Source organism: Streptomyces sp. NPDC038200, assembly GCF_055600785.1.
Genome location: NZ_JBVJYH010000001.1, coordinates 477784 through 593126 on the forward strand (window position 1 = coordinate 477784; position 115343 = coordinate 593126).

Here is a 115343-nt window from a genome sequence, read left to right on the forward strand (position 1 = left end):
TGCCGACGCCGGTCCGCGCACGGGTCGGTGCTCGCCCCCGTACGGGCGGCCGTCGCCGCCGGCCGCGCCGTCCCCGCGGCGGAGTACTTCCGCCCCTGGGCGGACCGATCGCCGCGCTCGGCCCGGGGGACGGCGCCCGGGTCACCCGGCGGCCGTGGCCACCCTCTCCGGCTCGGGCCCCACGTACCGTGCCACCGGGCGGATGATCTTCGGGTCGGCCGCCTGTTCCAGGATGTTGGCGCTCCAGCCCACCGCCCGTGCCGCCGCGAAGGTGGGGGTGAACATCTCCCGGGGCAGGCCGCACAGTTCCATGACCACACCGGCGTAGAACTCGACGTTCGTGTGGAGTTCGCGTCCGGGCTTCAGCTCGGCGAGGATCGCCTCCACCCGGCGCTCGACCTCCACCGCGAAGTGGACCCGCGGGCCGCCGAAGCCGAGGGCGATCTCCCGCAGCATGCGCGAGCGGGGGTCCTCGGTGCGGTAGACGGCGTGCCCGAAACCCATGATCCGGTCGCCGGCGAGGACCCGCTCACGTATCCACGCGTCGATCCGGTCCGGGGTGCCGATCGCGTCCAGGGTGTCCAGGGCCCGACTGGGCGCGCCTCCGTGCAGCGGCCCGGACAGGGCGCCGACGGCACCGGTCAGGCAGGCCACCACGTCGGCGCCGGTGGACGCGATGACCCGTGCGGTGAAGGTTGACGCGTTGAATCCGTGATCGATGGTGGAGATCAGGTATTGCTCGACTGCACGGGCCTTACGTGGATCGGGCTCCGAACCCGTCAACATGTAGAGGTAGTTGGCCGCGTACGAGAGGTCCTCCCGCGGCTCGACGGGATCGAGCCCCTGCCCGAGCCGGTACAGCGCGGTGAGCAGCGTGGGTACGGCCGCGCAGGCGGCCACCGAGTCGGCGCGCCGCCGGTCCGCGTCGATGTCGTACACCGGCCGGAAGCCCTGGGCGGCGCCCAGCAGGGACAGCGCCGTGCGGAGCCCTGCCAGCGGTCCGGACAGGCGGCCGGCGGCGGCGATCGCGGGGAGGGCGGCGCGGATCTCCCCGGGCAGGCGCCGCAGCGCGGCGGTCTCGGCGGCGAAGGCGGCGGCGCGCCCGGCGTCCGGGAGCGCGCCGTGCACCAGCAGGTGCCAGACGTCCTCGAAGCTCCGGGTGCGCGCGAGGTCGACGGCCGAGTACTGCCGGTAGTGGTAGAAGCCCTCGCGCCCCCGGACGTCACCGACTTCGGTCTCGGCGACGACGACGCCCGCGAGACCGCGCGGGGCGTTGATGAGCGGGGTGGCGGTCCTGTTGACGGTCATGACGTTCCTCCCTGGACTTGATCCGACTGTCCATGCTTGACTCAACTCATGTCAATATTGATTGGATCAATGCACGGCCATCAAGGTGTGCAGAGGCGACTACGGTGACCCCATGCGCGATCACGACACCGCTCCCCACCGTCCCGGGCGCCGGCTGACCACCAAGGAGACCGCCGAGCTCCTCGGCGTGAAGCCCGAGACGGTCTACGCGTACGTGAGCCGCGGCCTGCTCGGCAGCAGACGCGAACCCGGCGGCCGGGCGAGCACCTTCGAGGCCGGGGAGGTGGAGGCCCTCGCCCGCCGCAACCGGCGCGAGGCGGCGGGCAGTCCAAGCTCCGGCGGCGACCTGTCCGTCCGCACCCGGATCACGCTGATCGAGCAGGACCGGTACTTCTTCCGTGGCGTGGACGCCGTAGAGCTGGCCGCCCGCCACTCCTACGAGGAGGTCGCGGAGTGGCTGTGGACGGGCCGGCCGGTCCCGGGGGCGACGTTCTGCGCGCCCGAGGCCACCGTCGAGACCGCCCGCCGCGCGGTGGACGCCCTGTCCGAGCACGCTTCCCCCGTCGACCGCCTGCGGGTGGCGGCGATCGCCGCGGCGGCCGAGGACCCCCTGCGCTTCGATCTGTCCGAGGAAGCCGTGCTGAACACGGCGCGCACCCTCATCCCCACCCTCGTCGCCGCCCTGCCGCCGGCCCGGCCCGGCCACAAGGACGACGGCCCGCTGGCCCATCGCCTGTGGGGCCGGCTGAGCGGCCGCCCTGCCGACGAGGCCTCCCTGCGCGTCCTGGACACCGCGCTGGCCCTGCTCGCCGACCACGACCTGGCCGCGTCCACGCTCGCGGTCCGGGTCGCCGCCTCGGCCCGCGCGCACGCGTACGCCGCCGTCTCGGCCGGGCTCGGCGTCCTCGAGGGCCCGCTGCACGGCGCCGCCAGCGGCCTGGCCCACCGGATGCTGCTGGACGTGCTCGACCAGGGCACGGCGGTCCCGGTCATCGCCGAGGAACTGCGCGCGGGCCGCCGGGTCCCCGGCCTCGGCCACCGGCTGTACACGGGCGAGGATCCTCGCGCGCAGGCGCTGTTCGGCCTCCTGGAGCAGATCCCGCGCGCGGAGTCCGCGCTGCTCGCGGCCCGCGACATCGTCGCCACCACCGCCCGGCACACCCCGCTGTACGCCAACGTGGACCTGGCCCTGGCGGTGTTCACGGCATCCAGCGGCATGCCGGCCGCGGCCGGTGAGACGATCTTCGCCGTCGCCCGGACGGCAGGCTGGATCGCCCACGCCCTGGAGGAGTACGGCGAGCGCCCGCTGCGCATGCGGCCCAGCGGCCACTACGTCGGTCCGCGCCCGCCGCAGCCCCTCCCGGAGTAGGACACGACCGGGGCGGGAAGTCCCCCCGGGGAAAGTCAGGTTAGGCTCACCTCTGTGAGTAGGTGTGCGACCGTCTCCCGGAGCCTCGACGAGCCGGTATCCGGTACGGCTGCCACGGCGACGACGTGGCTGCTGCTGGAACAGACCGGGCCGTGGGGCGCCAAGGCGCTCACGTCCAGCCACCTGGACCCCGCGCTGGGCCGGGCGCTGGAGGCCGCCGCGGACGGAACCGGAGTGCGTATCGCGCTCATCCGCCGCCCCGGGCGCCATGCCGACCCCGGTACGCCCGCGATCCGGCAGGTGTACGCCGCGCACACCGTTCCGGGGCGCGTGTGGCTGCACCGTGCCACCACCCGCGACCCGCGGCGACTGCTCGCACTCGACTTCGCCGGCCTCGGCGCGGGCGACCACCGTTCCTTCGGCGCGACGCTCGACGGGCGCCCGCACCGGGGCGACCCGCTGGCGCTCGTGTGCACCAACGGCAAGCGCGACCGCTGCTGCGCCCTCCTGGGCCGCCCCCTCGCCACGGAGCTGGTCGCCTCCGGGGTGCGCGGAGTCTGGGAGGTCACCCATCTGGGTGGACATCGGTTCGCGCCCACGGTGCTCGTCCTGCCGTACGGCTACGCCTACGCCCGCGCCGAGGCGCACACGGTCAAGGAAGCCCTGCACGGCGTCCAGGAAGGACGCGTGGTCGTCGAGGGGTGCCGGGGGTGCTCCGCGTGGGAACGGCCCGGCCAGGCGGCCGAGCTGGCCGTCCGCTCGACCGCGGGCGAATACCGGGCGGGTGTGCTCGCCGTCGTGCGGACCGACGGCACGGCTCCGCGCTGGCAGGTCACGGTCGCCCATGCCGACGGCCGCCGGTGGCGGGTCACCGTGGCACAGGGGGCGTCGCTGCCGCCGCGCCCGGAGAGCTGCGGCGCGACGGCGCTCGGGGCGCCCGCGCGGATGGACGTGGTCGAGGTACGCGAGCTGAGGGCGACGGCGCTGGCGAGCTAGCGGGGCGCGCGTGCCGCCGACGACCCCAGCTCGGCCGGCCGGGACATGCGGTCCGGACGGTTCGGCGTCCGATCCGTCAACGATTGATCAACGGGGTCACGAGTGGATCAAGAGATCCACACCACACCCGCTGGGGCGCTCCAGGCCGCCCCACGTACCGTCGTGGGTATGAGCCCCACTCCCCCCGCACGCCGTCTGCGCCTCGGTCTGCCCCGGCGGATGTTCTCGCAGGTGCTGCTGATGCAGGTGGCGATCGCCGCGGGGGTCGCGGTGCTCGCGACCGGGCTCTTCCTGGCGCCGCTGAGCAAGCAGCTGGACCAGGAGGCGATGCGCCGCGCGCTCGCCATCGCCGAGACCACGGCCCAGGACCCGCAGATCGCCGAGGGCGTCCTCGGCACCGAGCCGAGCGTGAACGGGACGGTGCAGAAGGAGGCGGAGCGGATCCGGGCGGCCACCCACGCCGAGTACATCGTGGTGATGGACCGGCGGGGCGTGCGCTGGTCGCACACCACGCCCGCGGAGATCGGCCGTCACGTCTCGACCGACCCGCGGGAGGCGCTGGCGGGCCAGGAGGTCATGCAGATCGACAACGGCACCCTGGGGCGCTCCGCGCGCGGCAAGGTGCCGCTGTACGACGCCGGCCACCGCATCGTCGGCGCCGTCTCGGTCGGCATCGCCTACGACAGCGTGCGGGCGCGGCTGATCAGCGCGATCCCGGGACTGTTCGCCTACGCCGGCGGTGCCCTCGCGGTCGGCGCGCTGGCCGCCTGGCTGATCTCCCGCCGGGTCCAGCGGCAGACCCGGGACCTGGCCTTCTCCGACATCTCCGCACTGCTCGCGGAGCGCGAGGCGATGCTGCACGGCATCCGGGAGGGCGTGGTCGCGCTCGACCGGGGCGGCCGTGTCCGCCTGCTCAACGACGAGGCGCGACGGCTGCTGGGCATCGGCGACGAGGCCGTCGGGCGGACCCCGGACGAGGCGCTGGGCGCGGGCCGTACGACGGACGTGCTGGCCGGCCGGGTGACCGGCACCGATCTGCTCACCGTGCGCGGCCAGCGCGTGCTGGTCGCCAACCGCATGCCCACCGGAGACGGCGGGGCCGTGGCCACCCTGCGCGACCGCACCGAACTGGAGCAGCTGGGGCGCGAACTCGACTCCACGCGCGGGTTGATCGACGCGCTGCGGGCCCAGGACCACGAGCACGCCAACCGCATGCACACCCTGCTGGGGCTGCTGGAACTGGAGATGTACGACGACGCCGTGGAGTTCGTCGGGGAGGTGGTCGGGGATCACCGGGCCACCGCCGAGCAGGTCACGGAGAAGATCCAGGACCCGCTGCTGGCCGCGCTGCTGGTCGGCAAGGCGACCGTGGCGGCCGAGCGCGGGGTCGCCCTGTGGGTGTCGGAGCGTACCCGGCTCCCGGACCGGCTGATCGACCCCCGGGGGCTGGTCACGGTCGTGGGCAACCTGGTGGACAACGCCCTCGACGCGGTCGCGGGCACCCCGCACGCGCGCGTGGAGGTCGAGCTGCGCGCCGAGGGCCGTACGGTCGTGCTCCGGGTGCGCGACACCGGCCCGGGTGTCCCGGAGGACCGACGTGAGCTGATCTTCACCGAGGGATGGTCCACCAAGAAGCCGCCCGCGCACGGCAAGCGGGGCATCGGGCTCTCGCTGGTGCGCCGGCTCGCCGAACGGCAGGGCGGGCGGGCCGCAGTCGGCGCGGCGGCCGGCGGGGGCGCGGAGTTCACCGTGGTCCTGCCCGAGGCGCTGACCGAGCCGGCCCCGGAGCCGGCGCTCACCGGGGCCGCGGAGTCCGCCGCGGCGGCGCGCGTCCCGGCCACCGCCGAGGAGGAGGCGTGATGATCGAGGTACTGGTCGTGGACGACGACACCCGGGTGGCCCGGGTCAACGCCGCCTACGTGGAGAAGGTGCCCGGTTTCCACGTGGCCGGCGAAGCCCACAACGCGGCCGAGGCGCTGCGTCAGGTGGAGACCCTGCCGCGGCTCGACCTCGTGCTGATGGACCACTACCTGCCCGACGACACGGGTCTCGCGGTCGTCCAGGAGATGCGCCGGCGCGGTCATCAGACCGACGTGATCATGGTGACGGCGGCGCGGGACGTCTCGACCGTCCAGGCGGCCATGCGGCAGGGGGCGTTGCAGTACCTGGTGAAGCCGTTCGCCTTCGCCGGCCTGCGGGCCAAGCTGGAGGCGTACGCCGAGCTGCGGCGCACCCTGGACGGCGGCGGCGAGGCCGAGCAGGCGGAGGTGGACCGCATCTTCGGTGCCCTGTCCGCCCCGTCGGAGCCCGGGCTGCCCAAGGGGCACTCGCCCACGACGGCGGAGCTGGTGCGCCAGGCGCTGCTGAACGCCGAGCACCCCCTGTCGGCCCAGGAGATCGCCGACCGGACGGGGGTGAGCCGGCAGACCGCCCAGCGGTATCTGAAGCTCCTGGAGCGCACGGGGCGGGCCCGGTTGACCCTCAAGTACGGCGACGCGGGCCGCCCGGAACACCGTTACGTGTGGGCGACCCGCGCCTGAGCGGGTTTCAGGCGGCGGTCACTCGACCGCCTCGACGAACTCCGTCGTGTACGTCTTGCTCAGGTCGACCTTCGCGTTCTGGACGGCGGGGTTGAACGCCCTGAGGACCTTCTCCACGGTCTCGGGGCCGCCCTGCGGCATCACGCCGTCGTCGGTGAACATCGGCAGGGTGCTCTTGATGGCCTGCGCGTACAGGGCTTTGCCGCCCTGGGAGTAGTCGGCGGGCATCTTGGCGGCGATCTCGTCGGCACTGTGCGTGGACATCCACTCGAGTGTCCTGACGAACGCGTCGGCCAGCTTCTGGACGGTGTCCTTGTGTCCGTTCACCCAGTCCGTCTGCATGTACAGACTCGACGACGGGTACGGCCCGCCCAGTGCCTCCTGCGAACCCTCGGGGGTGCGCATGTCGACGAGGATCTTCCCGGCCTTCTTGTCCAGGATCGTCGCGACGGTCGGGTCGGTGGTCATGCCGCCGTCGATCGCGCCCTTCTGGAGCGCCGCGATGAACGTCGGCCCGGCCCCCACCGCGACCGGCGTGAACTCGCTGACCTTCACCCCGTTCTTGACCGCCAGGTACTTGGTGAGGAAGTCGGTCGAGGAGCCGAGCCCGGTCACGCCCAGCTTGCGGCCCTTGAAGTCCTTGGGCGAGGTGAGGTCGCCGGCCGCCTTGCCGGAGACGATCTCGACCTCGCCGGGTGCGTGCGAGAACTGCACGACCGACTCCACCGACTTGCCCTTCACCTGGAGGTCCAGGGTGTGGTCGTAGAAACCGACCGCCCCCTGCACCTGGCCCGAGACGAGCGCGGTCTCGGCCTGGACGCCGGCGGGCTCGCTGAGGAGCTGGACGTTCACCCCCTCGGCCTGGAAGTAGCCGAGACGCTGGGTGAGCATCGCGGGCAGGTAGATGACCTTGTCCAGCCCGCCGACCATGATCTTGACGGTCGGACCCTTGCCACCGCCCCCGCCGCTGCCGGCGTCGACCGTGGAACTCGTCGCGTCGTCGGCGCAGGCGGTGAGGGAGGAGAGGGCGAGGAGCCCGGCGGCGGCCAGGGAGGCGTATCCGGTCTTGCGCATGCGGTTCACGTCCTTGTGAGAGGGCTGGGCGGAGAGCGGCGGGAGGCGGGGAGGGGCCGGTCAGCTGTCGGAGCCGGTGGGCTTCCAGCGGAAGATGCGGCGCTCGGCGAAGGTCAGCAGCCCTTCGGCGACGAGCGCGACGACGGCGAGGATGACCATCGCCGCGTACACCCCGGCCGCGTTGAAGGTGTTCTGCGACTGCGCGACGAGCAGGCCGATGCCCTTGGTCGCGCCGATGTACTCGCCGACGATGGCGCCGATGAGCGCGAAGCCGAAGCTGACGTGGAGGCTGGTGAAGATCCAGGAGGTGGCCGACGGGACGACCACCTGGAGAGTCACCCTGCGATCGCTCGCGCCCAGGATGCGGGCGTTGGCCACGAGGTTGCGGTCCACTTCGCGGGCGCCCTGGAAGGCGTTGAAGAACACCGGGAAGAAGACGAGCACCACGGCGGAGGCCACCTTGGAGGAGGGGCCGAGGCCGAACCAGATCAGGAAGATGGGCGCCAGCACGATCCGGGGGATCGAGTTGAGCACCTTGATGTAGGGACCAAGAACCTCTGCGAGCAATCTGATCCGCCCGAGAGCGATGCCGAGGAGCACACCGGCGACCACGCCGATGATCCAGCCGAGCAGCGCCTCGTACAGCGTGTACCAGATCTGCTCGCCCAGGGATCCGAGCGCGGTTCCGTGCTGCACCCAGGTGTGGATCTGGTCCCAGATCTTCGAGGGCATCGAGAAGTTGAACGGGTCGATGACCTCGGCACGCGACAGCGCCTCCCACAGTCCGAGGACCGCCGCCAGGAGCACCCCGCGCGCGGCGTTGACGAACAGCTTGCGGCGGCGTGCGGCCTGGGCCCGGGTCCGCGCGCGGTCGGATGTCTTCACCGGGTCGACGACCGGGGTGCCGAGGACTTCAGGCGACATGGGCGGCACCCCTCTCGCGCGTGATGCGGACCTCTTCACCGAGGGACTCCCAGATCTCGCGGTAGATCTCGATGAACCGCGGTTCCAGACGCACCGACTCGACCTTCCGCGGGCGGGGCAGGTCGATGTCGAAGACCTGCTTCACGGTCGCAGGCCCGGCGGTCATCACGACGACCTTGTCGGCCAGCGCGATGGACTCCTCCAGATCGTGGGTGACGAAGACGACCGAGGCGCCGGTGCCCTCCCACAGCTCCAGCAGCTCGTCCGACATCAGCGCCCGGGTCTGCACGTCGAGCGCCGAGAACGGCTCGTCCATCAGCAGGATCTCGGGGTCGTTGACGAACGTCGCCGCCAGGGCGACCCGCTTGCGCTGGCCACCGGAGAGCTGGTGCGGGTAGCGGTCCTCGAAGGCGGCGAGTCCCACCCGGGCCAGCCACTCACGGGCCTTCTCCTTGGCCTCCGGCTTGGGGACGCCCCGGAAGCGCGGGCCGGCCATGACGTTCGACAGGACCGTCCGCCAGGGGAAGGTGGCGTCCTGCTGGAAGACGAAGCCGACCTTGCCGCCGACGCCGCCGACCGGTTCCCCGGCCACCAGCACCTCGCCCTCGCTGGGCTCCTCCAGCCCGCTGACCAGCGTCAGCGTCGTGGACTTCCCGCATCCGGTGGGTCCTACGACAGCCACGAACTCGCCGCGCCCGACGGTGAGGTCCAGACCGCGCACGGCCGTGTGCAGTCCCCCCGACGGGGTTCTGAAGGTCTTGCTCGCGCCCCGCAGCTCGATGGCGGGGCTGGTGTGTGCGCTCATGGGCCGGGACGGTAGGTGTGGCCCCGGCCACAGCAGGAGTCTTGTGGGCACAAGCCGTTCTTTTGCTCGCAAGGCCCTGTTGTGCTCGTTTTGCTCGCGCTACAACTGCGGAGCCGAGAACACGGGCTCTGCGCTCGCCGGCCTTGAAGGAGAGGCCTGATGATTGACGTCCTGGTGGTGGACGACGACTTCCGCGTCGCCGAGATCAACGCCACGTACGTGGGAAAGGTTCCCGGCTTCCGGGTGGCCGCCCGCGCGCACAGCGCCGCCCAGGCCCTGGCCGCGGTGGAACGCGGCAGCATCGACCTGGTGCTGCTCGACCACTATCTGCCGGACCGGACCGGCCTGGAACTCGTGCACCGCATGCGGGAGCAGGGCCATGGCGCCGACGTCATCATGATCACCGCGGCCAGCGATGTGACGACCGTCCAGCAGGCGATGCGCCTGGGCGCCCTGCACTACCTGGTCAAGCCGTTCACCTTCGCCGCGCTGCGCGCCCGCCTGGACTCCTATGCAACGCTGCGCCGCACCGTCGACCGGGTGGGCGGCCGGGGTCTGACGGGGCAGGAGCAGGTCGACCGGATCTTCGGCGCCCTGCGTACCGCCCCCGCGCCCGCCGCACCCGGCCAGCCGACCGGTCACTCGGAGCCCACGACCGACCTCATCTGCGGTGTCCTGCACCGCGCCGACCATCCGCTCTCGGCCCACGAGGTGGCCACCCGCACCGGTCTGAGCCGCTCCACCGCCCAGCGCTACCTTCGCCACCTGGAACAGGCCGGCCGTCTCCGGCTCTCCCTGAAGTACGGCGACACCGGCCGCCCGGAACACCGGTACGCCTGGGTGGCGCCGTAACGAACCCGTGGCCGGGCTACACGGCTCCGGCCCCGGTCAGCGAACGCACCTCCGTCTCGGCGTACTTCGCCTCGTCCGCGACCTCGTCCGAGGTGACCGTGCCCAGCCAGCCCGCGAGAAAGCCGAGCGGAATGGAGACGATGCCCGGGTTCTCCAGCGGGAAGTACTGGAAGTCGACGGCCGGGAACAACGAGTCGGGGCTGCCGGACACCACCGGGGACAGCAGCACGAGGCCGATCGCCGGGAACAGTCCGCCGTACACCGCCCACACCGCGCCCCGCGTGGTGAAACCGCGCCAGAACAGCGAGTAGAGCAGGACCGGCAGGTTCGCCGACGCGGCGACCGCGAAGGCGAGGCCGACGAGGAAGGCGACGTTGAGATCGCGGGCCAGCAGGCCGAGGGCGATCGCCACGACGCCGATGCCGACCGCCGCCCACCGGGCCACGGCCACCTCGCTGCGCGCCGTGCCGCGCGACCGTCGCAGCGACGCGTACAGATCGTGGGCCACCGAGGCCGAGGAGGCGAGCGTGATCCCCGCGACCACCGCGAGGATCGTGGCGAAGGCCACCGCGGCGACCACCGCGAACAGCACGGTGCCACCGGTGGACCCCGCTCCGCCGCCCAGGTCCAGGGCGAGGAGCGGCACCGCCGTGTTCCCGGCCGCGTTGGACGCGTGCACCACCCGGGGCCCCACCACCGCCGCCGCCCCGAATCCGAGGACGATCGTCATCAGGTAGAAGCTCCCGATCAGGCCGATGGACCACACCACGGAGCGACGGGCGGCCCGCGCGGTGGGCACGGTGTAGAAGCGGGACAGGATGTGCGGCAGCCCGGCCGTGCCCAGCACCAGCGCGAGCCCCAGGCTGATGAAGTCGAATCGGGCGGTCCAGTCCCCGCCGTACTTCAGGCCCGGCGCCAGGAACGCCGTCCCGTGACCGCTGCGCTCGGCGGCCGTGAGCAGCAACCGGTCGACGTCGCCGTGGAAGCGCACCAGCACGAGCACGGTCAGCACGACCGTCCCGCCGAGCAGCAGGACCGCCTTCACGATCTGGATCCAGGTGGTGGCCCGCATCCCTCCCAACGACACGTAGATCACCATGAGCGCGCCGACCCCGATGACCGCCCAGACCCGGGCGGCGCCGCTCGTCCGCCCCAGCAGCAGCGCGACCAGGCTGCCCGCGCCGACCATCTGCGCCACCAGGTACAGAACGGACACCACGACCGAGGACGTGCCCGCGGCGATGCGGACCGGTCGCTCCCTCATCCGTGCGGCCACCACGTCGGCCAGGGTGAACCGCCCGCAGTTGCGGACCAGTTCGGCGACGAGGAACAGCACGACCAGCCACGCCACGAGGAACCCCACGCTGTACAGCAGTCCGTCGTAGCCGTACAGCGCGATGAGTCCGGCGATGCCGAGGAAGGAGGCGGCCGACATGTAGTCGCCCGCGATGGCAAAACCATTCTCCATCGGGGTGAACAGCCGCCCGCCGGCGTAGAACTCCTCCGCCGAGCCATGCCGCCTGCGGCTCACCCAGGTCGTGATCCCGAGGGTGACCGCGACGAACCCGCTGAACAGCAGCAGCGCCAGAGCCTGATGGTCACCGGTCACAAGGCACCTCGCTGCGCTCCGCGGGCCAGTTCCTGGGTGTCCCAGCGCAGGTCCAGCGCGGCGCGGTCCCGGCGCAGCCGCGCATGCCGGGAGTAGGCCCAGGCGAGCACGAACGTGGTGAGGAACTGCCCGAGCCCCGCGAGCATCGCCACGTTCACCGCCCCGGCCACGGGCCGGGCCATGAGTCCGGGTGCGGCCGTCGCGGCGACCACGTACCCCACGTACCAGATCAGGAAGGCGGCGGCCCCCGGCACCACGAACCGCCTGTACCTGCCGCGCACCTCCTGGAACGCCTGGCTGCGCTGCACCTCCAGGTACACCTCGCGGGCACGCGCCGCCGTCGACCCCGGCTCGTCCCGCGCGGGCGGCACGGAGGGCGCCGGCCTGCCCGTCCCGTCCAGCTCACCCCAGCCCGAGGCCAGCTCGTCGTACCAAGGGTCCCCGTACGTCACGTCGCGGGCGGGCGCCTCGTGCTCTTCCTGCTTCCCGGCCGGACTCTCGGGACCGCCCCCGGCTCCGCAGGGTCGATCGTTGCTTGACTGCATGCCCAAGGATGGACAGACCGGACGTATCCCTGACTCTTCTTCCTCGGGCTCTTCACCCCATCAGGTGACTCACCGGGTGGGTGGCGACACCAGCCCCTTGCCGTAGGCGTAACGCACGGCCTGCGCCCGGTCCTTGAGGCCCGTCTTGGCGAAGAGGTTGTTGATGTGTGTCTTCACGGTCGCGGTCGACACATGCAGTCTGCGAGCGATCTCCTGGTTGCTGAGTCCTTCGGCGATCAGCACCAGGACCTCGGTCTCGCGTGCGGTCAGCCCGTCGGGCGCTTCTCCGGCCGCCCCGGGAGCCTCGGGCTCGGCCTGGGACAGCCGCTCCAGCAGCCGGCGCTGGACACTCGGCGACAGCCCCGCGTCCCCCGACAGCACGCTGTGCACGGCGCGGACGATCTCGTCGCCGCCCGCGTCCTTGGTCAGGTATCCCCGGGCACCGGCCCGTAGCGCGGGGAACAGCGAGTCGTCGTCCGCGTAGGTGGTGAGCACCACGACCTGGGTGCCGGGATACTGCGCCCGGATCCGCCGGGTCGCCTCCACGCCGTCGCAGCGAGGCATCCTGAGGTCCATCAGGACGACGTCCGGAGCCAGCTCACCGACCAGCCGCACCGCCTCCTCGCCGTCTCCCGCGGCGCCCACGACCTCCACGCCGGGCAGCAGCCCGAGCAGCATCACGATGCCCTCACGAACCACGGTCTGGTCGTCGGCCACCACCACGCGTGCGGGCTTCCTCTCCCCCTCCGTCTCCGTCATACGGGCACCTTCAGCGTCACCACGAACCCTTCCTCGTCCGGCCCCGCGTCCAGCGAACCGCCCAGCAGTTCGGCGCGCTCGCGCATGCCCAGCAGACCGTACCCGCCTCCGGACGACCCGAGTTCGCCCGGCCGGCCGCCCGAGTCCCTTACGTTCAGCGTCACTTCGTGCTCGCCGTACTCGAGCCGCACGTCCACCTTGGCGCCCTGGGCGTGCTTGCGGACGTTCGTCAGCGCCTCCTGCGCGACCCGCCGTACGGCCTGGGACGCCTCGACCCGCAGGGGTCTGCGTTCACCTGTGACGGTGACCTCGGCGCCGTCGGCCGTGCTGACGAGTTCACTCAGGAAGTCCTCCAGCGGGGACAGGTCGCCGCGCAGCGCGGACAGCGCCTGCCGGGTCTCGGCGAGGCCGTCGCGGGCCATCCCCCGGGCGGCGACCACCCGCTCCAGGATCCGCTCCCGGTCCGCGCCGTTCTCGATCAGCAGCCGGGCCGCCTCCAGGTGCACGAGCTGCGCCGAGAGGCTATGGGCCAGGACGTCGTGGATCTCCCGGGCGATGCGGGCCCGCTCGGCCAGCGCCACGGACTGGGCCTCGGCCGCGCGGGCGGCTCGCTCCTGGGCGAGCAGCCGCTGGGCGCTGCCCCGGGCTTCCGCGTCCAGCCGCAGGACGTACCCGCCGAGAGTCAGACCGGCCACGGTGACGGCCGTGGTCAGCCAGAGATCGTCGGCGAACAGGGAGTACGAGGCCAGTGCCACCGAGGCGGCGGGGATGGCGGCCCCGAGCGGCAGCCGCTCCAGCGCGCTGACCCCACAGGCGCACCAGATCACGAGGGCCGGCCCTCTGAATCCCGTGGCATCGGCGGCGACCGCGAGGCCCAGGATCACCCCCATGAGCGCGAGGGAGGGCACCAGCCGGTGCTCGTAGGTGGTCCGGAAAAAGGCCCAGGAGGCGAGAGCGACGAAGAGGACCACCGCCGCTGCCGCGAGTGCCCCCCACAGGCCGACGTGCCGCTGGCTGAAGGCGGCCCACAGAAGTACGCCCAGCGCGAGCAGCCGGATGGCCCAGGTGATCAGGCGCCGGGGCAGGGTGGTTCCCGCGCGGCCGAGCGCTTCGCGCGACGGCCAGCGCGTCCAGGCGTTCTCCGTCACACGCACTCCTTCCAGGCCGTCCGCTTGTCGTCACCGTACGCCGGGCCGGGCCGGCTCGCGGCGCCGACGGACTGCGCCCGCAGGACCAGGATCCCGCCGCGGACCAGCAAGGTGCCGGCGAGACCGAGCAGCAAGGCGGAGCTGTCCTGGTGCAGGCCGAGCGCGGAGCCGAGGGCGAAGACACCAGCCCGCAGGGCTATGCCCACGATCCAGACGGCGGCGCTCGCCTTGCTGCTCCTGGTCCACACGACACCGTCCGGTGCCGTCCAGACGCGTGTGGTCCAGCCCCAGCCGACGCCGGTGGCCAGGCCGATGAACAGCTCCACCGCCAGCAGTGCGCCGGATTCGGCACGGTGGTGGGCGTCGAGGATGCCGGGCTCGCGCAGCGCGACCACGGCCAGGATCACGGGCAGCGCCCACCAGCGCCGATCCGTGGTGATCGCGCGGGCGCGGAACTGCCGCGCTGTCACCACGGCGACGGCGGCCACGATCACCAGCGCGTTGACGAGCCCCGACATCGGGTCCTCCGTGAGCGAGAAGGCGGTGCCGGGGGCGAGTGCTCCCGACGCCTTCGAAGCTACGGACATCCGCCGGCCGGGAGATCGGAGCCGGGGTGGATCACGGGTGGATCCTCGGACCGTCCCGGCTCCACCCAGGGGTGGAGAGACCCTGGTGGCCGGGTGGCTGGCCGCGGTGGGGGGTCGGTGAGGGGGCGGTCCAGCGGGGGCCGCCGGCCACGGCAGAGGCCGTCTGGCCAGGAGAGGCGGCCTGCCCGGCAGCGCCTACCCGGAAGAAGCCGCCTGCCCGGCAGTGCCTGCCCGGAAGAAGCCCGCTGCCCGGAGGCAGCCTGCTCAGAAGGGGCATGCTCAGAAGGGGCCGCCTCCGGGTGAGCCCGCCTCCCTCGTCGGCTTCCGGCAGCGCTCGCTTTCCGGCAGCCCCAGCGCGCCCGGCCCTCGGCCCCGCCGCTGCCCAGCTCGCCCGGCCCTCGGCCTGCTACTGCCCGGCCCGCCCGGCCCCCGCTCCGCCCTCGGCATGCCCCCCGGTCTGCCGCCGCCCGGCACCAGCGGCCGGGCGCGGCGGCCAGGCCGGGCGCGGCGGCCGGGCCGGGCGCGGCGGCTACGCGTCGATGCGCGACCGGTCCAGCGTCGCCGCCGAGCCGGAGATGAACTCCTTGCGAGGAGCCACGTCGTTGCCCATCAGCAAATCGAAGACCTGCTCGGCGGCCTCCAGGTCGGAGAGGTTGATGCGGCGCAGGGTGCGGTGGCGCGGGTCCATCGTGGTCTCGGCCAGCTGGTCGGCGTCCATCTCGCCCAGACCCTTGTAGCGCTGGATGGAGTCCTTGTACCGGATGCCCTTGCTCTGGAACTCCATGAGCTTGTCGCGCAGCTCGCGGTCGGAGTACGTGTAGACGTACTTCTCCTGGCCCTTCTTCGGCTGGACCAGCTCGATGCGGTGCAGCGGCGGCACGGCGGCGAAGACCCGGCCGGCCTCGACCATGGGCCGCATGTAGCGCTGGAACAGCGTCAGCAGCAGGCAGCGGATGTGAGAGCCGTCCACGTCGGCGTCGGTCATCATGATGATCTTGCCGTAGCGGGCCTGGTCGATGTCGAAGGTGCGGCCCGAGCCCGCTCCTATGACCTGGATGATCGCGCCGCACTCGGCGTTCTTGAGCATGTCGGTCACCGACGACCGCTGCACGTTGAGGATCTTGCCGCGGATCGGGAGCAGCGCCTGGAACTCGGAGTTCCGCGCCAGCTTGGCCGTGCCGAGCGCCGAGTCGCCCTCGACGATGAACAGCTCGCTGCGGTCGACGTCGTCGCTGCGGCAGTCGGCGAGCTTGGCCGGCAGGGACGAGGACTCCAGGGCCGTCTTCCGGCGTTGGGCGTCCTTGTGCTGGCGGGCCGCGACACGCGTGCGGGCGGCGGCCACCACCTTCTCCATGACGACCCGGGCCTGCGCGGCGGCGTCACGCTTGGTGGCGGTCAGGAACGCCTTCAGTTCCTTGGTGACCACGTTGTTCACGATCCGGCGGGCCGCCGAGGTGCCGAGGACCTCCTTGGTCTGGCCCTCGAACTGCGGCTCGGCCAGGCGCACGGTGACGACGGCGGTGAGGCCCTCCAGGGCGTCGTCCTTGACGATGTTGTCCTCGGCCACGCGCAGCAGCTTCTTGGCCCGCAGCACATCGTTCATCGCCTGCGTGAGCGCCTGCTCGAAGCCGGCGACGTGGGTGCCGCCCTTGGGGGTGGCGATGATGTTGACGAACGAGCGGACCCTCGCGTCGTAACCGGTGCCCCAGCGCAGGGCGACGTCGACGCCCAGCTCGCGGGTGACCTCGGTGGGGGTCATCTGACCGTGCTCGTCCAGGACCGGGACGGTTTCCTTGAACGTGCCCTGGCCGGAGAAGCGCAGCACGTCGCAGACCGGCTTGTCGTCGGCCAGGTATTCGCAGAACTCGCTGATCCCGCCGTCGAAGCGGAAGGACTCCTCGCCCTTGCTGCCGCCCTCGCCGAGGCCGAACTCGTCACGGACGACGATGGTCAGGCCGGGCACCAGGAACGCGGTCTGCCGGGCGCGCTGGTGCAGGTTCTCCAGCGAGAGCTTGGCGTCCTTGAGGAAGATCTGCCGGTCGGCCCAGTAACGCACGCGCGTGCCGGCGCGCGTCTTGGGGATCTTCTTGGTCTTGCGCAGTCCGCTCTTGGCCTCGAACTTCGCGTCGGCGCCGTTCGCCGCGAAGGCTCCCGGCACACCACGCCGGAAGCTGATCGCGTGCGTGTGGCCGCCACGGTCCACCTCGACGTCGAGACGGGCGGAGAGCGCGTTGACCACGGAGGCGCCGACGCCGTGCAGGCCACCGGAGGCGGCGTAGGAGCCGCCGCCGAACTTGCCGCCCGCGTGGAGCTTGGTCATGACGACCTCGACTCCGGACAGGCCGGTCTTGGGCTCCACGTCGACGGGGATGCCCCGGCCGTTGTCCCGTACCTCGACGGAGCCGTCGTCGTGGAGGATCACCTCGATGTGGTCGCAGTAGCCCCCGAGGGCCTCGTCCACGGAGTTGTCGATGATCTCCCACAGGCAGTGCATCAGACCGCGGCTGTCGGTCGAGCCGATGTACATGCCAGGGCGCTTGCGCACGGCCTCAAGGCCCTCAAGGACGAGCAGGTGCCGCGCGGTGTAGTTGGAACCGTCCCGGTCTGCTCCTGCCAGCAGCGCTGTGGACGGCACGGACGTATCGGCGGTCACGCGGTTCGCTCCTCGCTGAATTTCAGATGGCCCCCTTTTGGGTAAGGGGTCGGCTTCGGTCGCCGCTCAGAGGGTACCGAGCCCTGGTAGAGCCGGTGTAACGCCACCCTCGTAGGGAACTCACACTAGTCCAGGCTCGCATGCGTGTTCGATCCCTCGATGGAGTGAAGTACATATCACGTTCCCTTCGGGGCATGAACCATTTAGGCTCCGGGCACGTCCTCATGAACAACCGGCAACCCAGCCGGGAGGACCGAGACAGACCAAGACAAGCGCGAACCCGTACGCATACAAGACACGCAATACGGCACATTCGCCGCCAACCGGCAGCAGACAGCCGCCCCGGAAGATTTTTTTCGAGGAAAAGCCACGAGCGGGAACGTTTTCGGGCTGGTTGGATGTTGACCCTGGTACGACAGCTCGTCGAGCTAGAGAAGAGGCGACGTGACTACTGTTCTGACCCCCGCGAGCCCGTTGACGGCCGCCGATCGCTGCGACCGCTGCGGCGCCCAGGCATACCTGCGCGTCGTCCTGCTCAGCGGCGGAGAACTGCTCTTCTGCGCCCACCACGGTCGCAAGTTCGAGCCGGAACTCAAGAAGATCGCCGCTGAGATACAGGACGAGACGGAGCGCCTGACGACCGCTCCGAACACCGCTTCCGAAGAAGAGCGCTGAATCTCGCACACACGACGAGCCAGCCCCGGCCCAGGCCGGTGAACGGGCGGCCACTCCTCCCGGAGTGGCCGCCCGTGCTCATGCCCGTACCCGCGCTCACGACCGCGCCTGAGGCCCTCCCCGGGTCTCCGCGCCTGTGTCCAGCGCGTGCACGACCTCGGAGATGCGGGTGTAGACGCCGGGCAGGCCCGGCCGCCCGCAACCGCTCCCCCATGACACCAGGCCGATCAGTCGCCCGCCGGCCACCAGAGGCCCGCCGCTGTCACCCTGGCAGCCGTCGGGCCCGCCGGCCGGTTCGCCGGCACAGAGCATGCTGGCGGCCTGGTAGGTGCCGTCCGGTCCGCCGGGGTACGCGCGGGCACACAGCTCGTCGGGCAGCACGCGTACGCGTGCGGCGCGCAGCCGGCGCGCGTAGGCCCCTCCGCCGGTCGTGTCGCCCCAGCCGGACACCAGGGCTTCCGTTCCGGACGCGTACGCCGGGTCGGAGGCGCGTGCCATGCCGACGACCGCGCGCTGCGGCAGTGGTTCGGCGAGCGTGAGGACCGCGAAGTCGCCCGAGTTGGTCATGACGTCGTACCCCGCGTTGAGCCGGACGCTCCGTACGGCGATCTCCTGGCCCTCCGCCGACAGCAGGTCCGTGCGGCCCGCGATGACCTTGAGGTCGCGCACCCGGTTCGGGGGCGCCCCGAGGACGTCCTCGGCAAGACAGTGGGCCGCGGTGAGCACCGTCGTGCGCCCGACGGCCACAGCGCCGCAGAACTGGCCCGCCCGCGTACCTCCGAACCGGTCACGGCTGGACAGGGCCACCGTCCACGGGGCCTGGGAGACGTCTATCGGAAACCCGCCGACCACCACGCTGCCGGCGACCGCGGGAGCCGTGCTCGCCAGGGGTATCGCGGACAGGGTGGCCGCCAGGACCAGCGGTCGGATCAGTGCCCGGGCAACGGAACGGCGCATGCATGCTCCTCACTCTGGGGTCCTCTTGGGACACCCAGAGTCGTCCAAGTCACGGAGGAGCGCAGCACGAAGGCCCGGCTCCCGAGGGGAACCGGGCCTTCACCGTCGTACGACCGCGACCTAGTCGAGGTAGTCGCGCAGCACCTGGGAACGCGACGGGTGGCGCAGCTTCGACATGGTCTTGGACTCGATCTGGCGGATGCGCTCACGCGTCACGCCGTACACCTTGCCGATCTCGTCGAGCGTCTTCGGCTGACCGTCGGTGAGACCGAACCGCATGGAGACGACGCCGGCCTCGCGCTCGGACAGGGTGTCCAGAACGGAGTGCAGCTGCTCCTGCAGAAGCGTGAAGCTGACGGCGTCGGCGGGCACGACGGCCTCGGAGTCCTCGATGAGGTCACCGAACTCGCTGTCGCCGTCCTCGCCCAGCGGGGTGTGCAGCGAGATGGGCTCACGGCCGTACTTCTGGACCTCGATGACCTTCTCGGGGGTCATGTCGAGTTCCTTGGCCAGCTCCTCCGGGGTGGGCTCGCGGCCCAGGTCCTGGAGCATCTGGCGCTGCACGCGCGCGAGCTTGTTGATGACCTCGACCATGTGCACCGGGATACGGATGGTGCGGGCCTGGTCGGCCATGGCGCGGGTGATGGCCTGACGGATCCACCAGGTGGCGTACGTGGAGAACTTGTAGCCCTTGGTGTAGTCGAACTTCTCGACCGCGCGGATCAGACCGAGGTTGCCCTCCTGGATGAGGTCCAGGAAGAGCATGCCGCGGCCGGTGTAGCGCTTGGCCAGGGAGACCACCAGACGGAGGTTGGCCTCCAGGAGGTGGTTCTTGGCGCGGCGGCCGTCCTCGGCGATGATCTCCAGCTCGCGCTTGAGCTTCGGGGCGAGCTTGTCGGCGTTCGCCAGCTTGTCCTCGGCGAACAGACCGGCCTCGATGCGCTTGGCCAGCTCGACCTCCTGCTCGGCGTTGAGCAGGGGGACCTTGCCGATCTGCTTCAGGTAGTCCTTGACCGGGTCGGCGGTGGCGCCGGCCGCGGCGACCTGCTGCGCGGGCGCGTCGTCCTCGTCCTCGTCGGACAGTACGAAGCCGGCGCTCTCGGCACCCTCGGGCTCGTCGGCGACCTTGGTGTCCTCGAGCACCTCGTCCTCGAGAAGCTCGACGTCGTCCTTCTTGCCCGTGGTCTTCTTGGCGGCCGTCTTCTTGGCGACGGTCTTCTTGGCGACCGTCTTCTTGGCGGTCGCCTTCTTGGCGGCGACCTTCTTGGCGGGGGTGGCTTCTTCGGCGGAATCGGCTGCGGTCGGAGCGGCGGGCGCCGCGGGGGCGGCCGTGGTGGCGGTGGCCTTACGGGTGGTCACCGTCGTCTTCGCCGCGACCGTCTTGGTGGCGGTGCGCTTCGCCGGGCTCTTCGCTGCGACGCTCTTGCGGGTGCGCTTGGGCTCTGCGGCACTGACCATCAGCGTCACACCCTCTTCCTCAAGAATCTGGTTGAGGCTGCGCAGTACGTTCTTCCACTGAGTGGCCGGAATCTGGTCAGCTTCGAAGGCCCGACGCACATCGTCGCCGGCGATCTGCCCCTCAGCCTTTCCCCGCTCAATGAGCGCCATGACAGAGACGGACTCGGCGATCTCCGGCGGGAGCGTACGGGATGTGCTGGCCGACACGAACAACCTCTCGGAACGTTGGAAAACGGCTTCCGGCACCGTCCACTGCGGACGGGAGCCGACCACCGGCTTGGGTATGGGCCGACGGCGCGGGCGGGGGCCGGGAAGATGCACAGCGCCTGTTCTGGCGTCCGTATTCCCTCCGCGGCTGTCACCTCTTAGGTCATCGCGCTGTTCCCACGAGTGTTACGCCCAATCTGCGTGGCCCGAGTCACACCCCGTAAGCGGTCAAAAGCGGTCAGACATGCACATATGAGATCAACCTACCTCGGCCTCGGTCGCGTCGACGAACGCGGCGGCCCGTCGCACCGCCGGACCCCGCCGGACTCCAGATGGTCCGGCGGGGTCCGGCGACGGCCGGTACTCAGGCCCGGCGCCGCCACGAGCGCCACGAGGACGCCGCACACTGGCGACCGCACCGCGCCCCTCGCGGGGTCAGTGCTCGCGCGGGGCGGGGACCACGCGCTCTACCTCGGGGTGCACCGTGAGGAGCTGGCGCATGGCCGTCTCCGCCGCCCCGCCGTCGCCGGTGCCGAGCGCGTCGACGATCCGCGCGTGCTGTGCGAGGGACGCCTCGTTCGGCCGGTCGCAACCGGTGACCGGGCCGCCCGAGACCTGGAGGGCCGCCGAGACGATGCCGGAGAGGTGCTCCAGCATGCGGTTGCCCGCGATCTGGATCAGCAGCGAGTGGAACTCGCTGTCGGCGCGCGAGTAGGTGAGCGCGTCACCCTGTGCCATGGCGTGGCTCATGATCTCGACCATGTCACAGAGGCGCTGCTGCACCTCCTCGCGGCCGTGCCCGGCGGCGAGGCGGGCGGCGAGCGGCTCGATCGTCCAGCGCAGCTCGCTCAGCTCCCGGCGCTGGTCGTCGCGCTGCGGCCCGAAGGCCCGCCACTCGATGATGTCGGGATCGAGAAGGTTCCAGTCGCTGACGGGACGCACGCGGGTGCCGACGTTCGGGCGGGCGCTGACCAGGCCCTTGGCCTCCAGGACGCGGAGGGACTCGCGGACGACGGTGCGGGAGACCTCGAAGCGCTGGCCGATCTCCTCCGGTACCAGCGGACGGTCCGCGCCCAGATCACCGGAGACGATCATCTGGCCCAGCTGCTGTACGAGTTGGCCGTGCAGTCCGCGTCCGCGGCTGCCCGCGGTCCGCCGGCCGACACGGCCCAGGTCGGGATCTCCTCCGTCCCAGGCAGGCGCGCCGAGGCGGTCGGCCACCGGGGCCTCCGCGTAGGGGTAGCGGTCGAGTTCGCCCGGGCCGGCGAGGCCGGAGTCTGCGGAACGGGCGGCGGTCATCATGGTGTGCGCAAGGGTACTCACGGATCCTTTGTCGGCGTCGCTTCCAACTCCCTTGAGGTCTTTGGTGAAAAGCACACGAAAGGGTGATCGCTCACCCCGTCGCAATTGACGCCTTATCGGAAAGAAATGGGCTTTCTGCGGGGAGTTGTGGACACAGCGGGACCGGAAGCGGACGCACGGCTGTCATCTGAGCCTGGTGCGGACCGCCGTGAGCAGATACGCGCAGAGCAGTGCCATGAGCGACAACGCCAGTGCTCCGCCTACCGGTTGGGCGAGGACCCGCGCCGCCGCGAGCAGATATCTCTCCCCTCCGAAGGGCCATTGCAACAGGTAGACCTCCCGCATCCGCACCGGGAAATCGGCCGCCATCCGCACGGCCGGACCCTGTAGCGCCTTGTGCACGACGGGAACCACAAGGACGGGCACGGCGAGGACGGCGGCGAGTCCGGCCGTCGTGGACCGGAACACACCGGCCGCCAGCACTCCGGCCCAGGCGCAGCCGACGATCAGCCCGAACCAACTTGCGGTCAGCGAAAGCCAGTCCGCGGGAACTTCCGCCAGCTCCCGTCCGTAGACGACGTAGAGCGCTTCGGCGTCGCAGCCCACGGTGAGGAACGCGAGCAGCACCGCGGTGGCTCCGGAGACGAGCAGTTTCGCGGTGAGCAGCCCCAGACGGCGGGGTACGGTGCCGCGGTCCGCCGCGAGGGCGGGGTGGCGGAACTCGTCCCCGAAGGCCAGCGCACCGAGCAGCCCGGCCGCGAGTGCCGCGGGCGGCAGCGGCAGCTCCCGCGGCCATGCCGCGAACAGGCGCGCCTGGGGGGTGTGCCCGATCCGCGCCAGGAGTACGGCGGTGAGCGCGGACACGACCAGCGAGGCACCGCAGGTGAGAAAGCCGGTGCCGATGCCGGCGGCGCGCCGGATCTCGTAGCGGAGGGGGCGGAGCGGGCTGGGGGCGGGGTGGACGGTGATGGGGGGTGGGAGCGGAGAGGGGTCGGCGAGAGAACGGACACCTTCGGGGGGCGCGGCGCGGCCGGCCTGCGGCTGCCGGGCGCCGCGGTTCCTGGCCCCGGGAAGGAGGGCGCGGGTGCCGACGAGGGTCCTCGTGAGGGTGCCGCCCTCGGTGCCGGTCCGCTGCCCGGATGCCGTCGCGTCCGCGGTGAGGCCGGTGTCCGCGGTGGCCGCCGGTTCGGCGGACCGTTCGTCTGCCGTTCCGGCGTGCGCGTCGCCGGTGCCACCGGCCATGCCTCCCTCACCGGACGCGACGGCCTTGAGCGACGTGCCGTGTGCCGTGCCGCCGGTCCGCGTCGTCGCGGTGGCGGACGACGCTTCGGGGGTCGAGGCGCCTCCCGACGGTTGTGCGGTGGGCGCGGCGTTTCCCGACGGGAGTCCCGCGGCCGGGATCTCCGGCTGCGGGACGGACCGGTCGAGAGCGGCCGGCCCCGGTCCGGAGGCCGCCCGGGCGCACGCAGCGGCGCCCATGTCGGCCGCCGGCGGGTCGGAGCCCGCCGCGCCCGGTGCCGCCGTCGGCTCGGCGACGCTCGGCTCTCCCCCCGGGAAGTCGGCGGCCGTGGCCTCCCGCGGCATCGCCGGCCTCGCATGGTCAGGCGCCGCCGGCGACTCGTCCACGGTTCGGTCCGGGTTCCCGGGTGAGCCGGCGTGCGCGACCGGGACGGATTCACGCACGGAAGGCCCGGACGATCCCGGTGCCGTGCCGCCGGGCAGCGCGCGGCCGCGCTCCCTCACCGCCCGGCCGGCCAGAGCCTTCTCGCGCTCGCCGGGCGACAGGGCGGCCTGCGCCGGTTCAGGTTCCGGCCGGGTCTCCCGGTTCGCCGACGCCCCGTCCGGTGCGGCCTGCCGGGGCTCGACGGAGTGCGTCCCGCCGTCGCCCTCGGTTCCGGCGCCCGGCCCCATGTCGCCCACCTCGTCGGCGAGTTGATGGACGAGGATGCCGTTGCGGAACGCGATCTCACCGACATCGGCGGTCGTGGTGCCGTACACCGAAAGGCGGTTGCCGCCCTCGCGTACGACCTCGACGGAGCGGCGGGCGGTACGGGCGTCCTTGGCGAGCACCGCCGCGAGGCGTACGGCGTGGGGGCTGCGGACGGCCACGCGGGGACGCAACCGGGTGCGGGCGAAGACCTTGGCCTCCTGGTCGGCGACGAGTCTGCCGCCGTCGATCGTGACGACCCGATCGGCCCTCCGCGCCGCCTCCTTGGGGTCGGCCGTGGTGAAGAGCACCGTGCCGCCCTGTGTGGCATGGGCCCGCAACATGCTGTGCAGCCACTGGGCCTCGCGGGCGGAGAGACCGTCGGCGGGTTCGTCCAGGACGAGCGTGTGCGGATCGGGCAGCAGCGCACAGGCCAGGCCGAGCCTGCGGTCCATGCCGCGCGACAGCGTGCCGAGGCGCTCCTCGCGAAGGCTGACGAGACCGACCACTTCGAGGACCTCGTCCGCTCGCCGCCCGGGAACTCCCGACGCCGCGCACAGCATGCGCAGATGGCCACGGACGGAGCGGGCCGGATGGCCCGGCACGTCACCGAGGAGGACGCCGACTTCCCACGACGGATGAGCGATCTGGTGCAGGGGCCGTCCCCTGAAGTAGGTGATGCCGCGCCCCTGTTGGAGCTCAAGCATCAGTTTGAGCGCCGTCGTCTTGCCCGCGCCGGCGCCACCGAGGAGCGCGGTGACATGCCCGGCTCGCGCTTCGAAGGAGAGGTCGTCGACGGCGGGCGGATGCGCCTTGCGGGGGTTGCTGGTCAGTCCGAAGGCATGGATCACCTGCAGCAAGATAGCGCGACATGTCCGGTTTTTCGGGTATAAGGCGTCTTGCGTGACGATGCCGCGCGACTTGACCCCGCTCTTGTCCGCCGTTCGATGGACCCGGAGCCCGGCGCGGGCGACCGGCGCACCCGGCCTTCAACGGGGCCGGGGCACCGTTCCTCAGACCTCGGGACGCAGCATCGGCGGGTTGAGCAGGGTCGCGCCACCGGCCCGGAAGAGCTGCGCCGGCCTGCCGCCCTGGCGTGTGGTCGTGCCTCCCGTGGGCACGAGAAACCCGGGGGTGCCCGTGACCTTGCGGTGGAAGTTGCGCGGGTCGAGCGCCACGGCCCACACCGCCTCGTACACCCGGCGCAGCTCGCCGACGGTGAATTCGGGCGGGCAGAAGGCGGTGGCCAGCGACGAGTACTCGATCTTGGAGCGGGCTCGCTCCACCCCGTCGGAGAGGATCTGGGCGTGGTCGAAGGCGAGCGGTGCCACGAGTTCGCCGTCACGGCCGTAACCGCCCTGCGCGAGGAGTTCCTCGACCGGGGCCCAGCGTGCGTTGCTGGCGTCGCCTCCGGCGCGCGGCGCGGGCAGGTCCGGCGCGAGCGCGAGATGCGCGACGCTGACCACGCGCATTCGGGGGTCCCGCTTGGGATCGCCGTAGGTGGCGAGCTGCTCCAGGTGGGCTCCGTTGTCCTGCGCCGGGACCGAGGGGTCGTGAGCGTGCAGCCCGGTCTCCTCGGCCAGTTCGCGTGCCGCCGCCTGGGAAAGATCCTCGTCGGCCCGTACGAAGCCGCCGGGCAGCGCCCAGCGCCCCTGGAAGGGAGGCTCGCCCCTGCGGACCGCCAGCGCACACAGGGCATGGCGACGCACGGTCAGCACGACCAGGTCCACGGTGACGGCGAAGGGCGGAAAGGCTGACGGGTCGTAGGGCATGCCGCGATCATAGTCGTCTGCCTGACGATAAACACGTCCTTCGTCGGCCGCTTCGATGGTGGTTCCGCTTCGTTCCGGTATGCGGCGCGAGGGGGCCTCCCGGCCCTCGGTCCGGTGGTGTCGTGCGAGGTCATCCCCCTTCCGGAAGGTCACGTGCCCAGTTGCAGTCCTTCCGCCGCCTCCTCCACCATCGCGAGTCCCAGTCGGCTGACGCGCACGGCGAAGGGGGCGCCGTCGACGCGCAGGCCGCCGAGGACGAGCTCGCCGAGCGGGGCGTTCCGCAGGGGGCGCAGGGTGACCGTGCGGGCCGGGGCGTCGGGGCGGATACCGGCGAGGGCGGTGAACAGCAGGACCACGGAGGCCGCGGCGGTGGCCGCCGGCCGGCAGGCCGCGGGGTGCGGGAGAGGCGCGGAGCCGGCGGAGCGCTGTTCACCGGCGAACATCTCGGGCAGCCGGTGGCCGAAGTGTTCCGCCGCGTCCAGCAGGCCGTGCAGCAGGCCGGTGGCTTCCTTCTCGTACCCTGCTGCCGCCAGTCCGGCGACCGCGAGTGCGGTTTCCTGTACCCTCACGGCTCCGGTCCGGTGGCCGAACGGGTTGTGTCCGGCCTCCTTGGTGCCCAGGCCGCGCAGCCCCCAGCCCGCGTCCATGGCGGGGGTGCCGAGCAACCGGGCGAGGTGCTCGGTCTGCACCTTGTCGAGCAGGCCCGGGGCGAGCCGGCCGGCATCCAGCAGGCCGGTGTCCAGCAGGTGGACGGCGGTGGCGGCCAGATGGGGCACGGGTCGGCCGTCCGGCGCGAGGGCCGCGGCCGGGCGTCCGCCGCCACGATCGTCCACCCAGAAGTCGGCCCGGAAGGCCGCCCGCAGGTTCTGGGCCCACTGGCGTATCTGTGTGGCACCCGGCCGGTCGTAGGCGTCGAGGAGATCTGCGCCGAGCAGGGCGGCGCGATGCGCGTGTGCCTGGGTCTCGGTCCGGGCGGGGCCTGCGGGGTGCGGGTCGGGGAGGTAGACGCCGTCGCCGACGGTGGTCCGCAGCCAGGTCAGGCAGCGCTCGGCGGCGGGCAGCAGTTCCTGTGTCTCCTGGTCGGACAGCCCCCAGCGGCGGGCTTCGGCGAGGAGGACGGGGAAGAGCAACGTGGCCTCCACGCCGGTGCAGCTGGGCGGGAGGTGAGGACCGGTGTCTCGTCGGGGCCCGGGAATGAGCCCGGCCCGGGGGCCCGGGCCGGCGAGCTGGGTGCGGGCCAGGGTGCGCAGGGTGCCCGCGGCGAGCCGGGTGCCCAGGGGCAGCGTCATACGGGCGGCGGCGAGGGCCTCGGCCGGGGCCATTCCGCAACGCCAGGGGGCGCCCGCCGCGAGGTGGGTGTCGGCGGGGTGTGCGGGGTCACGCAGGAGCAGCGCCCGCAGATCGGCGACGGCCGACTCCAGCAGCGGGGCCACCCGGGGGTCGTCCCCCGCAGCCCGCGCGGAGGCGAGCGGGCTGGTGACGGCGTGACCCGCGGCCCGAAGCGGGCCCGCGCCCTCCGGCCGCACCCTCAGCTGCAGGGCCGCCGTCCCACCCGGTGGCAGTTCCAGTTCCCAGCGCAGCAGTCCGGCCGATGCGAGGGCGTCGGCGGGCGGCGGGTCGGCGGTGACGCAGGCGGCCGCGTCGGCCGTGGCCCAGCGCAGGCCCGAGTCGTGGACGGTGGCCGGGAGCTCGGGACCTGCCGCGCCGGCCGCGATGGCACCGAGTTCCGCCAGGTCGGTGCCGAGGGCGACCTCGACGGGCAGGCGCAGTGGGCGCCGGGCGGCGTTGCGGAGTGTGATCCGTTCGGTCCCGTCGGCGTGCCGTATGCGTTCGACGACGACGTCGGGGTCGGGGCCGCCGGCTGTGGGCGAGGCGCTCAGCGTCCCCACGAAGCGGGCGCTGTCGGCTCCGGTCATCCTGGCTTGCACGGGCAGTGGTTCGCGGCCCGCCACGCGGAGCCGGCAGCGGGAGAGGAGCCGCCTGCCGCCCCGGTAGAACCCGTCCAGTCCCCGGCCGGCCAGCTGCCCCTGTTCGCCGGAGACGGCGAGGCCGGGCAGGGCCACACAGATCAGCGCGGCGTGCGTGGACGGCAGCTCGGCCGCCGTGCGGCTGCCCGTGGGCCCGCGCGGGGGCGGGGCCGAGGCGGGCCGACAGGGCCGGACGGCGACGGGGGGCGGGGGGCCGCCGCGGGCGGTCGGGGGCTGAGGGCCTGGATCCGCGGACGGCGGAAGGGGCAGGCCGGTGGTTCGCGGTGTGCGGGGCCGGGTGCCGTCGGTCGGGAACGGCTCGCGATCGCCCTGGGGAGGACGTTCGCCGACGGCGGAGGGCGGAGTCGGCTGCTGGTGCATGGCGTGGCTTCTTCTGCGCTCGGTGCGCCTCGGACGTGCTGGGCGGCCGGAGGGTCGCCCCGTGGGACAGGTGGGGTACGGCGGCGGTAGGGCCTGTCCAGGCGTTCCGCCACTCAGGTGAACGGAATGGGACTCGTCCGGGTCACGGCCCGCCGCGGGGAAGCCGAGGGAACAGCCGCGTGACGGGCCGGCGGGGTGTCCGTCCATGCGCTCCCCGCAGGGCCGGCGCCGGAAGCCACTCCGTCGGCGCTCCGGCGCCCTACGGAACCGGGCCGCGAAGTCACTCCGCCGGCGCACACGCGCCCCACAGAACCAAGCCCGGAGGCCACTCCACCGGCGCACACGCACCCCACAGAACCAAGCTCGGAAGCCGCTCCGCCGGCAGGCGTGCTCCTCGTCGGTGTCCGGCGGCGGGCCGCCTGCGCTGTCGGTGAGGGCCGATGCCTGCTCGAACCCTCGCCGGCCACTGCTCATCCCTCCCCCTCGGGTTGCGGGCTCCCGCCCTCCGGCAGAGCGCCACGGGTCGAGACGTCGTCCGGGCCCGTCGCACGGGTGCGCGTGGCGTTCGGCCTCCCGCGGGTGCCGGGCCGGGTGGCTTCCGCGGCGGACGGGCGAGGACGGGCGTCGGCCGGCCTCCGTCGGCCTCCGTTCACCCGGTCCGTGTCCCTCCCCCGGTCCGTGTCACGCCCGCCCTCGGCGTTCGCGCGTCGCGCACGGCGGCGCCGCCGCACGACGCGCGAGCCGGGTCCGGGAGTCCGGTCGTCCCCCTGGGCTTCGGCTCCCGGTTCGAGAGACGGCGTCACGGGCGCTTCGGCGGGAGCGGTCCGGGGTGTCGCAGGCATGTGCTCCGCGGGCGGCGCCGGTGGGCACTGCGCGCTCTCCGCGCGCAGGCAGCGGCGGACCGCCTCGGGGTCGAGCCCTTCGTTGCATGCCTGGTGCAGCAGGCGGGCGAAGAGGTAGTCGGGATCCGCGGCCAGCGCCATGGCCAGCGCCTCCCGCGCCTCCAGTTCGTCCCCCGTGGACCACGCGACCCAGCCCGCGAGGGTCAGCGGTGCGGCGGCGTGCTCGCCGTAGGGCCCGACGCAACGGCGGGCCAGGGCACGCCAGAGCCGGAGGGCCGGGCCCGCTTCGTCGCCCTCCATCCAGGCGGCGGCCCTGTCGCGGGTCGTGCGGTCCTGGAGCCCGAGGATCAGGGCCGCCGCCTCGTCGTCCTGGAGCAGGTCGTCGTCGCGTACGTCCGCCGGATGCGTCCCGGAGACCGGAGCCGCCGCGGCGAAGCGGCGGATGATCCGCTCGGCCAGGCCCACGGTCTCGTCCGCCACGTCCTGGCGGGCCGTCTCGTCCAGGATGCGGGGCACCATGCTCATGCCGGCCGCGTCCAGGGCGATCTCCTGCGCGAGCGCGGCGGTGCTCTCCCGGGGCTGCAACCTGGCACGCAGCTCCCTCAGCGTGCCGCGCACCTGAATGCCGGCGTAGGTGGCCGCCGCGGCGAGCACCGAGGTGCCGGGCAGGCCCATGGGCGAGCCGTCCTCGGGGCAGCAGCCCGTGACGGGGCAGCAGTAGGACCAGTAGCGGCCCGCCGAGATGCACAGGGCCTCGACGACGGGCACGTCGAGGCTGCCGCACTCGGTGCGCATGACGTGGGCCAGGCTCTCCAACCGCCGTTTGACGTCCTGGCCGGACTCCCCCGGGCCCGGTTCCTGGCAGACGTAGGCCACCATCCGCTCGGGCCGGGCGCCGCGCCGCTCACTGCCCGTCACCAGCCCACGGGCGAGCTGCCGGGCGGCGGCCTCCCAGTCCTCCTCGTTCGCCGGGATGCCGAGCCGGGCCCGGCCGCCGAACCGGCCGCGGCCGTCGCTGTCGTGCAGGGCGACGAGCACCATGCTGTCCTCCGGGCGGTAGCCGAGCAGGTAGGGGAGGGCGTCGGCCAGCTCGGCCGGGGTGCGCAGGACGACCTGTGCGGTGTGCTGGACCGGCCCGGTCGACGGCTCCCGCCCCGAGATGTCGTTGCTTTCGAAGGGTCCGGTGGTCTCGCTGTGATTCGTCATGCGCCGACGATCCCGCGGATCTTGAGGTTCCGGTTGAGCCTGTGGATAAGTCGAATCAGGGACACGACAAGATCGCCGGCGTTGTCCACAGACTCGGCCCGGGCCCGCCCGGATGTCAGTCCCGTCCTGTTGTATGGAGCGCATGGAGCACACGAGCAACGCGGATCTCCGGGCAGAGGCCGACACCGTCCTCGCCCGGCTCGTCGGGGATGCCACGGGCGCCGCCCGGCTGCGCGAGGACCAGTGGCGGGCGATCGAGGCGCTGGTCGCCGACCGGCGCCGGGCCCTGGTCGTGCAGCGCACGGGATGGGGCAAGTCTGCGGTGTACTTCGTGGCGACCTCGCTGCTGCGGGCCAGAGGAAGCGGGCCCACGGTGATCGTCTCGCCGCTCCTCGCACTCATGCGCAACCAGGTGGAGGCCGCGAGCCGGGCCGGAATCCACGCCCGCACCATCAACTCCGCCAACACCGAGGAGTGGGAGACCGTCCAGGCCGAGATCGCGGCGGGCGACGTCGACGTGCTGCTCGTCTCGCCCGAGCGGCTGAACAACCCCGACTTCCGTGACCACGTGCTGCCCAAGCTGTCCGCGGCCACCGGCCTGCTGGTCGTGGACGAGGCCCACTGCATCTCCGACTGGGGCCACGACTTCCGCCCCGACTACCGCCGGCTGCGCACCATGCTCGGCGAGCTCCCGCCCGGCGTCCCCGTGCTGGCCACCACCGCCACGGCCAACGCGCGGGTGACCGCGGACGTCGCCGAGCAGCTCGGCACGGGCGGCGCATCCGATGCGCTGGTGCTGCGCGGGCCGCTGGACCGGGAGAGTCTGAGCCTCGGCGTGCTGCGGCTCCCGGACGCCGCGCACCGGATGGCCTGGCTCGCCGACCATCTCGACGACCTGCCGGGCTCCGGCATCGTCTACACGCTCACGGTCGCCGCCGCCGAGGAGGTCACCGCCTTCCTGCGGCAGCGTGGGCACGCCGTCGCCTCCTACACGGGCAAGACGGAGAACGCCGATCGGCAGCAGGCGGAGGACGACCTGCTCGCCAACCGCGTGAAGGCCCTGATCGCCACCTCCGCGCTCGGCATGGGCTTCGACAAACCGGATCTCGGTTTCGTGGTCCATCTCGGCTCGCCCTCCTCCCCCATCGCCTACTACCAGCAGGTCGGCAGGGCCGGCCGCGGCGTCGCCCACGCCGAGGTGCTCCTGCTGCCCGGCAAGGAGGACGAGGCGATCTGGGAGTACTTCGCGTCGCTGGCCTTCCCCTCCGAGGAACTGGTCCGGCGCACCCTGGACGTCCTCGCCCGAGCGGACGGGCCCCTGTCGCTCCCCGCGCTGGAACCACGGGTCGAGCTTCGCCGCTCACGCCTGGAGAGCATGCTGAAGGTCCTCGACGTGGACGGAGCGGTGCGCCGGGTCAAGGGCGGCTGGATCGCGACCGGACAGCCGTGGTCGTACGACACCGAGCGCTACGCGTGGGTGGCCCGGCAACGCGCGGCCGAGCAGCAGGCGATGCGCGAGTACGCCACCACCACCGAGTGCCGGATGGAGTTCCTGCAGCGCCAGCTGGACGACGAGGGGGCCAAGCCCTGCGGGCGCTGCGACAACTGCGCGGGCTCGCGCTTCACCTCCGGCCTCTCCACGGCGGCCCTGGACGCCGCCCGGAGCGACCTGGGCCGTGCCGGGGTGGAAGTGGAGCCCCGCCGCATGTGGCCGACCGGTCTCCCGGCCATCGGAATCGACCTCAAGGGACGGATCCCGGCTGCGGAACAGGCCTCGTCGGGGCGGGCTCTGGGGCGTCTGTCGGACATCGGCTGGGGAAACCGGCTGCGTCCGCTGCTCGCGCCCCAGACACCGGACGCCGCGGTGCCGGACGACGTGGCGCGAGCCGTGGTCGACGTACTGGCCGACTGGGCCCGAGGTCCCGGCGGCTGGGCCTCCGGCGCACCCGACGCCGGGCCTCGGCCGGTGGGCGTGGTCACCGTGGCCTCGCGCAGCCGGCCGCTGCTGATCCGGTCCCTGGGTGCCCGGATCGCCGAGATCGGCAGGCTCCCCCTGCTCGGATCGGTGGAGTACGCCGAGGACGTCCCCCGTGTGCCGCGCAGCAACAGCGCGCAGCGGCTGAAGGCCCTCGACGGCGCGTTGACCGTACCGCCCGCCCTGGCGTCGGCGCTCGCCGAGGCGCACGGTCCCGTGCTGCTGGTCGACGACTTCACCGAGACGGGCTGGACCCTGGCGATCGCGGCCCGCCTGCTCCGGAAGGCCGGTGCGCGGGACGTGTTGCCGCTGGTTCTCGCCGTCCAGGGGTGAGCCACGCGGTGCCGTCGAGTCTCGCCGTCCGGGGACGAGCCACGCATGGCCGCCGGTCTTCGCGGTCGAGGCAGGGTCAGCGCAGGGCCGTCGGCCCGCCCGGTCCGCCCGGTCCGGGAATGAGTCACGCATTGCCGCTGGTTGTCGCCGTACGGAGGCGACCGTGCGGCCGTCCGGGGCCCGGTGGACCGTGGCGGAAGGTCTCAGGCGTCAGCGGCCGAACCTTTGGGTAGGGATATAAGCCACGCACCACCAGATAACAGTCGGTGGCCCCAATTGCTCGTTGCCGCATCCAAGTTCGACAGGAAGAATTGAGGTCCGCTGCCCGCACGGCCCGCCCGTTGTCTGGTTGGGCTCCGCTGCGGTGCGCGCTCCCCCGAATCCGACCTCGCCCGCAGTATGGGCGCGTAGCCGAAGGGAGGAACGTGACCTTCGGATTCGCCTCGTCCTCGGCGGCCTCGTTGTCGACGTCCGCGTCCGCCGCTTCCGCCAGCCGCCTGCTCGAGCCGGCGGAGTGGGCCTCTGCCGGGATCCCTCTGCTGCGCAACCCCCGCGAGGTCGTCAGCGGGCTGCACGCCCGCCATCACCCGCAGCCGCTCACGGCGGTCGTCGCGGTGCTCGACCCGGACGAACGGCTGTGCGCCAGCGCCTCGTTCAGCCGTCGCCCGGCTCCGGCCGACGGCTGGATGTTCCGCAACGCCCTGTTGGCCCAGCTGCGCCGGGTGATTCCCCACGACCTGCGCCGCCGCACCCCTGTGCGCACGGCCGTCCTGCTCTACTGCCGTGACGGCGACGGGCATTGGACGGAGGAGGACGGCGCCTGGATGTGGGGGCTGCGCGATGCCTGCACTCTGCACGGGCTGCGCTGCGGGGCGTACATCACGCTGACGCACGAGGGCTGGCAGGTACTCGGCGAGGGACGCGGCGGGCGGCGGCCCAACGCGCACTCGACACCGGAGCCCTTCGCCACATCGGAGGCGCCGCCGCTCATACCCCGCACCGGCGGCCCGGTCTCCGAGGTTCTGCGCCGGGCTGCGGCCCGCTGAACGGCGTGCCGCCGGCGGTACGGCGGTCCGCACCGACCAGGACGGCACGAGCCGCGCACTCCGCCGACATGCGATGACCCAGCCGGGCCGGGCCGACTCGCGGCGCCTGGAAGCGCAAGCGGCCTCGCGCGCCGGCTCCGGCCGAGCTGCGGGTTCCGCTCCGGCCGGGCCGTGCATGCGCCGCCGTGGCGGCCCGCACCAAGCCCGCCGGAGAGATCCTGCCCGTGTCCCTTGAGGTCGCCGCCAGCCGCCGCCCACCGGCGGAGCGACCGCCGCCCGTCGTCCAGGCATGCGAAGGGCCGCACCGTGCGGAAACCGCTGGAGCGGCTCCTTCGGCACCCTGGTGTCCCAAGGCGCCTGGGGTGGCTCAGACGCCGGCGCCCAGCACCGAGTTGATCTGCTGCGGGTCGCCGCAGACGATCAGCAGTGCACCGGCCCGGGAGTGGGCCAGCGGCAGGGCGGTGGCAGCGTCGGAGGCGGGTCCGCCGTTGACGGCCACGACGACCACCGGGCGGGTCGCGGCGCGCGAGGCGGCGCCGGCATCCGCGTAGAAGACGTCGTCACCGGCGTCGTGCTGCGCCCAGTAGGACGCATCGCCGAAGGACAGTTCGTGCTCGGCCCAGGGGTGCTGGGCACCCGTGGTGAGCACGAGCACGTCGCCGGGGGCACGGCCCGAGTCCAGGAGCAGGTCCACCGCCTCTTCGGCGGCGTCGAGCGCACCCTCGGCCGAGGCCGGGATCAGCTGGATCTGCGGGCTTGCCGCGGTGGCGGCGGGAGCGGCCGGGCCGGAGGGGCCGGGCTGGGCCGGAGCCACCTCACGCGGCGTGCGCTGCACCGGCGCCGTGGGCCGCACAGGGCCGGGACGACCGGGGCGTGACGGGGCCGCGGGGCGGGGTCCGGGTACGGGGCGGGGGGTCGGCGCGGTACGGCCACTGGCCGAAGTGGCGCGGGGACCCTGGGCACTCTCGTGAATCTGAGGCTCCTCGGGAATGAGAGGCATGAGCTGATTTTTATCAAACGTTGGTGCGGCGCGGATGACCGGGTGGCACATCAGTGCGAGCGGAACCGTCAGAAATCGAAGCCGAGCTGACCCTCAATTTCCGGAACGCTTCCGTCCGCCCAGCTGCGGACCTTCTTGAGGTGCCGCCACTGAGGCAACGCATCAAGATACGCCCACGACAAGCGGTGGTGCGGGGTGGGCCCCCACTCCTCCAGCGCGGCCTTGTGCACGGGCGACGGATACCCGGCGTTGTCCGCAAAACCGAAGTGTGCATGGTCGATACCCAGTTCGGCCATCATTTTGTCGCGCTGAACCTTGGCGATCACCGACGCCGCCGCGACAGCCACGCACGACCGATCGCCCTTGATCACCGTGCGCACCTTCCACGGGGTACCGAGGTAGTCGTGTTTGCCGTCGAGGATCACGGCGTCGGGGCGGACCGGAAGGGCGTCCAGGGCGCGGACTGCGGCGAGCCGCAGCGCGGCCGTCATCCCCAGGGCGTCGATCTCCTCGGGGCAAGCATGCCCCAGCGCGTAGGCCGTCACCCACGACTGGAGGGTCACGGCGAGTTCCGTACGTCGCTTGATCGTCAGCAGCTTGGAGTCGGTCAGCCCCTCGGGCGGACGGCGGAGTCCGGTGATCGCTGCACAGACGGTGACGGGCCCGGCCCAGGCGCCGCGCCCCACCTCGTCGACACCGGCAATGACCTTCGCTCCGGTCGTGGCTCGCAAGGAGCGCTCGACGGTGTGAGTAGGTGGTTCGTACGGCATGGCGCCCTTAGCGTACGCCGCCCGGCTCGCCGCGCGACACCCCGGTCGCCCTACGGACACCGGGAGCGTCGACGCGCCCGATCAGGCGCCGTAGGGCCGCAGCAGGGGGAGCATCAGCCGGTCGACCATCTCTTCGAGATCCTGATCATTCCATTCGCTTGCGCACATCTTTGATCGGTACATCATCATGGCCGGGACGGCGTCGAAGACATATCCGTTGGCTGCGTCAGAGCGGACCTCTCCTCGCTCAATGCCACGGACGATGACTTCGCGAAGCAGTCTGACCGTGGGGTCCACCACACTCCCGATGATCACTTCTCCGAAGCGCTCTGCTTGCGTGTGATCGCATTCGTGAATGATCGAGCGGAGCGCGACGCCAGGTCGTGAGTACATGATCTGGCGCACTTGGCGGCACAGGGCGAGCAGGTCCTCGCGCACATTGCCGAGATCCGGGGCCTTCTCCACCCGGGGCAGTCCGGACACCAGGGCATCCGCGACCAGATCCTCCTTGGAGGGCCAGCGGCGATAGACCGCGGCCTTGCCGGTCTGGGCGCCGGCCGCGACGCCCTCCATGGTCAGCCCCTTCCAGCCGACCGTGCTGAGCTGCTCCAGGGTGGCGTCCAGGATGGCGCGTTCCAGCACCGCGCCGCGCCGACGAGGGGAAGCCGTCTGGGCAGGCGCGGCCGTCCAGCGCGAGGTAACCATCTGTGTTTCTCCAGCATGCAAGGAAAGCGGGTGTTTCGGGGCAGTGGGCCGCGCTGCAGCAAGAGGGGGACGCAGGGCACGGCACACGATTAAGTGAACGCTTGCGTTCACTGTCGGGGACTCACTACCGTGGGCGCGACAGTGAACGCGAGCGTTCACTAATGTCTGTATGGGGGACCCATAGTGACGACCTCTCAGCTGCTCAAGGACGATCAGAAACCGGGCGTGGCCCGCCGGGAGGGGCATCCCGGCATCGCACTCACCGTCATCGCGGCCTGCCAACTCATGGTGGTACTCGACGCGACGATTGTGAACATCGCGCTCCCGCACATTCAAGACGCTCTCAAGTTCAGCACCACCGATCTGACGTGGGTGGTCAGCGCGTACACGCTCACCTTCGGTGGTCTGCTGCTGCTCGGTGCGCGGGCCGGTGACGTCCTCGGCCGCCGCCGGGTGTTCATGGCCGGCATCCTGCTGTTCACCTTCGCCTCGCTGCTGGGCGGCCTGGCCCAGGAGCCCTGGCAACTGCTGGCGGCGCGGGCCCTGCAGGGCGTGGGTGGCGCGATCGCGTCGCCCACCTCGCTGGCGCTGATAACGACGACCTTCCCCGAGGGGCCGGAACGGAACCGCGCCTTCGGCGTGTTCGCCGCTGTCTCCGCGGGCGGTGGTGCCATCGGCCTGCTCGCGGGCGGCATGCTCACCGACTGGCTCGACTGGCGTTGGGTGCTGTTCGTCAACGTGCCCATCGGTGTGCTGATCGCCTCGCTCGCACCGCTGTACATCAACGAGTCCCAGCGGCATCCCGGGCGTTTCGACCTCACCGGTGCGCTGACCTCCACGGTCGGCATGGCCTCGCTGGTGTACGGGTTCATCCGCGCGGCGGAGGACGGCTGGCGTGACGGCCTCACCCTCGGATCCTTCGGGGCGGCCGTGGTGCTGCTGTTCGCCTTCGTCTTCACCGAGATGCGGGCGAAGGAACCGATCACCCCGCTCCGGATGTTCACGGACCGGAACCGCTGGGGCACGTACGTGATCATGCTGAGCCTCGCCGCGGCGATGTTCGGCATGTTCTTCTACATCGTGCTGTTCGTGCAGAACGTGCTCGGCTACAGCGCCATCAAAGCCGGTGTCGCCTTCCTTCCCGTGACGGTCGCGATCGCGGTGGGCGCGGGTCTGTCCCAGCGCTTCCTGCCGGCGCTCGGACCCAAGCCGTTCATGATGACCGGTTCCGCACTCGTGCTGGTCGGGCTGGTCTGGCAGACCTTCATCCGGCCCGACAGCACCTACGTGGGCGGCGTTCTGGGCCCCATGCTGGTGTTCGGCTTCGGCATGGGCCTGAACTTCGTGACGGCCACCGTCACGGCCGTGTCCGGTGTCGCCCAGCACGAGGCGGGCGCGGCTTCCGGTCTGCTCAACGCGATGCAGCAGGTCGGAGGTTCGCTCGGGCTGTCCATCCTGACGACCGTCTTCGGTTCGGCCAGCACGGACGAGGCGAAGAAGCAGCTGCCCAAGTTCCTCGCCGACGCGACGCCGGAGCAGCAGGCACAGTTCGCCAAGACGCACCAGTTGCCGGCGCCCTGGGGGAACGACGTACTCGCCCACGGCATCTCCACCGCCTTCATCCCGGCAGCCGCGATGGCCGGGCTCGCCTTCCTGACCGCCTGGCTGGTGCTGAAGGTCCGCAAGGGCGACCTCGACTCCCTGGCGGGCACGACGGGGGCGCACATGGGCTGAACCAGGCCGCGCCGCGCGAAGCCGCAGCCGGCCGGACCGCTGCCGGGGGACACACGGCGCACTCGGCGGTCCGGTCGGCCGCACCACGGCCACCAGCGCACCCGACACGGTCGGAGGCGGCACGAGGGACGTGGGCGGCGCCTGCTCCGATCCCGGCCGCGACAGCGGCACGGGCACCAGCACCAACTGCCGCGGCTGCCGCGGCTGCCGCGGCTGCCGCGGCTGCCGCGGCTGCCGCGGCTGCCGCGTGGCGAACGCCATCTCGCCCCCCTCCGTCACCGTCATCACCGCTGTGCAGGCCCCCGCGATCACGGGCACGAAGCGCGGCAGACACCCGATGAACGCACGGCCATCACGGAGAGTTCCGAGCCGACACGGAGAGTTTCCAGCCGCTCGGACACACGGTGAGTAACCCGGAAGCCGGCACCGGGCAGGCGCCCCGGACGCCGACACAAGGCGAACAGCCCGGGTACCGGCACCGGACGAGCAGCCCGGAGACCGACACAAGGCGAACGGTCCGGAAACCGGCACGGCGGCCGACAGCCCGGTGGCGAAAGCCGTCAGGTGCCCGTCGACAGCCCGGTGGCGGAGGCGTCAGGTGCCCGTGGGCACCCAGTCCGGCACCGCCTCGGTGCGCTGGACCCACTCGGCGGGCGGTGTCCCCGCCTTACCGGCGGCCAGCACACCGCCCACGATCGCGCAGGTCGTGTCGACGTCCCCGCCCACCTGGGCGGTGGTCCAGAACGCCGATGCGTAGTCACCGAGGGCACGCGCGGCCGACCAGAGCGCGAACGGGACCGTGTCGTGGGCGGTCGTACGGCGTCCGCAGCCCAGTACGGCCGCGACGGTGGCCGCGTCGCCGTAGTCCAGCATGTCCCGGGCACGGCGGAGGCCCTGCCCGACCGCGCTCTTCGGCACGAGGGCGATGACGCCGTCGAGGAGGGCCTCGGGGGCGGGCGGTCCGCCGGGGGTGCCGGCCAGTGCCGCCGCCGCGGCCACCGCCATGGCCCCGACCACGGCCTCCCGGTGCTGGTGCGTGGGATAGGCGGAGATCTCCGCCTGGTGGGTCGCCTGCTCGGGGTCGTCCGCGTACCAGGCGCCCAGGGGCGCGATCCGCATCGCCGCGCCGTTGCCCCAGGAGCCCTGTCCGTTGAAGAGCCCGGCGGCCAGCCGGCGCCAGTCCTCGCCCTCTCTGACCAGGCGCAGGAGCCGGTTGACCGCGGGGCCGTAGCCCCGGTCGAAGTCGTGGTGCTCGGCGAAGGAGCGGGCGAGCGCGTCCTGGTCGACGCGGTGGTGGGCGGCGAGGACGGCGACCACGGAGCACGCCATCTCGGTGTCGTCGGTCCACTGCCAAGGACCTGGGGGCAGCTCGCGGCGCTTGAGCAGCGGATAGTTCGCGGGGACGAAGAACTGGGAGCCCAGAGCGTCCCCCACGGCCAGTCCGCGCAGGCTCGACAGGGCGCGCTCCAGGCGCCCGGGGGAAGAGGAGTCAGCGGTCATCGCTCTGCCACTCTATCCGTTCACCCAGTACGAGACCGGCTCACGCCAGCGTGCGAAAGGCCGGTCGAGTGCGTACCTGCCGTCCTCCCCGAGAACGAGCATCCGCATCTCGGCGTTCCCGGGATTGGCGAGGGACTCGAATTCCGCGACCGTCCAGTGGAACCAGCGCATGCAGAACAGCCGCATCGCCAGCCCGTGGGTCACCAGGAGGACGTTCGGGGGGTGGTCGGGCGCCTCGAAGCTGCGGAACAGGCTCTCCAGGAAGCCGCCGACCCGGTCGTACACGTCCGCGCCGGACTCGCCCTGCGGGAACCGGAAGAAGAAGTGCCCGTACGCGTCGCGGTAGGCCTTCTGCAGGCGCACATCGTCACGGTCCTGCCAGTTCCCCCAGTCCTGCTCGCGCAGGCGGGGCTCCTCCCGGACGCGTATGAGGTCGGGGTCCAGGCGGAAGGCGCCGAGCGTCTCGTGGGTGCGGCGGTACGGGGAGACGTACACGCTCACGCGTTCCCGGCCGAACAGCTCGCGGAGCCGTTTTCCGGTCTCCTCGGCCTGCCGCCGGCCGCGCTCGGTCAGCGCGAGGGCGTGGTCGGGTTCGCGCTCGTACACGGAGTCGTCAATGTTCCCGGTTGACTCGCCGTGCCGGACAAGGACGATGCGCCGTGGTCGTGCCATGCCAAAACCCTAGATCGAACGACGGGTGATCGAGCACTCACAAGGGTCCCATACAGCGTATGTCACATCAGAACCGCGCCCGGAGCCGCTCACGGACAGGCCGTTCGGCGACCCCCCGGGAGTGCGTTTGCTCATCAAACCAATGCTGCTCAGACCGTCCAGGACGGCTCCATGTCCACGATGTCACCGGAGAGAGCCGCGACGTCCGCCTCGGTCTGGGCGCGCAGGGCGAGACGTTCGACACGCTCGGTGCGGTACTTGCCGTGCTCGGCCGCCGACCGCCACATCGACAGGATGAGGAATTCCTGCTCGGGCGCTTCGGCGAACATTCCGCGGATCATGCCGGGCGAGCCGGCCATCGCCGGGTTCCAGACCTTCTCCTGCATGAGCGTGAAGTGCTCGACGCGCTCCTCATGGATGCGACACAGGGCCACGCGGATCAGGTCGGCGTCGGTGAAGCGCGGCTCGAAGCCCGTCTTCACGTCGAAGCGGTACTCGAACAGCTTGGCCTGGGCATCCTTGAAGGTGCCGGACTGGGCGGCGGCCAGGCGGTCATGGGAGCGGGCCATGAAGGAGTCGTAGAAGGCGCGGCTCTCCCAGAAGGCGAAGAGGTGCGCCACTCCCGGCCGCTGCCGGCTCCAGCCCCCGCCCTGCCCCCGAAATCCCGGCTCTCCCAGAAGCCCCGCCCATTTTCGCTGCCCCCGCTCGAAGCCCCGGCGGTCCACCACGGCGCAGCGAATCCACTTGACCAGCACCGCGCCATCGTAAGGCCACCGGGCGTGGCGTCGGTCGGTCTCCGGTGGAGATCGCCCGCACATACGCCCCCTCGCGCGTGGCACGATGGACAAGGTACCCCGGCCGATGGGGAGTTGGGGACGAGAGCCACAGGGGGAAGGGACAGCCTGGTGACCGGCGTCAGCAAGGGAATCCGCAAGGTCGAGGTCGCGCTCAAGTGGGACCCCAGTCCGGCTGGTCGGCCGCCGACCGATCTCGACATCGTCGCCGCGACGTTCGTGTCGGGTGACGCGTACGGGGCTCCGGCCTATCTGGTGCACTTCGACAGCCGCTCGCCGGACGGCACGATCCTGCTCAACCGCGACAGCACGGACGGCAAGGGGTTCGGCTGGGACGAGGTCATGACGGTCGAGCTGGACCGCCTCGACAGCCGCTACGCGCGCGTGGTGGTGGGTGTGGTCATCCAACAGCGTTCCGACCACAGAACCTTCGCCGACGTGCTCAATCCGGCCGTACGCGTCCGCGAGGGCTACACCGTGCTCGCCGAGGACGACTTCGGGTCGGTCCTCGGGGCGACGGCCGCCGCGATCGCCGAGTTCGTGCGGGACGACTCCGGCGAGTGGACCTTCCGTCCCGGTGTCCACGGCTTCGACGAGGATCCGGCGACCTTCACCCGGGTCATCGGCAGGGCGCACCGGCCCTGAGTCCCTCGTTCCGACCGAACACGGGTAAGGGGCGCCGACCCTGGCCGGCGCCCCTTACTTCACGAACGGCGTGTCATCAGCTGCAGCCGCTGGTCGAGCCGCAGCCCTCGCAGATGTAGCAGGAACCGGCCCGCTGCATCTTCGTGCCGCAGGAGAAGCACAGCGGGGCGTCGGCCTGGATGCCCAGCTGCATCTCCACGAGCTCGGCGCTGGTGTGGGCCTGCTTCGGGGCGGGCTTGGCCGCCTCGGACTCGGCCTTCGGCGTGGCGACCGCCTTCAGCTCCTGGGCGCGCGGGGCCGACTGGGCCAGGCCCTCGACGTCGACCTCGTCGTCGGCCGGCTCGTAGGAGCCGGTCTCCAGGTGCCGCTGGCGCTCCTCGGCGGAGTGGATGCCGAGCGCGGAGCGGGTCTCGAAGGGCAGGAAGTCCAGCGCCAGGCGGCGGAAGATGTAGTCGACGATCGACTGGGCCATCCGCACGTCCGGGTCGTCCGTCATGCCGGCCGGCTCGAAGCGCATGTTGGTGAACTTCGAGACGTACGTCTCCAGCGGCACGCCGTACTGGAGGCCGACGGAGACCGCGATGGAGAAGGCGTCCATCATGCCCGCGAGAGTCGAGCCCTGCTTGGACATCTTCAGGAAGACCTCGCCGAGACCGTCGTCCGGGTAGGAGTTGGCGGTCATGTAGCCCTCGGCGCCACCGACCGTGAAGGACGTGGTGATCCCCGGGCGGCCCTTCGGCAGACGCTTGCGGACCGGGCGGTACTCGATGACCTTCTCGACCGTCTCGCGGATGGCCGCCTCGGTCTTCTCCGTGACCTCCGCCTTCTCCTTCTCCTTGGTCTTGGCGGAGAGCGGCTGGCCGACCTTGCAGTTGTCCCGGTAGATGGCGAGCGCCTTGACGCCCAGCTTCCAGGCCTCGAAGTAGATCTCCTCGACCTCCTCGACGGTCGCCGTCTCCGGCATGTTGACCGTCTTGGAGATGGCACCGGAGATCCACGGCTGGATCGCGGCCATCATGCGGACGTGGCCCATCGGGGAGATGGCGCGCTCGCCCATGGCGCAGTCGAACACCTCGTAGTGCTCGTGCTTGAGGCCGGGGGCGTCGATCACGTTGCCGTTCTCGGCGATGTGGGCGACGATCGCCTCGATCTGCTCCTCCTGGTAGCCCAGGCGGCGCAGGGCCTGCGGGACGGTGCCGTTGACGATCTGCATCGAGCCGCCGCCGACCAGCTTCTTGAACTTCACCAGAGCCAGGTCGGGCTCGACACCGGTGGTGTCGCAGGACATCGCGAGACCGATGGTGCCGGTCGGCGCGAGCACGGACGCCTGGGAGTTGCGGAAACCGTTCTTCTCACCGAGGCGCACGACGTCCTGCCAGGCCTCCGTGGCGGCGGCCCAGACGGGGGTGTCGAGGTCGTCCATGCGGACGGCCTTGCCGTTGGCGTCGGCGTGCTGCTGCATGACGCGCTTGTGGGCGTCGGCGTTGCGGGCGTAGCCGTCGTAGGTGCCGACGACCGCGGCCAGCTCGCTGGAGCGGCGGTAGGCCGTGCCCGTCATCAGGGAGGTGATGGCGCCGGCCAGGGCGCGACCGCCGTCGGAGTCGTAGGCGTGACCGGTGGCCATCAGCAGGGCGCCGAGGTTGGCGTAACCGATGCCGAGCTGGCGGAACGCGCGCGTGTTCTCGCCGATCTTCTGGGTCGGGAAGTCCGCGAAGCAGATCGAGATGTCCATCGCGGTGATGATCAGCTCGACGACCTTCTGGAAACGCTCGGTCTCGAAGGACTGGTTGCCCTTGCCGTCGTCCTTCAGGAACTTCATCAGGTTCAGCGAGGCCAGGTTGCAGGACGTGTTGTCCAGGTGCATGTACTCGCTGCACGGGTTCGACGCGGTGATCCGGCCGGACTCGGGGCAGGTGTGCCAGTTGTTGATGGTGTCGTCGTACTGGATGCCCGGGTCGGCGCAGGCCCAGGCGGCCTCGGCGATCTTGCGGAAGAGGGCCTTCGCCTCGACCTCCTCGATCACCTCACCGGTCATACGGGCGCGCAGGCCGAACTTGCCGCTCTCCTCGACCGCCTTCATGAACTCGTCGTTCACGCGGACCGAGTTGTTGGCGTTCTGGTACTGGACGGACGTGATGTCGTCGCCGCCCAGGTCCATGTCGAAGCCCGCGTCGCGCAGGACGCGGATCTTCTCCTCCTCCTTGACCTTGGTCTCGATGAAGTCCTCGATGTCGGGGTGGTCGACGTCGAGCACGACCATCTTGGCGGCACGGCGGGTGGCACCACCGGACTTGATGGTGCCGGCGGAGGCGTCGGCGCCGCGCATGAACGAGACCGGGCCGGAGGCGTTGCCGCCGGAGGAGAGCAGCTCCTTGGAGGAGCGGATGCGGGAGAGGTTCAGGCCGGCGCCGGAGCCGCCCTTGAAGATCATGCCCTCTTCCTTGTACCAGTCGAGGATCGACTCCATGGAGTCGTCGACGGACAGGATGAAGCAGGCGGAGACCTGCTGGGGCTGCGGGGTGCCGACGTTGAACCAGACGGGGCTGTTGAAGCTGAAGATCTGGTGCAGGAGGGCGTACGCCAGCTCGTGCTCGAAGATCTCGGCGTCGGCGGGCGAGGCGAAGTACTTGTAGTCCTCACCGGCCTTCCGGTACGTCTTCACGATGCGGTCGATCAGCTGCCTGAGGCTGACCTCGCGCTGCGGGGTGCCGACGGCACCGCGGAAGTACTTGCTGGTGACGATGTTGACCGCGTTCACCGACCAGAAGTCGGGGAACTCGACGCCACGCTGCTCGAAGTTGACCGAGCCGTCGCGCCAGTTGGTCATGACGACGTCACGGCGCTCCCAGCTCACCTCGTCGTACGGGTGTACGCCGGGGGTGGTGTGGATGCGCTCGATGTGCAGTCCCTTGTTCCCCGCCTTGCCGCTCTTGGCGCGGGAACCTCGTGCCGGACCGCTCGCCGTCTCTGTCATGCCGCCTCCCTGTACGGGCAAAAACGCCCTGAAATGCCCCGTTGTTCCCGTGGGCACGTGGTTCTGTCTTGCGCTGCGGGCACCCTGGAATACCGCCCGCAACAGGTCTTGGTTCGCCGCCTTCCGGGCCGGAATCCGGGTCTCCTCCCGGTTTCCGGCGCGCCGGTCAGTCGGCGGCGCCGGCGGGCACGGGGACCTGAGTGGTCCCGCCGGGCCCGCGGCCGTCTTCCTGGCTCCCCGCTCCCGCGTCTTCCTCGTCCGCGGCGGGGTCCCGCGTCGCCTCCCTCAGCTCCGCGATGGCGGCCTCGAAGTCCTCGAGCGTGTCGAACGCCCGGTAGACGGAGGCGAACCGCAGATAGGCGACGAGGTCGAGCTCCTGCAACGGGCCGAGTATGGCCAGCCCCACGTCGTGGGTGGTCAGCTCGGCACTTCCGGTCGCGCGCACCGCCTCTTCGACCCGCTGGCCGAGCTGGGCGAGAGCGTCCTCGGTGACAGGCCGCCCCTGGCACGCCTTGCGCACGCCGTTGATGACCTTGGTACGGCTGAACGGCTCGGTGACGCCGGACCGCTTGACCACCATGAGCGAGCACGTCTCCACGGTCGTGAAACGACGGGAGCAGTCGGGGCACTGGCGGCGCCGGCGGATGGACGTGCCGTCGTCGGTCGTACGACTGTCGACCACGCGGCTGTCGGGGTGCCTGCAGAAGGGGCAGTGCATGGTTCTCCAACCCTCCTCACAGCAGACTCGTCAGCCTCGCCGGACCCGGGAGCCCCGCGAAGCAGCCCTAAGCATAGGCGATCGCGGAGCCTTCTCGGACCCGGGGGACCACAACTTGTGGGCTGCCGTAGCCATCCAACCACTAGATGTGGGGATTGGCTCATACATCGAGGCGGATACGCGTGTCGCGCGGGAGCGGCCTTCCCGGCCGCCCGCGACGGCCGGCGCGGACACGCGGGCGCCGAGCCGTGCCGCGACGGCGCTTGCGGGGATACCGTGGGCGCCACAGGGAGGACGCGTGGCACTCCCGCGCAGAAGGGACCCCGGGTCCCGGACTGCGCGATTCCGGATGGCAGACTGGGGTCGCTGCTCACAAGGCGGACAACCCCGGCGGTGAAGAGTACAACAATGGGCGCTTTTGCCCTCCGAGTGTCGCGTTAGCCATACACCCAGACACCTGATCGCGTCAGGCGAAACGCACTTTTTCACTCGAACGTGTGTTTGGCGCAACCTTTCGAAAGCAACTACCGTTGTGCAGCAGGGAGACCATCGAGAGGGGCCGACGTGACCACCACCGCAGACAGTGCCACCATCACCGCCCAGGACCGCTCCCAGGGCCGAGTCGAGCCGGTACACGCGATGAACGAAGCCACGAATCCCGAGGGGCACAAGCGCTCCCTGCCTGGCCGACCTCCAGGCATCCGGGCGGACAGCTCGGGGCTCACCGACCGGCAGCGCCGGGTGATCGAGGTCATCAGGGACTCCGTCCAGCGGCGAGGCTACCCGCCGTCGATGCGGGAGATCGGCCAGGCCGTCGGCCTCTCCAGCACGTCGTCCGTCGCCCATCAGCTGATGGCACTGGAGCGCAAGGGCTTCCTGCGCCGCGACCCGCACCGCCCGCGCGCGTACGAAGTGCGCGGCTCCGACCAGGCCGTCACGGTGCAGCCCACGGACACCGCGGGCAAGCCCGCCGCGTCGTACGTCCCGCTGGTCGGCCGCATCGCCGCCGGTGGCCCCATCCTCGCGGAGGAGTCCGTCGAGGACGTCTTCCCCCTCCCCCGCCAGCTCGTGGGTGACGGCGAACTCTTCGTCCTCAAGGTCGTCGGCGACTCCATGATCGAGGCCGCGATCTGCGACGGCGACTGGGTCACCGTGCGCCGCCAGCCGGTCGCCGAGAACGGCGACATCGTGGCCGCCATGCTCGACGGCGAAGCCACCGTCAAGCGCTTCAAGCGCGAGGACGGCCACGTATGGCTGCTCCCGCACAACGCGGCCTACGAGCCGATCCCCGGCGACGACGCCACCATCCTGGGCAAGGTCGTCGCGGTGCTGCGGCGCGTGTGACCGCCGCGGCGGGCGGGCCGGTCGGCTCGCTCCCCTGACCGGGCCCCGGAACCCCTGCGCCGGTTCCGGGGCCCCGCGCATGTCCGAGACGGTCGCATGGCGGCCGTCCTCCGGGGTGGCCCGACCAGCCGGTCGGGCCACCCCGCGCTCACTTCTCCTCGGCCTGCTGCGCCGCCGCGTCGATCGCCGCGAGCGACTTGCGGACCTGGTTGCGGTCCGTGGTGAACCAGAAGTCCGGCAGTGAGGCCTTGATGTAGCCGCCGTACCGCGCGGTGGCCAGCCGCTGATCCAGCACGGCCACGACGCCCCGGTCACCGGAGGCCCGGACGAGGCGGCCGGCACCCTGCGCCATGAGCAGCGCCGCGTGGGTGGCGGCCACCGCCATGAAGCCGTTGCCGCCGTTGTCCTCCACCGCCTTCTGCCGCGCACTCATCAGCGGGTCGTCGGGACGCGGGAACGGGATCTTGTCCATGACGACCAGCTGACAGCTGGGGCCGGGGACGTCGACGCCCTGCCACAGCGACAGCGTGCCGAAGAGACAGGTCTTCGGGTCGGCCGCGAAGTTCTTGATCAGTTCGCCGAGCGTCTCCTCGCCCTGGAGCAGGATCGGGAACTCGGGGATCCGGGAGCGCAGCTCCTCCGCGGCGAGCTGGGCGGCCCGCATGGACGAGAACAGGCCGAGGGTGCGCCCGCCGGCTGCCTGGATCAGCTCGGTCAGCTCGTCCAGCATGTCGGCACGGTCACCGTCCCGTGCCGGGCGCGACAGATGCTTGGCGACGTACAGGATGCCCTGCTTGCGGTAGTCGAAGGGCGAACCGACGTCGACGCCCTTCCACTGCGGCAGGTCCTCGCCCTCCGTGCCCTCCGGGCCGAGCCCCAGGGAGGCGCCGACGCCGTTGAAGTCGCCGCCCAGCTTGAGGGTCGCCGAGGTGAGGACGACGGACCGGTCGGCGAAGAGCTTCTCCCGGAGCAGGCCGGAGACCGACATGGGGGCGACCCGGAGGGACGCGCCGAAACGGTCGTGCCGCTCGTACCAGACGACGTCCCACTCCGAGCCGTTCAGGACCCGCTCGGCCACGTCGTGCACCGACTCCACCGAAGCCAGGGCCTGCTTGCGCACCGCGTCCTCGTCCTGGACCGACTTGTCCCGCGTGGCGCCGATCGCGGAGATCACCGTACGGGCGGAGTCCCGCAACGCCATCAGGGCGTAGGCGAGGTCCTCGGGGATCTCCTCCAGACGGCCCGGCAGCGCGAGTTCCATGAGCCGCTCGAAGCCCTCGGCGGCGGTCTGGAGCTGGTCGGCGGCCTTCTCGTCGACGAGCTTGGCGGCACGGCGCACGGCGCGGTTGACCTGGCCGGGGGTGAGTTCGCCGGTGGCGACGCCGGTCACCCGGGAGACGAGTTCGTGGGCCTCGTCGACGATCAGCACCTCGTGCTGCGGCAGCACCGGAGCGCCCTCGATGGCGTCGATGGCCAGCAGGGCGTGGTTCGTGACGACGACCTCGGCGAGCTTGGCGCGCTCGCGGGCCATCTCCGCGAAGCATTCGGCGCCGTACGCACACTTCGACGCGCCCAGGCACTCTCGCGACGACACCGAGACCTGCGCCCAGGCGCGGTCCGAGACGCCCGGGGTGAGATCGTCCCGGTCGCCGTTCTCGGTCTCGTCCGCCCAGTCCCGCAGCCGCAGCAGGTCCTGGCCCAGCTTGCTCGTGGGCGCCGCGGCCTCGAACTGGTCGAAGAGCCCCTCCTCCTCGTCCTGCGGCATCCCCTCGTGCAGGCGGTGCAGGCACAGGTAGTTCGACCGGCCCTTGAGCATCGCGAACTCCGGGCGGCGGCGCAGCAGCGGGTGCAGGGAGTCGACCGTGCGCGGCAGGTCGCGCTCCACGAGCTGGCGCTGCAGGGCGAGCGTCGCCGTGGCGACGACCACCCGTTCCCCGTGCGCGAGCGCGGGCACGAGGTAGCCGAGCGACTTTCCGGTGCCGGTGCCGGCCTGGACCAGCAGGTGGGATCCGTCGTCGATCGCCTCGGCGACCGCTTCGGCCATGGTCACCTGGCCGGGGCGCTCCGTGCCGCCGACAGCCGAGACGGCGGCATGCAGGAGTTCGGGGAGTGAGGGCTTCGTCATAGCCCGACCACCCTACGGCCCTGCACTGACAAACGGGGGGTCACGGCGGGGGGAGGGGGCGGGATCACGGCCGGGGCTCCTGAAGGGGTGGGCTGGGCGGGGTGGGACGGCGAAGGTCGTCGGCCGGGGCTGCCGGTCCGCGGGAACGATCCGGGTCCGCCGTTCGTATCTCACGGTGAGCGCCCGATCACGGGGCGCTACGACACATCGCGTCGGACCCGGTCCCGGATCATGAGGGCGGCCCGCTTGCCGGGCAGGTCGATCTCGGCCGCGCACCGGAAGCCGGCGCTCAGGAACGCGGCGACGGAGGGGGTGTTGCGAAGATCGGGTTCCGCCACGACACGGACACAGGCGGGACGCCGCTCCAGGATCAGGTCGGCCACGGCTCGCAGGAGGGTGGATCCCCGCCCCCGCCCCCGGTCGGAGGCGTCACCGACGAGCAGGTGGATCCCGGTGTCGTGCGGACGGGCCGGGTAGCGGCGGGCCAGTGGATCCAGGTCGGCGCGGTAGATCTCCCAATAGCTCATCGGGGTGCCGTCGAGTACGCCGAGACACGGCACGCTGCGCCCGTCGCCGTGAAGCTGGGCCCGCAGATGGTCCTCGGTCCGGTTCCGGGGCCCGGCCAGATCCCAGAACTCCGCCACGGCGGGGTCGTTCATCCAGCGGTGGACGAGCGGCAGGTCCTGATCGATGCGTACGGGCTCCAGCCGGAAAGAGCCGACGGGGGTCGCGACGGGGCCCCACGTGGCGATCCGACCGAGGAGGCCGGCCGTCACGCCGGCGCGGAGGGCCACGAACTCGGTGGGCAGGCAGAAGCTCAGCGTGTCCTCGCCGTCCGGGTCGTCGTCCTGGACGGCGAAGCGGCCGAACGGTGAGTTCCGGGGACCCGTGGAGTCCGCGCGGGGGCCAGGGCTGTCCGGCTGGGCAGGGGCGGGGCCGGGGCCGGCGCTCCCGTGGGTGGGAGGCATGGTGCGCTCCTCTCAGGAGACGAGGTGGGTCGTGTTCCTCGGTGTCGGGGGAAGGGGATGCGGCCGGCCGGGGATGCCGGTCCGCTCAGGTGACGCGCGGAGTACTTGGCTCAGTAATGAAGGGGGTTGGCGATGGTGACGTAGACGGACTGGGTGTCGACCGGGCCGACGAGTTCGTCGAGGCCGTGCAGCCGGGTCAGCAGGTTGGCCTTGCAGCGCAGGACGGGTGAGTCGAGCAGGCGGCCGGGCAGGGAGGTGCGCAACGAGGCCGGGCCCGAGGCGAGGTCGGTGAGGAATCGACGGAAAGCCGCGAGGAGCAGTCGCTCGTCGGCGAGGCGCTGGGAGCCGAAGGCCCCGATCAGGCCGAGCACGTTGTTGACGGCGAGGTAGTAGGCGAAGCGTTCGTCGGTCACGTCGTCCGGGACGAAGGTGTCGCTGTGCTCGCCGATGCCGGGCAGCCGGGCGTCGAGTTCGGCTCGCCGGGACTCGCGGAAGTAGTACCCCTGGTTGTCGCGGTACCGGCCACCGGCGGGCCAGCCGTCGCGGTCCAGCAGGAGCAGCGTGTTCTGCTGGTGGGCTTCGAGGGCGATGCCGGCCTCGCCGTCCAGCCAGAGGACGGGCCGCACGACGTGCTCCAGGTAGCGCAGGAACCACTCCGCGGCGACGGTGCCGACCGGCCGTCCGGTGCGGGCGGCGAGCCGTGCGACGAGTTGGGCCAGGCGGGACCGCATCGGGCAGGGGACCCCGGACGGCGACGCGTCGACTCGCGGCGGATCGAGCGGGCGGGGCGAGACGAGGCCGGCGACGCAGCCGACGTCGTCGGCCGGGGCGAACGGGTTGTGCCGGATCATCACGTCGAGTCCCGGCAGGGGCCGGCCGTCCGGGCCGTCGACGGCGAGCCAGGCCGGGTCGCGGACGATGTCGAAGCCGGGGTGCACCGCATGCCATTGCGCGGCGAGGCCGGTGCGCAGCAGCCGGTGCACCTCGACTCCGCGGTGGAGTTCCTTGCGCAGGTTCTCGCGACGGGAGTTGGTGATGCGCAGGGCCAGCGACAGCTTGAGCATCGCGGGGGCACCGGATCGGTGGACGGTTCGTACGGAGGAGGTGGGGTGCCAGGGCGGGCCTGCGGGACCGAGGTCGTGGAGGAGTCCGGCGTCGAGCAGCGCAGCGACGGATGGGCGGTGGCGCACCTCGCGGGCTTGCCAAGGGTGCAGCGGCAGAGCCGTGTAACCGTCGGGCAGCGGCAGCGCGGTTCCGGCGAGACGTCGGATGAGGTGGCCGGCGGGAACGGGACGGCCGCGCTCGGTCCAGGCCGAGTCGGTGGCGAGAAGAGAGGGGGCGACGGCCAGCCAGTGCAGGGGGAAGGAGCCGCGCAGCTCAGGTGAGTACCGGTCGGCTTCGGCCTCGGTCAGGCCTTCCCGGCTCTTCGGGGTCGGGTGCAGCGGATGCCCCAGGAGGAGGGCCTGTTCGGCGCTGAGGAAGTGGTCCGGGACGTCGGCGGGGTGTTCGCGCCGGTGGCGGAGGAAGACCTCGGTTCGGCGGACGGAGTCGGCGACCCTGGCCACGAGATCGGCGCCGTCGCCGGGGGCGGGGGTCGTGGCACCGTCGTCGGGACCGGGACGGGTGCCGGGGCCGTTGTCGGGACCGGGGCCGGCGCCCCTGTCGGGGCGGCCTGGGCCGCGGAGGTCACCGATGGCACGGGGATCAGGGAGCCGCACGCGGTTGCCCGGTACGCCACCGTCACCGGGCCCGCTGCTGTCCCCCGGTCCACCACGGTCGTCCGGCCCCCGGCTCGCCCCCGGCCCACCGTCGTCACCCCACGGTCGGCTCCCCATCAGCCCACCGCCGTCACTCACCCCCCGGCTGTCCCCACCGCCTCCGTCCAGCCCCTGACCGTCCCCGAACCCATCACCGTCATCCAGCCCCTGGCCGCCCGCGGAGCCATCCCCGTCATCCAGCCGTCGGCCGCCCGCGAGGCCGCCACCGTCATCCATCCCCCTGCTGTCCCCCGGCTCGCCGTCCGCATCGGCGACCGGCCCCGAGCGGTGGGCGTCGCTGACCGGTGGGACGGTTGGCTCCCTGACGAGCAGTGCCGCGAGGGTGACGGCGTCGACGGGTGGGGCGGTATCGGGGGCGTGGGCGAGGCGCGGTGGGCCGAAGCGGTGCCAGCCGGTCGGGGACCAGTAGCGGACCGGCGCGATGAGGGCGGTGGCACTGGCCGGCAGCAGGATGCGGAGGCTGCCGGTCGTGGGTGCGGCGAGGCCGGTCTCGCGGGCCCAGCACCGCAGGAGGTTCTCGACGGCGGCGGCCTGGGCCGCTGTGCGGGCGTCGGGGTCCTCCAGCGAATCGGCGCCGGGCGTCGTCCTTCGGGTGGGATCCGGCTCCCGCTTCTTCTGCTGGGGCACCGACTCGGTGCGTGGTACGGCGGGGAACGGGGCCCCGGAGCCTCCCTGGTCGTCGGGTGCGCCGGAGCGGCCGTCGGGGGCGGGGGTGGCGTTCATGACGGCTCCTCGGGGCTGGAGTGGGGTGGTGCGGGCTCGCTCCACCCGCCCGTCCGTCCGCTCGGTGGCCGTTGGCCGGGTGCCGGTGACTGCCGGGGTGGTGGCGAGGCCCGGGGGAAGGGGTGGTGTTCAGCCGGCGCGTTGGGCCGGGCCGGGGTGTGGTTGCCGGCGCGGGCCGTGGTGCTCGTGCTGCCGGGCCGCCGCTGTGACCGCGTCGGTCAGGCGGTCCAGTACGGCCGCCGCCTGTTCGTCGGTGATCGTCAAGGGCGGGAGCAGCCGCACCACGGATGCGTGACGGCCGCCGAGTTCGACGATCAGCCCGCGCTGGAGGCACTCGCGCTGCACGGCGGCGGCGAGTTCCGGCGCGGCCGGGTACGGAGTCCGGGCGGGTCCCGGGGTCCGCGGCGCGGCACAGGGGTCACCGAGGCCACCGAAATCATCGGGCCCACCGAGGCCACCGGAGTCTCCGAGCTCACCAGAGTCACCGGAGTCACGGAGGTCACCGAATCCACCAGATCCACCAGCGCCACCAGCGCCACCACCGCCACCACCGCCACCACCGCCACCACCGCCACCACCGCCACCACCGCCACCAGCGAGGGATTCCCCGCGGAGCACGGCTTGGTCGGCGGCCGGGTTCACCAGTTCGAGTCCGATCATCAGTCCGCGCCCCCGCACCTCCCCCACGCAGGCGAATTGCCGCGCGAAGTCGGCGAGTTGGGTCAGCATGCGGGAGCCGAGAGCGGCGGCGCGTTCGGCGAGGGCGTTCTCGCGGACGTAGGCGAGCGTGGCGGTGCCCGCGGCCATGGCGAGCTGGTTGCCGCGGAAGGTGCCGGCGTGGGCGCCGGGTTGCCAGGCGTCGAGGTCGTCGCGGTAGACGACCACGGCCAGCGGGAGGCTGCCGCCGATGGCCTTGGACAGGACCATGACGTCGGGGGTGATGCCGCTGTGGTCGACGGCCCAGAACGCGCCGGTGCGGCCGACTCCGGTCTGGATCTCGTCGGCGATCAGCGGGACGGACCGGTCCGCCGTGAGCTGTCGCATGCGGCGCAGCCAGTCGTCCGGCGCGGGGATCACCCCGCCCTCGCCCTGGACGGGTTCGAGGATCATCCCCGCGGGCAGGGGGACACCGGATTTGGGGTCGTCGAGGAGGGACTCGGTCCAGCGGGCGGCGAGTTCGGCGCCGGACGGGCCGCCGACGCCGAAGGGGCAGCGGTAGTCCTGCGGATAGGGCAGGCGGGCGACCTGGACGTCGTGTGCGCCGCCGGAGGCGGCCAGGGCGCCGGCGGTCATGCCGTGGTAGGCGCCGGTGAAGGCGAGGATGCCGGTGCGGCCGGTCGCGGCGCGGACCAGTTTGAGGGCGGCCTCGACGGCGTCGGTGCCGGCCGGTCCGCAGAACTGGACGCGGGCGCGGTCGGTGAGTCCGGGCGGGAGGGTGCGGAACAGCTCGGTGATGAAGGCGTCCTTGACGGGGGTGGCGAGGTCGAGGACGGAGAGGGGGGCGCCGGAGTCGAGGACTCCGCGGATCGCTTCCAGTACGACCGGGTGGTTGTGGCCGAGGGCGAGGGTGCCGGCGCCGGAGAGGCAGTCCAGGTAACGGCGGCCGTCGGCGCCCTCGATGGTGAGGCCGCGTGCGCGGACGGGCACGATGGGCAGCGCGCGGGCGTAGGTGCGCGCCGAGGACTCGCGCGCCGACTGGCGTCTCAGGATTCCCTCGTGCACGGCCCGCGCCTCCCCGGGTGTGCCTCCTGCCATCGACTCCGTAACGGCCACGGCGCGCTGTCCTCCACGCTGTTCGAGGGCGATCTGGTCCGCGGGGGCCGCGCACAGGCAGCAGGATCCCCACCGCCTACAACCGCGGACCGTTCACGGGGTTACGGGTCGGGGCGAGATCATTGCCATCAGGGCGGGTGCCTGACGGTCCGCCGGGCGAGGGCGGGAGGTGGCGCCGGCCGTCGGCGAGGCCGGTCGAACGTGACATCGCCGCGTGGCCGTGCGTCAGCGGGGCCACGGTGAGGGCTCATGGGATGCGGATCCTCGCCGAGTCGGAGTGCGCGAACCGGGTGCGGGGTGGCCTTTCTCGTCCACGAGGCCAGGGCCTGCCGGGCCCGGCCTGATCGTCCCGGTCGCCCGTCTCTCCGGACGATGGGCCAGGTCAGGCGCCTTGTAGCCGAACCGTTGCCGTTCCATCGGAACTGTCCCGCAGCGAACGCATAGTGTGTGTTGCCGTTCCAGAAGGTTGTGGGACCGGCCCGAACTCCCCGGTGGACGAAGGCCGGTGGCACAGCCGAAGCGCCGAGTTTCCTTCACAGCAGGGGGAGTCAAGAACATGCGATCCATACGGCCGTCGTTCACCGCTCGGCGAGGCAGGGGCGGTCGCCGCGCCTCCACCTCGCTGACGGCGGTCGCCCTCGTGTCGGCACTGGCGTTCACCGCCACCGCCTGCAACGACGACGGTGGCGACAACGCCGACGGCAAGCCGAACGCCACCGCGACCGCGGGGGGCACCGGCGACGGAAAAATCGAGATCCCGGGAGACCTCAGGCAGAGGCTCAAGGAGCACGGGATCGACATCGACAAGTGGAAGAAAGGCGCCTGGAAGAACTGGAACAAGAGCGACTGGCTGCGCGAGGCCAATGACTTCGTCAACCCGATCATCAAGGGCCTGTGGGACCCGGACCGGATGCGCGACGCCGACGACCCGGACCAGGGCGTCGACGACAACGACATCTCCGGAGACCAGGGCGTGACGGACCCCACGCCGCAGCCGGTGAAGGCGCAGGCGGTCACGCCGCCGTACCACACCACCGCGGCCCCTTCGGGCAAGCTGCTCTTCGACTCGCCCGAGGGCACCATGGTCTGCTCGGGCACGGTCGTGCAGGACCCGGCGCACCCGGGCAAGTCCAACCTCGTCTGGACGGCGGGTCACTGTGTGCACGCCGGCAAGAAGGGCGGCTGGTACCGGAACCTCGCCTTCGTGCCGTCGTACAACAACCAGGCCAAGTCGGCGGCCGAGCTGGAGAACGCCGGCCGGTCCGAGATCGCCCCGTACGGCGTGTGGTGGGCCGACGCGGCGAAGACCTCGCAGCAGTGGATCAGCAAGGGCGGTGAGACGGGCGGTGACGGCGCCTCGTACGACTTCGCCGTCATCCACGTGACGCCGGAGCAGGGCAGCGGCGCCAAGTCGCTGGAGGAGACGGTCGGCGGAGCGCTGCCGGTGAACTTCGACGCGCCCGCGGTGGCGAAGGTCGAGAGCATCACCGCGTCCGGTTACCCGGCGGCGGCGCCGTACGACGGTCAGCTGCTGTACCAGTGCCAGGACGCGCCGGGCCGGCTCTCCATCGAGCAGTCCGACCCGACGATGTACCGGATCGGCTGCACGATGACCGGTGGGTCCTCCGGCGGCGGCTGGGTGGAGACCGGCGCGGACGGCAAGCCGGCGCTGGTGTCCAACACGTCCATCGGCCCGGTGAGCGCGGGCTGGCTGGCCGGACCCCGGCTGGGTGATGTGGCCAAGAGCGTGTACGAGTCGGTGAGCAAGCAGTTCGCCGGAAGCTGAGCAGGACGAAGGCCCGCCGCCCGGAGAGGGTGGCGGGCCTTCGTGCCGTCGTGGGTCAGGCCGCGGAGACCGGGACGTGGGGTGCCAGGTCCGCCGCCAGTTCCTCGTGCACCCGGACCTTGAGCAGGGTGCCCTCCGCGGTGTGCTCCTCGGAGATCACCTCGCCCTCGGCGTGGGCACGGGCGACCAGCTTGCCGTGGGTGTACGGCACCAGCGCCTCGATCTCGACCGAGGGGCGGGGCAGCTCGTCGTCGATCAGGGCGAGGAGTTCCTCGATGCCCTGGCCGGTGCGTGCCGAGACGGCGATGGAGCGCTTCTCCGTCCGCAGCAGCCGCTGGAGGACCAGGGGGTCGGCCGCGTCCGCCTTGTTGATCACGACGATCTCGGGCACGTCGGTGGCGCCGACGTCCCGGATCACCTCGCGTACGGCGGCGAGCTGCTCCTCCGGCACGGGGTGCGAGCCGTCCACCACGTGCAGGATCAGGTCGGAGTCGCCGACCTCCTCCATCGTGGAGCGGAACGCCTCGACCAGGTGGTGCGGCAGGTGCCGGACGAAGCCGACGGTGTCCGCCAGCGTGTACAGCCTGCCGCCCGGGGTCTCGGCCCGGCGGACGGTCGGGTCCAGGGTCGCGAACAGGGCGTTCTCGACCAGGACACCGGCGCCCGTGAGGCGGTTGAGCAGGGAGGACTTGCCGGCGTTGGTGTAGCCCGCGATGGCGACGGACGGCACCTTGTTGCGCCGGCGCTCCTGGCGCTTGATCTCGCGGCCGGTCTTCATCTCCGCGATCTCCCGGCGCATCTTCGCCATCTTCTCGCGGATCCGGCGCCGGTCCGTCTCGATCTTGGTCTCACCGGGACCACGCGTGGCGAGGCCGCCGCGACCGCCACCCATCTGCCGGGACAGCGACTGACCCCAGCCGCGCAGCCGCGGCAGCATGTACTGCATCTGCGCGAGCGCGACCTGCGCCTTGCCCTCTCGGGACTTGGCGTGCTGGGCGAAGATGTCCAGGATCAGGGCCGTACGGTCGATGACCTTGACCTTGACGACGTCCTCCAGCTGGATCAGCTGGCCGGGGCTCAGCTCACCGTCGCAGATGACGGTGTCCGCGCCGGTCTCCAGGACGATGTCCCGCAGCTCCAGTGCCTTGCCGGAGCCGATGTAGGTGGCCGCGTCGGGCTTGTCGCGGCGCTGGATGACGCCGTCGAGCACGACCGCGCCCGCGGTCTCCGCGAGGGCCGCCAGCTCCGCGAGGGAGTTGTCGGCGTCCTGGGCGGTGCCGGTGGTCCATACGCCGACGAGCACGACCCGCTCCAGGCGGAGCTGGCGGTACTCGACCTCGGTGACGTCCTCCAGCTCGGTGGAGAGGCCCGCGACGCGGCGCAGTGCGGCGCGCTCGGAGCGGTCGAACTGATCGCCGTCCCGCTCGCCGTCGATCTCGTGGCTCCAGGCGACGTCCTCTTCCATCAGGGCATCGGCCCGAAGACCCTCGGGATAGGCGTGCGCGAGGCGCTTGGTGTCCTGGGAAGGGGAAGAAGAGGAGGTCATTGGATCCTTACGTCGATGAGAAGTGCCGTTCCGGCGTCGGTGCGGCGGTCGTCCTGACCGCTCGTCCGTTCAACGCTCGGGTACCCCGGGAGATTCCCGTGACCCGTACCGCGCCGACCCCTACGATGGTCGCACGGAACGACACGTCTCGTCACCGGGTTATCGCCGGGTGTGAGGCCGGGCGGCCTTGGCCGGCGCCGTCTGCTTCCAGTCGGGGTGGCCGGGCATCGGCGGGGTCTTCTCGCCGTACAGCCAGGGGCTGAGGAAGCCGCTCAGGTCACGGCCTGCGACGGCCGAGGCGAGCCGGACGAAGTCGGCGGTCTCGGCGTCGGCGTCCCGGTGTTCCCGGACCCAGATCCGCTCCAGCCGCTCGAAGGCCGGCCGGCCGATCTCCTGCCGCAGGGCGTAGAGCACGAGGGCGGCGCCGTCGTAGATGTTGGGCCGGAAAATACTGATCTTCTGGCCGGGGGCGGGCGGCTTGGGCCGGGCGGGCGGGCCGCCGGCCTCGCGCCAGCGGTCGGAGGCGCCGTAGGCGGCCTTCATCCGGTCCGCCATCGGCCGGTGCGCGGTCTCCTCGGCGTACAGCTCCTCGTACCAGGTGGCGTGCCCCTCGTTCAGCCAGACGTCGGACCAGCTCCGCGGGCTGACGCTGTCGCCGAACCACTGGTGGGACAGCTCGTGGACCATGATCGATTCGAGGTACCACTTCGGGTAGGCGGGCTCGGTGAACAGGCTCTTCTCGAAGAGGGAGAGCGTCTGCGTCTCCAGTTCGAAGCCCGTGGCGGCCTGTGCCATGAGCACGCCATAGGTCTCGAACGGGTACCGGCCGACCTTGCCCTCCATCCAGGCGATCTGGCCGGGCGTCTTCGCGAGCCACGGTTCGAGGGCCTTGCGGTCGGCTGCGGGCACCACGTCGCGCACGGGCAGTCCGTGCGGTCCCTCGCGGCGCACCACGGCGGAGCGGCCGATGGACACCTGGGCGAGTTCGGTGGCCATGGGGTGCTGGGTGCGGTAGGTCCAGGTGGTGGTGCGGCCGATCCGGTCGGTGCCGGCGGGCAGGCCGTTGGCGACGACGGTGTAGCCGTTGGGGGCGTTGATCCGGAAGGTGAACATCGCCTTGTCGGACGGATGGTCGTTGCACGGGAACACCAGGTGGGCGGCGTCGGCCTGGTTCGCCATGACGAGGCCGTCGGAGGTGCGCACCCAGCCGCCCTGCTGGTCCTTGCCGTAGACGGGGTCGCTGGTGTGCCGCACGGTGATCCGGGTCCAGGTGCCCTCGGTCAGGGGGTGCTCCGGGGTGACGACCAGGTCCTCGCCGGCGCTGGCGAAGTCGGCGGGGCGCCCGTCGACCTCCACCGACCGCACGGTGCCGTGGGCGAAGTCCAGGTTGATGCGTGCCAGGTCGGCGGTGGTCCAGGCGTCGATGGTGGTGACGGCCTGCAGGGGTTTGTCGTGGGAGCCGGGATAGGTGAGGGACAGGTCGTACGAGGCGACGTCGTAGCCGGGGTTGCCCAGGTACGGGTAGAGCCGGTCGCCGACGCCGAGCGGATCGGCCGGGGCCGCGGCGGCGACGAGGCAGAGGGAGGCGGCGGAGGCGAGCAGGGCCGCCTTCCGGTGCCCGGACATCCTGCGCCGGGTCCGGCGCCCGGAGGTCTCGGGCTGGGTACGGGGGCGAGGGCGGGGGGTGAGCAGCATGGACCACCGCTACCAGTGCGTGCCCGTCCCGCGACGGCGACGCGCGCCCGGCCCACCCGAACGGGTAAGCCGGACACCGTCGTCAGGAGGCCGGTGCCTGGTGCTGCGCCCTGGTCACGTCGTACACCCCCGGCACCTCCCGCATGGCGCGCATCAGGGCCGGGAGGCGGGCCGCGTCGGGGAGCTGGAGGGTGTACGTGTGGCGCACCCGCTGCTGGCTGGGCGGCTCGACGGTGGCGGAGACGATCTCGGCCCCCTCCAGGGCGATCGCCTCGGTGAGGTCGGCGAGCAGATGGGGGCGGCCGAACGATTCAGCGACCAGGGTGACCCGGCACTCCGCGGTGTCTCCCCAGCGCACACCGATCTCCGCGCGCCCCCGGCTCTTCATGTGCGCGACCGCGGCGCACTCCACCCGGTGCACGGTCACCACTCCCCCGCGCACCGCGAAGCCGGTGATCTCGTCCGGAGGTACGGGGGTGCAGCACCCGGCGAGTCGTACGGCGGCACCGGGGCGGTCCGTGAGCACGTCGGCGTGCCGGGGGCGGGCGGTGGGGGCGTCGTCCGCGGAACGCCCGGCCGAGGCACCGCGTGGCGTGGCGGCGGACTCGGCGGACTCGGCGCGGGTGTCGTCCGGCTCGGCCGTGCCGGTGCCGCCGCCGGGGTGTGTCGCCAGCCAGCGCTGGATGGCGATGCGGGCGGCCGGCGTGTGGGCGTGCTCCAGCCATTCGCGGGAGGGCTCGGAGGCCGGGTCCTGGCCCATCAGGAGCTGGACCGTGTCGCCGTCGCGCAGGATCGTGCTGAGGGTGGCCAGCCGGCCGTTGACGCGGGCGCCGATGCAGGCGTGCGCGTCCTCGCCGTACGCCGCGTACGCGGCGTCCACGCAGGTGGCGCCCTCGGGCAGGCCGAGGGCGCCGCCGTCGGGGCGGAAGACGGTGATCTCGCGGTCCTGGGCGAGGTCCTCGCGCAGGGTGGACCAGAAGGTGTCGGGGTCGGGGGCGGCCTGCTGCCAGTCGAGCAACCGGGAGAGCCAGCCGGGACGGGTGGGGTCGGCGCGCTCGCCGTCGGCGGGGCCGGGTGGGACGGCGGGAGCGGACGCGGGCGTCTCGGCCGCGGAGGCGTCGGCGGCGGACGCGTACGGATTACCGAGGGCCACGACACCGGCCTCGGCGACCTTGTGCATCTGGTGGGTGCGGATGAGGACTTCGACGACCTGGCCGTCCGGCCGGGCGACGGCGGTGTGCAGGGACTGGTAGAGGTTGAACTTCGGTACGGCGATGAAGTCCTTGAACTCCGAGACCACGGGCGTCATACAGGTGTGCAGTTCGCCGAGGACGCCATAACAGTCCGCGTCCTCGTTCACCAGGACCAGCAGGCGGCCGAAGTCGGTGCCGCGCAGCTTTCCGCGCTTGCGGGCCACGCGGTGGACGGAGACGAAGTGCCGCGGGCGGATGAGGACTTCGGCCGGGAGGTCGGCCTCGCGCAGCACCCCGCGCACCTCGTCGGCGACCTCGGCGAGCGGGTCGTCGGAGCGGGCGGCGTTCTTCGCGATGAGTTCGCGGGTGTGCTCGTACTCCTCGGGGTGGAGGATGGCGAAGACCAGGTCTTCCAGCTCGGTCTTGAGGGCCTGCACGCCGAGGCGTTCGGCGAGCGGGATGAGCACGTCACGGGTGACCTTGGCGATCCGCTCCTGTTTCTCGGGGCGCATCACGCCGAGGGTGCGCATGTTGTGCAGGCGGTCGGCGAGTTTGATCGACATCACGCGGACGTCGTTGCCGGTGGCGACGAGCATCTTGCGGAAGGTCTCCGGCTCGGCGGCGGCCCCGTAGTCGACCTTCTCCAGTTTCGTGACGCCGTCGACCAGATAACGCACCTCCTCGCCGAACTGCTCCCGCACCTGATCCAGCGTCACCTCGGTGTCCTCGACCGTGTCGTGCAGCAGGGAGGCCGTCAAGGTCGTTGTCTCCGCGCCGAGTTCGGCGAGGATCAGGGTGACCGCGAGCGGGTGGGTGATGTACGGCTCGCCGCTCTTGCGCATCTGGCCCCGGTGCGAGGACTCCGCCAGGACGTAGGCACGGCGCAGGGGTTCGAGGTCGGCGTCGGGGTGGTGGGCGCGGTGCGCCTCGACGACGTGGCCGATGGCGTCGGGCAGTTTGCCGCGGGCGGCGGGACCGAGCAGCGCGGCGCGGCCGAGCCTGCGCAGGTCGATCCGGGGCCGGGACTTTCTGCGCACCGCGCCTGGCGGCACGGACGCTGTGAGCGCTTGTGGCGCTGTGGACGCTACCGGGCCAGCGGTCGCAGGGTTCGTGGCCTCCGCACTCATGGGCACCTCCGGCTCGTGACCGGCGGACGGAGCCCCATGGCACACGCGGCTCAGGGTTGGCGACGTTCCTCCGTCCGTGCCGGTGCTTGATGCTACCGAGCCCATCACGTGCGACCGACCGCCTCTCGCCGAGCGTGAAACGGATCACCCAATCGAGCGACGTCTACGAGGTTTAGGCGTTGCGTCACGTGCCCAGGGCTCGGCCGCGGTTTCGAACGTCTCCGGCCATCGGCACCACAGGCCCGGCCGGTTCCCCGCGACGCCGGCCGCAGGGGACGAGGGTTCCGGGCGGTTCCCGGCGACATCGGCCGCCGGGGACGACGGTTCCGGGCGGTTTCCGACGACGTCGGCCGTCGGCACCGACGGTCCGGGCGGTCGTTCCGGTCGTCCTCGCCGTCCCGCGAGATCAGCCGAGCGCGCGGGCCAGCCACTCGGGGTCGAACTCGCCCTCGGCGACGATGACGGCGGGTCCCGTCATCTCGATCTCGCCGTCGGGCCGCTCGGTGATGACCAGACGCCCGCCGGGCACGTCGACGGTGTACGCCGCCGGGGTGCCGGTGACGGCCGGGTCGGCGCCGTCCCGCCGGGCGGCGGCCACGGCGACGGCGCACGCGCCCGTGCCGCACGAGCGCGTCTCCCCGGAGCCTCGCTCGTGCACGCGCATGGCGACGTGACGGGGGCCGCGGTCGACGACGAACTCCACGTTCACGCCGTCCGGGTAGGCGGCGGCGGGGCTGACCGGCGGCGGGGAGTAGAGATCACCGGCGTGCGCGAGGTCGTCGACGAAGGCGACCGCGTGGGGGTTGCCCATGTTCACGTTGCGCGCGGGCCAGCTGTGCTCGTCCACGGTCACCGTGACGTCCCCTTCGGGGAGGCGGGCGCGGCCCATGCCGACGGTGACGTCACCGTTCTTCGCGAGGTGGACGGTCTTCACGCCCCCGCGCGTGGCGATCGTGAGATCACCTTCGGCCACATGTCCGGCGTGCTGGAGATAGCGCGCGAACACACGAACGCCGTTGCCGCACATCTCGGCGACCGAGCCGTCGCCGTTGCGGTAGTCCATGAACCACTCGGCCTCGGCGGCCATCTCCCGGGCCTCGGGATGTGCCGCGGACCGGACGACGTGCAGCACTCCGTCGCCGCCGATGCCCGCGCGGCGGTCGCACAGGGCGGCGACGGCGGCCGGGGACAGGTCGAGGGCGTTCTCGGGGTCCGGGACGATCACGAAGTCGTTCTCGGTGCCGTGCCCCTTGAGGAAGGCGATCGGTGTGCTCATTCCTCGATCGTACGGGAGCGTTCCGCCGGGGAACCGGTGGGAGGCAGGGGCCGACGGCAGGTGGTGGCAGGGGCGACGGGAGGTGGAGGTCCGGGGGGAGGGATGGGGGCGGGGGCCGACGGGAGGTTGATGTCGGCGGAGGGGGACGGGGGGGCGGCTGAGGTCGTGGCCGGTGCCGAAGTGGCGGCCGGTGCCGAGGGGGCGGCCGGTGCCGAGGGGGCCCGGGCGCGCTTCAGCGGAGCCTGGCCACCCGCCAGACCGCGAGGACCACGACCACGGCCACCAGCAGGACGTACCCGAGCACGACCCGCCAGTCCGGACGGCGGCCGGAACCGCGCGGCGGCAGGCCCGGCCAGGTGTAGCCCACCCGACGGGCGGCCATCATGCCCCAGCCCGCCGCGCAGGAGCAGATCAGCAGGCCGAGCATGGCGATGACCGCGCCACTGTCGCCGAAGTCGAAGGCGAGCGGGAAGGCGAACATCAGGGAGCCGAGGGCGGCGAGGCCCACGATGGGCGCGAGCTGCCAGATGCGCAGCCGACGCTGCGGGCGCAGCTCCACCTCGACCTCCGGACCGCCCGGGTACATCTCCTCGGGCGCCGGTCCGTCGGCGGTGACGCCACCCGCGGTGTCGTCGTCGGGCCCGTAGTCGGCGAGTCGGCCCGCGACCGGACCGTCCTCCGCCAGGGCGTCCTCCACCGGACCGTCCTCCGCCAGCCGGCCTTCGATCGGGCCGACGTCCACGAGGCGGTCGTCGATCAGGCCGTCGCCGGCCAGACGGTCGCCGTTCAGGCCCTCGCCCGGACCGTCGCCGATCAGGTCCGTCCCGGGCAGGCCGTTGTCGGGGGTGCCGTTGTGCCGCGGGCCGCGCGGCTGTCGGCGGTCCTCGTCCCGGTGGTCTTCGCCCCGGCCGGGACCATCACCCTCGGTGGTGGGGTGATCGGCACTTTGTGCGGTGTCGCGAGGGCCGGCCTCCATCGCCACGCGCCCTCCCAACTAGGCTCCACTTGGTCGATCGAAGCTCGATGATGGCACGGCGTCGAAGGCCGGGATGACCGGCGGCGCATCCCGATGCCATGACGTGATCAGGCTGTGACCGGTCGTTCGACCAACGTCAGGGCCTGGTGCGGAAGTTCCCCGCGATCCACGGCGGCCCCACTCAACCAGTGCACCCGGGGATCGCGCCTGAACCATGAATCCTGGCGGCGCGCGAAGCGCTTGGTGGCACGGACGGTCTCGGCCCGCGCTTCCGCTTCGGTGCACTCCCCGGCGAGCGCGGCGAGCACCTGCTGGTAGCCGAGCGCGCGCGACGCCGTGCGCCCCTCGCGCAGACCCTGCGCCTCCAGTGCGCGCACCTCTTCCACGATGCCCGCCTCCCACATGCGGTCGACGCGCCGCGCGATGCGGTCGTCCAGCTCCGGACGAGCCACGTCGACGCCGATCTGGACGGTGTCGTAGACCGAGTCGTGGCCGGGCAGGTTGGCCGTGAAGGGCTGGCCGGTGATCTCGATCACTTCGAGGGCCCGGACGATACGGCGGCCGTTGCTCGGCAGGATCACCCGGGCGGCCTCGGGATCGGCGGCGGCCAGCCGGGCGTGCAGGGCGCCCGGGCCGCGCAGCGCCAGCTCCTCCTCCAGACGGGCCCGGACCTCCGGGTCGGTGCCGGGGAACTCCAGGTTGTCGACGGCGCCGCGGACGTACAGGCCGGAGCCGCCGACCAGGACCGGCCAGCGGCCCTCGGCGAGCAGGGCGTCGATCCGGGCGCGGGCCAGCTTCTGGTACTCGGCGACCGAGGCGGTGACCGTCACGTCCCAGATGTCCAGCAGGTGGTGGGGGACGCCGTCACGTTCCTCGGGCGTCAGCTTGGCGGTACCGATGTCCATCCCTCGGTACAGCTGCATGGAGTCGGCGTTGACGACCTCGCCGCCGAGCTGTTGGGCCAGGAAGACGCCGAGATCGGACTTTCCGGCCGCGGTGGGTCCGACGACGGCGATGACGCGGGGGGCGGAGGGTGCACTGCTCACCGCACCAGTCTCGCAAACCTCCGGGCGGGGTCTCGAACGAGTTACGTGACGGCGCGGGTGCCGGGTCGTTGCCCGAGGCGAGGTGTGCCTGCCGGATTGCCCGGGGGCGAGGACCCGGGCGGCGCAACCGTACGCACCGGGCGACGCGGGAATTCGCCCGCACGAGTACCGTATGGAGTGGATATGGGCGTGTTTGCACGGCTTCTCGGCAGGTCGAAGGCGACTCCGGAGGCCACGGACGCGGCGGCGGACGCCGGCACCGAGCCGGAGGGTGCCGACGCGAAGCGGACCGAGCTGACGGAGCGGACCGAGCAGGCGGAGGCGGCGGAGACCAGGGAAGCCGGGGCGGCGGAGGCGACGGACCCGGCCGGCGACGGGCGCGAGGGCGGCGAGGATGCGGCCGTGCGGTCGGACGCCGGTACGGACGACGCGTCCGACGGTGCCGGGATCCCCCGGCAGCCGTCCGCCGGGGAGTCCGCCGACAGTGAGGCCGGCGAGGGCGCCCGCAGGTAACTGCCCCGCGAGGGAAGGTGGACCATGGGTCTGTTGGACAACATGAAGGCCAAGCTCGGCCCGGCCAAGGACAAGGTGTCGGACCTCGCGCGGCAGCACGGGGACAAGGTTCAGCACGGGATCGACAAGGCCGCGAGGGCCGTCGACGATCGGACCAAGCACAAGTACAGCGACAAGATCCACGCGGGTACGGGCAAGGCCAAGGAGGCGATGGACCGCCTCGCGCACAAGACCGGTCCCGAGACGGCGACCGGCGACGCGATGCCCCCCACCCGTCCGGAGGGCCCGCCGCCGGCGTCCTGAGCCGACGACGCGTACGGGGTGCCCGGCGTCCGCGGGGCACCCCGGCGGCGGTGTCCGACCGGTCCCGGCGTGCAGACGCCCGTGCGGTGGCCGGCCGGGTCAGGACCAGGTCGCGACCAGGTAGCCCACGCCGTACGGTGCGTCGTCGTACAGCAGGGAACCGGTGAGGTCCGCGGTCTCCGCGGCGCCGGCCAGGATCTGCCAGGGGGCGCGGCCCGCGGCCTTCAGCTCGTGAGCCAGGCCGGGATCCAGCGCACGCAGGGCCGCGACGTCGGCCGCGCCGAGCGCCCTCGCCACCTCCTCGTCGAAGGGCGCCGCCCGTTCGTCCAGGTAACCCGGTGCCTTGAGGGTGCGGCAGGCGCTGGCGTCTCCCAGCACCAGTAGTGCCACCCGTCCGGCCCGGCCGGCGAGTTCCCGCCCGGTCTCGGCGCAGCGCTCCGGCTCCAGCGTGTCCGCGACGCCGAGTCCCTCGATCGGGGCGTCGGCCCAGGCGGTCCGCTCCAGCAGCCAGGCACCGACGGCCAGCGAGGCCGGCAGCTCGCGCTCCGGGGCGGGGTGGACGGCGGGCCCCAGGCGTACGTCCAGGTCGACCCCGAATCCGCGGAAGGTGCCCCGGGCGCCCTGCGGGAACGGACCGTGCCCGCTCTGCTCGGCGGTGCCCACGACCACGAGCAGGTCGGGGCGGGCGGCGGCGAGCACGCCGAGCGCGTCCGCGCAGGCCGTGCGCGCGGCGTCCAGTTCGGGGGCGGCACCCGCGGCGACCTCGGGGACGAGCAGCGGCGGGCAGGGGCAGACTGCGGCGGCGACAAGCATGATCGGCAGCGTAACCCCGCGAGCGGTCCGCGTGTCACTCCGCGATCACGAGGTCCGGCAGGTCGGCCGCCGTCGGCCCGATCAGCCGCCCCCGCGCCGCCCCCGCCGGCCTCACCCGCCACCCATGGGGCTCACCCGCAGCCCGCCCACGTCACCGCAACGCATCAGCCTCACCCGCGACCTGCCGGCATCGCCCGCACCGCATCGGCCTCACCCGCGACCCGCCGGCCCCGCCCCGCAACGCATCGGCCTCACCCGTGACCCGTCGGCGTCAGTCGCAGCCGCACGCGGTCTGGGCCGCCGGCAGCGGTGCCGGTACGCCGATCTTCGGGAGGCCGAGCATGACGCCCGCCGGCTTGGCGGCCTCCGCGGCGTTCCGCTTCTCCCAGGCGTCGCCCGCACGCGTGCGGCGCACGGCGAGGGTCGGGCCCTCGGCGAGGAGGTGGTGCGGGGCGGCGTAGGTGATCTCGACGGTCACGACGTCGCCGGGGCGGACCTCCTGCTCCGGCTTGGTGAAGTGGACCAGGCGGTTGTCGGGGGCGCGGCCGGAGAGACGGTGGGTGGCGCCGTCCTTGCGGCCCTCGCCCTCGGCGACCATCAGCTCCAGCGTGCGGCCGACCTGCTTCTTGTTCTCCTCCCAGGAGATCTCCTCCTGGAGGGCGACGAGCCGCTCGTAGCGCGCCTGGACGACCTCCTTGGGGATCTGGTTCTCCATGGTCGCGGCCGGGGTGCCGGGGCGCTTGGAGTACTGGAAGGTGAAGGCCTGGGCGAAGCGGGCCTCGCGGACCACGTGGAGGGTCTGCTCGAAGTCCTCCTCCGTCTCGCCGGGGAAGCCCACGATGATGTCGGTGGTGATCGCCGCGTGCGGGATGGCGGCCCGCACCTTCTCGATGATCCCCAGGTACCGGTCCTGGCGGTACGAGCGGCGCATCGCCTTCAGGACCGTGTCCGAGCCGGACTGGAGCGGCATGTGCAGCTGCGGCATGACGTTCGGCGTCTCGGCCATGGCGGCGATGACGTCGTCGGTGAAGTCGCGCGGGTGCGGGGAGGTGAAGCGGACCCGCTCCAGGCCCTCGATGTTCCCGCAGGCGCGCAGCAGCTTGCTGAATGCCTCGCGGTCGCCGATGTCGGAGCCGTAGGCGTTGACGTTCTGGCCGAGCAGGGTGATCTCGGAGACACCCTCGGCGACCAGCGTCTCGACCTCGGCGAGGATGTCACCGGGGCGGCGGTCCTTCTCCTTGCCGCGCAGGGCCGGGACGATGCAGAAGGTACAGGTGTTGTTGCAGCCGACGGAGATCGACACCCAGGCCGCGTACGCGCTCTCGCGGCGGGTCGGCAGCGTGGACGGGAACGCTTCCAGGGACTCGGCGATCTCGACCTGCGCCTCCTCCTGCACGCGGGCGCGCTCCAGCAGGACCGGCAGCTTGCCGATGTTGTGCGTGCCGAAGACGACGTCCACCCAGGGCGCCTTCTTGACGATGGTGTCGCGGTCCTTCTGCGCGAGACAGCCGCCGACCGCGATCTGCATGCCGGGGCGGGACGCCTTCCTCGGCGCGAGCCTGCCGAGGTTTCCGTAGAGCCGGTTGTCGGCGTTCTCGCGGACCGCGCAGGTGTTGAAGACGACGACGTCCGCGTCCCCGTCCGCCCCCTCGGGGGCCCGTACGTACCCGGCGTCTTCGAGCAGCCCGGCCAATCGCTCGGAGTCGTGGACGTTCATCTGGCACCCGTAGGTGCGGATCTCGTAACTCTTGGGGGCGGGAACGTCCACTGCCGGGCTCCGGTCGCTGCTGCTGGTCATGGCTTCAAGGGTAGGCGGTCCGCGGAGGCCGCCGCCGCCGCGCTCCCACGCTCGCGCGGGCGCCCGGCACGGCGGGCAGCCACGATGCCGGACGGCCCGTCCGAGCCTGTGGTCCCCGTCACGGAAAGCGGCGCTGGGGGGCGGTGATACCTACGGCTCGGCACTTTGTCCTGAACCCTCGCACGCCGCGCCACCGCCCCTTCCGGACAGGAGAAGATTCTCGCCAAAGGCCGTCCGAAAGGGCCGGCAGGCGTGTTCAAGGGGGCGGGCGACCTGCTTAGGTTGAGCGATCAGAAACGGGGAGACGCCCCAGTCGTTCCGGCCGGCGAGAACAGCGAACGGGGTGACACGGCAGGTGAGGAGAACGGGCGAGTACGCCGCGTTGCAGCGCCGATGCACCAGGATCCTGCGTGATCTCGGGGTGCAGCGGTCGCTTCCCCTGGAAGCGCTCTGCGAGCGCGTGCAGGAACTCAGAGGCCGCCCGCTGGTGCTGAGAGAGCTGCCCGAGCAGGCGGCGGCGACCGGGGCCTGCGGGCTCTGGCTGGGCACGGACAACGCCGACTACGTGTTCTACGAACCCCGGACCGCTCCGCTGCACCAGGAGCACATCATCCTGCACGAGATCGGTCATGTGCTCTGCGACCACCACCGCAGCTTCACGGGCGACGACGAGCCGACCGGTCCGCCGGGCGAGATGCAGCCTCATCTCGTCAGGCGGCTGATGGCCAGGACCAGTTACACGACCGTCGAGGAGCAGGAGGCCGAGATGATCGCCAGCCTGATCCAGAGTGCCGGGAGGACGGGCCCGGTGGCCGGCCCCCTGGGGCGGCTCGGCGCGTTCCTCGGTGTGACGGACGACGCCGGTGAGTGAGCTGGCGGCCCGGATCGGCCTCGCCAGTGTCTGCGCCCTGTGGTTCGCCCTGCTCTGGCGGGCCCGGCCCGCGCTGCGCCAGCCTCATCAGCGGGGACTGTGGGTCACCGTCCTGGCCGCGACCATCGCGATCACTCTGTTCCAGCCAAGGATCGTCGCCGGGCTCACGTCCGTGGGCGTCGACGTCCACACGGTGTCCCTCGGCCGCAATCTGATCGGCGTCCTCAGCGCGGGGCTGGTCCTTCTCTTCGTGGTCGACTCGCAGCGCTCTCCGCACCTGAGCCGGGCCGTGGCGGTGGGGATGACGGCCGCCCTGGCCGCGCTGCTCGTCCTGGACCTGCTGCAGGGCGGTCAGCCGCCCGCGGGGGCGGCAGCCGTCCAGGGGCCCGCGTCCGCCGCGTCCGCCTACTGGCTGATCCTCATCACCGCCCATCTCCTCGGTGACGCCGTCGCCCTCGTGGTCTGCTGGCAGTACAGCCTGCGCACGACGGAGCGCGATCTCGTGTGGTCGCTACGGCTGTTCGCGGCGGGCAGCGTCCTGGCCCTCGCCTTCTGGTCCGGGTACCTCTGCCACCTCTACGGCCTCGCCCCGGCCCGGCTCCCCTACCTTTCGGTGCTCATGGGGATCCACGGCTTCCTGCGGGCGGCCTCCCTGCTGGTGCCCACCGCGACCGCCGTGACCCGGTCGGCCGCCGCGCTGCGGACCACCTGGCGGCTGTGGCCGTTGTGGCGGGACCTGGTGACGGCGGTGCCCCACGTGGCCCTCGCCCTGCCCCGGCGGACCCGGCTCCAGGAGGTGCTGCGGCCCCGGTATCCGCTGGCGCTGCTGGCGCACCGGCAGACCATCGAGACGTACGACGCGCTGCTGACGCTCCAGCAGTACGTGCGGCCGGACGCCTACGAGAAGGCGCACCGGCACGCCCGGCAGGCAGGGGTGCGGGACGACCGTCTCGCGTCCGCCGCGCTCGCCGGTGCCGTGGGCCAGGCCCGGCGGGCCGTCCTCGTCGGCGTGCCGCCGTCGTCCGTCCCGCATCCGCTGCCGGGCGTGGTCCACGGCAGTCCCGAGACCCTGCTGGGGATCGCCCGGATGTGGCCCTTCATGACCGACGCGCTCGCCCACCAGGACCGGGCCCCTTCCGGCGAGCGGCGCTGATCCGGGGCCGCCCGGCTCACCCGGCCGGGCGGTCCTGTCCGCTCGCCGGGGTCACCGGGACGCGTCGGCGTCCTGGCCGCCGCGGGGCGCGATGCTGTGGTCGAACGCGAGCGTCCCGGGGTCCAGGGCCGTCGTCCCGCCGTCGACGGTGAGTACCGCGCCGTTGACGTACGACGCCGCCGGGGACAGCAGCCAGCCGATCGCCTCCGCGACCTCGCGCGGCTCACCCGGCCGCCCCTGCGGCAGCAGCCTGGTCGCCTCCTCGTAGGCGGCTTCCATCCCGCCGCCCGGCAGGTCCGCCTCCACGGCGAAGCGGGCCATGCGCCGGTCGGCCATCTCGGTCCGCACCCAGCCGGGACAGACGATGTTGGCCCGCACTCCCCGGCGCCCGTAGTCGACGGCGACGGAGCGGCACAGCTGGAGCAGGGCCGCCTTGGAGGTGGCGTACGGGGCGTTGCTGGTGCCGTTGCGCAGCGCGGACACCGAGGCGACGGCGACCACCGCCCCCCGGGACTCCAGCAGGTGCGGGATCGCGGCGCGCATCAGGAGCAGCGGACCGGTCACGTTGGTGCGCATCACCTCGTCCCAGTCCCGCAGCGACATGTCGCCCACGGAGCCGCCGCGTCCGATGCCGGCGTTCAGCACGAGTCCGTCGATGCGTCCGTACGCGTCGACGGCCGCCCGGACCAGGCCCTCGGCCGCGTCGGGGTCCCCGACGTCGGACGGATGCGCCAGCGCCCCCGTCTCCTGCGCGAGGCGCTCCAGGGGTTCCACCCGCCGGCCGGAGACGACCACCTGGTGCCCCGCCTCGCTCAGCAGCCGGGCCGTGGCCTGGCCGATGCCCGAACCCGCGCCGGTCACCACGACAACCCGCTTGTCCTCCACTGCAGTTCAGGCCCTTTCCCCAAGTCCGATACGCGCTCACCGAGATCGTCGAGCGCCTTCGAGCTTAGGACGGGCCGATCACCCGGTGATGACTTCCGGCCAGGATCCGCGCGGCGAAAATCCTTCCCTCACCTCTTACTTCACACCTTGACGGAAGTGGTCTGGACCTCTAGTTTCACCGGGCGACCACACCCCCCACGAAAGGCCGCCCCTCCATGCCAAGAGCCAGAGCCCTCTCCCTGTCCACCGCGCTGGCGGTCACCGCGCTCTCCCTGTCCGCCGGTCTGCTCGCCGCCTCCCCCGCCCAGGCCGCGACCGGCACCATCACCGGTCTCGCCGGCAAGTGCCTCGACATCGCCGGGGCAAGCTCCGCCGACGGCACCGCCGTTCAGCTCTACGACTGCAACGGCACCAGCGCCCAGCAGTGGACGGTCGGCAGCGACGGCACCATCCGCGCCCTCGGCAAGTGCCTCGACGTCACCGGCAACTCCACGGCCGACGGCGCCAAGGCGCAGCTGTGGTCGTGCACCGGCGGCGCCAACCAGAAGTGGACCGTCACCGCCGCCCACGACATCGTCAACCCGCAGGCGAACAAGTGCCTGGACGTCACCGACAACAACTCCGCCAACGGCTCGCGGGCACAGATCTGGAGTTGTGGCGGCGGCGCCAACCAGAAGTGGAACGCACCCGCGGCGGACGGCGGCACCACCCCGTCCGCCCCGATGGCCGTGGCGCCCTACCTCTACAACGGCTGGGGCAGCCCGCCGAACCCGAGCACGATCACCCAGGCCACCGGCGTGAAGTGGTTCACCCTGGCCTTCGTGCTGAGCAACGGCTACTGCAACCCCCAGTGGGACGGCAGCCGCCCGCTGACCGGCGGGGTCGACCAGCAGACGGTCAACACCGTGCGGGCGAACGGCGGGGACGTCATCCCGTCGTTCGGCGGCTACAGCGGCAACAAGCTGGAGAGTTCCTGCTCCAGCGCGGGCGAGCTCGCCGCCGCCTACCAGAAGGTCGTCAGCGCCTACGGCCTGAAGGCGATCGACATCGACCTGGAGGCCGACGCCTACAGCAACGGCACCGTGCAGCAGCGCACGGTCGACGCGCTGAAGACCGTGAAGGCCAACAACCCGGGGCTGAAGGTGTACATCACCATCGGCACCGGGCAGAGCGGCCCGGACACGAGCCTCATCAACCGGGCCGCCGCCTCGGGGCTGACCGTCGACGCCTGGGCCATCATGCCGTTCGACTTCGGCGGGGCCGGCCAGAACATGGGCAGTCTGACGGTGCAGGCGGCCGAGGGCCTGAAGAACGCGCTGAAGAACGCCTACCACTACAGCGACGACCAGGCCTACCGGGACATGGGCATCTCGTCGATGAACGGCATCACCGACCAGAACGAGACCGTCACGGTGGCCGACTTCCGCACCATCCTCGCCTACGCCCAGCAGCACCACCTGGCGCGGCTGACCTTCTGGTCCGCCAACCGGGACCGCCCCTGCACCGGCGGCCCCGCCGACAGCTGCTCCGGCGTCGGGCAGTCCGCCTGGGACTACACGCGCGTCTTCGCCGCCTACACCGGCTGACCGCAGCGTCCCCGCCGCGCCGCCGGGACGGTCCGTCCTTCTCCACGACACCCCGCGCGGGCACCGCAGCCCGGTGCCCGCGCGGGGCCGGGCCTTCCGGGCCGCACAGGACATACCAGACCTTCCTGGCCGCACAGGACACCCGGGGCACCGCCTCCGCGTGGTCGAACGCGGCGCCGCGCTCCCGGAGGTCGCTCGCCGTCCGCCGCCAGGGCCCCGGCAGGGAGCCGACGGGCCCGCCGGGCGGGACCGGTCCCGCCCGGCGGGCCCGTCGGGCGGGACCGGTCCCGGCGCCTTCTTCCCTTTACTCGAAATCCCCTAAGAGCTCGAACACGATCTTGTTGATGTGAGCTGGTTGGGCGTTACCGGTGTGCCGATTCGGCCGTTCGTGATGGCGTGGGTACTCGACCGTGGATCGTGGACGATGCGTTGTGGGCGTTGACCGAGCCGTTGTTGCCGCCGTGGCCGGAGCGGTCGCCGGGACCTCGGCCGGTGTCGGACCGGCTCTGTCTGCAGGGCATCCTGTTCGTCCTCCACAACGACATAGCCTGGCAACTCCTGCCGCTGGAGCTGGGATTCGGCTCGGGGCAGACCTGCTGGCGGCGGCTGGACCGGTGGCAGCAGGCAGGGGTCTTCGACCGGCTGCACCGGGTCCTGCTCGCCGAGCTGAACGCGGCCGGCGAGCTCGACTGGTCACGGGCCTGCGTGGATGGTTCTCACATCCGCGCGAAAAGGGGGGCGCCGACACCGGTCCGTCGCCGGTCGACCGGCGGAAGACAGGCAGCAAGCACCACCTGATCTGTGACGGACGCGGCACCCCATTGAAGGTCATCACGACCGCGGCGAAGGTCAACGACGTCACCCAGACCCTCGCCCTGGTCGACGGAATCCCACCCGTCGCGGGACGCCCCGGCCGCCCCCGCCGCCGACCTGAATCCCTGCTCGGTGACAAGGGCTACGACTCCGACGCCCACCGCGACGCGCTGCGGAACCGACGTATCCTGCCCGCCATCTCCCGCAAGGGATCACCGAACATCAAGGGCATAGGCAAGCTCCGCCACGTCGTCGAGCAGACCTTCGCCCTACTCCACCACTTCAAACGCCTCGCCGTCCGATGGGAACGCCGCACCGAACTTCACGACGCCTTCGCCTCCCTCGCCTGCAGTTTGATCTGCTTCAGACGTTTCAAGAAGACACGTCCATGATCGTGTTACGAGCGCTTACGCGCCTGGCCATCGTGCTCATGGCTGTCATCAGTGATGGCGCATCACCTGGAGCGGTGGTGCGGCTGGTCAGAGCTGTACCGCTGCTGTGGGTCGCTGTCCGGTGATAGCTTCGCCGGCGCGGGCTGCCATTGCCGCTGTCAGAGCCTGGAGGACATCGAGGCTGGTGCCGCCCGCGCCTTCATTACGGAGCAGGACGGTCGCGGTGAGCGTGCCCACTCTGAGGACGGAGGTCGCTCCGGTCGCCTCTGTCATATCGGGTTCCGTCGGGTTGGGGTGAGTGGCCCATGAAACGGCCATGGACTCATCACCGCCCACGCCAGGCAGGGAGAGCGGGTCCAGCCCATTCTCGCCGCGGTTTTCCTGCTGCTGTGCCATCGCCTGGTAGCCGACGGAGGCAGCCTCGACAGTGTCGTAGGAGCGCAGCTCGATCACGACGATGTCGGGACTGCCATCGGTAATGTATTCCGCCGAGGCACTGACCAGGGTGCCTTCACAGCCGGTGCCTTCTGCCGGGCAGCTCATCTCGCGCGGGGAGCCGTCCTTGACGGCCCAGCCGGTGGGCAGACTGCCCAGACCAGGAAGGACTTCCTGTGTCCGGGTAGCGTCCTTGAGAACCACGCGCTCCGTCTCCGGCGCACTGTCGGGCGACGACGGGTCCTCTCCGGTCGCCAGTTCTACCCCTCCGTACACCGCCAGGGCCAGCACCAGCAGAGCCAGGACGATGATGGCGAACCACGATCCCGACGAGTTGCGGGTATGACTGACGGTCAAGGGCCCCAGGGAGAAGTGGCTGCCCCGCACCCGGCTGCTCCCGACGACGATGCTGCCGGTCGCATGATGTGGCGGGTAGGAGGGCGGCGGTCCTGAGAGGGCGCCTCTCAACTGCCCCATGAACGCCGGATCGGCCGCGAGCTGCTCCTGGAGTGTGGCGCGCAGTGTGTCCGCGCGCGCCGGATCCTCGGGATTCTCCTCCAAGCCGCTCAGAGCCGTCCGGCCCGGCTCGGAACCGCCGATCCGAGAGCGCACCAGGTCGCCGACGGCCTGCCCTACGGACGTAGCGGCACCCGATGCCGCTGCCGTTATGACTTGCACAGCTGCTAACGCCAGACTTTCAGAACTCTCCATAGCCCCCGCCTTCCTCGGACAGCAAGAGAGACAGCATCCCCCGCTTACGGACAGACAGGAAGACCACCCCCGCCCCGGACCCAACAGACGTCGCTGCTTCCCACAGACACCACCCCCGCCGCGGGCCGAGCCGGAGCTTCTAAGACGCGATCATGATCGTGTTACGAGCTCTAAAGTCGTCATGGTCAAGGGGATTTCCGGTCGCATTTACGAGGCCCCGCAGATAGCTGCTCTTCCCGGTAAATCCGGATACTCCGCGCCGACCGCACCGCCCGCCGACACCCCGACACAAAGGGCCGCCGTTGACAAAGAAGGCATGTACAACGAAGCATGACCGTGTACATCGGCGACACCTCAACGAATTCCGGGCAGCACAGGCGACCCGTCATCAAGGCAGGGACCGGTGACCACGAACCAACTGTTCGCGCTCTTTTCCGACCTCGCCCTCATACTCGTCCTCGCCCATCTCCTGGGCCTTGCGGCACAGCGATTCTCCCAACCCGCGGTCATCGGCGAGGTAATCGCGGGAATCTTACTCGGCCCCACTTTCCTGGGCCATACCGTGTCGGACTTTCTCTTTCCCACCGACATCCGGCCGATGCTCACCGGCCTGGCCGACGTGGGCATGGCCGTCTTCATGTTCATCGTCGGTCTGGAACTGGACCGGGAAATGCTGCGGGGCACGGGGAGACTCGCGGCCACCGTGTCGGTCTCCTCCATCCTTCTGCCGTTCGGGCTGGGCGCTCTGCTCGCCCTGACGCTGATGGAGGACAACGCCCCGGGCCACCGGCTGGGTTTCGTGCTCTTCATGGGTACGGCGATGTCGGTGACCGCGTTCCCGGTGCTGGCCCGCATTCTCACGGACCGCGAGATGCAGCACACCCCGGTCGGCGGGCTGGCGCTGGCCTGCGCCGCGATCGGTGACGTGCTCGCCTGGTGCATGCTCGCCGCCGTGGTGGCGCTGGCCGGCGGGGGCGGCACCGGTCAGTGGCTGCTCCTGCTGCTCGTGCCGTACGCCGCCGTGATGCTGTGGGTGGTCCGCCCGCTGCTGCGGAGAATGGTCGCCGCGGCGGACGGCCGACTGGGTCCCGCGCTGCTGACGACCCTTCTCGCCGGGCTTCTCGTCTCGGGCGCCATCACCGAGAAGATCGGCCTCCACTTCATTTTCGGCGCCTTCTTCTTCGGTGTGGTGATGCCGAAGGAGTCGACCGAGCGGCTCCGCGCGGACGTCACGGACCGGATCGGTCATGTGAGCGGCCGGCTCCTGCTGCCGGTCTTCTTCATCATCGTGGGCCTGAAAGTCGATCTGTCCCACCTCGGGCGGTCCGGATGGCTGGACTTCGCCCTCATTCTGCTCGTCGCGGTCAGCGGGAAGTTCCTCGGCGCATTCCTGAGCGCGCGGGCACACGGCGTCACGACGCGCCAGTCGGCGGTGCTCGCCACCCTCATGAACACCAGGGGCCTCACGGAACTGATCATCCTCACCGCCGGACTGCAACTCGGCGTCCTCGACGAGCGGTTGTACTCCCTGATGGTCATGATGGCCGTCGTGACCACGGCCATGGCGGGGCCGCTCCTCACCGTGTTCCACCCGCGTCCCGTCGCCGACCACGGCCTGGTCCCACCGGCCCGTGACGCCCAGCCACCGGCCGCCAAGCGCTGATCCGGGGCCCTGGCAGGGCCTGCCGCCCGGCCGCACCTCCGGCCGGGCGGCACGGGTCCGGCGCCCCCCGTGGTCGCCGGACCCGTCGGGGCTGTCAGCCCCGTCGGACCGTCATGCGGGCCACTCGGGCCTGGCGATCCGCGCGTACAGCGGCGCGAGAAGTTCGTCGGCCCGCTCACGGCCCTCCGCGGAGCCGAGGTCCGGGATGCCCCGGCCGGGCAGCACCTCCAGCGGTACGCCGCCGGGCCCCGCGCAGCGGTCGTGGTAAAGCACCAGCGCGTGCTCGGACCGGTTGCGCCGTGACTCCCAGATCAGCCCCATCGCATCCGACGCCTGCGCCCGGATCTCGCTCGACCAGCGCCGCGCCCGGGCGTAGTTGCTCTCGTCCTCCAGGAGCCTGGCGTCCTGGCACACGGCGGCCAGGTCCGTGCCGCTGACCAGGGAGACCAGGGTGAGGTCGGACCGGGTGCGCAGACAGCTCAGCGACCGCTGCCACACGGCGCGGTAGGGGATCGTACGGTCGCCGGCCGGCGGGTCGTAGGGCCGGGAGCGCAGCACGCTCTCCGCGAGCGCCGTCAGCGCGCTCTCCGCCAGGTACAGGCTGTGGTACTGGTCCAGCACCGTGCCGTCGAAGCGGCCCCCGTCGAAGTGGATGTCGGCGAGCCGCGGGTTGAACTCGTCCGGCGCGTACCGGGACAGGTGCACCCGCCACAGCTCCGTGCCCGCCGGGATCACCCGGCGGTGCGGGCGCAGCTTCAGGTCGATCATGGGGAAGAAGCCGCCCATCACTCCCCCTCCGCCAGTTCCCGGGCCGCGCCGACCAGCCGCTGGTCGGGGAGCCGGCCGAGCAGTCCCGCGGGGGTGCCGCCCAGCCAGGTGTTGCCGCTGAACCACCAGGCCGCGGCGCCCCACGGGTCGATGTCCGCCAGCAGCAGCCGGTTGACCTCCAGAACGACGCCGTGCGGGGTACCGCCGGACGGGGCGAACTGGAACTCCGGGTAGCGGTCGCCGTCCCGGGGGTCGCGCAGTCTGATCAGTTCCGGGGGCGGCGACCCGCCGCAGCGGATCCGCGCCTCGTCGGCCGACAGGGCCGGTTCCCCCAGCAGCCGCCCCTGCTCGCGGTCACCGCCGTGCGCCGGTTCACGCACCGGCGACGGCAGCCGGAACCAGGCCGCCAGCTCCTGCGCACCGGCCACGGTCCCCGGTCCGGGCGGCGCCACGTGTTGGCGGGAACCGTCCACCGACCGGCGCACCGGGTGGTCCAGCGGCAGCTGCAGCAGCGCCAGGCGGACGCCCATGAGTGCCTTGCGGACCGCCCGGTCGTCGTCCGGCGCCGTCGCCGCGAGGGCCGTCAGCCTCGTCAGCAACAGCGCGTACTGCGTGTCGTCCAGTGCCTGGCGGATGGTGTCGCGGTGCTCGCCGATCAGGCCGAGCAGCCGGTCCGCGGCCCCCGCATCCTCCTCGTTCACGCCGTCCTCCCTACTGCGTTCACGGTCTTCGACGTTCCGGACGCGCCGTGCCGGGACATGCCGGGCCGGGGCGGCCCTGGTGGACGAAGGGCGCCCGGAACGCGTTCCGCTCCGGCCCGGCACCGCCACGGCGTCTCGCCGCCCGGAACCTCGACAGCCCCGGGATCACTGCCACTATGCCGACCCCCGGGGCGCACGGCCACAAGGTCCCGCCTTCGGCACGCTCACCGACCGGACTCCGCCCGGAACGCACCCAGTTCGGTGCGCATCTCGCGCCGCATCCGCCGTAGCCGGCCCCACAGTTCGTCGATGCTCTCCCGCACGACCGCCGGCGAGTCCCCGGCACCCGGGTTCCCGTCGTCCAGGCGCCGCACCATGCCGTAGACCGCCCCGAGGTCGTGACTGAACCCGGCCGCGAGGTCGAGCACCCGCTCCGGCATCCGCAACTGGGCCTCCGCGTAGACGTCCCGGTACTGGTCGCGGGCCTCCGTGAGCCGCTGCCGTACGGTCCGCAGCTCCTCCTCCCGGCCCAGCGCGTGCACCTGGTCCGTGAGCGCGGCCAGATACTGCCGGGCGGAACTGTTCAGGGCGACGTAGCACGCGCGCAGCTCCTGGGCGTGCCGGCGCCGCTCCCGCACGGCCTCGGCGCGCTCCTGCTCGCGCCGGCGGCTGCGGTCGGCCGCGCGCTGGGTCAGCAGCGCGGACAGCAGCGTCCCGACGACTCCGACCACCGCGACCACGGGCGCGGTCGCTTCCCCGAGGTCCACCCCGCCCCCTCCCCGTAGTCCCGTCAACTGTCAGGGAAACAGCGGAACCGGGGCGCGGTGAACGGCCGGTCCGGACGTCGCCCGGTGTTCGCCCCGCCGACGACCGGGCCGGGCGGACGGCACCGGACCGGCGGGCGGCACCCGGTCGCATACCGGGCGTCGTACGGGAGTCGGCGGCAAGAGCCGCCCGGACGGGGCGTGGCGGGGGCATCATGAGGCGACGGGGGCCGACGAGGAGCCGGGGCGCGGACGTGTGCGGTGGCCGGCGGGACGGGGGGAACCATGGGCGACGAGGAGAGCGGGGGCGTCCGGGGGCTGCGGGTCTGGGCCGCCGAAGCGAGCGGGCGGGCCAACGAGTTGATCGGCCGGCTGCGCGACGGTACGGCGACCTCCGCGGAGTTCGAGGGTCCGCTGGCCGAACTCACCGCGCTGCGCGACCTGCTGGACCACGACGGGGCATTGCTCGCCAAGATCACCCTGGGGCTCGGCGGCCTGCTGGCCCTGCGGTTCTCCGCGGGGCTCGGGACGCCGGAGGACCGCGAGCGGGCGCAGCGGCTGCTGCGCGAGGTACACGATCCGGCGACGGCGGCCGGAGCGGCGGCCGAGGAGGAGGACCGCAGTCGGGCGGCACTGCTCCTGCTGACCCTGTCCGCGCCCGGGCAACCGCGCGGCGCGGCGGGGCGCTCCGCGGACTTCTGGTCCGTCTTCGACTGGGCCGCGCAGGCGGGCCCCGGCGACGGGGAGGCCCTCGCGGCGGACGTGACGGCGCTGGCCGGCGAGGCCGAGACGCTGTCGCTGCCCCCGGAGGTCCACGAGAAGCTGGGGCAGCTGCGCGGCGTGCTGTCCCACCTGTCGCGCGCCGGCTTCGACGACCCGGAGACGCTGCTGGCACTGCTGCCCGGGGACTTTCCGTTCCGGGAGCAGGTGCGCATGCTCCTGACCGCGATGGCGGAGCAGCCCGACCCACCGACACCGCAACCCGACGAGCCCGCCCCCGTCGTCCCCGGCTCCTTCCTCAGCCCCGGCCCCGGCCTCGGCACCAGCCCCGGCTCCGGCTCCGGCTCCGGCTCCGGCTCCGGCGAGCCTGCGCCCAGCTCCGACGCGCCGCCCGTCGTCCCGGACACCGGCGCCCCCTCCCCCTCCAACGCCGTGATCACCGCGCTGGTCGGCGGCTCGGAGGCGCTGCGCAGCGGTGACCCGGAAGCCGTCAACCACATCCTCCGGCGGCTGGGCGCGGAGCTGGACCGGCTGCCGGACGACCACGGCGGGGCGGACGAGATCAGAACCGTGATGCGGCTCGTGCTCCAGATCGGCCAGCCGCTCGGCGGCAGCCATCAGGACGGTTCCCTCGCCCGTGACCAGTTGCAGTCGGTGGCGGAGTACTTCGCCCGGCAGACCGCCGTTCCCCCCTCGGCCGGGCTCACCGTCGCGACACAGGTGCTGACGCTGGTCGCCGAGGCACGCAGGGCGCGGGAGACCGAGTCCGGCGAGGAGATCGCCCGGGCGGTGGCCGAACTGGAGTCCCTGGAGCGGTCCACCCCCGCCGACCACCCCGTCCGCCCCATCGTGCTGCTGGGGCTCGGCCTCGCGCTCACCGAACTCGGCACGCACACCCGCGACACGGACGTCCTCCTGCGGGGCCTCACCCATCAGGAGACGTTCATGAGCGGCTCGTCCGAGGGGATGCCCTTCATCCCCGAGACCCTGCTGACCGCGCTCAAGGACGGACTGCGCGCCACCCGGGCCGTCGTGGGCCGGACCCCCGACCAGCTCCCCGCGCACACGCCCGCACCGCCGGAAGCCGCCCCGGACGCCCTGTGCGCCTCCGGGATGACGGCCACCCTGCGGTACTCCGCCACCGGGGATCCCGCCGACCTGGACGCCGCCATCGGAGAACTGGAGCGGTTCCGCGAGCGGATCCGGCAGGGACTGTCGCCCCAGCTCGCCGCGGACGGGCTGTGGCTGCTGGCGGAGAACCTCCGGACGCGTTTCACCCGCACCGAGGACCCGGTGGACCGGGACGCGGCCACGGACGCGGCGCTGGAGTCCCTGCAGGCGCTCGCCGCGGACGTCGTCCTGCAGACCGGGCCGGACCACGGGTTGCTGACCGCCCGGTCCGGCGCGGACCGCGGGGTGCGGGCCGCCGTCCGGGCGGCCGCCGAGGGCCGTGTGGCGGAGGCCGTGGCGGCGCTCGAACTCGGCCGCGCGCTGGTGCTGCAGGCCGCGTCCACCTCGCGGGCCGTCCCCGAGCTGCTGGAGGAGCGCGGGCACCACGAGCTGGCGCGGGCCTGGCGTTCGGCGAGCGCCCACGGCGAGACCGGGCCCGGCGCGCTCCCCCGCGAACTGCCCAGCTCCCTGCGCCGCCGCGCCCTGGAAGCGCTCGGTCACCGGGATCCCGGCGGCGCCCTGTTCCGTACCCCGACGGTGGCGGAGCTGCGGGCGGGGCTCGCGGAGAGCGGCGCGGACGCCCTGCTGTACCTGCTGGCCGGCGAGGGCGGCATGCCGGGCGCGGCGATCCTGGTGGGGCCGGGCACCGATACCGGCGTACAGGCGTTGCCGCTGCTGTCCGGCGAGCACAGCGGTCCCCTGGAGCGCTACCTGGACGCCTCCGCGGCCCGTCAGCGCCGGCCCGGCGCCGCGACGACGGAGACCTGGCGGCAGGCGCTGTCGGAGCTGTGCGACTGGGCGACCGAGGTGGTCGTCACGCCCGTCCTGGCCGGTCTCACGGAGCGGCTCGCCGCCGACGGGGAACGGCGCCGTCCCGGCCCGCCGCGGATCGTGCTGGTGCCGTGCGGCCGGCTCGGCATCGTCCCCTGGCATGCGGCCCGCCTGCCGGCCGGGGCGCCGCACGAGTACCTCTGCCAGATGATGGTGATCAGTTACGCGGCGTCCGGCCGCCAGTTCCTGGACGCGGTACGGCGCACCCGGCGCGCCCCCGCCGCCGACCCGGTCCTGGTGGCGGACGCCAGTCTGACCCTCCCGCACGCCGGACTGGAGGTGACGGCGCTGTACCGCTCCTGCTACCCGCGGGCGCGGTTGTACGGCGACATGTACGAGCCGCCCGTGCCACCGCTGGCGTCCGGCACCCCGGACGAGGTCCTCGACCTGCTCGACGGCGTCCCGTCCCTGCTCCACCTGGCCTGCCACGCCTCGGCCGGCACCCACCCGACGACGTCGTCCCTGCTTCTGGCGCACCCCGACGGCCGCCCGGGCACCGACGACCGACCCGACCCCGACCCCGACCGGCTGACCGTGGCCCGGCTGCTGGCCCGCCCACGGGCCGAACGGGATGGCGCGGAAGGGCCGTTGGTCGTGCTCAGTGCCTGCGAGACGGACCTGACCACCCGTGACCACGACGAGGCGCTCACGCTGACGACCGCGTTCCTGGCGGGCGGCGCGCGTGATGTGGTGGGGTCGCGCTGGACGGCCCAGGACTCCGACACGGCGCTGATGATGACCGTCTTCCACCACTGTCTGGCCATCGAGGGCCGCGGCCCCGCCGACGCCCTGCGGGCCGCCCAGCTGTGGATGCTCGACCCGCACCGCCGCGCCCCCGGCCCGCTCCCTCCTGAACTCCTCGCCGAGCTGGACGGAAACCACCGGCTGGAACACCCGGCGGCCTGGGCGGCCTTCATCCATCAGGGCCACCCGGGCGTGTGAACCCGCCGCCGCCAGAGCCGTCCGGGCCCGTGAACCCGCCGCCACCAGGACCGTCCGAGCCGTGAGCCCGCCGCCGCCAGGACCGTCCGGTCCGGGAACCCGCCGCGCCGAGCGGCCTCGGAAACCCGGTGGAGGACTCGCCCGCGCTGTGCCTATGGTCGCCGAATGAGTACCCGAACCTTCCGTATCACCGTCCGCGGCGCCTTCGACGCCCTCACCGACGCCCAGCGTGCCGCTCTGCTCGCCGAGGCCCCGGAACACGACGTCCTGCGCGCCGCCTTCACCCCCGAGGGCACCCTCACCTACGACATCACGGCCCGGCCCGCCTTCACCTTCCGTTTCTCCGCCACGGGCGAGGAAGAGGAGGACATCCTGGAGGCGACGGAGCAGGCCGAGGAGACGGCGACGGCGTGGCTGGCCGAGCGCGGCTACGGCTTCAAGCGTCTGCGGACCACGGCCGAGGACCTCTCCCAGGCCCCGCTGGGCAAGCGGCAGCGCCGCGCCGCCCGCACGACCGGCGTCTGAAACGAGACCATAAACTTGAGCAGTCAAGGATGCGGCAAGGAATCCGGGAGGGGTGACCGGTGAGCGAGGCCCTGGACGCCGCGCTGCGGCTGGTACGGGCCCAGACGGCACTCGTACGACGTTTCGACGCGCGGCTGAGCGGGCTGCACGGCGTGAGCCTCGCGGACTTCACGCTGCTGCTCCGGCTGGGACAGGCGCCCGGCGGCCGGATGCGCCGGGTCGACCTCGCCGAGTCGCTGGGGCTGACCGCCTCCGGGGTCACGCGCGGGCTGGCGCCGCTGGAGCGGATCGGGCTCGTGACCCGGGAGCCGGACGCCCGGGACGCGCGCGTGGCGTACGCGGCGCTGACCGCGACGGGCCGGCGGCGCCTGACGGAGATGCTGGCCACGGCGGAGGAGACCGCCGCCGAGATCTTCGCCGGCCCCGCGTGGTCCGCGGCGGACCTCGCCGGCCTCGCGGACCTGTTGTCCCGGCTCGGCGGCACGGGCCTGACGGGACGCTGACTCCGCCACGCCACAACTCCTCGTGGCACAGGTCACGTTGAGTTGTGGCCGGATCGTGGGCGACCCGTGTGCAGGGGGTGGCATGCTCATGGCTCGACCACTGGTTACCGACCGGTTCTACCCATGAGTAGGACCGGTGTCGGTGCCTCTCTGCCACCCCCCACTCCCCCTCAGGACCCACCTTGCACAGACGCATGAGGCACAGGCGTGCCCTGCTGCCCTCCTTCGCCGTGACCGCCCTGTTCCTCGCCGCGGCCTGTTCCTCGCCCGCGCCGCAGGCCGACCACCGGCCGGCCGCCGGACACGAACAGCGGATCCGGGCCGCCGAGGACCGCGCCGACGCCGCGGACCACGCGCTCACCGTCGCCGCCGCTCCCACCGCCACCGCGACCGCCACGGCGAGCCCCGGCCGGTCCGCCCGCTCCGCCCGGCAAGCGCACAAGACCACGCTCGCCGTCCGCTCGTACGACAGCCGCACCCGGCGCGCCGTCATCTCCGACAAGCCCCGGCGGAACGGGAGTTCCCCCGGTTCGCCCGGCCCTTCCGCCAGCGCCTCCGCGGCACCGCACCGGACCGCCGTGGGCGACGTGATCGCCAGCGCGCCGGCGCCGGGCGCGCCGCACGGGCTGCTCGCCAAGGTCACCGACGTGATCGGCGAGACGGACCGCGGCACCGAGGTGCAGACCGAACCGGCCACGCTCAACGCGCTGCTCGGCGACGACACGGCGCAGGGCGACGTGCCGGTCGACCCGTCGTCCTTCGCCGTCGACAAGCTGCTGCCCGATGTGCAGGTGTCCTGGTCGAAGACCGGTGACGTGCACGCCGGGCCCAAGGGTGCGACGGTGCCGCTCGGCAGTCTCCGGCTCGACGTCAGCGCCGAGGTGCCCACCTCCCGGAACGCCTCCGCGTCGGCCTCCGCCTCCGTGCACGGCTTCGTCCAGGTCGCCCCGCAGGTCGACTTCGCCTACGGCGGCGCCGGGACCGACGCGCCGCCCGGCTCGGCGTATCTCGGTGTGTCCGGCGACTGGACCTCCGGCTGGGCCGTCAGGGGGCGGGCCGCGGCGTCCACCGGCGGCAGCCCGCTGCGGATCCCGTTCGCCAAGCTGCACGCCGACCCCGTCCTCCAGGTCGGCCCGGTCCCCGTCGTCGTCAACCTCGATCTGACCTGCTACTTCCAGATCAGTGCCGACGGCCGGGTGACCGTCGACGTCGAGCAGAGCCTGAAGGGCGACTTCAAGGCGGGCGGCACCTTCGGCCCGGCCAAGGGCTGGACGCCGGTCAGTTCGTCGGACATGACCGGCACCCCCGTACGCGCCTCCGTCAGCACCGCCGGCAGCGTGAAGACGGCCCTCGGCGCCGAGGCCACGGTGGGCCTCTACGGCACCGTCGGCGTCACCGCCGACCTGGCCCCGTACCTGCGCGGCGAGGCCGCCGGCACGATCACCGCCGCGACCGACGGCAGCGAGCCGAAGGCGGACGGCACCTGGGCGGTCTACGGCGGCGTCGACCTCTCCGGCACGCTGCGCCTCCAGCTGTCGATCTTCGGGACCCCGGTGATCCAGCGGAGCGTCCCCCTGGGCGCCCTGCACCGCGAGTGGAAGCTGGCGGGCGGCTCGCTGTCGTCGTAGCGGCCCGGCACCGTGAGCGCGGCCGGGGCACGTCCCGGCCGCGCGGGTCAGGCGGCGCCGCCCGGTATCCAGCCCTGGCGGCGCAGTACGGCGGACACGTCCGGTGCCCGGTAGTGCTCCCCCTTGAGAACCTTGCCGTCGGCCCGGCGGGCGATCTGCCCGTCCGGGCCGACCTTGCTCATGTTGGCGCGGTGGATCTCGGCGATCACCTCGTCGAGGTCGATGCCGTGCACCAGCGCCGTGCCGTAGGCCACGTACACCACGTCGGCCAGCTCGTGCGCGAGCCGGTCCAGCGGTCCCTGCACCGCGACCTCGGCGACCTCGGCGGCCTCCTCCGCCAGCAGTTCCCCACGGTGGGCGGCCAGTTCGGGGTCCACCTCGGCCGGCGTGCTGCGGGCGGCCAGGCCGAAGACCTGGTGGAACTCACGGACGAGGTGGGCGGGCGAAGTGCTCATACGGCGACTCTAACGGCCGCCACCGACAGCGCCCGTCGCCCGCGGCCGGCCCCCGAGTGCCCCCCGGCCCTGGTCAGGGTCGCGCGTCGCCTGGCAGGATCGCCGCATGTCCAAGAGGTTCCCCCGGGTCAGCAGGCGCCGAGCGCTGCAGGGCGCGGCCGTCGGTGTCGTGGCCCTCGGGCTGCTGCTGTGGTGGCTGCTGCCGTTGGGCGAGAAACCGCCGAGCGGGACGATCGTGTTCAGCACCGGCACGCCCCGCGGGGTCTACCAGGAGTACGGCGAGCGGCTGCGCGCCGAGCTGGGCAAGGACATGCCGGGCCTGAAGGTGAAGCTGCTCAACAGCGCCGGTTCGCAGGAGAACGTCCAGCGCGTGGCCACCGGGCAGGCCGACTTCACCATCGCGGCGGCCGACGCGGTGGCGACGTACCAGCTGCGGCACGGCAGCGGCGCCGGCCGGCTGCGCGGGGTGGCCCGGCTCTACGACGACTACATGCATCTCATCGTGCCCCGCGACTCGGACATCAGGAGCGTCGCGGACCTGCGGCACAAGCGGGTGGCGACCGGACTGCCCCATTCCGGCGTGCGGCTGATCGCCGAGCGGGTGCTGCGGGCCGCCGGAATCGACCCGCGGAAGGACATCACGCCGGCGGGCGACGGCATAGACACCGGTCCCGCGCGCTTGCAGCAGGGGAAGATCGACGCCTTCTTCTGGTCCGGCGGCCTGCCCACGAAGGGGCTGGCCGGGCTGGCGCAGAAGGGTGCCTTCCGGTTCGTGCCGATCGACGATGGGCTCGTCGCCAGGCTGCACGACGAGGGCGAGGGCGCGCGCTACTACCGGGCCACCAACATCCCCGAGTCGGCCTACCCGAACGTCCAGCACGGTACGCAGGTGCCGACCATCGCCGTGTCCAACCTGCTGGTGACCCGCACGGACATGGACCCCCGGCTGACCGAGTGGGTGACCCGCACGGTGATCGACAGCCGGGACGGCATCGGCCGGCACGTCCACTCCGCCCAGCTGGTCGACCTGCGCACCGCCGTCTACACCGACCCGCTGCTACTCCAGGAGGGCGCCCGGCGCTACTACCGGTCGATGAAGCCCTAGGACCCGCGGTGCGGACGATGCCCGGGTGCGGGGCGGAGCGACTCCCGCCCGGCGCGCTCCGGCCCGCCGGAACGCCTCAGGAAGCGGCGCCCGCCGGCTCCTCGCCGGTCTCCGGGTGCCGTGGCACCGTGACCGTCACCCGGAGCCCCCGCGGCTCGTGGTGGGCGTAGTCGATCGAGCCGCCGCCCGCCGCGAGCAGGGCGCGGGTGATGGACAGGCCCAGGCCCGAGCCCTTCACGTTCTGGTGCCGGCCGCTGCGCCAGAAACGGTCGCCCACCCGCGCGAGTTCGTCGTCGGTGAGGCCCGGTCCGGTGTCGGTGACGACGACCGTGGTGGTGTCACCGTCGGCGGCGACACCCACCTCCACCGTGCCGCCCTCCGGGGTGAACTTCACGGCGTTGTCGATGACCGCGTCCAGCGCGCTGGACAGGGCGATCGGGTCGGCCCAGGCGGTGGTGGGCGGGCAGTCGCCGGTCAGCCGGACGCCCCTGGCCTCGGCGGCCGGCGCCCACGCGGCCACCCGCTCCTCGGCCAGCGCGCCGATGTCGGTCAGGCTCAGATCGGCCTCGGCGTGCTCGGCCAGCGCCAGGTCGAGCAGGTCGTCCAGGACCTGCGCGAGCCGCTTGCCCTCGGTGCGCACCGAGGCGATCTCCGCGTTGTCCTCCGGGAGTTCGAGGGCGAGCAGTTCGATACGGAGCAGCAGCGCCGAGAGCGGGTTGCGCAGCTGGTGCGAGGCGTCGGCGACGAAGGCGCGCTGCTGCTCCAGCACGTCCTCGACGTTGTCCGCCATCTCGTTGAACGAGCGGGCCAGTCGTCTGAGTTCCGGCGGACCGCCGGCGACCGCGACCCGGGACTTCAGACGCCCGGTGGCGATGTCGTGGGTGGTGGCGTCCAGCACCCGTACCGGCTTGAGCACCCAGCCGGTGAGCCGCAGTGCCGCGCCGACGGCGAACAGCATGGCCGCGATCTCGCCCGCGCCGATGAGCAGCCAGCCGCGCAGGATCCGGGAACGCAGCTGTCCGGTGGGCGAGTCGGTGACCACGACCGCGACGACGTCCCCGTCCCGGATCACCGGCGAGGCCACGACGAGCCGGCCGCGCTGCCAGGGCCACACCTGTCCCGGGTCATGGCTGCGCCGGCTGAGCAGCGCCTCGTCGAACGCCCTGCGGACCTCCCCCGTCCGCGGTACGAACCAGTCGCCCGGTGCGTTGGCCATGGCCGAACCGTTGCGGTAGAAGACACCGGCGCGGATGCCGTAGACGCCGTGGTAGCTCTTCAGTTCGCTGCGCAGGGTCTCCCCGCGCTCGTCCGTGGTGGTGCGCCGTGATCCGCTGGGGGCGTCGGTGACGAACTGGGCGAGCGCGGCGAACCGTGCCGTGTCGTCGATCCGGTCGACGACGACCCGCTGCTGCTGGGCGGCGGCCACACTGCCGGCGAGCGGGATGCCCAGCGCGAGCAGGACGGCCGCCAGCAGGACGATGAGCAGCGGGAGGAGACGTGTGCGCACCCGGCCCCGCTAGGCGGCCGGGGCGACGAGCCGGTAGCCGACGCCGCGTACGGTCTCGATCAGCGCGGGCATGCGCAGCTTGGCGCGCAGGGAGGCGACGTGCACCTCCAGGGTGCGGCCGGTGCCCTCCCAGGCGGTGCGCCAGACCTCACTGATGATCTGTTCCCGGCGGAAGACCACCCCGGGCCGCTGGGCGAGCAGGGCCAGCAGGTCGAACTCCTTGCGGGTGAGCTGGATCACCGCGCCGTCCACGCTCACCTGCCGGGTGGGCAGTTCGATGCGGACGGAGCCGAGGAGCAGGGCGTTCTCGCTGCCGGCCGCGGGGTCCTCGTGCACGGTGCGCCGGCTGACGGCGTGGATCCGGGCGAGCAGTTCCCCGGTGTCGTAGGGCTTCACGACGTAGTCGTCGGCGCCCAGGTTGAGCCCGTGGATGCGCGAGCGGACGTCGGCGCGCGCGGTGACCATGATCACCGGGATGCTGGTGCGCTTGCGGATCTTGCCGCAGACCTCGTAGCCGTCCTGGTCGGGCAGGCCGAGGTCGAGCAGGACGACGCCGAAGCCGGCGCCCTCGGGAACGAGTGCCTGGAGCGCTTCCTCGCCGCTGCGCGCGTGCGTGACATGGAAACCGTGCCGCGCGAGGACGGCCGACAGCGCCGCGGCGACGTGGTTGTCGTCCTCGACGAGGAGCAGTCTCATTCCGGCCCCCTCCGGTTCAGCGGTCGTACGGTCTCGGTTCGCGTCGGCCTTGTAGATCACACGCACGCGCGCGTGCACCATGGCAGTGACGCTGATGGATAAGGACGGCGTCAAGAGGGTTCGGGTTGCCTGCCGCTTCCGTTACCCGCCCGATACGCGCCCGCGGGACCCGTACTACGACACGTGTCCGATTGCTATCGGATCGTGATGCTCAGATCTCCCTCAGATGTGATGACGCAGGTCACAGCCCCTCATTACTGTCCTCGGAAACCCGAGGAGGACGGAGCCCGAGAGCGATGACCAAAGTAACGGTGGCCAAGGAAGATGTGGCCACGTCCGACGAACTGGTCGTCCTGAGCAGCGTCAACAAGCACTTCGGCGCGTTGCACGTGCTCCAGGACATCGACCTGACGATCGCCCGCGGCGAGGTCGTCGTGGTCATCGGGCCCTCCGGGTCCGGCAAGTCGACCTTGTGCCGCACCATCAACCGCCTGGAGACGATCGACTCGGGCACGATCACGATCGACGGCAAGCCCCTGCCGCACGAGGGCCGGGAGTTGGCCCGGCTGCGGGCGGACGTCGGGATGGTGTTCCAGTCGTTCAACCTCTTCGCGCACAAGACCGTGCTCGAGAACGTGATGCTGGGGCAGGTCAAGGTCCGCAAGGCGGACAAGAAGCAGGCCGAGGAGAAGGCGCGGGCGCTGCTGGACCGGGTCGGCGTGGGCACCCAGGCCGACAAGTACCCGGCCCAGTTGTCCGGCGGCCAGCAGCAGCGGGTCGCGATCGCGCGGGCGCTGGCGATGGGCCCGAAGGTCATGCTGTTCGACGAGCCGACCTCCGCCCTCGACCCCGAGATGATCAATGAGGTCCTGGAAGTCATGCAGCAGCTCGCGCGTGAGGGCATGACGATGATCGTCGTCACGCACGAGATGGGCTTCGCACGATCGGCTGCAAATCGAGTCGTCTTCATGGCGGACGGCCGGATCGTCGAACAGGCTGCGCCCGACCAGTTCTTCAGCAACCCGCGCAGCGACCGGGCCAAGGACTTCCTGTCCAAGATCCTGCACCACTGACCGGCGCCACGGCCCGCTCGCGTCGCGCGCTCCAGGGACCTCGTTCCTCACCACTCAAAGGATGTTCACCATGAAGCTCCGCAAGGTCACCGCCGCCTCGGCCGTCCTCCTCGCCCTCTCCGTGACCGCCACCGCGTGCGGCGGCGACAAGGACGACAAGGGCTCCGGCGGTGGCAAGAAGATCACCATCGGCATCAAGTTCGACCAGCCGGGCATCGGCCAGAAGACCCCGCAGGGCTACTCGGGCTTCGACGTCGACGTCGCCACCTATGTCGCCAAGAAGCTCGGCTACAGCGCCGACCAGATCGAGTGGAAGGAGTCGAAGAGCGCCGACCGCGAGACCATGCTGAAGCGCGGTGACGTCGACTTCATCGCCGCCTCGTACTCGATCACCCCCGAGCGCCAGCAGCTGGTCGACTTCGCCGGTCCGTACCTCCTCGCCCACCAGGACGTCCTCGTCCGCGCGGACGACACCTCGATCAAGACGGCGGCGGACCTGAACAAGGCGAAGCTGTGCTCGGTCACCGGTTCGACCTCGGCGCAGAACGTCAAGGACCGGCTCGCCCCCAAGGCGCAGCTCCAGAAGTACCCGACGTACTCCGCCTGTCTGACCGGTCTGCAGAGCAAGGCGATCGACGCCCTCACCACGGACGACTCGATCCTCGCCGGTTACGCCAGCCAGTCCCAGTTCAAGGGCAAGTTCAAGCTCGGCGGTCTGAAGATGACCAACGAGAACTACGGCATCGGCGTCAAGAAGGGCAGCGACCTCAAGGCCAAGATCAACAAGGCCCTCGAGGAGATGGTGGCCGACAAGTCCTGGCAGAAGGCCGTGGACAAGAACTTCGGCCCGGCCGGCTACAAGAACGAGCCCGCCCCGAAGATCGGCGACATCAAGAGCTGAGGCAACGCCCGTGGGGTGCGCCGTCCGTGAGGGCGGCGCACCCGGGCATCCCTACACGCGGAAGCGCGGGAGATCGTGTTCGACTTTCTTGAAGGTTACGACGTACTCGGTGCCTTCTGGACGACAGTGCAGCTGACCCTGTTGTCCGCCGTGGGCTCCCTGGTCTGGGGAACCCTGCTGGCCGGCATGCGGGTGGGCCCCGTACCGCTGATGCGCGGTTTCGGCACCGCCTACGTGAACATCGTGCGGAACATCCCGCTCACGGTGATCATCCTGTTCGCCTCGCTCGGCCTCCACGACACGCTGGGCGTCAGCCTCGGCGCCGGCGACATCGTGGACTCGTACAGCTTCCGGCTGGCGGTGCTCGGGCTGACCGTCTACACGTCGGCCTTCGTGTGCGAGGCGATCCGGGCCGGCATCAACACCGTGCCGGTGGGCCAGGCGGAGGCCGCGCGGGCCATCGGCCTGAGCTTCACCCAGGTGCTGTTCCTGATCGTGCTGCCGCAGGCCTTCCGGGCCGCCGTGCTCCCGCTGACCAACGTCCTGATCGCGTTGACGAAGAACACGACGGTGGCCGCCGCGATCGGTGTCGCCGAGGCGGCGGCGCTGATGAAGGACATGGTCGAGAACGAGGCACAGTTGCTGCTGATCTCCGCGATCTTCGCGTTCGGCTTCTGCTGCCTGACCCTGCCGACCGGCCTGATCCTCGGCTGGGTGGGCAAGAAGGTGGCGGTGAAGCGATGACCTCGGTCCTCTACGACGCCCAGGGGCCGCGCGCCAAACGGCGCAACGTCCTCTACACGGTGCTCTTCATAGCCGTGCTCGCCGCGGTCGTCTGGTGGGTGTACGCGGCCCTCGACGACAAGAACCAGCTGGAGTGGGCGCTGTGGAAGCCCTACTTCGGCGGTGACACCGAGGCGTACTCGACGTACATCTGGCCCGGTCTGCAGAACACCCTGAAGGCCGCGGCGCTGGCGATGATCATCGCGCTGCCGCTGGGCGCCGTCCTCGGTATCGCCCGGCTCTCGGACCACGCGTGGGTGCGGGGCCCGGCCACGGTCGTCGTGGAGTTCTTCCGCGCGATCCCGGTACTGGTCCTGATGATCTTCGGCAACGAGCTGTACAGCAGTTACACCGACGTCAGTTCCGACGACCGTCCGCTCTACGCGGTCGTCACCGGCCTGGTGCTGTACAACGCCTCCGTGCTCGCCGAGATCGTCCGCGCGGGCATCCTCTCCCTGCCCAAGGGCCAGTCCGAGGCCGCCATGGCGATCGGCCTGCGCAAGAACCAGGTGATGCGGCTCATCCTGCTGCCGCAGGCGGTCACCGCGATGCTCCCGGCGATCGTCAGCCAGCTCGTCGTCATCGTGAAGGACACCGCGCTCGGCGGCGCCGTCCTCACCTTCCCCGAACTGCTCGCCTCGGCGAACACGATGAGCGGCTACTACGGCGCCAACACCATCGCGTCCTTCACGATCGTGGCCGTGATCTACGTGATCCTCAACTTCTCGCTGACCTCGTTCGCGGGCTGGCTGGAGGGCCGGCTGCGGCGGCGCAAGAAGTCGACCGGCGCGGTGCTCGGCGTCCAGGACGTCGCGGACATCGGCGGTACGGCGGCAACCGGGGCCGGAGGCGCGCCCGGCGGTGTCGACCCCAGCGGGCCCTTCGTCGCCGGCGGGTCCGGCGTCGGCAAGGACGACTGACGCGCATTCAAGTGACATGACTCCCCCGGAGGCAGTGGCGTGATCGCCACTGCCTCCCGTCGCTTGACGCAAACTCTGCCAATGGGTTGCATACCTTTCGTGATCGTGCACCCCGCTCCGCCTTCCTGTTCACTTGTCTCCGTCAGGGCATCGTCACGGGCAGGGGGCGCCGCGTCATGGACCCGGTGATCATTGTCGGAGCGGGGCCGGTCGGACTGACGCTCGCCCTGCTGCTGGCCCGTCAGCACGTGCCTGCGGTCGTCCTCGACGAAGGCCCCGGCAAGGACGAACCCCGCCCGGCGCGCACCGTCGTGCTGCGCGAGGACACGGCCGCCCTGCTGACGCGGCTGACCGGAACGGCGCTCGACGAGCAGGGCGTGCGCTGGGCCGGATGGCGGTCCCTGCGGCGCAAGCAGGTGACGACCGAGATCGCCTTCGACGCGGCCGACCCCGCCGCCCCGCTGCACATCGCCCAGCACGCCCTCACCCACGCACTGCGCGCGGCCCTCGCCGACGAGCCGCTGGTGAAGGTGGCCGTCGACAGCCGTCTGGACGCCCTCGAGCAGGAGCGGGCCGGTGTCACCGCGCACACCCGCGGTCCGAAGGGTGTCTGGTGGCGCGGCAGTTACCTGGTGGGCTGCGACGGCCCCCGCTCGACCGTGCGCAAGCTCCAGGACATCCGCTTCCCCGGCCGTACGGCGGTGGAGCGGCACGCGGTCGCCGCACTGCGCGTGGAACTTCCGTGGGAGGGCCGGGCGTTGCTCCATCGGATGCCGCCGTGGCGGTCGTCCGGGCCCTCGGCCGGAGAGGTGACCGCCCGCCCCCTCCCGGACGGGGTGTGGCGCCTGGACTGGCTGCTGCCGCCGGGCAAGGACCTGGTCACGCCCGAGATCCTGCTGGCCCGGATCCGCGAGACCCTCGAAGGCTGGTCGGACGGCACCACTCCCCCGTACGACCTGCTCGACACCGGTGTCCACACCGTGCACCACCGGCTGGCCCGCCGGTGGCGCGCCGGCCGGGTCTTCCTCGCCGGGGACGCCGCCCATCTGCTCGGCGCCCTCGGCACCCAGGGGCTCGACGAGGGTCTCCGGGACGCCGACAACCTCGCCTGGAAGCTGGCCACGGCCTGGCACCACGGCCCGCACGAGGCCCTGCTGGACAGCTACCAGTCCGAGCGCCGCGCGATCGTCGCCGCCCGGCTGCGCGCCGCCGACCAGGTGCTGCCGGTGCTGCGCGGCGGGGGCGGGCTGCGCCAGATCGTCCCGGGTGCGGCCAAGGGCCACGACGCGCTGCTGGCGGACGGCCACCTGGGGCGCGGTCCGCTGGGCGCGCCGGGGACGTACGCCGGCTCACCGCTCGCGCCCCCGCGCCTGGAGGCGGACATCGCCGTCGACACCCCGCCCGGCGCACCGGTCACCGATGTCCGGGTCACGGCGGAGGACGGGTCCTTCGTCCGGCTGCGCGACCGGCTGGGGCGCGGCGCGCTGCTCGTCGTCCTGATCGCGCCCGGTACGGGTGTCTGGGACCGCAAGCACTGGGTGTCCGCCGGAGTGATGCCCCGGCTCGCGGCGGCCGTGACCGCGCTGCCGCACCCCGCCGAGCTGCTGGTCGCCGAGTGCTACCCCGGTGCCCCGGCGCACAGCGTGCTGCTCGTGCGCCCCGACGGACACCTGGTCACCGCCCTGAGCGGGGTCCGTCCGGCCGACCTGTACGCGGCGGCCGAGGCCGCGCTGGGCGGTGCGGCGCGAGAGGAGTCGCACCGGGCGGAGGCGGCGGCGGAGGCCGGCTCCGGCGCGCGCTGACCGTGCGCCCCGTGTCCCTTCGTCCACAGGGTGACACTCGGTTGACCGGAGTACGGCAGCGTGCTGTACTCCGGATCGTGACCGACACCTGTGTGCGCCTGTGGCGGAGGGTCCATATGGACCTCGTCCGCTATGCGGGCTGCGTGTGTCGTCCGTCCTGCTGAATTCGCCTCCCCCCTTTCCGGGCGCCGTCGCGCGCCCGTTTCCGCGAACGCTCTTCAGGACGGTGCGCGTGTCTGTCCCCTCCCCTTCCCTGTCGGCTTCCGCGTCCGCTGCCACCGGCTCGGCACCCACCCAGGCGGACCTCCTCGACTTCGTCCGGCGCACGGCGGCCGACGCCGAGCTGATCGCCTCCCTGCCGCTCGACCCGGAGGGCCGCACCTGGGTGCGGCTGAAGGGCCCCGGCGGCAGCGAGGCCTGGCTGATCGGCTGGCCGCCCGGTACCGGCACCGGCTGGCACGACCACGCCGACTCGGTCGGCGCCTTCCTCACCGCGTCCGGCGACCTCACCGAGAACTCCCTCGCCGCCCGGCTGCCCACCGACGGCTGGAAGACCCTGGAACTGACCGACGGCGTCGACCGGGTACGCCGGCTGTCCGCCGGGCAGGGCCGCGCCTTCGGCCGCCACCATGTGCACGAGGTGCTCAACGAGTCCCAGGACCGGCACGCGGTCTCCGTCCACGCCTACTACCCGCCGCTGCCACGGATCCGCCGCTTCAGTCGCGCGGGCCAGGTGCTGCGTCTGGAGCAGGTCGAGCGCCCGGAGGACTGGCAGTGAGCGGCACCGGTGAGCGGCCGACGGTGACCGGCGTGACGGACGAGCAGCCGGCGGTGACCGGCGTGACGGACGAGCAGCCGACGGTGACCGGCGTGACGGACGAACAGCCCGTCGGCATCGACGCGTTGCTGGAGCGGGTGCGGACCGGCTACCAGCGTGTCGAGGCACAGGAGGCGCACGAGGCGGCGCGGTCCGGGGCGGCACTGCTGGTCGACATCCGGTACGCGGCCCTGCGCGAGCGGGACGGGCTCATCCCCGGTGCCGTCGTCGTCGAGCGCAACGAACTGGAGTGGCGCCTCGACCCCCAGGGCAGCCACCGACTGCCCGAGGCCACCGGACACGATTTGCGGATCGTGGTGATCTGCAACGAGGGCTACGCCTCCAGCCTCGCCGCCGCCTCCCTCCACCAGCTGGGCCTGCACCGGGCGACCGACCTGGTCGGCGGCTTCCAGGCATGGCGGGCGGCGGGACTGCCGGTCACACCGGCGACCCCCTGAACGGACGTCCGAAGCCGCCGTGCCCCCGGCACTACGCGGGGGTCACGGCGGCTTCGGCAGAAGGGCGGCAGGGGCTCGCGGCGGCTCCGACAGGCGGACCGCGGGGGCTCGCGACGGCTCCGACGCGGGGCCCGGGGGCTCACGGCGGCTCCGACGGGCGCGCCGGGGACTGGCGCCGGTGCTACTCCTTCGCCGTGGCGACCGTCACCGCCGGCACCCGGAGAGCCGCGCGCCCCGGCAGGGCGCCGGCCACGAGCGCGAGGACACCGGCGACGCCGACGACGCCCACGTAGAGCAGCGGGGTGACCGTCGGAGCGGCCCGGCCCGTCATGCCGACGCTGAACGCGGTGAGCACGGCGAGGGCGATACCGCTGCCGAGCGCGGTGGCGAGGAACAGGACGGACAGCGCCTCGGTGCGCAGCATGCGCAGCACCTGACGGCGGGTCGCGCCGGCGAGGCGGAGCAGCGCGAACTCCCGGACACGCTCCGCGACCGACATGGCGAGCGTGTTGACCACGGCGATGGCGGTGAAGGCCAGGACCAGCCCCATGGCCAGGTAGTTGACCTCGGCATTCGTCTGCTGCCGGTTGGCCTGGAGGGAGTCGGCGGCAGCCGGCGAGAGAATCCGCAGTCCCGGGAACTCACGGAGCGTAGTCGCGAGTTGTGTCTGTGTACGGGCCGTGCTGACGAGGACGGAGGAGGCGAGCGGGTTGTCGACGTGGTGGGCGACGAGGTCGTGGGCGAAGGTGAGGTCGCCGAAGCCGAGACCTCGGGCGTAGACGGCGGCGACGGTGAGCGTGGCGGGCGTGCCGTCGCCGAGCGTGAGCCTCAGCGTGCTGCCCGGCTTCAGATGCTGCTGGTCGGCGGCGAGTTCGCTGACGGCGACGGTGCCGGGCCCGAGCCGGTCGAGGGAGCCGGCGGTGACCTTCGGGTCCCAGGTGCGGGTCAGCCCGGCGGGGGTGACGCCCTGGGCGGGGTACTTGTCGAGGCCGACGCGGACGGTCGTGCGGACCACCTCGGTGACGGCGTTGTGCCCTGTGCGCAGCCGCCGGGCGGCCTCGCCGGGGATGCCCGGCCCCTGGGCGGCGACGACCCAGTCGGCCCTGATGCCTTCGCGGGTCTGGGTGCGGGCGGCGTCACCGAGGGTGGCCTGGACGAACAGGACGGTGCAGGTCATGCCGACGAGCAGGGTGAGCGGGGTGACCACGGAGGCCATGCGGGCGGCGTTCCCGCGCAGGTTGGCGGTGGCGAGCCGGCCGCCGTGACCGGTGAGCCGGAGCGGGCCGGCGAGCAGCAGTGTGGCGGCCTTGATCAGGAGGGGACCGAGCAGCGCGACGGAGGTGGACAGGACGACGACGGCGAGGAACGTGACGGGGGTCGAGGCGGGCTCGGTGCGCAGGGAGGCGAGGACGACGACGAGGACGACTCCGCCGACGAGAAGCAGCAGCCCTGCGACGATCCGGCCCCAGGCGGGTCGGGTGCGCTCGGTCCTGGCTTCGGCCAGGGCCTCGGCCGGACGGATCCGGGTGATCCTGCGGGAGGCGATGCGGGCCGCCGCCCAGGCGCCGAGCAGGGTGACGACGAGCGCGGCGAGCGGCGGGAAGACACTGACGGTGAGTTCGAGCGTGTCGGGTACGGCGCCCAGGGCGACGAACCTGGAGTGCAGCCAGCCGCCCAGCGGCAGCCCGAGCAGTGCGCCGACCGTGCCCGCCGCCGCGCCGACGATCAGCGCTTCCCGGCCGAGCAGCTTGCGGATCTGCCCGGGGGTGGCGGCGATGGCGCGGAGCAGGGCGAGTTCGCGGTGGCGCTGCTGCACGGTGAGCGCGAAGGTGCCGACGACCACGAGCACCGCGACCAGCAGCGAGGTGCCGCCCATCGCGCCGCCCATGCTGACCAGCCGGGTGCGGGCGGCAGCGGCGTCCAGGAACTCGACGGGACCGCGGGCGTCACCGGTGCTGACCTGGGCCGTGGTGCCGTGCAGCGCTCCTGCCACGGCCCGGCGCACCCGCTCGGGGTCCGTTCCCTTGGCCGGCAGCACGCCGAACGCGGTGACCTGCCCGGGGTGCGCGGCCAGCCGGCGCGCCTCGGCGGTGGAGAAGAACAGGGACGTCTGGTGGTCCACGGCGGTGGCGGGGGTGGCGATACCGGTGATCGTGTAGCCGCGCGGGGACTGCGTGGACTGCACGGTGAGCCGGTCGCCGGGCCGCAGCCGGGCCCGCTCGGCGAGGTCGCTGTCGACGACGAGGTCGCCCGCGCCCTCGGGTGCGTGGCCGGCGGTCAGCCGGTACGGGGTCAGCGCGGCGGAGTCCCACGCGTGGCCGTAGGCGGTACGGCCGCCGGTGCCTGCCGGGGTCGACGGCTGGGCCGGGAAGGTGAGTTCGGGGACAACCCGGGCCACGCCGGGGGTGCGGGCGAGCGTGCTGCGCAGGTCCTCGGGCAGCCAGGCCCGTTCGGCGATGGGTTTCGCCTTGCGCTTGACCTTGGTCTTGCCCTTCTTGTGCTTGACGGTGGTCCGGTGCACGTACTGGTCGGCGGAGACGACGACGGGAGCGGCGGCGTAGCGCTCGGTCCGGACGGTGCCGCGCAGGCCGGTGTCGAGGAGGGTGCCGCAAGCGGTGACGAGAGCCGCCGCGCACATCAGGGCGAGGAAGGCACCGAGGAAACCTGCCTTGCGTGCGCGGACGGTCTGCAGGGCGTAACGCAGCATCATGGGGACGGGGCTCTCTTCTGTTGTACGCATCGGTCGTGTCGTGCGCTGAGCGTGGATACACACTCGCCGGTGCGGGGGTGGGAAAGCACTGCGGTGGTCCGGCGTCTCCGGCGGGGGTTAGCCCCACCCCGGACGCCGGTGCCCACCGGCCACCCCGGAAGGCCGCTGCCGGGCTCCGGCAGAAGCGCGCGTCAGGGCGCGCAGCGCGTCGGAAGCCCCCGTCCCCGCAAGAAGCGGCCGCGCCCTCGGACCTCGCCCCTCAGAAGTCCCCGCCCGCCGGACGTTCCGCCGGAAGCCCAGCCCCGCCGGACGTTCCGCCAGAAGTCCAGCCTCCGGCAGATGTCCCGCCCCCCGTCAGAAGTCCCCGTCCCCGAGGGACTCCGTGTCCTCGCCCTCTTCCTCCAGCGCCTGGCGGACGACGCGGAGGGCCATGCCCTCGGGATAGCCCTTGCGGGCGAGCATGCCTCCCAGCCGTCGGAGCCGCTTGTCGCGGTCGAGGCCACGGGTGGCACGCAGCTTGCGCGCGACGAGTTCGCGGGCGGTCGTCTCCTCCTGTTCGGAGTCGAGCTGACCGACGGCGTCCTCGATCAGCGTCGAGTCGACTCCCTTGGTGCGCAGCTCCCGGGCGAGGGCGCGGCGGGCGAGTCCCCGCCCATGGTGCCGGGACTCCACCCAGGCGTCCGCGAAGGCGCTGTCGTCGATGAGCCCGACCTCCTCGAACCGCGTCAGCACCTCCTCGGTCACGTCGTCGGGGATGTCCCGCTTGCGCAGGGCGTCCGCGAGCTGCTTGCGGGTGCGGGGGGTCCCGGTGAGCAGGCGCAGGCAGATCGCCCGGGCCCGCTCAGCCGGGTCCCCCGAAGACTCCCCCCGCTCGTCCCTCGCCGAGGGAGGGGCGCCTTCGTCCTCATCGGGCGCGTCCCCGAAGCCGCGCCGCCGGCCGCGCCCCCGGCCACCGCCGCGCGTCCCGCCGGGCCCCCCGGACCCACGGCCAACGGACCCACGACCACCGCGCGAACCGCCCCCGTGCGGCTCGCCGTCCACGCCGTCCACGCCGTCGGTGCCGGCCGGGTCCGTGCCGCCGCCGTCCTCGGCGTACTCGTACTCCGCCCAGTCGGTTCGTCGTGTCACGGGTCAGCTCTTGGCTGCGGCGGCCTTGGGCTTGGTGGCCTTGACGGCTGCCGACTTGGCGGCGTCCTCGGTCGCCGCGGGGGTGACCGCCGCGTCCGCACCCGGCTCGGCCGCGGGCTCCTCCGGCCGGACCCCCACGCCCAGCTTCTCCTTGATCTTCTTCTCGATCTCGTTGGCCAGGTCGGGGTTGTCCTTGAGGAAGTTGCGCGCGTTCTCCTTGCCCTGGCCGAGCTGGTCGCCCTCGTAGGTGTACCAGGCGCCGGCCTTGCGGACGAAGCCGTGCTCCACGCCCATGTCGATCAGGCCGCCCTCACGGCTGATGCCCTGGCCGTAGAGGATGTCGAACTCGGCCTGCTTGAAGGGCGGCGCGACCTTGTTCTTGACGACCTTGCAGCGGGTGCGGTTGCCGACCGCCTCCGTGCCGTCCTTCAGCGTTTCGATACGGCGGATGTCGATGCGCACCGAAGCGTAGAACTTCAGCGCCCGGCCACCGGTCGTGGTCTCGGGGGAGCCGAACATCACACCGATCTTCTCGCGGAGCTGGTTGATGAAGATGGCGGTGGTCTTGGACTGGTTGAGCGCGCTGGTGATCTTCCGCAGCGCCTGGCTCATCAGACGGGCCTGGAGACCCACGTGGCTGTCGCCCATCTCGCCCTCGATCTCCGCGCGCGGCACGAGCGCGGCGACGGAGTCGATGACGATCAGGTCCAGGGCACCGGAGCGGACCAGCATGTCCACGATCTCCAGCGCCTGCTCGCCGTTGTCCGGCTGGGAGAGGATCAGGTTGTCGATGTCGACGCCCAGCTTGCGCGCGTACTCGGGGTCGAGGGCGTGCTCGGCGTCCACGAAGGCGACCTGGCCGCCGGCCTTCTGCGCGTTGGCCACGGCGTGCAGGGTCAGGGTCGTCTTACCGGAGGACTCCGGTCCGTAGATCTCCACGACACGGCCGCGCGGCAGGCCGCCGACACCGAGGGCCACGTCGAGGGCGGTCGACCCGGTCGGGATGACCTCGATGGGCTCCTTCGACCGCTCGCCCATGCGCATGACCGCGCCCTTGCCGAATTGTCGTTCAATCTGTGCGAGCGCGGCGTCGAGCGCCTTCTCGCGGTCGGTTCCTGCCATGGGTTCCACCCGGTTTGCTTGAGTCGATCGCTTCACGTCAAAGACGCTAACGCCTGCCACTGACAATGCGCCCCGACGCAGGTCCAGCCTGTGGATAACCGAGGGACATCTCCCCGCGAATCGGGACGGAATCCCCAACCGAAAGCCTCGCCTGAACCTCCATGAGAATGGATGTTCGATTTTTGTGTCAAGCGCACCCCGCGGCACCGGAGGGGCCTTCGCGGGGTGGGCGGAGAGGAACGACGACGACCGGCCGACCGTGGACTTCGCATCAGCCCTGCGACCTGGACGAGGGGGTCCAGGACGCGAGCCTCGGCCTACCGCGCCGCCCCCGCGCGGCAGCGGCCTACGCCCGCTCCTCCCCGCCGGGCCGGCGGCCGACCCGGAGCCGTCGCATGCGCGTGATCATCCCGGGACCGCCCGAGCCCCTGCTCCGGTGCCCGTGCACCCGGGGGTCGTCCGTGACGGCGTACCGCTTCACGTACGCCCCGAGGAACGCCTGCAGGGTCGCCACCGCCGGGATGGCGATCAGCGCGCCGACCGCGCCCAGCAGGGCGGTGCCCGCGACGACCGAGCCGAAGGCGACGGCCGGGTGGATGTCGACGGTCTTGGCGGTCAGCTTGGGCTGGAGCACGTAGTTCTCGAACTGCTGGTAGATCACGACGAAGACCAGCACCCACACCGCGTACCAGGGGTTGACGGTGAACGCGATCAACATCGGCAGCGCGCCCGCGAGGTACGTCCCGATGGTGGGGATGAACTGCGAGACCAGGCCCACCCAGACGCCGAGCACGGGCGCGTACGGCACACCCATGACCTCCAGCAGGATGTAGTGCGCCACCCCGGAGATCAGCGCCATGAGACCGCGCGAGTACAGATAGCCGCCCGTCTTGTCGACGGCGATCTCCCAGGCGCGCAGCACCTCGGCCTGGCGTGCGGGCGGCAGGACCGAGCACAGGGCCCGGCGCAGCCGGGGACCGTCCGCGGCGAAGTAGAACGAGAACAGGGTGACCGTCAGCAGCCGGAAGAGCCCGCCGAGCACCTGGGCGGACACGTCGAGGACACCGGCCGCGCTGTTCTGCACGTACTTGCGCAGCCAGTCGGAGTGGAGCAGGCCCTCCTGGATGTCCACCCGTCTGAGCTTCGTGTGGAAGGACTCGTTGATCCAGTTGATGAGCGAGTCGAGGTAGTCCGGGAAGCCCTCGATCATCTTGATGATCTGGCCGGCCAGCATCGACCCGAGCAGGATGACGAATCCGGCGACGGCGACGGCCAGGCCGAGGAAGACCAGAAACGTGGCCAGCCCCCTGCGCATGCCGCCGGCCGCCATCCGGCTCACCGCGGGCTCGATCGCGAGGGCCAGGAAGAACGCGATCAAGATGTTGATCAGGAGTGCGGTCAGCTGATGGAAGGCCCAGCTGCCCAGCTGGAACGCGGCGATCAGCGCCAGCGCGAGCACCATGGCCCGCGGCAGCCAGCGCGGCATCCGGCCGCCCGGAGCGACGGCCTCGGAGAGCGGGGGCCGGGCGGGCGGGGGCGGAGCGGTCGGTGCTGCCTGCCGGGCGGACGGCTCGCCGTCCTCGGCAGTGGGGGCCAGGGGGTCCTCGTCAGTGGGTGCCACGCGCCCAGTCTCGCCCACGCCACCGACAACCCGCGCCCCTCGGCGATCTTCGTGACAGATCAGTGCCGTACCGCCGCCACCATCCCCGGCAAGTCCGACATTTCGCCCTGCCGTCAGCGCTTCTCGCCCGGCACGTTCATGACCGTGCAGACCACACGCCACACGTCCTTGGCCGCCCAGCCGGCGTCCAGTGCCTCGTTCACCGTCCGGCCGCCCAGTTCCGACATGACGTGATCGCGCGCGAAGGTGTCGGCGTACCCCTGACCGAAGTGGTCCGCCATTCGCTCCCAGAAGACCGTCAACCGCATGATTCCAGTATCCCGCCCCTGAGGGTGGGCCCCGACCGGGAGCCCTCGCCGAGACCGCTTTCCGCCCTACGGTCTGACGCATGGCCGAAACAGGAGTTTCCCCACTCCCCTCCACGCCCCCGGCGCGCTCCCCGCTCTTCCGCGCCGAACAGTTCGTGTGGCTCACCGCGCGCGTACTGGAGCAGCGTCTCTTCGCGTACCACTTCCTGCACGGCAGCCCGGAGGCGGTGGAAGCGGCACTGGACGCCTACCGCAACGAGGACGGCGGGTACGGGCACGCGCTGGAGCCCGATCTGCGCGGACCGGTCAGCCAGCCCCTGCACACCGCGCACGCGCTGCGTGTGCTGGACGCCGTCGAGCGCTGCGGCGGGCAGCGGGCGGAGCGCGTGTGCCGCTATCTGACCTCCGTCTCCACCCCGGACGGCGCCCTGCCGGCGATCCACCCCAGCCAGCGCGGGTATCCGACGGCACCGTTCGTCCCGGTCGTCGACGATCCCCCCAGCGAGCTGCTGGCCACCGGACCGGTGGTCGGGCTGCTGCACCGCAACGAGGTGTGGCACGCCTGGCTGTTCCGGGCCACCGACTTCTGCTGGCAGGCCGTGGAGTCCCTGGAGAAGTCCCATCCCTACGAGGTGGAGGCGGCGGTGGCCTTCCTGGACTCCGCTCCGGACCGCCCGCGCGCCGAGGCCGCCGCCGACCGGCTGGGCCGTCTGGTGCGGGAGCAGCGGCTCGCGGCCCTGGACCCGGACCGTCTCGACGCGTTTCCGGTCGCGTCCGGCTACGCCCCCGGCGAGCACCACTTCCCGCACGACTTCGCCCGGAGCCCGGACTCGCTCGCGCGCGCGTGGTTCACGGACGACGAGATGGCGCGCTCACTGGACCATCTGGCCGCCGGACAGCAGGAGGACGGCGGCTGGCCGATCAGCTGGCGCCGGTGGGCCCCGGCGCCGGTGCTGGAGGCGCGTCCGTTGGTGACCATCGAGGCATTGCGCACCCTGCGGGCCTACGGCCGGTTCGTGGGCTGAGCCGCCTCCCGTTCGCGAGCCGGGACCTTCTCGTCGGCGGACGCGACCTTGCTCCTGGCGGCGGGGCGGCCGGGTCGCCCTCACCCGCCGATGGCCCGTACGCCCGCCGTCACCACCACGGCCGCCGCCACGACCAGCAGGAACGGCGCACGCAGGACGAGTGCCACGGCCGCCGCACCGAGCCCCGCGGCCCGCGCGTCCAGCACGAGCGCGTGCCCGTCGGCGAACGTCTGCTGGGCCGTGAGCGCGGCGAGCAGGGCGACCGGCAGCAGGGCGGCGAGCCGCCGCACGTACGGCCGCTCGACGGTGTGCGCCGGGACGAGCAGTCCGGCGAGCTTGACGGCGTAGCAGCCGAGGACGGTCACACCGATCGCGATCCAGACGTTCAACGGTCCACCTCCGAGCCGTCCGCTTCCTTCGGCCGTTCGTCCGACCGTTGTGACCGTCGTGCCTCTTGCCGCTCTTCCGGCCGCTCGTCCTGCCGTTCCTCATGCCGTTCGTCCTGCCCGGTACGCCCTCCGCGTCGGCCTTCCACGAAGAGCGCGAGCGGTGCCGCCAGCGCCGCCGCCAGGACCGGGACCCCGGCCGGCAGGACGGGCAGCAGACCCAGGCCCAGCAGGACGGCGAGGCCGGCGACCGCGCGCTCGGTGGCCGTCCTCAGCATCGGGGCGAGCAGGGCCAGGAACACGGCGGGTCCCGCCGCGTCCAGTCCCCACGCGCGTGTGTCACCGATCGCCCTGGCACCCAGCGCGCCGAGCAGCGTGGTGAGGTTCCACAGCACGTACAGGCTGAGCCCGGTGACCGTGAAGCCGATCCGCGCGGCTCGCCGGGTGGGCTGCGCCAGCGTCACCGCGGTGGTCTCGTCGATCACCCACTGGGCGGCGAACGGCCGCACCGCGCGCGGGAGGGCGAGCAACTGCGACAACCGCAGTCCGTAGAAGGCGTTGCGTACGCCCAGGAAGAAGGCGCCGGCTGCGGCCGTGAACGGGTTGCCCCCGGCGGCGAGCGCCCCGACCAGGGCGAACTGGGAGGCGCCGGTGAACACCAGAAGGCTGAGCGCGCAGGTCTGGAGCAGCCCCAGTCCGCTGCCGGCCGAGGTCACCCCGAAGGCGAATCCGGACAGGCCCACGGCGACGCCGACCCCGAGGGCGTCCCGTACGACGGCCGCGTCCGGCTTGTCCGCCCCTTCGGCGGTCCGGTCCGTGAGTGCTGTGTGCTGTGCCACGCCCCGGACGGTACGGGCGGCCGTCAGCCCGCGTCTTGTACGTTCTTGCGCTGGTCCGCGCGCGTGCGCTCGCGCTGGTACGCCCCCGGAGGCACACCGACGATCCGGGCGAAGTGCCGGTTGAGGTGGGGCTGATCGGTGAAACCGACGGCGACGGCCGCCTCGGCGGGTGCCGTCCCCGCGTCCAGCAGCAGCCGGGCACGCCGTACCCGGGCGTCGGTCAGCCAGGTGTGCGGCGGCATGCCGTAGGCGTCGCGAAAGGCCCGCAGCAGAGCGAACGGGCTGGTCCCGAGATCCGCGGCCAGCCGTTCCAGGGTCGGCGGCCCGGCCATCCGCTCCTCCAGCACCGCACGCGCGCGTGCGGCGATCCGCGCGCCGGCTGTCCGGGTCCGCCGCTGGGGCAGCGGGCCGCCGTTCAGCCGCAGCAGCCGGGTGACGGCGACGCGCAGGAGTGTGTCGGCGGCCAGTGCGTTGCCCTCGTCGGCGGCGCGCAGCACCTGGTGGACCAGCCGGACGGTGTAGGGGTCGTCGAGGACGGGGCTGGCGAAGCCCGGCGTGCCCCGCAGGGTGGTGGTCTCGGCGGCGATCGCGGCGACCACGTCCGGCGAGGGGTAGAGCGCGCCGTACCGCCAGCCCTCGGGCACACCGGCCCGGCCGGTGTGCGGGGTGTCCGGGTTGACCAGGGCGAGCGCTCCTGCACCCGCGGAGACGTCGGAACCGTGGTGGTGGAAGACCTCGACGCCGTCGGCGATGGCCGCGATCACGAAGTTCTCGTGGGTGTGCCGGACGAAGGTCTTGCGGATGTACCGGGCGCGCAGCAGATCGACATCGGGCAGCTCCGCGTACCGCCAGTGCCGTGCCCGCTCCCCTGAACCCGCCATACGGCCATTGTCGCCCTGCGCCGCACCCCGCCCTCGCCCAGCCCCACCCGCCCCCACTCACGCCCAGCTCCCCCCACGCCCGCCCCCACCACGCCCAGCTCCCGCCCGCACCCATCGGCTCACCCTGCCCCGGTGCCGCACCGCCCCGATCCCCCGCCCCCCATGCCCTGCTGCCCCGCCACCCCCCACGCCCCTCGCACCCCTTGCGCCCTCGCGCCCCATCACCCCCTCGGCGTCTCCACCACCACCCTCCAGCTCGGTGTCACCCGCCCCGCTCGCCGTCCACCACGACGGCTGGACTCACGCCTGTCCCGTTTGCCCAGGTCAGGGCGATTGTCAGTGGGTGGGTGCAGGATGGACGCATGGTCAGCTCCGCACACCGAGCCCTCGACGGCTTCTCCCCCGCGACCCGCGGCTGGTTCACGGGGGCGTTCTCCGCGCCCACCGCGGCCCAGGCGGGCGCGTGGCAGGCCATCGGGGAGGGCTCGGACGTGCTGGTGGTCGCCCCGACCGGTTCGGGCAAGACCCTGGCCGCGTTCCTCGCCGCCCTGGACCAGCTGGCCTCGGCCCCGCCCCCGGCCGACCCGAAGAAGCGCTGCCGGGTGCTGTACGTGTCCCCGCTGAAGGCTCTCGCGGTCGACGTCGAGCGCAATCTGCGCAGCCCGCTGACCGGTATCCGCCAGGAGTCCGTGCGGCTGGGCCTGCCCGAGCCCGAGGTCAGGGTCGGCATCCGGTCCGGCGACACCCCGGCCGCCGAGCGCCGCGCCCTGTCCACCCGCCCGCCGGACATCCTGATCACCACGCCCGAGTCGCTGTTCCTGATGCTGACGTCCGCCACGCGCGACGCGCTCACGGGCGTGGAGACGGTGATCCTGGACGAGGTGCACGCGGTCGCCGGCACCAAGCGCGGCGCGCACCTCGCGCTCTCCCTGGAGCGGCTGGACGAGCTGCTGCCGAAGCCGGCCCGCCGGATCGGTCTGTCGGCGACCGTGCGCCCGGTGGACGAGGTGGCCCGGTATCTGTCCCCGCGCCGCAAGGTGGAGATCGTCCAGCCGGAGTCCGGCAAGGAGTTCGACCTCTCCGTGGTCGTCCCGGTCGAGGACATGGGCGAGCTGGGCGGCTCTCCGGCCACCGAAGCCGCCGAGGGCGCGGAGCGGCCGTCGATCTGGCCACACGTGGAGGAGCGGATCGCCGACCTGGTCCAGGCCCACCGCTCCACGATCGTCTTCGCCAACTCCCGCCGCCTGGCGGAACGGCTGTGCAACCGGCTCAACGAGATCGCCTACGAGCGGGCGACCGGCGAGACCCTGGACGAGCACCACTCCCCCGCCCAGCTGATGGGCGGTTCGGGCGCGGCCCAGGGCGCGCCGCCGGTGATCGCCCGCGCGCACCACGGCTCGGTCTCCAAGGAGCAGCGCGCTTTGGTGGAGGAGGACCTCAAGGCCGGCCGGCTGCCCGCGGTGGTGGCCACCTCCAGCCTCGAACTCGGCATCGACATGGGCGCCGTGGACCTCGTGGTGCAGGTCGAGTCCCCGCCGTCGGTCGCCTCGGGGCTGCAGCGCGTCGGCCGTGCGGGACACCAGGTGGGCGCCGTCTCCACGGGTGTCGTCTTCCCGAAGTACCGGGGCGACCTCGTCCAGGCCGCCGTGGTCACCGAGCGGATGCGGTCGGGCTCGATCGAGTCGCTGAAGGTGCCCGCGAACCCGCTGGACGTGCTCGCGCAGCAGCTGGTCGCCATGACGTCGCTGGACACCTGGCAGTTCGACGACCTGCTGGCCATGGTCCGCCGCGCGGCTCCGTTCGCCTCGCTGCCCGAGTCGGCGTTCACGGCGGTCCTGGACATGCTCGCGGGCCGCTATCCGTCGGACGCGTTCGCGGAGCTGCGCCCGCGCGTGGTGTGGGACCGGGTGACCGGCGACATCACCGGCCGGCCGGGCGCCCAGCGGCTCGCCGTCACCTCCGGCGGCACGATTCCGGACCGTGGCCTGTTCGGTGTCTTCCTCGCCGGTTCCGACCCCAAGAAGGGCGGCGGCCGGGTCGGCGAGCTGGACGAGGAGATGGTCTACGAATCCCGGGTGGGCGACGTCTTCACCCTGGGCACGAGTTCCTGGCGGATCGAGGACATCACACGCGACCGCGTCCTGGTCTCGCCGGCGCCGGGCGTGCCGGGCCGGCTGCCCTTCTGGAAGGGCGACCAGCTGGGCCGCCCGCTGGAGCTGGGCCGCGCGGTGGGCGCGTTCCTGCGCGAGGTCGGCTCGCTGCCCAGGGACGACGCCCGGCTGCGGCTGCTGACGGCGGGCCTGGACACGTGGGCCGCGGACAACGTGCTGTCGTACCTGGAGGAGCAGCGGGAGGCCTGCGGCCATGTCCCGGACGACCGCACGATCGTCGTGGAGCGGTTCCGGGACGAGCTGGGCGACTGGCGGGTCGTCGTCCACTCCCCGTTCGGCGCCCAGGTCCACGCTCCTTGGGCCCTCGCCCTCGGCGCCCGGCTGTCCGAGCGGTACGGCATGGACGCGCAGGTCATGCACGCCGACGACGGCATCGTCCTGCGGCTGCCCGACGCCGATCTGATGGGCCTGGACCTGCTCGACCGGGAGCCCGTGAAGGCGGGCACCGAGTACGACAGCGAGCAGGCCCCGATCGGCGCGGCCGACGTCGCCTTCGACAAGGGGGAGGTCGACCAGATCGTCACCGACCAGGTCGGCGGCTCGGCGCTGTTCGCCTCCCGGTTCCGCGAGTGCGCCGCCCGCGCGCTGCTGCTGCCCCGCCGCAACCCGGGCAAGCGCACCCCCTTGTGGCAGCAGCGCCAGCGGGCGGCCCAGCTGCTGCAGGTGGCGAGCGAGTTCGGTTCGTTCCCGATCGTCCTGGAGGCCGTCCGTGAATGCCTCCAGGACGTCTTCGACGTCCCCGGCCTCGTGGAGCTGATGGGGGACCTGGAGTCCCGCAAGGTGCGCCTGGTCGAGGTCACGACCCCGGAGCCGTCCCCGTTCGCCCGTTCCCTGCTCTTCGGGTACGTCGCCCAGTTCCTGTACGAGGGCGACTCCCCGCTGGCCGAGCGCCGCGCCGCCGCGCTGTCGCTGGACTCGCGGCTGCTGGCCGAGCTGCTGGGCCAGGCGGAGCTGCGGGAACTGCTCGACGCAGAGGTGCTGACCGAGCTGGAGCGCGAGCTGCAGTGGCTCACCGAGGAGCGCCGGGTCAAGGATGTGGAGGGCGTCGCCGACGTGCTCCGTCTGCTCGGCCCGCTGACCGACGCCGAGCTGGTGGCGCGGGGCGCGGATCCGCAGTGGGCGCGGGAGCTGGCCGCCGCCCGCCGGGCCATCCGGGTGCGGATCGCGGGCACGGACCACTGGGCGGCCGTCGAGGACGCGGGCCGGCTGCGCGACGCGCTCGGCACGGCGCTGCCGGTCGGTGTCCCCGAGGCGTTCACCGAGCCGGTCAAGGACCCGCTGGGCGACCTCCTCGCGCGGTACGCCCGTACCCACGGCCCGTTCACCTCGGCCACCGCGGCGGCCCGGTTCGGCCTGGGCGCGGCGGTCACCGAGGGGGCCCTGCAACGGCTGGCCGGGGCCGGCCGGGTCGTCCAGGGCGAGTTCCATCCGGCGGGCATCGGCCAGGAGTGGTGCGACGCGGCGGTGCTGCGCCGGCTGCGTCGCCGTTCCCTCGCGGCGCTGCGGCACGAGCTGGAGCCCGTCCCGCCCGCCGCGCTCGCCCAGTTCCTGCCGCAGTGGCAGCACATCGGCAAGGGCCACGGGCTGCGGGGCATCGACGGCCTGGTGCGCGCCGTCGAGCAGTTGCAGGGTGCCTCCGTGCCCGCTTCCGCGCTGGAGAAGCTGGTCCTGCCCTCCCGCGTGGCGCACTACACGCCCGCGATGCTGGACGAGCTGACCGCCGCGGGCGAGGTGGTGTGGGCCGGGGCGGGCGCCCTGCCCGGTAAGGACGGCTGGGTCTCCCTCTATCTGGCGGACGCGGCTCCGCTGCTGCTGCCGGCACCGCACCCGCTGGAGCTGACCGCGCTCCACCAGTCCGTCCTGGACACGCTCGCCGGTGGCTACGGCCTGTTCTTCCGGCAGATCGCCGACCAGGTCCGTGCCACCACGCACCCCGACGTCACCGACCCCCAGCTCGCCGACGCGCTCTGGGACCTGGCCTGGTCGGGCCGGCTCACCAACGACACCCTCGCGCCGATGCGGGCCCTCCTCGGCTCGGGTCGTACGGCGGGCTCGACCGCGCACCGCGCCAAGCGTGCCGTCCCGCGCGGGCGCTACGGCTCGCTGACGGCTGCCGCGCGCACCGCCTCGCGCACCGGCCCGCCGACCGTCGCCGGCCGCTGGTCGCTGCTGCCCACGGCCGAACCGGACGCCACCGTGCGCGCCCACGCGCTGGCCCGCACGCTCCTGGACCGGCACGGCGTGGTCACCCGGGGCGCGGTCGGCGCGGAGGGCGTCGAGGGCGGCTTCTCGGCGGTGTACCGGGTGCTGTCGGTGTTCGAGGAGAGCGGCCAGGCCCGGCGGGGTTACGTGGTCGAGGGGCTGGGCGCGGCACAGTTCGCGATGGACGGCGCGGTGGACCGCCTCCGCGCGGTGGCGAACGCCCGCGAGCGGACCGAGGGCCTGCCCGCTCCGGCCCTCGGGACCGGCTCCGGCGCCCCCGCCGGGGCGTACGGCTTCGGCGCTTCCGGTGCCGTGGACGGCTTCGCCGAGCAGGGCTTCGCGAACCCGTTCGAGGGAGCCGGCTCCGGGGGCGCCCCGCACGGCCACACGCCTGCCGGTGCCTTCGACGGAGCCGTCGGCGGCTTCGCCCACCCCGGTCTGGACGGCGACTTCACCTGGCCTCCGGAGGACGCCGCCCCCGACGGCGGTCACGGCTCACCCCGCGACCTCGCCGACCCGTTCGCCTCCCCCGGCTACGGCGGCCCACGCGGCAGCGGCTCCCCCTCCGGCTCCTACGGCCCGCCCGCCTACGGCACGGCCCCGCGCCGCGGCTACGGCAACGGCCGAACGGGCACGCCCGCGCCCGACCCCCGTGCCGTGGTCCTCGCCGCGGCCGACCCGGCGAACGCCTACGGCTCCGCGCTCGGCTGGCCGGAGCCGCCGACCGGAGCCGGGCACAAGCCGGGCCGCAAGGCGGGTTCGCTGGTCGTCCTCGTGGACGGCGAGCTGACGCTCTATATGGAACGCGGCGGCAAGACACTGCTGGCCTGGCCTACGGCGCCGGACACCGCTGCGGCGGACGACCCCCGCCTGCGTACGGCCGCCGAGGCGCTGGCCGCGGCGGCCCGCGCGGGCTCGCTCGGCACGGTCACGGTCGAGCGGATCAATGGCGCCCAGGCCCTGACCTCCCCCATAGGCGCCCTCCTGGAGGCGGCGGGCTTCGTGGCGACACCGCGCGGCCTGCGCCTGAGAGCGTGACCGGCACCGGGGCCGCCGCCCCGCCCGGCACGGCCGCCGGCCCGCGTCCGACTCACCCCGTCGTGGCACCCTTGACGCATGCCCGAAGGTGACACGGTCTGGCAGGCCGCCCGTCGGCTGCACGAGGCCCTCGCGGGCAGGGCGCTGACCCGCAGCGACTTCCGTGTGCCCCGGTACGCGACGGTCGACCTGACCGGCCGCGGGGTGCTGGGCACGATCCCGCGGGGCAAGCATCTGCTGACCCGGTTCGAGGGCGGCCTCACCCTGCACACCCATCTGCGCATGGAGGGCGCGTGGAAGGTGTACGGCAGCGGTGAGCGCTGGCGCGGCGGACCGGCCCACCAGATCCGGGTGATCCTCTACACCGCCGACCGCACGGCCGTCGGGTACCGGCTGCAGGTGCTGGAGTTGCTGCGCACGGCCGAGGAGGAGCGGGTCGTCGGCCATCTCGGCCCCGATCTGCTCGGCCCGGACTGGGACCCCGGGCGTGCCTTGGCCAACATCCTCGCGGACCCGGCCCGTCCGCTCGGCGAGGCCCTCCTGGACCAGCGCAATCTGGCCGGCATCGGCAACGTCTACAAGAGCGAGCTGTGCTTCCTGCTCGGTGTGACTCCCTGGCTGCCGGCCGGCGCGCTCCCCGCGGACCGCGCCGAGCAGCTGCCCGGCCTGGCCAAGCGCCTGCTGGAGGCGAACCGCGAACGCCCGGTCCGGCAGACCACCGGCCTGCCCCGGCACGACCTGTTCGTCTACGGCCGCGCGTTCCGCCCGTGCCTGCGCTGTCGGACCCCGGTGCGGGTGGGCGACCAGGGCGACGGCTCCCAGGAACGCCCCACCTACTGGTGCCCCACCTGCCAGACGGGTCCCGTCCCGGCCCCCGGCGCACCGCAGCGCTGGCGGGAGAAGTACCCCCGCCGCACCGGCTGACCCCGCGCCGTCCCGGACAGTCCGGCAAGCGTTGAGCCCGCCGCACCAATTGACGGTCCGTCAGAAATGCTCGTACCGTCCCTGCATGGCCCTCACCGCGTACGACCTCAGCGGACGCACCGCCTTCGTCACCGGCGCCGCCGGCGGCATCGGCCGGGCCTCCGCCGTGCTGCTCGCCGAGGCGGGCGCGACGGTGCACTGTGCCGACCGGGACACGGACGGCCTGGACGGCACGGCCGCGCTGATCAAGGAGCGGGGCGGCACGGCCCGGGTCCATGTCCTCGACGTCACCGACCGGGCCGGGCTGGGCGAGGCGGTCCGGTCCTGCGAGCGGCTGGACGTCCTGGCGGCGATCGCCGGGATCATGCACAGCAGCCCGGTGCTGGAGACCCGGGACGAGGATCTCGACCGGGTGCTGGAGGTCAACTTCAAGGGCGTCCTCCACGCCTGCCAGGAGGCCGCCCGGCTGATGCTCGCCCGGAAGATCCGCGGCAGCATCGTCACCATGGCCTCCGGCGCGGTCGACACCGGCGGCGCCGGGCTGCTCTGCTACGGCGCGGCCAAGGCCGCCGTGGTGCAGCTGACCAAGACGCTGGCCACCGAGGTCGGCCCGCACGGCATCCGGGTCAACGCGATCGCGCCGGGCTGGATCCGCACCCCCATGACCGACCGTCACGACCACGAGGCACAGGCGCACACCGAGGCCGCGATGACCCGGACGGCACCGCTGCGCCGGGTCGGCGAACCGGACGACGTGGCGCACGCGGTGCTGTTTCTGGCATCGGACGCGTCGGCGTTCACGACGGGCCAGATACTTCGCCCGAACGGGGGTGTGGCGATGCCCTGGTGACGCCTCCGGCCCGCCAGGCGGCCCCCCAGCGCCCCGCCGGCACGGCGCCGGTCGCGCGCCCCTTGGGCGCACAGTGCACGGGCAGCAGACTCACCCCCCAGCCGCCGGCCGCGACGGCGCCTTCCAGCACGCCCGAGCCCTGCCCCGCGGCGAGCCGCAGCACGGCCCACCACCACACCACCCCGAGCCCGAGCGCGACCCCCCTGCGCACTATCCGCTCCGCCATGCCCGCCATCACCTCCTGCGGGACGCTAGACCGGCGCCCGGGCCGCGCGGGAGGCGCACCGAGGGCTCATTGATGCAGCACCGGCGGGAGATCAGCCCGTCCGGCGCTTCGGGAGCAGGCCGGAGGCCGACCGGCGAGGGCCGGAGGGCACGACCCCCGGACGGTATGCCCGGCACAGGTCAGCCACCCGGCCCCGGGCCACCGCCCCCGGCCGGACCGCTCACGCGTTCTCCGCCTGGAACATCCAGTGGTGCTTCTCCAGATCCGCGGTGATCCCGATGAGGAGGTCCTGGGAGACCGGGTCCGCCTCCCCGGTGGCGTTCACCCGCTCCCGCATCCTGGTGATCACCGACCCCAGCGCGTCCACCATCGCCCCGACGGCATCCGTGTCCTTGATCCATCCCGAGGGAGTGGGCTTGATGCCGCTTCCGGAGGCCACCGTGGGGGCGCGCCCGTCGGGCGGTACGCCCAGCGCCGAGGCCCGCTCGGCCACCGTGTCCGAGTGCGCACGCGCGGAGGCGACGACCTCGTCGAGCTGGAGGTGGACGGAGCGGAAGCGGGGGCCGACGATGTTCCAGTGGATCTGCTTGGCGACCAGGGAGAGGTCCACCAGGTCGAGGAGGGCGCCCTGCAGCGCCTCGGACACGGTCTTCAGGTCCGCGTCGGCCAATGGGCTCTTCACGACATACATCCGCTTCCTCCGGAACTTCGGCGCCGTCACATCCCTCCCACCATGACCGCACCACGCAACACCGGCAAACGGGAATAGAACGGATATACAACCCGACGGCCACGCAGAAGCCCCGGCGGGCCTCCCAGGTTCTCCTGGGGGCCGGCCGGGGCTTCGGGCGTATCGGGTCGTCAGGCCGCGCGCGGTCCTCAGGCGGCGACCACGTCCACCGCCTCCGCGGGCGCCTTGATGGTCACCCGTTCCGGCGGCACACCGGTCACCGACACGGAACCCAGCATCGGGCGGACCGGCGTGGGTACGGGTTCGGTGGCCGCGGCGGACTGGGCCAGCTCGGCGAGCGCCAGTTCGTCGCTCACCTCTCGCATGAGTTCCGACATCCGTACGTCCAGCGCGTCGCAGATGGCGGAGAGCAGCTCGGAGGAAGCCTCCTTCTGCCCCCGCTCCACCTCGGAGAGATAGCCGAGTGAGACTCGGGCGGACGAGGAGACTTCGCGCAGAGTACGGCCCTGGCGCTGGCGCTGCCGACGCAGCACGTCACCCAGCAGGCGACGGAGCAGAATCATCGGTGGCTCCCTCCTCGGACCGCGTAGCCGCATCCTTCTCGCCCCACCGTACCGCCTTGCGCCGCGGCCGTGCGGGGAGCGATGTCGTGTTCACTCAGGGCTGCAAACATCAAAACCCCCCGTTCCGTTCCGTATCCTGTGCCCGCTCATTCCCAGTCTGTTCGCCCGCAAGCCGCTCCAGGAGCACTGCGAGTACGCTCCGTACACTCTCCATACGAATTTCCGCACGGCTGCCGTTCAACCGCAGAGCCTCGACTTTTCCGCCACCGGCGGAACCGGCGGGGGCGGTGAGGGGACCGTCCACGGCCACGAAGACCGTCCCGACGGGCTGTCCGTCCTGCGGATCGGGGCCGGCGACCCCGGTGGTCGCGATGCCCCAGTCGGCCTTCAGGGCCTTGCGGACTCCGGCCGCCATCTGGCCCGCGACCTGCGGGTCCACCGCTCCCCGCTGGGCCAGCAGGGTGGCGTCGACACCCAGCAGCTCGTGCTTCAGCTCGGTCGCGTAGGCGGTGACCGAGCCCCGGAACACCCGGGACGCGCCGGGTACCCCGGTGATCTCCGCCGCTACCAGGCCACCGGTCAGCGACTCCGCGACGGCGAGGGTCTCGCCCCTCACAGTCAGTAGTCGCACCAGTTCGGTGGCCGGGGAACTCACGCTTCCGTCTCCTCCAACGCCGCGGCGCGCTCCGCGATTCCCTGCCGGCGCAGCACAATGGCTTGTCTTACGTAGTCGAGGCCGGTCACGACCGTGAGCACGACCGCCGCGGCCATCACCCAGAACCTCAGGGTGGCCAGCCAGCCCGTCAGCGCCAGGACGTACATCCCGACGGCCACGCCCTGGGTGAGCGTCTTCAGCTTGCCGCCCCGGCTGGCGGGGATCACGCCGTAGCGAATGACCAGAAAACGCAGCAGGGTGATGCCGAGTTCCCGGCCGAGGATCACGGCCGTCACCCACCACGGCAGATCGCCCAGGCCCGACAGACAGACGAGCGCCGCCCCCATGATCGCCTTGTCGGCGATGGGGTCGGCGATCTTCCCGAAGTCGGTGACCAGGTTGTAGGTGCGTGCCAGATGCCCGTCGAACAGGTCGGTGATCATGGCGACGGCGAAGGCCGCCCAGGCCAGTGAGCGCCAGGCCGGGTCGTATCCGCCGTCCGCCAGCATCAGCGCCACGAAGCCGGGCACCAGGAGCAGCCGGAGCATGGTCAGCAGATTGGCGACGTTCCAGACACTGGCCTGGTTGACGGCCGCGGCCGCGATCTTGCCGCCGCGCGGTGCCCGGCCGCCGTTCTCAGGGCCGGAAGCGGGAGCGGTGACCTCGGACCGGGCGCCGTCGGCAGCGGCGGCGGATCCACGGGCGCCCTGCGCGCCGGAGGGGCCGCCCGCGGCGGATGCCGGGACTCCGGTCATCTGCCCGCCTCCTCACTACACGTGAGCGAGCCGGTCAGCGGCTCGGCCACCAGGTCGACACCTTCCGTACCGACCACCTTCGCCTCGACCATACGTCCGACACTCAGGCCGGCGCCGCTCGTGAGCAGGACCTGTCCGTCGGTCTCCGGCGCCTGGTG

At 72.4% G+C, this 115343-nt stretch carries 94 protein-coding genes (1 of these 94 running past the window's edge); 36 read left to right on the top strand and 58 right to left on the bottom strand.

Translation table 11 applies throughout. The features are described from left to right. Positions 1 to 141 precede the first annotated feature (141 nt). Complete coding sequence (locus ACZ7KF_RS02005; protein ID WP_471068409.1) at positions 142 to 1308, bottom strand: citrate synthase/methylcitrate synthase; 1167 nt, start codon at positions 1306 to 1308, stop codon at positions 142 to 144. A 112-nt stretch (positions 1309 to 1420) separates the two neighbouring features. Here ACZ7KF_RS02005 and ACZ7KF_RS02010 point away from each other — a divergent pair, with 112 nt between their 5' ends. The 4 genes from ACZ7KF_RS02010 (at position 1421) to ACZ7KF_RS02025 (ending at position 6213) form a co-directional block, all read left to right on the top strand. Next, the gene (locus ACZ7KF_RS02010) at positions 1421 to 2677 is read left to right on the top strand and encodes a citrate synthase (protein WP_471068411.1); all 1257 of its coding nucleotides are present in this window, start codon (positions 1421 to 1423) and stop codon (positions 2675 to 2677) included. Between the two features lie 54 nt (positions 2678 to 2731). Continuing rightward, complete coding sequence (locus ACZ7KF_RS02015; RefSeq protein ID WP_471068413.1) at positions 2732 to 3673, top strand: sucrase ferredoxin; 942 nt, start codon at positions 2732 to 2734, stop codon at positions 3671 to 3673. A gap of 168 nt (positions 3674 to 3841) precedes the next feature. Further along, positions 3842 to 5533, top strand: coding sequence for an ATP-binding protein (locus tag ACZ7KF_RS02020; RefSeq protein WP_471068416.1), 1692 nt, complete (start codon positions 3842 to 3844; stop codon positions 5531 to 5533). Then, positions 5533 to 6213: a response regulator gene (locus ACZ7KF_RS02025; RefSeq protein WP_471068419.1), complete on the top strand. Its 681-nt coding sequence runs from the start codon at positions 5533 to 5535 to the stop codon at positions 6211 to 6213. Before ACZ7KF_RS02020 ends, ACZ7KF_RS02025 begins: the two co-directional genes overlap by 1 nt. An 18-nt stretch (positions 6214 to 6231) precedes the next feature. Here the strand turns inward: ACZ7KF_RS02025 and ACZ7KF_RS02030 are convergent, their stop codons facing one another. From ACZ7KF_RS02030 to ACZ7KF_RS02040, 3 genes are read right to left on the bottom strand one after another with little or no spacing between them, the layout of a single operon-like run. Beyond that, positions 6232 to 7287, bottom strand: coding sequence for an ABC transporter substrate-binding protein (locus tag ACZ7KF_RS02030; RefSeq protein ID WP_471068422.1), 1056 nt, complete (start codon positions 7285 to 7287; stop codon positions 6232 to 6234). Between the two features lie 60 nt (positions 7288 to 7347). Next, positions 7348 to 8211, bottom strand: coding sequence for an ABC transporter permease (locus tag ACZ7KF_RS02035; protein WP_471068424.1), 864 nt, complete (start codon positions 8209 to 8211; stop codon positions 7348 to 7350). After that, positions 8201 to 9016 carry an ABC transporter ATP-binding protein gene (locus ACZ7KF_RS02040; protein ID WP_471068427.1) on the bottom strand — a complete coding sequence of 272 codons (816 nt, stop codon included), beginning with the start codon at positions 9014 to 9016 and terminating at the stop codon, positions 8201 to 8203. The genes ACZ7KF_RS02035 and ACZ7KF_RS02040 overlap by 11 nt, the downstream gene beginning before the upstream one ends. Positions 9017 to 9175: 159 nt before the next feature. Here ACZ7KF_RS02040 and ACZ7KF_RS02045 point away from each other — a divergent pair, with 159 nt between their 5' ends. Then, positions 9176 to 9868, top strand: a complete 693-nt coding sequence (locus tag ACZ7KF_RS02045) for a response regulator (protein ID WP_471068429.1) — start codon at positions 9176 to 9178, stop codon at positions 9866 to 9868. 16 nt (positions 9869 to 9884) lie between these two features. Here ACZ7KF_RS02045 and ACZ7KF_RS02050 read toward each other — a convergent pair whose 3' ends face one another. The 6 genes from ACZ7KF_RS02050 to ACZ7KF_RS02075 all read right to left on the bottom strand — a co-directional run bounded on the left by ACZ7KF_RS02050 (position 9885) and on the right by ACZ7KF_RS02075 (position 17169). Then, positions 9885 to 11477, bottom strand: coding sequence for a solute symporter family protein (locus ACZ7KF_RS02050; protein ID WP_471068432.1), 1593 nt, complete (start codon positions 11475 to 11477; stop codon positions 9885 to 9887). Then, positions 11474 to 12022, bottom strand: coding sequence for a DUF485 domain-containing protein (locus ACZ7KF_RS02055; RefSeq protein WP_471068435.1), 549 nt, complete (start codon positions 12020 to 12022; stop codon positions 11474 to 11476). Before ACZ7KF_RS02055 ends, ACZ7KF_RS02050 begins: the two co-directional genes overlap by 4 nt. Before the next feature lie 69 nt (positions 12023 to 12091). Then, entirely contained in the window at positions 12092 to 12781 is a 690-nt protein-coding gene (locus ACZ7KF_RS02060) for a response regulator transcription factor (protein ID WP_471068438.1), read from the bottom strand. Beyond that, positions 12778 to 13929, bottom strand: coding sequence for a sensor histidine kinase (locus ACZ7KF_RS02065; protein ID WP_471068441.1), 1152 nt, complete (start codon positions 13927 to 13929; stop codon positions 12778 to 12780). Before ACZ7KF_RS02065 ends, ACZ7KF_RS02060 begins: the two co-directional genes overlap by 4 nt. Further along, positions 13926 to 14447 carry a DUF1453 domain-containing protein gene (locus ACZ7KF_RS02070; RefSeq protein ID WP_471069553.1) on the bottom strand — a complete coding sequence of 174 codons (522 nt, stop codon included), beginning with the start codon at positions 14445 to 14447 and terminating at the stop codon, positions 13926 to 13928. The genes ACZ7KF_RS02065 and ACZ7KF_RS02070 overlap by 4 nt, the downstream gene beginning before the upstream one ends. A gap of 598 nt (positions 14448 to 15045) precedes the next feature. Continuing rightward, positions 15046 to 17169 (bottom strand): DNA gyrase/topoisomerase IV subunit B, encoded by a 2124-nt coding sequence (locus tag ACZ7KF_RS02075; protein WP_471068443.1) that lies wholly within the window; start codon positions 17167 to 17169, stop codon positions 15046 to 15048. Positions 17170 to 17613: 444 nt separating this feature from the next. Here ACZ7KF_RS02075 and ACZ7KF_RS02080 point away from each other — a divergent pair, with 444 nt between their 5' ends. Then, positions 17614 to 17844, top strand: a complete 231-nt coding sequence (locus ACZ7KF_RS02080; protein WP_471068445.1) for a DUF7455 domain-containing protein — start codon at positions 17614 to 17616, stop codon at positions 17842 to 17844. A 96-nt stretch (positions 17845 to 17940) separates the two neighbouring features. Here ACZ7KF_RS02080 and ACZ7KF_RS02085 read toward each other — a convergent pair whose 3' ends face one another. The 7 genes from ACZ7KF_RS02085 to ACZ7KF_RS02115 form a co-directional block, all read right to left on the bottom strand. Then, positions 17941 to 18801, bottom strand: coding sequence for a serine protease (locus ACZ7KF_RS02085; RefSeq protein ID WP_471068447.1), 861 nt, complete (start codon positions 18799 to 18801; stop codon positions 17941 to 17943). A 120-nt stretch (positions 18802 to 18921) separates the two neighbouring features. Beyond that, positions 18922 to 20466: an RNA polymerase sigma factor gene (locus tag ACZ7KF_RS02090; protein ID WP_471068449.1), complete on the bottom strand. Its 1545-nt coding sequence runs from the start codon at positions 20464 to 20466 to the stop codon at positions 18922 to 18924. Positions 20467 to 20901: 435 nt separating this feature from the next. Beyond that, a complete protein-coding gene (locus ACZ7KF_RS02095) occupies positions 20902 to 21789 on the bottom strand; it encodes a FadR/GntR family transcriptional regulator (protein ID WP_471068451.1) in 888 nt (295 codons plus the stop codon). Positions 21790 to 21951: 162 nt separating this feature from the next. Continuing rightward, the gene (locus ACZ7KF_RS02100; protein WP_471068453.1) at positions 21952 to 24546 is read right to left on the bottom strand and encodes an ABC transporter ATP-binding protein; all 2595 of its coding nucleotides are present in this window, start codon (positions 24544 to 24546) and stop codon (positions 21952 to 21954) included. 162 nt (positions 24547 to 24708) lie between these two features. Further along, a complete protein-coding gene (locus tag ACZ7KF_RS02105; RefSeq protein ID WP_471068456.1) occupies positions 24709 to 25467 on the bottom strand; it encodes an NUDIX hydrolase in 759 nt (252 codons plus the stop codon). Positions 25468 to 25616: 149 nt separating this feature from the next. Continuing rightward, the gene (locus ACZ7KF_RS02110) at positions 25617 to 27815 is read right to left on the bottom strand and encodes a glycogen debranching N-terminal domain-containing protein (RefSeq protein WP_471068458.1); all 2199 of its coding nucleotides are present in this window, start codon (positions 27813 to 27815) and stop codon (positions 25617 to 25619) included. 470 nt (positions 27816 to 28285) lie between these two features. Next, on the bottom strand, positions 28286 to 29863 hold the full coding sequence (locus ACZ7KF_RS02115; RefSeq protein ID WP_471068460.1) for a DUF4192 domain-containing protein: 1578 nt from the start codon (positions 29861 to 29863) through the stop codon (positions 28286 to 28288). A 142-nt stretch (positions 29864 to 30005) separates the two neighbouring features. Here ACZ7KF_RS02115 and ACZ7KF_RS02120 point away from each other — a divergent pair, with 142 nt between their 5' ends. Together ACZ7KF_RS02120 and ACZ7KF_RS02125 are read left to right on the top strand one after the other, a co-directional pair. Then, complete coding sequence (locus ACZ7KF_RS02120; protein WP_471068462.1) at positions 30006 to 32171, top strand: RecQ family ATP-dependent DNA helicase; 2166 nt, start codon at positions 30006 to 30008, stop codon at positions 32169 to 32171. A 425-nt stretch (positions 32172 to 32596) separates the two neighbouring features. Next, positions 32597 to 33217, top strand: a complete 621-nt coding sequence (locus ACZ7KF_RS02125; RefSeq protein ID WP_471068465.1) for a hypothetical protein — start codon at positions 32597 to 32599, stop codon at positions 33215 to 33217. Between the two features lie 367 nt (positions 33218 to 33584). Here the strand turns inward: ACZ7KF_RS02125 and ACZ7KF_RS02130 are convergent, their stop codons facing one another. The 3 genes from ACZ7KF_RS02130 to ACZ7KF_RS02140 all read right to left on the bottom strand — a co-directional run bounded on the left by ACZ7KF_RS02130 (position 33585) and on the right by ACZ7KF_RS02140 (position 35692). Next, a complete protein-coding gene (locus ACZ7KF_RS02130) occupies positions 33585 to 34217 on the bottom strand; it encodes a hypothetical protein (protein WP_471068468.1) in 633 nt (210 codons plus the stop codon). Between the two features lie 68 nt (positions 34218 to 34285). Further along, entirely contained in the window at positions 34286 to 34987 is a 702-nt protein-coding gene (locus ACZ7KF_RS02135; RefSeq protein ID WP_471068470.1) for a ribonuclease HII, read from the bottom strand. Positions 34988 to 35068: 81 nt separating this feature from the next. Beyond that, positions 35069 to 35692, bottom strand: coding sequence for a TetR/AcrR family transcriptional regulator (locus tag ACZ7KF_RS02140; protein WP_471068472.1), 624 nt, complete (start codon positions 35690 to 35692; stop codon positions 35069 to 35071). Positions 35693 to 35875: 183 nt separating this feature from the next. Between ACZ7KF_RS02140 and ACZ7KF_RS02145 the strand changes: the two genes are divergently transcribed. Continuing rightward, positions 35876 to 37426 (top strand): MFS transporter, encoded by a 1551-nt coding sequence (locus ACZ7KF_RS02145; RefSeq protein ID WP_471068474.1) that lies wholly within the window; start codon positions 35876 to 35878, stop codon positions 37424 to 37426. A gap of 594 nt (positions 37427 to 38020) precedes the next feature. On the opposite strand, the gene ACZ7KF_RS02150 is transcribed toward ACZ7KF_RS02145, so the two are convergent. From ACZ7KF_RS02150 to ACZ7KF_RS02160, 3 genes are all read right to left on the bottom strand, one after another. After that, a complete protein-coding gene (locus ACZ7KF_RS02150; protein WP_471068476.1) occupies positions 38021 to 38926 on the bottom strand; it encodes an ADP-ribosylglycohydrolase family protein in 906 nt (301 codons plus the stop codon). A gap of 12 nt (positions 38927 to 38938) precedes the next feature. Further along, positions 38939 to 39598 (bottom strand): histidine phosphatase family protein, encoded by a 660-nt coding sequence (locus ACZ7KF_RS02155; protein ID WP_471068478.1) that lies wholly within the window; start codon positions 39596 to 39598, stop codon positions 38939 to 38941. A 149-nt stretch (positions 39599 to 39747) separates the two neighbouring features. After that, on the bottom strand, positions 39748 to 40353 hold the full coding sequence (locus tag ACZ7KF_RS02160; RefSeq protein WP_471068480.1) for a YdbC family protein: 606 nt from the start codon (positions 40351 to 40353) through the stop codon (positions 39748 to 39750). 150 nt (positions 40354 to 40503) lie between these two features. On the opposite strand from ACZ7KF_RS02160, the gene ACZ7KF_RS02165 reads away from it, so the two are divergent. Then, a complete protein-coding gene (locus ACZ7KF_RS02165) occupies positions 40504 to 41037 on the top strand; it encodes a TerD family protein (RefSeq protein WP_471068483.1) in 534 nt (177 codons plus the stop codon). A gap of 76 nt (positions 41038 to 41113) precedes the next feature. Here the strand turns inward: ACZ7KF_RS02165 and ACZ7KF_RS02170 are convergent, their stop codons facing one another. Beyond that, positions 41114 to 44011 carry a vitamin B12-dependent ribonucleotide reductase gene (locus ACZ7KF_RS02170; protein ID WP_471068486.1) on the bottom strand — a complete coding sequence of 966 codons (2898 nt, stop codon included), beginning with the start codon at positions 44009 to 44011 and terminating at the stop codon, positions 41114 to 41116. A gap of 166 nt (positions 44012 to 44177) precedes the next feature. Beyond that, positions 44178 to 44729: a transcriptional regulator NrdR gene (gene nrdR, locus ACZ7KF_RS02175; protein ID WP_225826690.1), complete on the bottom strand. Its 552-nt coding sequence runs from the start codon at positions 44727 to 44729 to the stop codon at positions 44178 to 44180. Between the two features lie 564 nt (positions 44730 to 45293). On the opposite strand from nrdR, the gene lexA reads away from it, so the two are divergent. Next, positions 45294 to 46073: a transcriptional repressor LexA gene (lexA, locus tag ACZ7KF_RS02180; protein ID WP_030750750.1), complete on the top strand. Its 780-nt coding sequence runs from the start codon at positions 45294 to 45296 to the stop codon at positions 46071 to 46073. Between the two features lie 148 nt (positions 46074 to 46221). On the opposite strand, the gene ACZ7KF_RS02185 is transcribed toward lexA, so the two are convergent. The 4 genes from ACZ7KF_RS02185 to ACZ7KF_RS02200 form a co-directional block, all read right to left on the bottom strand. Then, entirely contained in the window at positions 46222 to 48198 is a 1977-nt protein-coding gene (locus ACZ7KF_RS02185) for an ATP-dependent DNA helicase (RefSeq protein ID WP_471068489.1), read from the bottom strand. A gap of 197 nt (positions 48199 to 48395) precedes the next feature. Further along, positions 48396 to 49166: a GNAT family N-acetyltransferase gene (locus tag ACZ7KF_RS02190; protein WP_471068491.1), complete on the bottom strand. Its 771-nt coding sequence runs from the start codon at positions 49164 to 49166 to the stop codon at positions 48396 to 48398. Between the two features lie 110 nt (positions 49167 to 49276). Continuing rightward, positions 49277 to 51667, bottom strand: a complete 2391-nt coding sequence (locus tag ACZ7KF_RS02195; RefSeq protein WP_471068494.1) for an IucA/IucC family protein — start codon at positions 51665 to 51667, stop codon at positions 49277 to 49279. A gap of 129 nt (positions 51668 to 51796) precedes the next feature. Then, positions 51797 to 53422 (bottom strand): diaminobutyrate--2-oxoglutarate transaminase family protein, encoded by a 1626-nt coding sequence (locus tag ACZ7KF_RS02200; RefSeq protein WP_471068497.1) that lies wholly within the window; start codon positions 53420 to 53422, stop codon positions 51797 to 51799. 574 nt (positions 53423 to 53996) lie between these two features. Here ACZ7KF_RS02200 and ACZ7KF_RS02205 point away from each other — a divergent pair. After that, positions 53997 to 55226, top strand: a complete 1230-nt coding sequence (locus tag ACZ7KF_RS02205; RefSeq protein WP_471068498.1) for a trypsin-like serine peptidase — start codon at positions 53997 to 53999, stop codon at positions 55224 to 55226. Positions 55227 to 55281: 55 nt separating this feature from the next. Here the strand turns inward: ACZ7KF_RS02205 and hflX are convergent, their stop codons facing one another. From hflX to miaA, 6 genes are all read right to left on the bottom strand, one after another. Beyond that, positions 55282 to 56772, bottom strand: a complete 1491-nt coding sequence (gene hflX / locus ACZ7KF_RS02210) for a GTPase HflX (protein WP_471068501.1) — start codon at positions 56770 to 56772, stop codon at positions 55282 to 55284. Positions 56773 to 56931: 159 nt separating this feature from the next. Further along, complete coding sequence (locus tag ACZ7KF_RS02215; RefSeq protein WP_471068504.1) at positions 56932 to 58467, bottom strand: M1 family metallopeptidase; 1536 nt, start codon at positions 58465 to 58467, stop codon at positions 56932 to 56934. 82 nt (positions 58468 to 58549) lie between these two features. Continuing rightward, complete coding sequence (locus tag ACZ7KF_RS02220; RefSeq protein WP_471068507.1) at positions 58550 to 60787, bottom strand: RelA/SpoT family protein; 2238 nt, start codon at positions 60785 to 60787, stop codon at positions 58550 to 58552. A gap of 406 nt (positions 60788 to 61193) precedes the next feature. Further along, positions 61194 to 62063, bottom strand: coding sequence for a diaminopimelate epimerase (dapF, locus tag ACZ7KF_RS02225; RefSeq protein WP_471068509.1), 870 nt, complete (start codon positions 62061 to 62063; stop codon positions 61194 to 61196). Positions 62064 to 62295: 232 nt separating this feature from the next. Next, positions 62296 to 62805 (bottom strand): hypothetical protein, encoded by a 510-nt coding sequence (locus tag ACZ7KF_RS02230; RefSeq protein WP_471069554.1) that lies wholly within the window; start codon positions 62803 to 62805, stop codon positions 62296 to 62298. Between the two features lie 341 nt (positions 62806 to 63146). Further along, entirely contained in the window at positions 63147 to 64085 is a 939-nt protein-coding gene (gene miaA / locus ACZ7KF_RS02235; RefSeq protein ID WP_471068512.1) for a tRNA (adenosine(37)-N6)-dimethylallyltransferase MiaA, read from the bottom strand. A gap of 183 nt (positions 64086 to 64268) precedes the next feature. On the opposite strand from miaA, the gene ACZ7KF_RS02240 reads away from it, so the two are divergent. Together ACZ7KF_RS02240 and ACZ7KF_RS02245 are read left to right on the top strand one after the other, a co-directional pair. Then, complete coding sequence (locus ACZ7KF_RS02240) at positions 64269 to 64598, top strand: hypothetical protein (RefSeq protein ID WP_471068515.1); 330 nt, start codon at positions 64269 to 64271, stop codon at positions 64596 to 64598. Positions 64599 to 64622: 24 nt separating this feature from the next. Continuing rightward, the gene (locus ACZ7KF_RS02245; RefSeq protein ID WP_471068517.1) at positions 64623 to 64901 is read left to right on the top strand and encodes an antitoxin; all 279 of its coding nucleotides are present in this window, start codon (positions 64623 to 64625) and stop codon (positions 64899 to 64901) included. 99 nt (positions 64902 to 65000) lie between these two features. Here ACZ7KF_RS02245 and ACZ7KF_RS02250 read toward each other — a convergent pair whose 3' ends face one another. Continuing rightward, the gene (locus ACZ7KF_RS02250) at positions 65001 to 65714 is read right to left on the bottom strand and encodes a class III extradiol dioxygenase subunit B-like domain-containing protein (RefSeq protein ID WP_471068519.1); all 714 of its coding nucleotides are present in this window, start codon (positions 65712 to 65714) and stop codon (positions 65001 to 65003) included. Positions 65715 to 65985: 271 nt separating this feature from the next. Continuing rightward, positions 65986 to 67512, bottom strand: coding sequence for a tRNA (N6-isopentenyl adenosine(37)-C2)-methylthiotransferase MiaB (gene miaB / locus ACZ7KF_RS02255; protein WP_471068522.1), 1527 nt, complete (start codon positions 67510 to 67512; stop codon positions 65986 to 65988). 355 nt (positions 67513 to 67867) lie between these two features. On the opposite strand from miaB, the gene ACZ7KF_RS02260 reads away from it, so the two are divergent. Both ACZ7KF_RS02260 and ACZ7KF_RS02265 read left to right on the top strand, forming a co-directional pair. Continuing rightward, entirely contained in the window at positions 67868 to 68383 is a 516-nt protein-coding gene (locus ACZ7KF_RS02260) for a regulator component (protein ID WP_471068524.1), read from the top strand. After that, entirely contained in the window at positions 68376 to 69536 is a 1161-nt protein-coding gene (locus tag ACZ7KF_RS02265) for an MAB_1171c family putative transporter (RefSeq protein ID WP_471068526.1), read from the top strand. Before ACZ7KF_RS02260 ends, ACZ7KF_RS02265 begins: the two co-directional genes overlap by 8 nt. Positions 69537 to 69587: 51 nt before the next feature. Here ACZ7KF_RS02265 and ACZ7KF_RS02270 read toward each other — a convergent pair whose 3' ends face one another. Continuing rightward, the gene (locus tag ACZ7KF_RS02270; RefSeq protein ID WP_471068528.1) at positions 69588 to 70421 is read right to left on the bottom strand and encodes an SDR family NAD(P)-dependent oxidoreductase; all 834 of its coding nucleotides are present in this window, start codon (positions 70419 to 70421) and stop codon (positions 69588 to 69590) included. 215 nt (positions 70422 to 70636) lie between these two features. Here ACZ7KF_RS02270 and ACZ7KF_RS02275 point away from each other — a divergent pair, with 215 nt between their 5' ends. Both ACZ7KF_RS02275 and ACZ7KF_RS02280 read left to right on the top strand, forming a co-directional pair. After that, a complete protein-coding gene (locus tag ACZ7KF_RS02275) occupies positions 70637 to 72007 on the top strand; it encodes a lectin (RefSeq protein ID WP_471068531.1) in 1371 nt (456 codons plus the stop codon). Positions 72008 to 72403: 396 nt separating this feature from the next. Continuing rightward, a protein-coding gene (locus ACZ7KF_RS02280; RefSeq protein WP_471068534.1) for an IS5 family transposase occupies positions 72404 to 73212 on the top strand; the annotation gives its coding sequence in 2 pieces (ribosomal slippage) (positions 72404 to 72736 and positions 72739 to 73212; 807 coding nt in all). Positions 73213 to 73299: 87 nt separating this feature from the next. On the opposite strand, the gene ACZ7KF_RS02285 is transcribed toward ACZ7KF_RS02280, so the two are convergent. Next, positions 73300 to 74208, bottom strand: a complete 909-nt coding sequence (locus ACZ7KF_RS02285; RefSeq protein WP_471068536.1) for a hypothetical protein — start codon at positions 74206 to 74208, stop codon at positions 73300 to 73302. Positions 74209 to 74761: 553 nt separating this feature from the next. Here ACZ7KF_RS02285 and ACZ7KF_RS02290 point away from each other — a divergent pair. Beyond that, positions 74762 to 76021: a cation:proton antiporter domain-containing protein gene (locus ACZ7KF_RS02290; RefSeq protein ID WP_471068539.1), complete on the top strand. Its 1260-nt coding sequence runs from the start codon at positions 74762 to 74764 to the stop codon at positions 76019 to 76021. A gap of 111 nt (positions 76022 to 76132) precedes the next feature. Here the strand turns inward: ACZ7KF_RS02290 and ACZ7KF_RS02295 are convergent, their stop codons facing one another. The 3 genes from ACZ7KF_RS02295 to ACZ7KF_RS02305 form a co-directional block, all read right to left on the bottom strand. After that, a complete protein-coding gene (locus ACZ7KF_RS02295; protein WP_471068541.1) occupies positions 76133 to 76807 on the bottom strand; it encodes an RES family NAD+ phosphorylase in 675 nt (224 codons plus the stop codon). Then, positions 76807 to 77490 carry a hypothetical protein gene (locus ACZ7KF_RS02300; RefSeq protein ID WP_471068543.1) on the bottom strand — a complete coding sequence of 228 codons (684 nt, stop codon included), beginning with the start codon at positions 77488 to 77490 and terminating at the stop codon, positions 76807 to 76809. The genes ACZ7KF_RS02295 and ACZ7KF_RS02300 overlap by 1 nt, the downstream gene beginning before the upstream one ends. A gap of 224 nt (positions 77491 to 77714) precedes the next feature. Beyond that, the gene (locus ACZ7KF_RS02305) at positions 77715 to 78257 is read right to left on the bottom strand and encodes a hypothetical protein (protein WP_471068545.1); all 543 of its coding nucleotides are present in this window, start codon (positions 78255 to 78257) and stop codon (positions 77715 to 77717) included. Positions 78258 to 78539: 282 nt separating this feature from the next. Between ACZ7KF_RS02305 and ACZ7KF_RS02310 the strand changes: the two genes are divergently transcribed. The 4 genes from ACZ7KF_RS02310 (at position 78540) to ACZ7KF_RS02325 (ending at position 84573) form a co-directional block, all read left to right on the top strand. Further along, complete coding sequence (locus tag ACZ7KF_RS02310; RefSeq protein WP_471068548.1) at positions 78540 to 81917, top strand: CHAT domain-containing protein; 3378 nt, start codon at positions 78540 to 78542, stop codon at positions 81915 to 81917. 165 nt (positions 81918 to 82082) lie between these two features. Beyond that, positions 82083 to 82442 carry a DUF6204 family protein gene (locus tag ACZ7KF_RS02315; RefSeq protein WP_471068551.1) on the top strand — a complete coding sequence of 120 codons (360 nt, stop codon included), beginning with the start codon at positions 82083 to 82085 and terminating at the stop codon, positions 82440 to 82442. 59 nt (positions 82443 to 82501) lie between these two features. Then, positions 82502 to 82945, top strand: coding sequence for a MarR family winged helix-turn-helix transcriptional regulator (locus tag ACZ7KF_RS02320; RefSeq protein ID WP_471068553.1), 444 nt, complete (start codon positions 82502 to 82504; stop codon positions 82943 to 82945). A gap of 194 nt (positions 82946 to 83139) precedes the next feature. Continuing rightward, on the top strand, positions 83140 to 84573 hold the full coding sequence (locus ACZ7KF_RS02325) for a hypothetical protein (protein WP_471068556.1): 1434 nt from the start codon (positions 83140 to 83142) through the stop codon (positions 84571 to 84573). A 47-nt stretch (positions 84574 to 84620) separates the two neighbouring features. On the opposite strand, the gene ACZ7KF_RS02330 is transcribed toward ACZ7KF_RS02325, so the two are convergent. Further along, positions 84621 to 85028 carry a pyrophosphohydrolase domain-containing protein gene (locus ACZ7KF_RS02330; protein WP_471068558.1) on the bottom strand — a complete coding sequence of 136 codons (408 nt, stop codon included), beginning with the start codon at positions 85026 to 85028 and terminating at the stop codon, positions 84621 to 84623. 106 nt (positions 85029 to 85134) lie between these two features. On the opposite strand from ACZ7KF_RS02330, the gene ACZ7KF_RS02335 reads away from it, so the two are divergent. Continuing rightward, positions 85135 to 86133 carry a TAXI family TRAP transporter solute-binding subunit gene (locus ACZ7KF_RS02335; protein ID WP_471068561.1) on the top strand — a complete coding sequence of 333 codons (999 nt, stop codon included), beginning with the start codon at positions 85135 to 85137 and terminating at the stop codon, positions 86131 to 86133. A gap of 76 nt (positions 86134 to 86209) precedes the next feature. Here ACZ7KF_RS02335 and ACZ7KF_RS02340 read toward each other — a convergent pair whose 3' ends face one another. Then, on the bottom strand, positions 86210 to 87640 hold the full coding sequence (locus tag ACZ7KF_RS02340; protein ID WP_471068564.1) for a sensor histidine kinase: 1431 nt from the start codon (positions 87638 to 87640) through the stop codon (positions 86210 to 86212). A 9-nt stretch (positions 87641 to 87649) separates the two neighbouring features. Then, complete coding sequence (locus ACZ7KF_RS02345) at positions 87650 to 88336, bottom strand: response regulator transcription factor (protein WP_471068567.1); 687 nt, start codon at positions 88334 to 88336, stop codon at positions 87650 to 87652. A 296-nt stretch (positions 88337 to 88632) separates the two neighbouring features. Between ACZ7KF_RS02345 and ACZ7KF_RS02350 the strand changes: the two genes are divergently transcribed. The 8 genes from ACZ7KF_RS02350 to ACZ7KF_RS02385 all read left to right on the top strand — a co-directional run bounded on the left by ACZ7KF_RS02350 (position 88633) and on the right by ACZ7KF_RS02385 (position 95090). After that, positions 88633 to 89409: an amino acid ABC transporter ATP-binding protein gene (locus tag ACZ7KF_RS02350; protein ID WP_225826726.1), complete on the top strand. Its 777-nt coding sequence runs from the start codon at positions 88633 to 88635 to the stop codon at positions 89407 to 89409. A gap of 70 nt (positions 89410 to 89479) precedes the next feature. After that, positions 89480 to 90310, top strand: a complete 831-nt coding sequence (locus ACZ7KF_RS02355; RefSeq protein WP_471068570.1) for a glutamate ABC transporter substrate-binding protein — start codon at positions 89480 to 89482, stop codon at positions 90308 to 90310. A 75-nt stretch (positions 90311 to 90385) separates the two neighbouring features. After that, positions 90386 to 91054: an amino acid ABC transporter permease gene (locus ACZ7KF_RS02360; protein ID WP_471068572.1), complete on the top strand. Its 669-nt coding sequence runs from the start codon at positions 90386 to 90388 to the stop codon at positions 91052 to 91054. Continuing rightward, positions 91051 to 92013, top strand: coding sequence for an amino acid ABC transporter permease (locus ACZ7KF_RS02365; protein ID WP_471068574.1), 963 nt, complete (start codon positions 91051 to 91053; stop codon positions 92011 to 92013). The genes ACZ7KF_RS02360 and ACZ7KF_RS02365 overlap by 4 nt, the downstream gene beginning before the upstream one ends. A 176-nt stretch (positions 92014 to 92189) precedes the next feature. Further along, positions 92190 to 93815 (top strand): FAD-dependent monooxygenase, encoded by a 1626-nt coding sequence (locus ACZ7KF_RS02370; protein WP_471068577.1) that lies wholly within the window; start codon positions 92190 to 92192, stop codon positions 93813 to 93815. A gap of 116 nt (positions 93816 to 93931) precedes the next feature. Next, positions 93932 to 93979 (top strand): hypothetical protein, encoded by a 48-nt coding sequence (locus tag ACZ7KF_RS02375; protein WP_309506048.1) that lies wholly within the window; start codon positions 93932 to 93934, stop codon positions 93977 to 93979. Between the two features lie 62 nt (positions 93980 to 94041). Next, positions 94042 to 94593, top strand: a complete 552-nt coding sequence (locus ACZ7KF_RS02380) for a cupin domain-containing protein (RefSeq protein WP_471068579.1) — start codon at positions 94042 to 94044, stop codon at positions 94591 to 94593. A 62-nt stretch (positions 94594 to 94655) separates the two neighbouring features. Next, a complete protein-coding gene (locus ACZ7KF_RS02385; protein WP_471069555.1) occupies positions 94656 to 95090 on the top strand; it encodes a rhodanese-like domain-containing protein in 435 nt (144 codons plus the stop codon). 181 nt (positions 95091 to 95271) lie between these two features. On the opposite strand, the gene ACZ7KF_RS02390 is transcribed toward ACZ7KF_RS02385, so the two are convergent. The 5 genes from ACZ7KF_RS02390 to ACZ7KF_RS02410 all read right to left on the bottom strand — a co-directional run bounded on the left by ACZ7KF_RS02390 (position 95272) and on the right by ACZ7KF_RS02410 (position 101979). Continuing rightward, a complete protein-coding gene (locus ACZ7KF_RS02390; protein WP_471069556.1) occupies positions 95272 to 97800 on the bottom strand; it encodes an FtsX-like permease family protein in 2529 nt (842 codons plus the stop codon). A gap of 354 nt (positions 97801 to 98154) precedes the next feature. Continuing rightward, positions 98155 to 98928 (bottom strand): recombination regulator RecX, encoded by a 774-nt coding sequence (gene recX, locus ACZ7KF_RS02395; RefSeq protein ID WP_471068582.1) that lies wholly within the window; start codon positions 98926 to 98928, stop codon positions 98155 to 98157. A gap of 3 nt (positions 98929 to 98931) precedes the next feature. Next, the gene (gene recA / locus ACZ7KF_RS02400) at positions 98932 to 100050 is read right to left on the bottom strand and encodes a recombinase RecA (protein WP_471068584.1); all 1119 of its coding nucleotides are present in this window, start codon (positions 100048 to 100050) and stop codon (positions 98932 to 98934) included. 346 nt (positions 100051 to 100396) lie between these two features. Beyond that, a complete protein-coding gene (locus tag ACZ7KF_RS02405) occupies positions 100397 to 101647 on the bottom strand; it encodes an AI-2E family transporter (protein ID WP_471069557.1) in 1251 nt (416 codons plus the stop codon). Between the two features lie 137 nt (positions 101648 to 101784). Then, positions 101785 to 101979, bottom strand: coding sequence for a DUF3046 domain-containing protein (locus ACZ7KF_RS02410; protein ID WP_471068585.1), 195 nt, complete (start codon positions 101977 to 101979; stop codon positions 101785 to 101787). Between the two features lie 80 nt (positions 101980 to 102059). On the opposite strand from ACZ7KF_RS02410, the gene ACZ7KF_RS02415 reads away from it, so the two are divergent. Then, a complete protein-coding gene (locus ACZ7KF_RS02415) occupies positions 102060 to 103004 on the top strand; it encodes a hypothetical protein (protein ID WP_471068587.1) in 945 nt (314 codons plus the stop codon). A gap of 80 nt (positions 103005 to 103084) precedes the next feature. On the opposite strand, the gene ACZ7KF_RS02420 is transcribed toward ACZ7KF_RS02415, so the two are convergent. The 3 genes from ACZ7KF_RS02420 to ACZ7KF_RS02430 are packed head-to-tail and all read right to left on the bottom strand — an operon-like array spanning position 103085 to position 105110. Beyond that, on the bottom strand, positions 103085 to 103393 hold the full coding sequence (locus ACZ7KF_RS02420) for an AzlD domain-containing protein (RefSeq protein WP_471068589.1): 309 nt from the start codon (positions 103391 to 103393) through the stop codon (positions 103085 to 103087). Continuing rightward, complete coding sequence (locus ACZ7KF_RS02425) at positions 103390 to 104229, bottom strand: AzlC family ABC transporter permease (protein ID WP_471068592.1); 840 nt, start codon at positions 104227 to 104229, stop codon at positions 103390 to 103392. Before ACZ7KF_RS02425 ends, ACZ7KF_RS02420 begins: the two co-directional genes overlap by 4 nt. Positions 104230 to 104252: 23 nt before the next feature. Then, the gene (locus ACZ7KF_RS02430) at positions 104253 to 105110 is read right to left on the bottom strand and encodes an AraC family transcriptional regulator (protein ID WP_471068594.1); all 858 of its coding nucleotides are present in this window, start codon (positions 105108 to 105110) and stop codon (positions 104253 to 104255) included. Positions 105111 to 105472: 362 nt separating this feature from the next. Here ACZ7KF_RS02430 and ACZ7KF_RS02435 point away from each other — a divergent pair, with 362 nt between their 5' ends. The 3 genes from ACZ7KF_RS02435 (at position 105473) to ACZ7KF_RS02445 (ending at position 112295) form a co-directional block, all read left to right on the top strand. Continuing rightward, positions 105473 to 110521 carry an ATP-dependent helicase gene (locus ACZ7KF_RS02435; protein ID WP_471068597.1) on the top strand — a complete coding sequence of 1683 codons (5049 nt, stop codon included), beginning with the start codon at positions 105473 to 105475 and terminating at the stop codon, positions 110519 to 110521. A gap of 78 nt (positions 110522 to 110599) precedes the next feature. Then, positions 110600 to 111445, top strand: a complete 846-nt coding sequence (locus ACZ7KF_RS02440; RefSeq protein WP_471068600.1) for an Fpg/Nei family DNA glycosylase — start codon at positions 110600 to 110602, stop codon at positions 111443 to 111445. A gap of 85 nt (positions 111446 to 111530) precedes the next feature. Continuing rightward, the gene (locus ACZ7KF_RS02445; RefSeq protein ID WP_471068603.1) at positions 111531 to 112295 is read left to right on the top strand and encodes an SDR family NAD(P)-dependent oxidoreductase; all 765 of its coding nucleotides are present in this window, start codon (positions 111531 to 111533) and stop codon (positions 112293 to 112295) included. Between the two features lie 446 nt (positions 112296 to 112741). Here ACZ7KF_RS02445 and ACZ7KF_RS02450 read toward each other — a convergent pair whose 3' ends face one another. From ACZ7KF_RS02450 to rimO, 5 genes are all read right to left on the bottom strand, one after another. Further along, a complete protein-coding gene (locus tag ACZ7KF_RS02450) occupies positions 112742 to 113212 on the bottom strand; it encodes a Dps family protein (RefSeq protein ID WP_471068606.1) in 471 nt (156 codons plus the stop codon). Between the two features lie 188 nt (positions 113213 to 113400). Then, positions 113401 to 113775 (bottom strand): helix-turn-helix domain-containing protein, encoded by a 375-nt coding sequence (locus ACZ7KF_RS02455; RefSeq protein ID WP_030178264.1) that lies wholly within the window; start codon positions 113773 to 113775, stop codon positions 113401 to 113403. Positions 113776 to 113884: 109 nt separating this feature from the next. Beyond that, positions 113885 to 114430, bottom strand: coding sequence for a CinA family protein (locus tag ACZ7KF_RS02460; protein WP_471068608.1), 546 nt, complete (start codon positions 114428 to 114430; stop codon positions 113885 to 113887). After that, on the bottom strand, positions 114427 to 115185 hold the full coding sequence (gene pgsA / locus ACZ7KF_RS02465; RefSeq protein WP_471068610.1) for a CDP-diacylglycerol--glycerol-3-phosphate 3-phosphatidyltransferase: 759 nt from the start codon (positions 115183 to 115185) through the stop codon (positions 114427 to 114429). Before pgsA ends, ACZ7KF_RS02460 begins: the two co-directional genes overlap by 4 nt. After that, a protein-coding gene (rimO, locus tag ACZ7KF_RS02470) for a 30S ribosomal protein S12 methylthiotransferase RimO (RefSeq protein ID WP_471068613.1) crosses the window boundary here: on the bottom strand, positions 115182 to 115343 show its 3' portion. It continues 1311 nt past the right edge of the window; only the last 162 of its 1473 coding nucleotides appear in the window; the start codon falls outside the window, past its right edge — the gene reads right to left on this strand; its stop codon occupies positions 115182 to 115184. Before rimO ends, pgsA begins: the two co-directional genes overlap by 4 nt.

Bases quoted from the DNA above. Each gene is read 5' to 3' on its own strand.
- ACZ7KF_RS02205 (WP_471068498.1), top strand. From the start codon at position 53,997: ATGCGATCCATACGGCCGTCGTTCACCGCTCGGCGAGGCAGGGGCGGT.
- ACZ7KF_RS02435 (WP_471068597.1), top strand. From the start codon at position 105,473: ATGGTCAGCTCCGCACACCGAGCCCTCGACGGCTTCTCCCCCGCGACC.
- ACZ7KF_RS02430 (WP_471068594.1), bottom strand. From the start codon at position 105,110: ATGGCGGGTTCAGGGGAGCGGGCACGGCACTGGCGGTACGCGGAGCTG.
- ACZ7KF_RS02355 (WP_471068570.1), top strand. From the start codon at position 89,480: ATGAAGCTCCGCAAGGTCACCGCCGCCTCGGCCGTCCTCCTCGCCCTC.
- ACZ7KF_RS02150 (WP_471068476.1), bottom strand. From the start codon at position 38,926: ATGACCGCTGACTCCTCTTCCCCCGGGCGCCTGGAGCGCGCCCTGTCG.
- ACZ7KF_RS02350 (WP_225826726.1), top strand. From the start codon at position 88,633: ATGACCAAAGTAACGGTGGCCAAGGAAGATGTGGCCACGTCCGACGAA.
- ACZ7KF_RS02170 (WP_471068486.1), bottom strand. From the start codon at position 44,011: ATGACAGAGACGGCGAGCGGTCCGGCACGAGGTTCCCGCGCCAAGAGC.
- ACZ7KF_RS02025 (WP_471068419.1), top strand. From the start codon at position 5,533: ATGATCGAGGTACTGGTCGTGGACGACGACACCCGGGTGGCCCGGGTC.
- pgsA (WP_471068610.1), bottom strand. From the start codon at position 115,185: ATGACCGGAGTCCCGGCATCCGCCGCGGGCGGCCCCTCCGGCGCGCAG.
- ACZ7KF_RS02245 (WP_471068517.1), top strand. From the start codon at position 64,623: ATGGGTCTGTTGGACAACATGAAGGCCAAGCTCGGCCCGGCCAAGGAC.
- ACZ7KF_RS02195 (WP_471068494.1), bottom strand. From the start codon at position 51,667: ATGAACGCCACCCCCGCCCCCGACGGCCGCTCCGGCGCACCCGACGAC.
- ACZ7KF_RS02020 (WP_471068416.1), top strand. From the start codon at position 3,842: ATGAGCCCCACTCCCCCCGCACGCCGTCTGCGCCTCGGTCTGCCCCGG.
- ACZ7KF_RS02325 (WP_471068556.1), top strand. From the start codon at position 83,140: ATGAGGCACAGGCGTGCCCTGCTGCCCTCCTTCGCCGTGACCGCCCTG.
- ACZ7KF_RS02070 (WP_471069553.1), bottom strand. From the start codon at position 14,447: ATGTCGGGGCTCGTCAACGCGCTGGTGATCGTGGCCGCCGTCGCCGTG.
- ACZ7KF_RS02440 (WP_471068600.1), top strand. From the start codon at position 110,600: ATGCCCGAAGGTGACACGGTCTGGCAGGCCGCCCGTCGGCTGCACGAG.
- dapF (WP_471068509.1), bottom strand. From the start codon at position 62,063: ATGAGCACACCGATCGCCTTCCTCAAGGGGCACGGCACCGAGAACGAC.
- ACZ7KF_RS02045 (WP_471068429.1), top strand. From the start codon at position 9,176: ATGATTGACGTCCTGGTGGTGGACGACGACTTCCGCGTCGCCGAGATC.
- ACZ7KF_RS02220 (WP_471068507.1), bottom strand. From the start codon at position 60,787: ATGAGTGCGGAGGCCACGAACCCTGCGACCGCTGGCCCGGTAGCGTCC.
- miaB (WP_471068522.1), bottom strand. From the start codon at position 67,512: ATGACCAGCAGCAGCGACCGGAGCCCGGCAGTGGACGTTCCCGCCCCC.
- ACZ7KF_RS02120 (WP_471068462.1), top strand. From the start codon at position 30,006: ATGGAGCACACGAGCAACGCGGATCTCCGGGCAGAGGCCGACACCGTC.
- ACZ7KF_RS02110 (WP_471068458.1), bottom strand. From the start codon at position 27,815: ATGCACCAGCAGCCGACTCCGCCCTCCGCCGTCGGCGAACGTCCTCCC.
- nrdR (WP_225826690.1), bottom strand. From the start codon at position 44,729: ATGCACTGCCCCTTCTGCAGGCACCCCGACAGCCGCGTGGTCGACAGT.
- ACZ7KF_RS02275 (WP_471068531.1), top strand. From the start codon at position 70,637: ATGCCAAGAGCCAGAGCCCTCTCCCTGTCCACCGCGCTGGCGGTCACC.
- ACZ7KF_RS02215 (WP_471068504.1), bottom strand. From the start codon at position 58,467: ATGCTGCTCACCCCCCGCCCTCGCCCCCGTACCCAGCCCGAGACCTCC.
- ACZ7KF_RS02445 (WP_471068603.1), top strand. From the start codon at position 111,531: ATGGCCCTCACCGCGTACGACCTCAGCGGACGCACCGCCTTCGTCACC.
- ACZ7KF_RS02010 (WP_471068411.1), top strand. From the start codon at position 1,421: ATGCGCGATCACGACACCGCTCCCCACCGTCCCGGGCGCCGGCTGACC.
- ACZ7KF_RS02345 (WP_471068567.1), bottom strand. From the start codon at position 88,336: ATGAGACTGCTCCTCGTCGAGGACGACAACCACGTCGCCGCGGCGCTG.
- ACZ7KF_RS02370 (WP_471068577.1), top strand. From the start codon at position 92,190: ATGGACCCGGTGATCATTGTCGGAGCGGGGCCGGTCGGACTGACGCTC.
- ACZ7KF_RS02315 (WP_471068551.1), top strand. From the start codon at position 82,083: ATGAGTACCCGAACCTTCCGTATCACCGTCCGCGGCGCCTTCGACGCC.
- ACZ7KF_RS02410 (WP_471068585.1), bottom strand. From the start codon at position 101,979: ATGCGGTTGACGGTCTTCTGGGAGCGAATGGCGGACCACTTCGGTCAG.
- ACZ7KF_RS02185 (WP_471068489.1), bottom strand. From the start codon at position 48,198: ATGACGAAGCCCTCACTCCCCGAACTCCTGCATGCCGCCGTCTCGGCT.
- ACZ7KF_RS02330 (WP_471068558.1), bottom strand. From the start codon at position 85,028: ATGAGCACTTCGCCCGCCCACCTCGTCCGTGAGTTCCACCAGGTCTTC.
- ACZ7KF_RS02155 (WP_471068478.1), bottom strand. From the start codon at position 39,598: ATGGCACGACCACGGCGCATCGTCCTTGTCCGGCACGGCGAGTCAACC.
- ACZ7KF_RS02200 (WP_471068497.1), bottom strand. From the start codon at position 53,422: ATGGCAGGAGGCACACCCGGGGAGGCGCGGGCCGTGCACGAGGGAATC.
- ACZ7KF_RS02030 (WP_471068422.1), bottom strand. From the start codon at position 7,287: ATGCGCAAGACCGGATACGCCTCCCTGGCCGCCGCCGGGCTCCTCGCC.
- ACZ7KF_RS02060 (WP_471068438.1), bottom strand. From the start codon at position 12,781: ATGACGGAGACGGAGGGGGAGAGGAAGCCCGCACGCGTGGTGGTGGCC.
- ACZ7KF_RS02365 (WP_471068574.1), top strand. From the start codon at position 91,051: ATGACCTCGGTCCTCTACGACGCCCAGGGGCCGCGCGCCAAACGGCGC.
- hflX (WP_471068501.1), bottom strand. From the start codon at position 56,772: ATGACCTCCTCTTCTTCCCCTTCCCAGGACACCAAGCGCCTCGCGCAC.
- ACZ7KF_RS02450 (WP_471068606.1), bottom strand. From the start codon at position 113,212: ATGTATGTCGTGAAGAGCCCATTGGCCGACGCGGACCTGAAGACCGTG.
- ACZ7KF_RS02295 (WP_471068541.1), bottom strand. From the start codon at position 76,807: ATGGGCGGCTTCTTCCCCATGATCGACCTGAAGCTGCGCCCGCACCGC.
- ACZ7KF_RS02035 (WP_471068424.1), bottom strand. From the start codon at position 8,211: ATGTCGCCTGAAGTCCTCGGCACCCCGGTCGTCGACCCGGTGAAGACA.
- ACZ7KF_RS02335 (WP_471068561.1), top strand. From the start codon at position 85,135: ATGTCCAAGAGGTTCCCCCGGGTCAGCAGGCGCCGAGCGCTGCAGGGC.
- ACZ7KF_RS02310 (WP_471068548.1), top strand. From the start codon at position 78,540: ATGGGCGACGAGGAGAGCGGGGGCGTCCGGGGGCTGCGGGTCTGGGCC.
- recA (WP_471068584.1), bottom strand. From the start codon at position 100,050: ATGGCAGGAACCGACCGCGAGAAGGCGCTCGACGCCGCGCTCGCACAG.
- ACZ7KF_RS02190 (WP_471068491.1), bottom strand. From the start codon at position 49,166: ATGCCTCCCACCCACGGGAGCGCCGGCCCCGGCCCCGCCCCTGCCCAG.
- ACZ7KF_RS02140 (WP_471068472.1), bottom strand. From the start codon at position 35,692: ATGGTTACCTCGCGCTGGACGGCCGCGCCTGCCCAGACGGCTTCCCCT.
- ACZ7KF_RS02115 (WP_471068460.1), bottom strand. From the start codon at position 29,863: ATGACGAATCACAGCGAGACCACCGGACCCTTCGAAAGCAACGACATC.
- ACZ7KF_RS02085 (WP_471068447.1), bottom strand. From the start codon at position 18,801: ATGCGCCGTTCCGTTGCCCGGGCACTGATCCGACCGCTGGTCCTGGCG.
- ACZ7KF_RS02105 (WP_471068456.1), bottom strand. From the start codon at position 25,467: ATGCCCTACGACCCGTCAGCCTTTCCGCCCTTCGCCGTCACCGTGGAC.
- ACZ7KF_RS02040 (WP_471068427.1), bottom strand. From the start codon at position 9,016: ATGAGCGCACACACCAGCCCCGCCATCGAGCTGCGGGGCGCGAGCAAG.
- ACZ7KF_RS02250 (WP_471068519.1), bottom strand. From the start codon at position 65,714: ATGCTTGTCGCCGCCGCAGTCTGCCCCTGCCCGCCGCTGCTCGTCCCC.
- ACZ7KF_RS02455 (WP_030178264.1), bottom strand. From the start codon at position 113,775: ATGATTCTGCTCCGTCGCCTGCTGGGTGACGTGCTGCGTCGGCAGCGC.
- ACZ7KF_RS02005 (WP_471068409.1), bottom strand. From the start codon at position 1,308: ATGACCGTCAACAGGACCGCCACCCCGCTCATCAACGCCCCGCGCGGT.
- ACZ7KF_RS02240 (WP_471068515.1), top strand. From the start codon at position 64,269: ATGGGCGTGTTTGCACGGCTTCTCGGCAGGTCGAAGGCGACTCCGGAG.
- ACZ7KF_RS02055 (WP_471068435.1), bottom strand. From the start codon at position 12,022: ATGCAGTCAAGCAACGATCGACCCTGCGGAGCCGGGGGCGGTCCCGAG.
- ACZ7KF_RS02415 (WP_471068587.1), top strand. From the start codon at position 102,060: ATGGCCGAAACAGGAGTTTCCCCACTCCCCTCCACGCCCCCGGCGCGC.
- ACZ7KF_RS02135 (WP_471068470.1), bottom strand. From the start codon at position 34,987: ATGCCGTACGAACCACCTACTCACACCGTCGAGCGCTCCTTGCGAGCC.
- ACZ7KF_RS02130 (WP_471068468.1), bottom strand. From the start codon at position 34,217: ATGCCTCTCATTCCCGAGGAGCCTCAGATTCACGAGAGTGCCCAGGGT.
- ACZ7KF_RS02390 (WP_471069556.1), bottom strand. From the start codon at position 97,800: ATGATGCTGCGTTACGCCCTGCAGACCGTCCGCGCACGCAAGGCAGGT.